The organism is Bacillus sp. NP157 (genome assembly GCA_018889975.1).
Lineage (GTDB): Bacteria > Pseudomonadota > Gammaproteobacteria > Xanthomonadales > Rhodanobacteraceae > Luteibacter.
The window spans coordinates 2408297-2523639 of the sequence record CP076546.1; the positions used below are offsets into that span (position 1 = coordinate 2408297).

The following is a 115343-nucleotide window of genomic DNA, read 5'->3' on the forward strand; positions in this document are numbered from 1 at the left end:
TTGTAGTCCGTAAGCCATTGAGGCCGCCGCTTCGTGTTCCGATTGCTGGGCAAACACTTAATTGCGTGCGGAAAGGAGATATCGACGATCCGCCCATCTGTGCACACAAGATTAAAGCAGGGCGTGCCGTGCGGCGTTTTATAGACACGCACACCTTCGACGCCCCCGCGTGACTTCTCGGCCCATTCATCGTGGTGTTGAAACAGGCCCAACAGGAACACTGCGTCGTCATCTGCAACGCCGAACGAGCTAGCGTGCAGAATTTTCTGGCACCGCGTCGTTATTTCTGCCTTAGTTGCAAACACTTCTTCGCCAATTTCGTAAGCCATGCTGGTCCCCGGGATCGCTTCTAATTTATCCGACAGCGGCTCGCGCGAAGATCTGAGCCCTCAGCCTTATAATCTGTTTACAGGTTATCGAAGGTTCGTCGAAGTGCTTCGGCCGCCACAAATGACCGAGTGTGGTCGTCCGCCACGTCGGCGATAGTCCGCAATGCGTCAGCGTAAGCGCGGCCCCACCCTGCCCGCTGCTCCACGTCACCCCATTGCTCATCCAGCGCCTCGAGCAGGGGCAGCACGTCAATGTCAGCCGCGCCATCCAAGGCCCTCACATCCACCGTAAGCACGTGGCCCATCAAACGTCCACCTTCGTCGAGCACCCAGACTTGCGGTTGAAGGATGTGCAGCAATGTATCGAGACGGAACGCGCGGCCAACAATGATGATCCGATCAAGGGCGTCCATCGCCATCTGATGCCGGTGTGCGCTTGCTCGTGCGTTCAATGCATCAAGCATTTCAGCATCTCGAACCGCAATCTCGGCACGGCGACGGGCGAGGGCTTCTTTCGCCTCGGCCTTGGTGCGCTTGGCTTCAAGCGTCGCCACTACGTCTGCTCCGATACTTAGGCACATTCAACGGAGGGTCATCCCGTTCGTCCATTCGGGGTCGGGCAACATCGCCCGCGTCCCGGAGCATATTCCAAGCACGTGGACTTGTGGCGATCAATGCCTCCTCTACCTTCGCCATGGCTGCGCACAGGTCCGGCCATTCCGCTTCTGTGTAGCGTTTGCTGACCTCCTCCATGGCTTTGTCGTTGCCTTCAGTGCCATGGTGCCGCAGGAGCTGACTCACGAGATGGCCCGACAGGATCTTCGCAGCGAACCGGCCCATCGTGCGTCGGAAGTCATGCATCGTCAGACCAATCTCCGCAAGCCCAGCATCGTCCTTGATGGTCGCAAGAATGGACTTGCTATCTAAATAATGGCCCTCGACCGCCTTAGGGTTGCGAGCCGGGAACACCCAGCGTCGCGTTTGCTCGAGGCGCCACTCGGCCCGCTGAACGACGGCGTCGGCTTTTGCTCGTTGGATGATGTCGCGTGTCCGACCGTGAACGGTCTTCGCATCAGCGCGGGCCTTATCGATGGTGCGCGCCAAGGCCGCCTCTGCTTGCTTGCGCGCGTCCACACGCCATCGAAGAACCCGCTCGGCAAAGTAAGCCACTGGCAGCAATTGGGCGTCGCCCGACTTGGTATCGTGCAGGAACACCTGAGAACCACGAAGCCCAGTCGTGCGATTCTTGGCGTCTGGGCTAGGCGCAAGCCAAACCCATGACACCAAACCTCGCAGCTCTTCGGGCGAGCAGCTCGTATACCAGCACAGCCGCGCCGACTCGCTGCGCCGCGTGCCCCAGAGCAGCGTCAAGAGAATGTAGTCAATTGCCGTAGCATTCTGACCCTGCTGCATATCCCTGCGTTCAAGCAATGACTTCAGCACGGTCGGCAGCGATTGTTGTCCTGTCTCGGAGTCATCGAGTCCCAGGGGATTTCGGACACGAGCTGCTTCGTAGTGCTTCCGCAAGTCACGCGTTTTCCGGAAGAACCCGTCATCCACCAATATGGAAAAGGGGTTGTGGAGGAGCACCGGACGCCTCAATGCAACGTCCGCGACCTTGCGCTCGTGAGCGATCGCGCGCTCAACCGCACGGGAAGCGTCACCCATCGTATGTTCCGCTGCCGCCAATCCTGCGGCAAACGCCAGTTCGACGTCCTTCCCCGTCAGTTTGAGTTTGGACACCAACTCCGACTTATTGAGCCGCCACCATTCCCCTTCCGATGTGAGCTTAGTTTTGACGTCAGCGGGCACGCGATTGGATCGCAACATGGCCGAGTGCCGGAGCTTATACCAGGCTCGTTTGGCTACGTCGTCGGTGACCTCGGTTATAGGGGTGTCCGCCAGGCCGACCTCCGGACGTGCGAGGCGCGCCAATGAGTCGGTAGCACCATCGACGCCGGCCTGTTTGACCAACCCCCGACTCTTTTGATCTTCAAGAAACGCGATGTAAGCACTTAGCGCCGTGCCTACGGTCATGCTTCGCGCCGCTTTCGCTGCCAGGTTCTCGCGGTCGGCTTGGCGAGGGTCTTCTCCCATGTCGTGAACATAGGAACGATGGCCCGCCGCCACGTTGTAGGCTTTCTCGACTGGCCGATCATGCACAGATCCCAGCGACAGCCGCACGGCCTTCTTCCCAATGCGCATGCGCAACTCATAAAACGCGCCGCGTGGTCCAACGTAGTAGCCGAAGCCGCGTGGCGCGCCCTGCGCCCCATCCGGGAACCGATAAGGCTTTCGGCCAGGATTCGGCTCGAGGAAGGTCTTACCCTGGGCATCCACGGCGGGCCGCTGATCGACGGTCAACGCACGCAACATCGACTGTGACAGGCGATACTTCACGTCGTTTGATTTAGGCACAGTAAGTCCTTGTGTCCATGACAACGACAGTTTCGCACGGCGACGCTCTTTATGGACACACGCTAGCGGCGGTATCCTGTCCTATGGACGCAATGTGGACACTATCGTGGGCCAAATGTGAGAGATGAAGGCAACGATCGAGTCGATCGCACCATCAAGGTTAAATCATAAGTGACTGATTTTAATACTATCGAACCTAAGACCGCTGTGCTGGATGGGCACACTCCTTTTATGCGCCAGTACCTGGCGGCGAAGGCGGAACACCCGGACATCCTGTTGTTTTTCCGGATGGGTGACTTCTACGAGCTGTTCTACGACGACGCCCGCAAGGCGGCCCGCCTGCTGGACATCACGCTGACCCAGCGTGGCCAGTCGGCCGGTGCGCCGATCCCGATGGCCGGCGTGCCTTACCACGCGGTGGAAGGCTACCTCGCGCGGCTGGTGAAGTTGGGCGAATCGGTCGCCCTGTGCGAACAGATCGGCGATCCGGCGTTGTCGAAGGGCCCCGTCAAGCGCGAAGTCGTGCGCATCGTCACCCCCGGCACGGTCACCGATGCGGCGCTGATGGAAGAGCGCCGCGATAACCTGCTGCTGTCGATCGCCGCCGGGCCGAAGGGCTACGGCATGGCCTGGGTGGATCTCTCCACCGGCCGCTTCCTGCTGACCGAAACCGCGACGCCGGAAGGCCTCGCCGCCGAGCTCGCCCGGCTGCAGCCGGCGGAGACCCTGGTCAGCGAAGACGTGGCATGGCCGAAGCTGGTCAGCGCCCTGCCCGGCCTGCGCAAGCGCCAGCCCTGGCACTTCGACGGCGACGCGGCCACGCGCGAACTGTGCCGCTTCTTCAAGACCCGCGACCTGCTCGGCTTCGGTGTCGAAGGCTTGCCGCTAGCCGTCGCCGCGGCGGGCTGCCTGCTCGGCTACGTCGAGGAGACGCAGAAGAGCGCGCTACCGCACCTCACCGGCATGGCCGTGGAGAACGCCAGCGAAACCATCGCCATGGACGCCGCCACGCGGCGCAACCTGGAGATCGACACGCACCAGAGCGGCAAGGTCGACAACACCCTGCTCGGCGTCCTCGACGAAAGCGTGACGCCGATGGGCGCGCGCCTGCTCCGACGCTGGCTCAACCGTCCGCTGCGCGACCGCCATGTGCTGCGTGGACGCCACCAGGCGATCGGCGCGCTGATCGACACGCGTCGGCACGCCAGCCTGCGCGAGCGCCTGCGCGGCGTCGGCGACCTTGAACGCATCCTCGCGCGCGTCGCCCTGCGCTCGGCCCGTCCGCGCGACCTGTCCACCCTGCGCGATGGCCTCGCCGCCGCGCCGCAGCTGCGCCAGGAAATCCAAGGCGTCGACAGCCCGCTGCTGCACGACCTGGTGCGGCGCATCGGCGACCACGCCGACACCGCCGCCCTGCTCGCCCGCGCGGTGATCGAACAGCCTCCCGTGCTGCTGCGCGACGGAGGAGTGCTCGCCGACGGCTACGACGACGACCTGGATGAACTGCGCCGGCTTTCCACCAACGCCGACCAGTTCCTCGTCGACATGGAAGAACGCGAGAAGGCCGCCAGCGGCATCCCGACGCTGAAGGTCGGCTACAACCGCGTGCACGGCTACTACATCGAGATCACCAAGGCGCACGCCGAGAAGGCGCCCACGCACTACACGCGCCGGCAGACGACGAAGAACGCCGAGCGCTACATCACCGAAGAACTCAAGCAGTTCGAAGACAAGGTGCTCTCCGCGAAAGAACGTTCGCTGATGCGCGAGCGCGCGTTGTACGAACTGCTGCTCGACAAACTCACCGAACAACTGCCGTCGCTGAAGATCGCCGCCTCGGCGATGGCCGAGCTCGACGTGCTGGCCAACCTTGCCGAGCGCGCGGAGACCCTCGACTGGGCGGCCCCCGTCCTCACCGACGTGCCGGGCATCCACATCGTGCGTGGCCGCCATCCGGTGGTGGAGAAGGTCCGCGACGAGCCGTTCGAGCCGAACGACCTGTGCCTCGAGCGGGTCCGCCGCATGCTGGTGATCACCGGCCCGAACATGGGCGGTAAATCCACCTACATGCGGCAGAACGCGCTGATCGTGCTGCTCGCCCACGTGGGCAGCTACGTACCGGCGTCGGCCGCCACCATCGGTCCGATCGATCGCATCTTCACTCGCATCGGTGCCGGCGACGATCTCTCGCGCGGCCAGTCCACCTTCATGGTGGAGATGAGCGAGACCGCCAACATCCTGCACAACGCGACCGACTGCAGCCTGGTGCTGATGGACGAAGTCGGGCGCGGCACCAGCACCTATGACGGCCTGTCGCTCGCCCGTGCCGCCGCAGTGCACCTGGCCGCGACCAGCTGCGCGTTCACCCTGTTCGCCACGCATTACTTCGAGCTGACCGAACTGGCCGCCGAATACCGCACGATCGCCAACGTGCACCTGGACGCGGTGGAATACGGTGACCAGCTGGTCTTCATGCACACGGTGAAGGACGGCCCGGCCAACCGCAGCTTCGGCCTGCAGGTCGCCGCGCTGGCCGGCCTGCCCAAGACCGTGATCGCCGATGCACGGCGCTACCTGATGGCGCTGGAGCAAGGGCATGAGGTCACCGCGGCCGTCGCCGCGCCGGCCACGCCCGCGCCGCAGATGGGGCTGTTCGCGCCGCCGCTGCCATCGCCGGTGGAGGAGACGGTGCGGGCGATGGACCCAGACGATTTCAGCCCGCGCGAGGCGCTGGAGCAGCTGTATAAGTTGAAGAAGATGTTGCGTTAAGGAGCTTGATAGGCCGGGGCTATCGCGACGATCCGAACAATCGAATTCCCCATGGGCGGGGGCGTCCCTATAGTTCGCCCATCACGGCGCTCATCGACTCTCCATCATGTGGCCGTGATGCCCTCCTGCCCCGCCCCTGAATTCAGCAGCCAGGCGTGCGGGGTGGAGGGCGCTCCTCAGTAGCCCTTGTTGTCGGGCACGCCGCCCAGGCCGTACTGGCGCGCTTCGATCAGCGTACGCATCAGCACGATGAACAGGTCGGCGCTGAACAGCGAGAGGTAATGCACGCCCCACAGCGTATTGCCCTGGCTATCGAGCAGGCGCAGCGAACCGGTCGTGGTGCCTTCGTCCACCGAGGCGATATCGCCGATCGGGATCAGCCGGTCCGCAAACTCGACCCCGAGCGGGCTCAGCATGAAGGGCGTCGCTTCGGTGACCGGTGCGGCGTTGCCCGCGCGTCGCGCCAGCCGCGCCTCGTCCGATACGGTGTGGAACACAATGCCCTCGCCTGCTTCCAGTGCGCGCAGGGTGAGCGGGCCACGCTCGCGCAGTTGCCCTTCGATGATCGCGCCGCGCAGGCGGAACGCATCGCCGACGTTGTCCATGATCTCGACCCACGGCGTGCTCGCGTCGCGACGGAACGCCAGGCCGTTGACCAGGCCGCCGTGGCTGCCGTGCCGATACAGGAACAGGTCGCCCATGGCGGCAAACGGGACGAACACGTCTTCGCGGCTCCCCGCGTGGTGGATCACCACCCCACGGTCGTGCAGGGACAGCACGGTCTTCGGACCCATGGCCTTCCACGCCACGCCCACCGCGACGCCGGCGATGCACAGGCAGGCGCCCGTCGCGACGATCATGGGGTGGTGGTCGAAGGTCCCGTTCGCCAGCAGGAGCAGTGGCAAGGCGACGCCGAGCAGGAACAATGCCGCCGCGATGGCGAGGACGAAACCGTGTCGCCGCGTCCGGCCATGCCGACTGACCAGCCGGCCAGGTGCGATGCGAGGTGTAGCTGCCATGGGATCCCTCCCCCGGCAGGGGACGATACCGGGCCGGTCGAGGCTACAAAATCTGGCGCCGGATGGAAACCGACCCGTGGCGGGCGGTGGCCGGCGCGGCGCTAGAGCGACTTCTTGAGATCCTGGATGAGCCGCCGGTCACGCTTGCCGGGGCGTGCGTCGGGGCGTAGCAACGCGCCACCGGTCAGCCGCCGGTCCTCGCGCACGCGCGCACGCTCGGCGATGCTTTCGTCGGTTTCGCGATAGAGCTTCTGCGCCTCGGGGGCGGGCCCGCGTTTCTGCGCGAGCCCCTCCACCGTGCACGCAAGTCGTTCCTCGCCACGGGTGATCCGCAGCTGGTCGCCCACGCTTACCGTTTTGGCCGGCTTGCAGGTGGCGCCGTTGAGCTCCACCTTGCCGCCGTCGATCGCCTGCTTGGCCAGGCTGCGGGTCTTGAAGAAGCGCGCGGCCCAAAGCCACACGTCGGCGCGTACGCCGGCAGTCGTCGTTGCGTCGGTCATACCGCGAAGTGTGTGGCCGCCTCGCCGTGAATCCAAGCGGTCAGGCGGGCAGGAACAGGTTGCCCAGCGGGATGGTCGCCAGCGAGAGCAGGATGCCCGCCCCGAGCACGGTGTTGGCCAGGCGCGGCTCCAGGCCGTGCTGGTCGGCCAGGATCGCGGCGGAAATCATCGGGGCCATCGCCGCCTGCAGCACGCCGACGGTGAGGATCACGCCACCGACGCCTGCCGCCAGGCCCACGCCCAGCGCGAGCAAGGGCGCCAGCACCAGCTTCCAGCCCAGGCCCGCGGCCAGCGCACCGACCTGGTCGCGTTGCAGGTGCAGCTTGAACTGCAGCCCGACCGAGAACAGGGCGAGCGGTGTCAGCGTCGCGCCGATCTGCATCAGCAGCTTGTCGATGGCGGCCGGCCAGCCACCCAGGACGCCTACGACCACGCCGAGCACGAGGCACAGGAACGGTGGAAAGGTCAGCACCCGCCGTGCGATCAGCGCGCCACTCGCGCCCTTGCCCGAGTACAGCGAGGCGACGATGATGCCGCCCGCGGCCAGCAACGGGAAACAACCCAGCTGGTCGGCGATGACGGCGACGGACAGGCCCGGCTTGCCGTGCAGCGCCTCCATCATCGGGTAGCCCATGAACGAGGTGTTGCCCAGGCCGCAGACCAGGCTGAGGCAGCCGATCCGCTGCGGCGACCAGTGGAAGATCCGCCCCAGCGTGGCGAACAGCGCCCATGCGCCGAAGAAGGTGATCCACATCGCCGCCACCGGGAACCACAGGTGCGCGTCGACGGTGACGTGCGGCACGAGGGCCAGGACCAGCGCCGGCAGTGCGATGTTCAGCACCCACCAGTTGATGCCCGGGACGATGCCTTCGGGCAGGTTGGCATACCGCCGGCAGAGGATGCCGAGGGCGAGGCAGACGAAGAGGATGAGCAACGCGGACATGGCGCAGACGATACCCGAATGCGCCATGCCGCTGTCGTCGCGGGCTTAGCCCAGGAGCACGCGATTCATGCGCTGCACGAAGGCGGCGGGATCGGCCAGCTGTGCGCCGGCGGTGATCTCGGCCTGCTCGAGCAGCAGGTTGGCGAGGTCGCTCGCGCGGCTGTCGTCGGCTTCGCTGGCCAGGCGCTTGACCAGCGGATGCTCGGGGTTGAGTTCGAGCGCGGCCTTCGACTCGGGTACGTCCTGGCCAGCCTCGCGCAGCAGGCGTGCGAGGTGCGGGGCCAGGTCGTGATCGGCCAGGGCCAGGCACGAGGGCGAATCGGTGAGGCGTGCGGACACGCGCACGTCGCCGACCTTATCGCCGAGCAGTCCCTTGGTCCGCTCGATCAACGGGGCCGCCGCCGTGTTCGCGGCGTCCTGCTTCGCCTTGTCGGCTTCGTCCAGCGGGAAGTCACCCTTTGCGACGTTGCGCAGGCGCTTGCCGGCGTACTCCGTGAGGTAACCCAGCATCCACTCGTCGATGCGATCGGACATCAACAGCACTTCGATGTCCTTCGCCTTCAACGCTTCGATCTGCGGGCTGCCGGCCGCCGCCGCGTAGCTGTCGGCGGTGACGTACCACACCGTGTCCTGGCCGACGGCCATGCGGCCGATGTAGTCGTCGAGCGAGACGGTCTTCGCCGCGCCGTCGCCCCTGGTCGACGCGAAACGCAGCAGTCTGGCGATGCGTTCGCGGTTCGAGGCGTCTTCGACGATGCCTTCCTTCAGCGTGTTGCCGAAGCCGGCAAGGAAGGTCGCGAACTTCTCCGGCTCGTCGCGCGAGATCTTCTCGAGCAGGTCGAGCACGCGCTTCGTGCAGGCCGCCTTGATCTTCTCCAACTGGCGGTTCTGCTGCAGGATCTCGCGGCTGACGTTCAACGGCAGGTCATCCGCATCGACCACGCCGCGCACGAAACGCAGGTAGTTCGGCAGCAACTCTTCCGCGGCGTCCATGATGAAGACGCGCTTGATGTACAGCTTCAGGCCCTTGCGCTCGTCGCGGTTGCCCATCATCAGGTCGAACGGCGGCTGCTCCGGCACGTAGAGCAACGTGGTGAAGCTCTGGCTGCCCTCGACGCGGTTATGCGTCCATGCGAGCGGATCGTTGAAATCGTGGCCGAGCGCCTTGTAGAAGTTGATGTACTCCTCGTCGGTGATCTCGCTCTTGGGCCGCGCCCACAGCGCCGAGGCCGAGTTCACCGTGGTCCACTCGGTCGGATCCGGCTTGCCATCCTTCTCGGCCGGCATGCGGATCGGGAACGCCACGTGGTCGGAGTACTTGGTGACCAGCGAGCGCAGCTGCCAGGCGTTGAGGAATTCGTCCTCGCCGTCCTTTAGATGCAGCACGACCGTGGTGCCGCGCTCGGAGACGTTGGTCTCTTCCAGGGTGTACTCGCCCTTGCCATCGCTTTCCCAGCGCACGCCGGTTTCGGTCGGTTCACCGGCACGGCGGGTGATCACCGTGACCTTGTCGGCGACGACGAAGGCGGAGTAGAAGCCGACGCCGAACTGGCCGATCAGGCGCGAGTCGGCCTTCTGTTCGCCCGACAGCGCTTCGAGGTAGCGGCGGGTGCCCGAGCTGGCGATCGTGCCGATGTTGGCGACAACGTCTTCGCGGCTCATGCCGATGCCGTTGTCGCGCACGCTGATGGTGCGGGCCTCCGGATCCCAGGTCACCTGGATGCGCAGCTCGCTGTCTTCGGTGACGAGGCCGGGGTTGGCGATCGCTTCGAAACGAAGCTTGTCGCAAGCATCCGAAGCGTTGGAGATGAGCTCGCGGAGGAAGATTTCCTTGTGCGAGTAGAGCGAATGCGTGACCAGGTGGAGCACCTGGGCCACTTCGGCTTCGAATTTGCGGGTTTCCTGGCTCACGGTGCAGTTCCTTCTCGGTAGGTCAGACCCGGAATTATGGGCCCGCGCGCGAGAAATTAAACCCCGTGTCCGCACGCCCGGTCGCGGACAGCACCCTGTCCGCGGACACGATCACCGCCGGCGGACCGCACCCGGGAAACCGCTCAACGGCGCCATTCCTGGCGGCTCCACGCCGTTGGCACGGCCGATGCAACCTCTCAAGCGAAGGGCCTCACGGCCCACCCGCCAAACCAAGGAGCACCGCCATGAAAGTCGAAACCATCCTGCTGAAGACCCTGTTCGCCGCCGTCGTGTTCACCTGCGTGCTGACCATGGGCGCGTTCGTCACCACCAGTGCGCCGCAGCTGCCCAGCACGGCGATCGCCGCAGCGCGTTGATCGGGTGACGCCGCAGCACTTGTAGGAGCGCGCCTGCGCGCGAACCTAACCCATGGCGGCGAAGCCGCCTCGTCAGCGCCCAGCCTGGAGGGCGGCGATGCGCTCTTCGATGGGCGGGTGGCTCATGAACAGGCGCTTCATGCCCGTCGCCAGGTGACCCGCGATACCGAAGGCCTGGATCGTCTGCGGCAGCGACGTTTCGCCATGGTTCGCCGACAGGCGCTGCAACGCCGAAATCATCGATGCGCGGCCCGCCAGGTTGGCACCCGCCGCGTCAGCACGGAACTCGCGCCAGCGCGAGAACCACATCACGATCATCGAGGCGAACAGGCCGAACACGATCTGCAGCACCATCACCGTCACGAAGTAACCGATGCCACCCTCGCCTTCGCGCTCGCGGCCACCGCTCATCCAGCTATCGATCAGGCGACCCACCACGCGCGCCAGCACGATCACCAGCGTATTCAACACACCCTGGATCAGGGTCAGCGTCACCATGTCGCCGTTCGCGACATGGCCGATCTCATGGCCCAGCACGGCCGAAACCTGCTCGCGATCCATCTGCTGGAGCAGCCCGGTGCTCACCGCCACCAGGGCGTTGTTGCGCGACATGCCGGTGGCGAACGCGTTCATTTCCGGCGCGTCGTAAACCGCAACCTCCGGCATGCCGATGCCGGCCTTTTCCGCATGGCGACGGACCGTCTCCAGCAGCCAGCGCTCGGATTCGTTGCGCGGCTCGGTGATGACCTTCGCGCCCGTGCTCATCTTCGCCATCCACTTGGAGATGGCCAGCGACACAAAGGCGCCGCCCATGCCGAACACGGAGGCGAATGCGATCAGGCCGCCCAGGCCCATGCCGCGCTGGGATGCCCATTGGTCGATGCCGAGCAAGCGGCAGACGATGGTCAGCAGCGCGATGACCGCGAGGTTGGTGACGACGAACAAGGCAATGCGTTTGAACATGGTGTCTCTCTCAAAGGACGGCTGGCGATGGCGCCGCCTGGGACAAGTTTTCGGGGCGAACGCTGAACGATTCAATCCCCAAACCCGCCGGGGCCCGCCCTGCGCGGGCGCCACGGCATGGCAATCGCCTACACTGTGGCGCTCTGTTCATCCACGCCGTGAGAAACCTCTCAACCCGTGCCTGCCGACACCGCATGAGCTACCGCGGACGCTTCGCTCCCTCGCCGACCGGCGACCTGCACTTCGGCTCCCTCGTGGCCGCCGTCGGCAGCTGGCTGGTCGCTCGCCAGCACGGCGGCCGATGGCTGCTGCGGGTAGAAGACATCGACCCCCTGCGCGAGGTTCCCGGATCGGCCGGGGGCATCCTCGCCGCGCTGGACGCCTTCGGCCTGGCGGCGGACGAGCCCGTGCTGTTCCAGTCCACGCGCAACGATGCCTACCAGGCCGCTTTCGATGCGCTCCGCGCCGATGGGCACGTGTTCCCCTGCTGGTGCAGTCGCGCCGACCTGGCCGGCCACGGCGGCCTGCATCGGGACGGCCATTGCGTGGCTTCCGCCGATCCCAGCCGCGCGCCGGCCTGGCGGCTCCGCGTGCCCGACCGGACGATCCACTGGGTGGACGACCTGCAGGGCCCGCAATCGGAAAACCTGCGCGAGGTGGCCGGCGACTTCGTCATCCGCCGGGTCGAGGGCCTCTGGGCCTACCAGCTGGCCTGCGTGGTCGACGATGGCTACCAGGGCATCACCCACGTGGTTCGTGGCGCCGACCTGCTCGACTCCACCGCGCGCCAGCTCTACCTGCAGGAACTGCTCGGCCTGCCCCACCCTGCGTACATGCACCTGCCGCTGGTCCTCGACGCCGAGGGCCGCAAGCTGTCGAAGTCGGACCGGGCGGTGCCGGTGGATCCCGCCGACCCGTTACCGGCCCTGCGCCAGGCGCTCGCGTGGCTGAACGCGCCCACGGCGGCGACCATGCCCTCGCCGCCCATGGCGACGGCCCCGGCCGAGGCGCCCACGCCCGCATCCGTCCTCGCCGCGGCGCTCGTCACTTTCGAGCCTGCGGCGCTTCGCCGCAGTAGTCTTACCGGCACTCCGACGCTATAAAACCAGATTGCCCGCGCGACGGGCCCCAACCGGATATTGGCGGTAATGAAACACGGCACCACGCAGCGCACGGCCCTGGTCACTGGCGGCACCGGCGGCATCGGCACGGCGATCGTGCGCTACCTCGCCCAGCAGGGCCATAAGGTGGCTACCAATTATCGCGACGAGGCCCGCGCGGCCGCCTGGCGCGAAGACATGATCCGCGACGGCATCGACGTCGTGATGGTGCCCGGCGACGTCGCCGACCCGATCTCGGCCGCCGCCATGGTGCGCGGGGTGGAGGAACTGGCGGGCCCGGTGGAGATCCTGGTCAACAACGCCGGCATTACCCGCGATACCACCTTCCACAAGATGGATTACCAGCAGTGGACCGAGGTGGTGAACACCAACCTCAACGCCTGCTTCAACGTCACCCGGCCGGTGATCGAAGGCATGCGCTCCCGGCAGTGGGGGCGCATCGTGCAGATCAGCTCGATCAACGGCCAGAAGGGCCAGTACGGCCAGGCCAACTACGCGGCCGCCAAGGCCGGCGTGCACGGCTTCACGATTTCGCTGGCCCAGGAAAACGCGCGCTTCGGCATCACCGTGAACACGGTATCGCCGGGCTATGTCGGTACCGACCTGGTGATGGCGGTGCCTGAAGACATCCGCGCGAAGATCATCGCGCAGATTCCCGTGGGGCGCCTTGGGCGTCCGGACGAGATTGCGCATGCGGTGGCCTTCCTGACCTCGGAAGATTCCAGCTGGATCACCGGGTCGAACCTGGCGATCAATGGTGGGCATTACATGGGGTGGTGACGGCGATGGCGACGACGACGGCGCGGTGGTGGTGGCGCCTTGGTGACTGGGTGCTGTGGTGACACAGGGGCTTTGGTGACTGGAACGTCGTGGCTAACGGGTGTCGCGCGCGGGCGCGCTCCTACAGGGGTAGGTCGTCGAGGCTGGTGGGTTCTTTCAGGTCGACCTTGTTGTGGTGGGCGCGGAATTTCGCCATCACCTTGTAGGCGAGTCGGCGTGCGCGCATGACCGAACCCAGCGGGCGATGCGCGGTGATGCCGTGCCATGGGCTGAAGGCGAGCCCGTCGTCGATCGCCACGCGGCGTGCTTCGTCCCACGCGACCTGCGGCGGTATCACCAGGCGGGCCACCTCGAGGTAGGGGCTCTTTTCTTCCGGCCACGCCACCGACGCGTCCTCGATCGGCATGGATTCCAGGTCGGTGCAGAACTGCACGCGAAGATCCCATTCGCCGCCCTGCGTGGCGAAGAACTCGACCATCGCATCGCGCAGGCCGTTCGGCTTGCCATTGACGTTGAGGCTGGCGTCGGTGAGCGCGGTGAGGTTGGGCGAACGCGGTGCCACGCTGACCTTCACCACGTACTCGCCGTAGCGCAGCGGTACCTGGCTGAAATAGGTATCGCCCAGCGGATTCGTTTCCGGCTGGCCACCCAGCGCGAGCAGCGTCGTGCTCTTGCCGCCGAAGGCTTCGATCACGCGTTCGGTGCCGCGCAGCACGGCTGACAGGGCTTTCTTCGCGCCCTCGGCACGATCGGTCGTGGCCGCCGTGAGCTTCAGCGAGGACAGGAATTTCTTCGCATCGGCCGCGCCAAAGGCGGGACCGTTGACCATCACGAAATCCTGGGTTGTCGCGCCTTCGCTGCCGGGCAGCCGATCGCCGTCCACGCCGATGATTTTCAGCGCCATGCCACGCGGTGTGGAGACGCTGTCGTCGAGGATATCGCCCGGCACGGTCGACAGGCGCACCACCACGGCATGCGTGCCGGGCGTGGCGAAGATGCCCTGCGCCAGTTCGCGCGGGAGGTCGCCGGGGATGTGCAGCTCACCAGTCAGCAGCGCATGGCTCTTCGCATGCACCGAGCGCATCGCATGCCCCGAATGTTCCAGCGTGGTCTGGTTGATCCCGGTCAGCGTCTCGATCAGTTGCTCGACGGTTTCGCTTTCCTCGGCGGTGACGTGTTCCAGCGATTCGTCGAAGCGGATCGGCGCGGGGTTCAGCGAAAGGGGCATGGCACGGCTTCCAGACGATGTGTCCGGGGATCGTGGCGCCCCTCGCGTGAAGAGGTGGAAAACAGGGGGTGTTACATCCCTGCTACATCAGTTTGTAGCTGAAGGTCAGGTTCCAGCGGGTATCGCGGTTCTGGCTCTCCGGCGGCTTGTCGCCGGTCGGCCGGGCCAGGGCGAAGTCGATGGCGTAGTGCTTGCCGTCGGACGCGCGCACGCCCACCGCGGCCGAATCCAGCCGGTCGATCAGGGGCCGCGCGCCGTTCAGATAGACGCGCGCGGACTGGTAGACCACGTAGGGCGTCAGCGAGCTGATCCACTTCGTCGCCACGGTGAAGCCGCGGTTAACCTCGCCGGAGGCCGCCCAGCCGCTGTCACCCGCGGCATCGCCGGGATCGTAGGCGTAGGCGAAGCTCGGGCCGCCGAAGTTGATCTGCTCGGTGGAAGGCAAGGCATCGTGGCTGTACTGGCCGGTGGCGCGGAACACCGTTCCGAAGCCGTGCGGCCACGGATCGGCAAGCACGATGTTCGCGGTGTAGCGCGTGAAACGGACGTCCGGCGTGGCCAGGCCCGTGACCGCCGCCACGTTGCTGACGGCGCGCGAATACGCACCGAGCGCATCGAAGCCATGGGCGATCGCGAAGGAAAACTGTCGCGTGCGCTTGCCGCTCACGCGCAGCCAGTTCAGTTCGACATTCAACACGCGCACGCTGGACTGCAAGGCAATCGCCGCGCCCGTGTCGACGTTGCGATAGCGATCATCCTGACGGGACGCGTAGGCGCCGACGGTCAGGTTCATCCGCTCGCTGTTGGTCAGGCGCAGGGGATAGATGGCCGACAGGGCAAGCCGGTCCTGGCTGAGCTGGTGATCGAGGTAGGCGGGCAGCTGGTCGTCCGTGTCCGGCTGGCCCCAGTAGCGCGTCGCATCGACCCTGCCCTGCCAGCCATCGGAACCGAACGGCTCCAGCCAGCTCGCCGTGTAGAAACGCTGGCCACCGCCGTTCGGGTACAGCGTCGACAGGCTGAGCTGCTCGCCCAGCGGCGTCGCGCCGTTCTCCAGCAGGCTGAGGACGCCCTGCGTACCCGGGTGATTGAAGTCGAGGCCGTAACTGACGTCGTAGCGCTGCCGCGTCACATCCAGGCCGAGCGTCGTCGCGCCGTCGGTGGTGGTCGGCGTGGGTACCGTCGCACTGACTTTCGCACCGGGCAACTGGCCCAGCAGCTGTGTGTAGCGCTCGAACGTGCGCTGGCGCAGTGGCCGTTCATTGACGATGCGTGCCGCGATCGCACGGATGCGGGGGTCGAGGTTTCCCGCATCGCCACGCACGTCCACGCTGGCGACGTACCCTTCGACCGCCGTGACGCGAACGACGCCACTGGCGAAGTCCTGGTTGGGGATGAAGGCGAAGGACAGCGCGTAACCGTGCTGCTTGTACAGCTCCGTGACCTTGTTGGCGGCGGCAACGAGGTCGCCCACCGTGGTGTCCTTGCCGCGCAGTGGCGCGAACAGCGCCGCCACGTCGGCGAACGATACCGACTTCACGCCGACGACGTCGAAGCGCGATGGCGTGACATGCGTCGCCAGCAGGGCTTGCAGCGCGGCGCTGGGGGCTTCGACGTTGACCTGCACCGGCGCCTGTTTCGGCGCGTCCGTACGTGGCAGGGTCTGCAAGGGGTTTGCCGGCGCGCGCACCTGCGCGGCGGCCTGGCTTACGACGGCGATGCCCAGCAGGCAGCCGAACCATCGGTTCATGGAAGTCCTTTGTTCTGGGGGCGAGCATGGCGCCGGCGTTGCGCCGCCGGCGCCGTCCCTTCAAGACCCGCGAGGGGCGGTATTGCGCCGCCCCCGCATGGCCTTACCGCTGGGCCGTGTCGTGATGGAGGACACCTTTCACGCCACCGAGCAAGCCGCCCAACGGGTCCGAAGAACCTGTCGCGCTGGTGCCACCCGTGGTGTTCGACAGCGGCGTCGCGCTGGCCACGCCGTTCACCACGGTGTTGAGGGTGTTGGTCAGCGGCGCGAGCGGGCTGCTCGACGCCACGGCACTCACGCCGTTGCCGACCTGGGTCACCGTGGTTGCGAGTGCGCCGGTCACCGGCGACAGCGGCGCAAGCGCGCCGGTACCCACGTTGCCGACGACCGTGCCGACCGAGGCGACGGTCGCACCCGCGCCCGTCAGCGTGCTGCCCACCGGGTTCGCATCCGGGGCCTTGCCGACGCCCGTGGAGAGCGTGCTACCCAGCGTGTTCAGGGTGCCGCTGGTGGCGTCCAGGGTATTGCCGAGGGTTGTACCGAGGGCGCCCGCCGCACCCGGAGCCTGTGTGGACGAGACCGTCGAAGCAAGCGAACCCACGCCAGCGCCGAGACCCGAGGTGATCGCGCCGGTGCCGGTGCCGACGGCCGCAACCAGGTTGGTCGAGGTTTCCGGGCTGGCCGCCGTGCCCAGCGATGCGGCCACCGGCGTGACCACGCCGCTCACCGCCTGGGTGAGGGCATTCGCCGTACCGGAGTTGAGCGCGCCGCCCAGCTGCGTGCCGAGTTGCTCGACACCCGTACCGGCCGACGAAACCACCGTGCCCACCGCACTGGTGATCGGCGTGATCGGGGTACCCGCACCGACCGAGGACACACCACCGCCGAGGTCGTTCACCGCCCCGCCCACTTGCGTCACCACGTTACCGAGCGAATCGGTGGTCGTGCCCAGGGGGTCGGTGATGTTGCCGGTCTGGCCGAGACCATTCGTCACGCCGTTACCGAGCGTGGTGACTGCGCCGCCGAGACCCTGCACGGTGCTACCTACCGCGTCGGTCAGGCCGTTGGTGCCACCGAGCACCGCCGTCACCGGCACCTGCGCGCCGACACCGGACACCGTGGTTCCCACCGACGCGATGATTCCGCCGAGCCCGGTCGCTACGGCGCCAACGGCGTTGCTCGCTGCGGTCGGAGTGCCGCCGATACCACCGCCGGAGCTGCCACCGCCGCTGCCGCCGCCCGTGCCGCCACCGGTGCCGCCACCGGTGCCACCGCCGTTACCGCCGCCGGTGCCGCCGCCGGAGCCACCGCCGGAGCCACCGCCATCGGAGCCACCGGTGCCGCCGGTGCCGCCGCCCGAGCCATCGCCGCCACCGGTTCCGCCCGAACCGCCACCGTCGCCACCGCCGCTCGTACCGCCAGCCCCGCCCGGGTTCACCACGCCACCCGAACTGCCGCCCGAGTGCGTTGACCCATGGCCACTGCACGCGCCCATCGACAGGGCGGCAGCGAAGACCGCGCCAGCCAACAGCGTCCGGGTAAACACCTTTGCAACATGCTGCTCGTTCATGACTCCCTCCTCAGGGTGCAAAGCTCCCCTGCCAGAGGGGGCGCACTTCCATCAGACGGCGATCACGAATAGGCCGTTACGCAAATTAGGCCGCTAGGTAAACATACGTAGAGCAAATTCGGCCAAGCGTCCACGGCATGCGAAAAGCAGGGAAAAACCCTGTGCAGCCGCGCCGGTCAATGAACGGTAAAGACCTTGTCGAACCCGGCGATGCGCAGCGTATTACGCAGGTCCGCCGATGCATTCACGATGCGAATATCGGCGCGGTCGCCACCGGCGTGCTCCCGCAGCAACATCAACATGCCCAGCGCCGAGCTATCCATGGCCGACACCTGCTCAAGGTCCAGCACATAGCTGCGTGCCTGCGCCACGTCACCCAGGCAGGCGTCATGGAATGCGCGGTGGATCGAAAAATCGAAACGCTCGCCCAGGTGCAGGGTAAGGCAACCCTGCTCGGCGTCGTGGTGGATCGTGATGGACATATGCGTTCCCCTCAGAACAGGTCGATGTCGCCAGCAGCCATCGACTGCTGCAGCGCCGGGCCACGCGAACGCAGGCGCGCGCGCTCACGCTGGTCGGCCAGGCGAGCGCGGACGCGCTGCGCACGGGCACCCAGTTCGGCGGCATCGGCCGGCGCGCAGGCCAGCTCCTCGATGTCGCGCGTGCAATCGGCCGTGATTTCCTGCAGCTCCACCAGGCGCGAACGGGTCTGGTGCAGCAGCTGGCTCAGGATGTCTTCGAACTGCAGCGAACGGATCGTGGTGGACACGTCGTTGCCCAGGCCACGGTTGATCGAGGCGGCTTCGTCGGCGGCCTTGCTCGTGCGCGCATTGGTTTCGGTGATCGTCGACATCATCGTGTCGATGTCACCCTTGGCCTGCAGCGCCACGTTCATGTCCTGCGATGCCATGCGGCCGACCAGCTCGCGCAGCTGTTCCATCGCGGTGCGCGAACGCTCCACGTGGGTGCCGATCTTTTCGTTGAACTGGTTGCTGTGCTGGGCGAGGTTGCGGATCTCGCCCGCCACCACGGCAAAGCCGCGGCCGGATTCACCCGCGCGCGCCGCCTCGATCGCTGCGTTCAGCGCCAGCAGGTTGGTCTCTTCAGCGATCGTGTTCACGTTCTTCAGCAGCGCGAACACGGCGTCCATTTCCTTCGCCATGCCATCGATGCGGTAGACGATGCGCAGGCTTTCGCGCGAGAGCTGCACGATCAGGCCGACGAAGTGCTCCAGCAGGCCCGCGGTGCGATCGGCGAAGTCCTGCACCGAGATGCCCTTTCCACCGCTCTCGATGATTTCGCTGAGCAGCTTCTGCTGCTTGCCGGTCTTCTGCGACAGGCCGTTGAAGCCGCCACCGAGTTCGGCCACGGCGTCGCGGACGAGGTCCAGCGCCTGGTGCAGTTCGCGGCTGGCATGGCCCAGCTCGTCGACGATGGCGCTGCGGACGTCTTCCATCGCGTCACGCACGGCCTGCGCATCGGCCTGGGCGCTGTTGGTTACGACCAGCTCGACCAGCGGCTCCTCGAAGCGCGGGCGCAGCGCGATCGCGATCCAGGTCGCCGTGAGCAGGGCCACGACCAGTGGGGCGACCCAACTGGCATGGAACACCAGCACGGCGACCAGCGCGATGGCGCTGACCGCGAAGCCGGCGATGCGTTCGTTCTTCGGAATGACCATGGGACGTCTCTTCTTCCTTCAGGTGCCGACGCGAGCCGCGGCGGCGGGAATGGGGGTGTGGGCGAGCGCGAGGAGACGCGCGGCAATCTGGTCCAGCGGCAGCATCTCGGCAGCGGCACCGGCCTTCCAGGCCGCGCCAGGCATGCCCCAGACCACGGAGCTCGCTTCGTCCTGCACGAGGGTGTGCGCGCCGGCGTCCTTCAGCTCGCCCAGTCCGCGCGCACCGTCGTCGCCCATGCCGGTCAGCAGGCAGGCCACGGTGGCGGCGCCGACGCTGGCGGCCATGGAGCGGAACAGCACGTCGACCGACGGCTTGTGCCGGTTCACCGGCGGGCCATCGTGCAGGCGGCAGACATGGCGTGCACCGTCCCACATCACCAGCAGGTGCTGGCCGCCGGGTGCGATGTACACGTGGCCGGCGTGGATCGGCTGGCCGTCGCGCGCCTCGGTCACCTTCATCGCCGAACACGTGTCCATGCGCGCGGCGAAGGGGCCACTGAAGGCGGCGGGGATATGCTGGGTGATGACGATCGGCGGCGCCGTTGGCGGCATCGCCTCGAGCACCACGCGGATCGCCTCGGTGCCGCCGGTGGAGGCGCCGATGGCGATGATCCGCTGCGCGCCACGGCTGCCCGGGGTCTGCGCACGCGGCAACACCGCGTCGGCCGACAGCCGCGGGGTGACTTCCAGCTTCGACAGCGACAGGTCGACCTTTTCGATCTTCGTCACGGTGGAACGCTCGCGCGGCTTCGCACCGGCGGCGAGGCGGACCTTCGCGCAGATCTCCGGCGCGTGGTCCATGAAGGTGTTGGCCAGGTCGGCCGCGGGCTTGGTGAAGAAATCCACCGCGCCCAGTTCCAGCGCGCGCAGGGTGACATCCGCGCCGCGCTCGCTGAGCGTGGAGACCATCACCACCGGCATCGGCCGCAGGCGCATCAGGTTCTCGAGGAAGGTCAGGCCGTCCATGCGCGGCATCTCGACGTCGAGCGTGAGCACGTCCGGGTTCAGCGCCTTGATCTTCTCGCGCGCTATCAGCGGATCCGGCGCGGTGCCCACCACCTCGATGCCCGGATCGGACTCGAGCATGGCGGTCAGCACCTTACGAACCAGGGCCGAGTCGTCGACGATGAGGACGCGTACTTTCTGCATGGGGACCAGGAACTCGGGTGGCGGGACATCCTTGTCGGCGAACCGACCGGACTGCGAACGGGTGGCGAAGCGGGCTGGCGACGGGCGTCAGAACAGCTCGACCTCTCCCTTTATCGGATCGTTTTCCAATCGCTTGAGGTAACGCTTCTCGCGATCGGCCAGGTGGTTGTCGTGGGTGGAGCGCAACTGGCGCACGCGGACCTTGCCGCTCACCGGGAAAAACTGCACGTGGCGCGGGTAGATGTCGCCGACGTCGGCCGCGCACAGGCGCAGCTGTTCGGTCGCGATATAGCGCTGGACGAAGGCGATGTTGCGCTGGCCGATGTCGGTCATCGTCTGCAGCACGCGGCCACCGCCGAAGATTTTCACTTCCAGGTCTTCGCGCCGACCGCCCGCCTTCATGATCGTATTGATCAGCTGCTCCATGGCGTCGTTGCCATAGCGCGCCGCGCGGCCCACCGTGGAACCCCAGCTATCGCGGTCGTTGTTCGCCGGCTCGGGAAGCATGAAGTGGTTCATCCCACCGATGCGGCGGCGCGTATCGCGCACGCAGGCCGACACGCACGAACCCAGCACCGTGGAGATCATCTCTTCCTGGATGCTGACGTAATACTCGCCCGGCAGGATCTTCACCGTGACCACTTCCTGGGCAGGATCCCAGAAGCGGCGGACGTGCTCGAAACCCGGCAGGACGCCCTTCGGGTCGAAACCGGCGAAGGTGCGCGGCTGCGCGACGAACGTGTCGCTCATGAACGTTTCCGGTAGACCGTGCGGCCGATCAGGTCGAAGTCCTCGGACAGTCCGTACATGGACTCCGAATGACCGAGGAACAGGTAACCGCGGCTTTCCAGCATGCCGGCGTATCTAGCGAACAGGCGCTGCTTCGTCGGCTTGTCGAAATAGATGACGACGTTGCGGCAGAAGATGGCGTCGAACTTGCCCTGCATGGGCCAGTCGTGGAGCAGGTTGAGCGGCTGGATGGTGACCAGTTCGCGCAGGCGCGGATGCACCTGGACGTAGCCGTCGTAGGCGCCTTCGCCTCGCAGGAACCAGCGGCGACGGCGCGCATCGTCCACGCCGCCCAGCCGGTCGACCGGGTAGACGCCCTTGCGCGCGGCCTCGAGGGCCTGCGGCGACAGGTCGGTGGCGAGAATCTTCGCGTCGATGTTGGCGCCGATGCGTTCGATCGCCTCGGCCAGCACCATCGCGATGGCGTACGGCTCTTCGCCCGTGGAGCAACCGGCGGACCAGATGCGCAGGCGACCGCCGTGCTTTTTCTTCTCGTCCAGCCAGCGCGGCAACAGCTCGTTGATGAGCATGTCGTAGTGGTGCATCTCGCGGAAGAACGAGGTGACGTTGGTGCTGATGCAGCTGGCCAGTTCGCCCAGCTCGGACTCGGGGTCGCGGTGCAGGAGCTCGCAATACGCCGGGAAGCCCGACAGGTTCAACGCGCGCAGGCGACGCAGCAGGCGCCCCTGCACGAGCTGGCGCTTGTGCTCGCCCAGCGAGATGCCGCAATGCTGCAGCACGAACTCACGCAGGAACGCGAACTCCTTCTCACCGAGGTTCGGCCCGGTCGCGCCCGCCAGCACGACGGCATCGCCGTTGTTGACGAGCGCATTCACCGATCAGAACTCCTTCCACACGCCTGCGTCGGCGGCCGATTCGGCCGGACGCTGGGTACGCTGCGCCGGCTGGCTGCGCACGGAGGCGAACACGGTTTCCATCTCGTCGCGGGTCGGGTCCTTGCGGGCCGCCTTGACGGTGCTGGCGGCCTGGCCGCTCACCTGGAAGAACGACACCTGGCGGCTGAGTTCGCTGGCCTGCTCGTGCATGGCACGGGCGGCGGCGGCGGACTCTTCCACGAGGGCGGCGTTCTGCTGGGTCATTTCGTCCATCTGCAGCACGGCGTGGTTGACCTGGTCGATACCCGACGACTGCTCGGAGCTGGCAGCGGCGATCTCGGCCACGATATCCGTCACCTTCTTCACGCTTTCCACGATTTCGGCCAGCGCCTTGCCCGACTGGTCGACCAGCTCGGAACCGGCCTTCACCTTGTTCGCGCTGTCGTTGATGAGCGCCTTGATTTCCTTCGCGGCATTCGCCGAACGACCGGCCAGGTTACGCACTTCGGTGGCGACCACGGCAAAGCCGCGGCCCTGCTCGCCGGCGCGCGCCGCTTCCACCGCGGCGTTCAGCGCCAGCAGGTTGGTCTGGAACGCGATCTCGTCGATCAGGCTGACGATGTCGGAAATCTTCTTCGAGGAGCTGTTGATCTCGCGCATGGCGACGACGGTCTGGGCGACCACTTCACCGCCCTTCTCCGCCTGTTCGCGTGCACCGCGGGCCAGCTGGTTGGCGTGGCTGGCGTTCTCGGCGTTCTGCTTCACGGTGGAGGTCATCTCCTCCATCGACGAAGCGGTTTCTTCCAGGCTCGATGCCTGTTCCTGCGTGCGCTGCGAGAGGTCGTCGTTGCCGCGCGAGATCTGCTGCGCGGCGGTGCTGACCGAGCCGGAGCCGTGGCGCACTTCGGAAACGATCGCCGCGAGGCGCTCGTCCATCGCCTTGAAGGCCGACTGCAGCTGACCGAGTTCGTCGCTGCGGGTCACCTTGATGTCGTGGCCGAGCTTGCCTTCGGCAATCTGGTGGGCGACGGCGACGGTCTTGTTGAGCGTGGCGATGATTGAGCGAACGACCACCACGGCGATGATCAGGCAGATGATCAGGCCCAGCGACAGCGAGGCGATCGACACGGCGCGGATCGTCTTGTACTGCGCGGTCTGCGCGGCGTAGATCGAGGCGGCCTCGTCACGCTTGGCCTGGATCAGCGAACGCAGCTTTTCCTGGCGATCCATCAGCAGCGGGCGCACCGACAGCTCGAGCACGTCGGTCGCGCCATCGTCGCCCTGCTTCAGGGCATCGACCATGTCGTTCTTGGCCTGGGCGTAGTCGTCGTTGGTCGCCTGCCACTTGTCGTACAGCTTCTTGATGTCGGCCGACATCGGGATCTTCACGAAGTCAGCTTTCAGCTGGTTCATTTCAGCCTGGTACTTCTCGAACTCGGCCAGCTTCTGCTTGACCTGGTCGGCTTCCTTGACCTTGGTCGCCGCTTCGCCCAGCACCACGAAGGACATCAGTGCGTCGGTGTTGACGCGGCTCAGCATCTCCGAGGGAGCGACTTCTTCCTCATAGATCTTGCGCATGCCTTCGTTCTGGAAGTACAGCGCGCCCAGGCCGATCGCGGCACCGCCCAGCAGCATCACCGTGAGCAGGCCGAGCACGCCGTACAGGCGACCGCGGACCGTCAGGGCAGGAATCTTCAACTTCAACTTCTTCATCTTGGTTCCAAGTCGAAAAATGCGATGGCGGGCTCAGGCGACCGCTTTGGCGTCAGGCGAAGCCAGCGCGGCTTCAAGCATCTGGGCATCGTGCGGCTGCAGCAGCCGGTCGACATCCAGCAGGAGGACCATGCGCTCGCCGGCCGAGGTCAGGCCCTTGAGGTATTCGGTGTCGACGGTGGTGCCCATGTCGGGCACCGGGCGGATGCTGCCCGCCTCGACGTCGACCACGTCGGAGACGGCATCGACCACCACGCCGAACTGGCGGCCGGCGACCATGACGATCACGCAGACGGTGGTGGCGGTGTATTCCTCGCGGCTCAGGCCGAAGCGCAGGCGCAGGTCGAGCACGGGGACGATGGCGCCACGCAGGTTCAGCACGCCGAGCACGTAGGACGGTGCCTGGGGGATGCGGGTGACGGGGGTCCAGCCGCGGATTTCGCGAACGGCGAGGATATCGACGCCGTATTCCTCATGACCGAGGTTCACGGTGAGGTACTGCGCGGCTTCTTCGGCCACGACGGCGGTGCTGGCTGGCTGGTTCATGTTGTTCCCACTACGGATCGGACGGTGGTGCGATACCCCTCATGGGAGTATCGGCCGACCTGCAGGGACCTTGAGCCCGTTCTTGCGCAAAAACGGCGCCCCTGTAGGAGCGCGCCTGCGCGCGACCCCAGGACCCGCTTCCTCAAGCCGCCCGACGCCGCCCCTGCAGCCGCACCAACCCGGCCACGTCCGCAATCAACGCCACCGACCCATTGGCCAGGATGGTCGCCCCGGAGATGCCCGCCACGCGGCGGTAGTTGGCTTCCAGCGACTTCACCACGGCCTGCTGCTGGCCGATCAGCTCGTCGACGAACAGCCCGATGCGGGTGCCCTCGCCTTCCACCACGATGACGATGCCGTCGCCGACGGCCAGGCGGGTGCCGCTGCAGCCGAACATGTCGTAGAGGCGGACGATCGGCAGCCAGTCGTCACGGAAGCGGAACAGCTCGCCGCCACCGACCACGCTGCGCACCGCGTCGGCCTTCACCTGCACCGATTCCACGATGGATACCAGCGGCACGATGTAGGTCTCTTCGCCCACGGCGGCGGTGAGGCCGTCGATGATCGCGAGGGTGAGCGGCAGCGTGATGGTGAACGTGGTCCCGCGGCCGGCACGGCTGCTGATCGCCACGCTGCCACCGAGGTCCATCACGTTGCGGCGGACCACGTCCATGCCCACGCCACGACCGGAAAGGTCCGTCGTCGCGGCGGCGGTGGAGAAGCCCGCTTCGAAAATCAGTTCGGCGACCTGGTCGTCGCTCATGCCATCGCCCGAAGCGATGATGCCGCGCTGCACGGCCTTGGCCACGATCGCGTCGCGGTTGAGGCCGGCGCCGTCGTCGGCGACCTCGACCACGATGGAGCCGCCACGATGGAAGGCTTCCATGCGCAGCGTTCCGGTGTCGCCCTTGCCCGCGGCGGTGCGCTTCGCGGGCACTTCCAGGCCATGGTCGATGGCGTTGCGCACGAGATGGACCAGCGGATCGCCGATCTTCTCGAGCACGGTCTTGTCCAGTTCGGTGCCTTCGCCACGCAGGTCCAGCACCACTTTCTTTTCCAGCTTCTGGGCCAGGTCGCGGACCAGGCGCGGGAAGCGGTTGAACACCGTGCTGATCGGCAGCATGCGGATGCTCATCACGCTTTCCTGCAGCTCGCGCGTGTGCCGGCCGAGCTGGGCCAGGCCCTGGCGCAGCATTTCGAGCTGCGCGGCATCCTGCACGCCGTCGTGGAACTGGCTGAGCATCGACTGGGTGATGACCAGTTCGCCGACGAGATTGATCAGGGTGTCGATCTTCTCGATGCCGACGCGGACCGAACTGGCCTCGCTGCCGGCACCGACGTCGCGCACCGCGCGCGGTGCAGCGGGTGCCGCCGGCGCAGCGGCCGTCACGGCCGGGGCGACGGGCGCCGGGGCCGCGATGCGCGGGGTAATCGTGAGGTCGCAATCGCCGTCGACCCAGTCGAACACAGCGTCGACCGCGGTGCGCTTTGCTCCCGCATCGAGGCGCAGCGTGTACGCGAGATAGGACGACGACGGATCCATCGCGGCCAGCGGCGGCAGCGCCGACAGGTCGGCGGTGACGCTGAGCGGGCCCATCGAGCCGAGCTCGCGGAACATGCGGGCCGGGTCGTTGCCGGTTTTCAGCAGGTAATCGAACGGACGGAAGGCGATGTCCCAGCCTTCGATCGTTTCGGCCGGGGCCGCGGCCTTGACCGCCGCCACGGGCGCCACCGGGGCGCCGGAGACCATCGCCGAAAGCTCGGCCAGCAGGGCCTGGCTCTCCGCCGTGGCGCCGGGCTGGCCGGCCATCTGCAGGGACAGCATGTCGCGGATGATGTCGCCCGAGCGCAGCAAGAGCTCCACCACGGCCTTTTCCATCGGACGGCGGCCGCTACGGACCTCGTCCATCAGGTTTTCGGCGACGTGCGTGAACGCCGCGACATCGGCAAAGCCGAACGTGGCCGCACCGCCCTTGATCGAATGGGCGGCGCGGAACACGACGTTGATCAGCTCCGGGTCTTCGGCACCCTCGTCGAGCGCAAGCAGCGCCTGCTCCATGGCGTCGAGGCCATCGAGGCTCTCCTCGTGGAACGCCTTGTGGAATTGCGCCAGATCGACTTTGGACATGGGTGGACCTTCGAGTTACCGGAACGTTCTTGGGTGGATCAGCCGAGCACGCGGGCGACGGTCGCCAGCAGCTGGTCGGGGTCGAACGGCTTGACCAGCCAGCCGGTCGCGCCGGCAGCCTTGCCTTCCATCTTCTTGTTGACGTCGGACTCGGTGGTCAGCATGAGGATCGGCACGCCGCTGTAACCGGCCATCGTGCGCATCTCGCGCACCATCGAGATACCGTCCATCACCGGCATGTTCACGTCGGCCAGCACCAGGTCGAACTTGTGCACGCCAGCCTGGTCCAGCGCCGCGCGGCCGTTGTCGGCCTCTTCGACGTCGTGGCCCGCGCCGCGCAGGGTGAAAGCGACCATGCTGCGCATGGAAGCCGAGTCGTCTACCGCAAGAATCTTTGCCATCGGTCTACCTTCAGTTCACGCCGGCCTGGGCCGGCAGTTCAATCAATGCATTGAGCCCCAACACCGTGACACCACGGCGAAGGCTATCGCTGGCACCCGTCCAGGCCACCGGCAGGCTGGCCGCGCGGGCATCGCGGCAGAACGCCGCGAGGACCTGCAGGGCCGCCGTGTCGACCTGCGCCACCGCGGCGCCGTCCAGCTGGACGGCGTTGCCGGCGTTGAGCGCCGCGAGCAGGGTATCGCGCAACAGCGGCGCCGCGCCGATACGCAGGTCCGCTTCCAGCGCCAGGGGCGCCGGGGTCGCGTCTAGGGAGGTTTTCTTCGCCATCGTCTTACCGTGCCCGGGGGGTCGTTCGGATGGCTTATCGGCGCCGGTGGCGGAACCTTTAGGGATGCGGTCGCGCGCAGGCGCGCTCCTACAGGGGGGTGTGGGGGCCTTGTAGGAGCGCGCCTGCGCGCGATGGCCGCTACGGCAGGATCAGCATCGCGTCGCCGTAGCTGAAGAAGCGGTAGCGCTGCAGCACCGCGTAACGGTAGGCGTCGAGGATGGTTTCCTTGCCGGCCAGCGCCGAGACCAGCATGAGCAGGGTCGACTGCGGCAGGTGGAAATTGGTGACCAGCGCATCGACGCTGGTGATCTTGTAGCCCGGGAAAATGAAAATCTGCGTCTCGCCCGCGAATGGCCGCAGGACACCATCCACCGTCGCACTCTCCAGCGCCCGCACCACCGTGGTGCCGACCGCGACCACCCGGCCACCCGCGGCGCGGGTCGCACGGATCCGCTCCACCAGCGCGGCACCGACGTTCAGCCACTCCCGGTGCATCACGTGGTCGGTGACGTTCTCCGCACGCATCGGCTGGAACGTGCCCGCGCCCACGTGCAGCGTCACGTAGCCGAACTCCACGCCCTTCGCGCGCAACTTCTCGAGCAATGCCTCGTCGAAATGCAGGCCTGCCGTCGGCGCGGCCACCGCGCCCGGTTCGCGCGCGAACACGGTCTGGTAACGCTCCATGTCCGAGGCATCGGCGCCACGCTCGATATACGGCGGCAACGGCATCTCGCCCAGGCGGCCAAGCAGGCGTTCCAGTGGCTCGTCGCTTTCGAAGCGCAGCTTGAAGAACTCGCCTTCGCGGCCCAGCACGGTGATCTGGCTGCCGTCGGCGAGCTCGATGATCCCGCCCTCCTTCGGCTTCTTGCTCACGCCCAGCTGGGCAAGCGCCTCGTGCGGCCCGGTGACCCGCTCGATCAGGATCTCGACGGCGCCGCCGCTGTCCTTGCGCCCGTAAAGGCGTGCCGGAAGCACCCGGGTATCGTTGAAGACCAGCAGGTCGCCCGGCTGGAGCATGTCCGGCAGGTCGTAGAACTTGCGATTCGACTTGGACCGAGCCGCCACGTCGAGCACCAGCAACCGGCTGCCCGAGCGCCGCTCGAGGGGCGCCTGGGCGATCAGGTCGGGCGGGAGATCGAAGTCGAAGTCGGATTTCTTCACGTAATGCAGCCGGTGGAACGGGGGGTCTGGGATTATGGCGCAATCCGGCGGCGGCGGCGGCGAACCACGACCCAGCCAAGCCCGGCCACCAGGACCACGGCCACGCCGATCTCCAGCGGCAGCCAGTGGCGGACGAAATGCTTTACCGCCCGGACCTGCTGGGCCCGCTTGAGCACGCGGGCGCCGGCGAAGTCCGGTTCCTCGCAGCTCCAGCCGAAATCCGAGGCCCAGTCCAGGTAGGGACCCTGCTTCACGTAGCGGGCGTAATACGCGTTGACCCTGGCCTGGCGCTCGTTGATCGGCTTGCCCGCCTCGCCGTCTCCCGCCTCGTCGTAGTCTGGCGGTCCTTCGAGCATCCAGTGGGTGGCCTGGCACAGCGTGGCCGCGAAGGCCTGCGAACGTGGCGGCAGCAGATCGGCGGCCGAGACGGCCCGATCCGCGGCGAGATAACGGTAGTGCAGGCGGCGATCCGGCTGCGCGATGCTGTCCTTGAAGCGCTGGCGCTCGCCAGCGGTGACGTAGTCACCCTTGAGCTTCTCGGCCGACTGTCCGCTACCACCCTGGAACATGCCGCCATTGTCGAAGTAATCCGGACCCTGCTCGTAGCCGAGCAGCTCCATGCCGTCCTCGCGGGCGATCACCGCGGCCTGGTAACGCGCCTCGGCCTTGCCGATGTCGGTCCATGCGCTGTCGCCATCGTGCACGGCCTGCGCATACGCCTTCGCCTTTGCGACGAGATCGACGTCGCCGAAGCGCTTGTCGCCACTGGCCGGCAGGTAGGCGTAGGCCTCGTCGTAGCGCCCTGCCCGCATCAGGCGCCGCCCGAGCAGGTAACGCAGGTGGTCGTCGATCGTGGTGCCGGCGTAGGCCGCCTGGGCGTCGTTCGCCTTCGGCGCGGCCGAATAGGCTTTCGCATGTTCGTCGACGAAGGCCTTCAGCTCATCCACGGTCAGCACGCGCTCGGCGACGTAGGCCGCATCGTTGCCGTAGCCAACGCCCGACCCGCTGGTCTCCTCGAACGTGTTGCCATCGCCGCCGACCGCCTTCGACGCTTCATAAAAGCGTGTCAGCGCGTCGACGTAATCGCCGCGCGACAAAGCGAGCACGCCACGCTCGCCCATCAACCGGTGGATGCTGCCCGGTGCCAGCGTGGCCTTGGGATCGTCGGCGGCAGGGAACGCTTTCGCCGCCTCGGCATACGCCGCGGTCGCCGCGTTGCTGTCGCCCTTGCGCAGGGCCAGCTTGGCGCGCACCCAGGCGGCGAGCGGGCCGTCGGCCTTGCCGGCAAGCTTTTCGGCATCGTCGTAGCGGCCGGCCTCATAGGCCAGCGAGGCGAGCCGGTCGGCCGAGGCCACCTTGTCCGGCCCATGCGCCATGATCGCCTCGACCAGCGGGGCCAGCACAGGCGACACCTCGCCCTTGTAGTTCTGCGGCTCGATGCGCGCGAGCGCGTAGGCGACGAGCAGGCGCTGCGACACCGGGCCGTCGATGATCGACGCGGCCTGGCCATCGTTGGACAGTGCGGCCGAAGCGATCGCCTCGAGCGAGTCGACGGCCTGCCCGGAGCCGTGCCCCGCCTGTGCGGCATACAGCGCGATCGCATGCTTCAGGTCCGCAGGCGCGATATCGGCCACGCAATCGTCGTTGTGCGCGAAGTGACTCCAGGTGCACGGGGCCTTGCCGACGAACAGGCTGAGCCGGGCTTCTTCGCCGAAGCTGGCCACGCCCAGGCCCTGCGCATCGGATGCGCCGGCGAGCACGCGTGCGCGCACCTGCTGGAAGGCCTTCGCCGAGGCATCGCGCGCGGCGGCAAAGGCCGGCGTGCCCGCGGCTTTCGTCGCGCGCAGCAGTTGGGCTTCACCCAGCATGTAGGCGGCCCATGCACCGCGCGCCCTGGCCTGGTCCGGCGGCAGCGCCAGCACCTGCTCGAAACTCGCCTGGGCCGCGTCGAGTGCCGTGGCGTCGAACGTCGTGCAGGCGGGCCGTTCCGTGGCGTCGCCGTATTCGTTCTGTTCCGCGGGAGGGCATGCCGCGGTGGCCCGGTTGTAGTCCACCGCGCCGGCCACGTAACGACGCACATCGTCGGGCAGGCCGTCGCCTGCCGCGTAGGCCGCGACGCCATCCGCCGAGCCCATGAGCGACTTCACCCTGGCGGCCTGGTCGTCGGGAAGGTCGGCGCGTTGCGGCGCGTCGCCGTAGCGCGGCGTCTCGACGGCGACCATCGCGTCCGCGGCCGGCAGCAGGTGCTGCACTTCGAAGGTGAAGGTGTTCTGCGGGGCTTCCTTCAGCGTTGCGGCACGGTCGTCCAGCATCTGCGTCGGGAAGTCCGGACCGCAGGCCCAGGCCACCGCGCCAAGGGTCGCCAGGACCAGGCCGGCAGCGAGTGCGTTTTGCTTCATCTTCGAATGCTTCATCAGGAAACCGGGCTTCCGGGCAGGGTTAACGTGGTGATGGTGCCAGCGCGACAACGCGCCCAGCCGACCGTACGGGTGGCATGGCCGGCGATGGGTCGCGCCTGCGTGGTCACGAGCGAGAGCATGCCGCCCTCCGTGGCGATGCGATAGCCATCGATGCCGTCGGCCAGCTCGCAGCCGCGTGGCAGGTCGATGCGTGCCGGCGCCTGCGCATCCGCGCTGGCCGGGTTCTCGAGCAGGATGTCGCTCGCGCCGGTTCCGGCGTCGCGCAGGTGCAGGCGCAGCGGTTCGCGGTCGAGGTGTTGGGTGACCACGCCGCGCCATGTCGCGAGGCTCCATGCGCGCGTGTCGTCCGCGGTCGGCAGGCGAAACCAGACGATGCCCGCGAGATGGGAAGGACGCTCGGACTGCAAGCCCTCGACGAAGGCCATGACCGTGTCCGGCGTGGCATACAGCTCCGACGCCCCCGCGCCACCTGCCAGCGCTGCCTGTTCGCTCTCCACCGCGAGCAGGGTGCCGTCCGCATTCCAGCTCACCCGCGAGGCATAAGTGGGCAAGGCGACACGGAACGGCTTGTGCGTGTGCCGCGCGTAGTCACGTATCCACGCCGCGGCCACCAAGGGATCGAACAGGCCCGCCTGCGGGGCCTGCACCGCGTGAACCTGCACCACCGATTCATCGGGAATGGCAAGCAGGCCATCCAGCGCAGGCGAGCCGAGCCATGTCGGCAACGCCGTGATCGAAAGCGACGTGTTGCCCAGCACCACCTTCAGGTCGCGCAGGAACGCGGTGTACGCAGGGAGGCGCGACGTGGGGCAGTCGTAGTCGATCTCGATGCCTGCTGCACCCGGCCAGCGCTGGAGCTGCAACGCGATGCGCTCGCGCAGCGTGGCCGCATCGAAGCTATCGAGGCGACCATCGATCCGCACGACCAGCACGACCGGCCGGCCTGCGGCGGCCAGTGCTTCTCGATCCGGGACGAATGCCTGGAAGCGGCCGTCGCGGGAGACCTGGGCAACCAAAATGCGCCATGCGTGGACGATATCGCGCGAGCCAGCCACCGACTCGCGAAGCGCCGGTGTCCACTGGCGTTGCCAGATGTAGGCATCGTGGCTGAACGGCGCGGCCGGCCGCTGGCAACCGGCGAGTGCCACGGCGACGATACAGGCGATGACGATGTGCAGCGCGCGCGCCAATCGGATAACCCGGCTTAAAGCCAGCCTTTCTGCCTGGCCAGCCGATAGGCCTCGATCCGGTTCGCCGCCCCCAGCTTTCCGATCGCTTCTGAAAGGTAGTTCCTGACCGTGCCATGCGACAGGTTCAGCTGGGTGCCGATGTCGCTGGCCGATTGCCCTTCCCCCGCCAGGCGCAGCACCTGGCGCTCGCGATCGTTCAACGGATCGGCTTCCGACCAGGCCTCCAGCGCCAGCTGCGGATCGATGGCCCGGCCGCCGCGATGGACCAGGCGCAACGACTCGGCAAGGTTCTCCGCCGGCGCATCCTTGAGCAGGTAACCGCTTACCCCGGCATCCAGGGCGCGGCGCAGGAAGCCCGGACGGGCGAACGTCGTGACGATGACGACCTTGATCGGCAGCTCGTGGCGATGCACGCGCTGGGCGATCTCCAGGCCGGTGAGGCCGGGCATTTCGATATCCGTGACCAGCACGTCGGGCTTGAGCCGCTGCAGCTCGCGCCACGCGGATTCGCCGTCGGCGGCCGAGCCGAGCACCTCGATATCGGACTCCAGGCTGAGCAGGGCCGACAGGGCACCGCGGACCATGGCCTGGTCTTCCGCCAGCAGGACGCGGATCATGCGGTGCGCTCCGCCAGTTGCGGGGCCACGGCCAGGGCGATCGCCAGTTGGGTGCCCTGCTTCGCCGGCGAGTCGATCGCGAGCCGGCCGCCGATCTGGCTGACGCGTTCGCGCATCCCCGACACGCCATTGCCATGCGCCGCGAGTCCGCCGCAGCCGTTGTCCGTAATCCGCATCGAGAAGTCCTGTCCGTTCCGGGTAATGATCACGCATGCCTCGGTGGCACGCGAATGACGATGGATATTGGTGACCGCTTCGCGCAGCACGAGGGAGAGTGCCGCTTCGGCCGGCGCCGGCAAGTCGAGCTGCCCGGGTGTTTCGATGCGCAGTGCGATGCCGGATGCCTCAAGCATAAGCCGCGCCGAAACCAGTTCACTGTTGAGGTCACCCGCGCGCATCCCGGTGACCGCGCTACGCACTTCGGCAAGCGTATGCCGGGCGACGCGCTCCACCTCTTCCATCTCCTGCTGCGCGCGCGGCGGATCGACGATCGCGAGGCGTCGTGCGAGTTCCGACTTCAGCGTGATCAGCGACAAGGTGTGGCCGAGCAGGTCGTGCAGGTCGCGACCGATGCGCTCGCGCTCGGCCAACCGCGCCAGCCGACTCACCTCGCCCTGGCTGAGGCGCAACTGCGCATCGCGCCGTGCACCGCGCGCATACAGGTAATTACTGAAGCCTGCACCCAGGCCACCCGCGCCGACGATCAGCGCATGCAGCCAGAACACGTGGAACAGGAAGACCCACGCGGTCGCGACGAGGGTTGCGAAGAGCACGCCCAGCAACCACACGGACGCACGCTGAGCATAGGCGAGCAAGGTGACGCCGATGACGACGTAGCCCAGCGCCAGCGGGTTGACCGGCCACAGCACGAAGCCGACGACCACGATCGCACCCGCATTGAACGGCAGGCGCGACAACGGCTGCACGTACACGCCGATGTAGCAGACGAGGTAGACGGCGATGGACAGCAGCGTGGGACCGAACCAGTCCCAATGGAATCCGTACAGGGCGAGCGGCGCCTGGATCACCGCGATCAGCCAGAACACCTGCAACCCGGCCTGCCAGCGTAGGTACGTGGGTGAGCGCAGGCTGCCCAGCAGTGAATCCGCGTGGGCATGGGGCAAGCGCATCACGAGGCCAGCCGCTGGTCGCCGGGGAGGACCGGCGTGGCAGGAGGCGTACCGGCGAGGCGGCGATCGGCATCGGTGAGCGGCACCCGGATCATCACCCGCGTGCCCTTGCCTCGCTCGCTTTCCACGCTCAGCGTGCCGCCCAGGGCGCGCACGCGTTCACGCATGCCACAAAGGCCATTGCCTTCCGGGCCAGCCGTACCGCGTCCGTTATCGGCGATGCAGAGATTGAGATCGTGGCCGACCACCTGCACCTTCGCCTCGGCGAGGCTGGCCTGGGCGTGCCGATGGATGTTGGTGACCGCTTCGCGCAGCACCAGCGCGAGTTCGCTCTCGAGCCGCGGCGGCAGAACCGGCACGTCGCTGACGTAGTCGAAGTGGATGGCCGACGCGCCGAGCAACAGGCGCGCTGAGGCGAGCTCCGCGGAGATGCCCGTGGTACGGATGCCGGTCACCGCCGAGCGCACTTCCGCCAACGCATGGCGTGCGACGCGCTCGGCTTCTTCGATCTCGCGACGCGCACTGTCGGTGTCGCGGTCCAGCAACCGTCGCGACAGTTCCAGCTTGAGCGTAATCAGCGACAGGGTGTGGCCAAGCAGGTCGTGCAGGTCGCGGCCGATGCGTTCGCGCTCGGCCGTCGCGGCGAGACGACGCACTTCGTCGTGCGAGAGCTTAAGCTCCCAGTCCTTCTGCCCGTTCATCCGGTACAGCAGGTTCGCCGTGCTGACGCTGAGGGCGACGAAGGTCATCACCAGCGCCACCGTCCACGGCCAGTGCATGACCGTCAGCGCCAGCGTGATGAACACCGACAGCACGACCAGGGTGCGCAGCATGCAGACGCGCACGGGTCCATGGAAACCCATGAACGAGCAGGCGAAGATCACGTAGCAGGCGCCGCCACTGGCGTTCATCCCCATCACGGCGTAGCCGAGCAACGCCATGGCGCCGCCGTACCACATGCTGTGGCGCACGGGCCGTGTGTAGGCCAGCGCATAGAGCGCGAGGAAGCTGGGGAAGGTGATGCTGGTGACCAGGACCCAGTGCGGCGGCAGGGTCGGCTGGAAGATCAGGTCACCGAACACCCAGAACGACCAGACCAGGTTGAACAGCGTGGTGAAGCGCAGCTTGCCCTGCGCCTTCAGGCGCGCCCACAGCGAGTCGGGAGCTGGCATGAACCACGACGCGACCATGGGCGTATCCGGAGCGGGAAGGTGTGCGGCCATGCTACTTCAACCGTGGCGGCGCAGGCGACGCGTGGCGAGGGTGAGGAAGGCCGCCGTGAAGCCGGCCAGGACCAGGACATGCACCCACTCACCACCCTGCTGCAGGCCCACCGCGGAAAGGGCGAGCTGGTCCAGGTGGTAGGCCGGCCAGATCGGCCCGATCGCCTGCAGCACCTTCGGCATCATCGACAGCGGGAACCACAGGCCGGACAGAAAGGCCATCGGCAGGTAGACCAGGTTGACCAGGCCCGGCGCGCTCTGCCCCTTGGCCAGCGTGCCCAGCAACAGGCCGAGCGAGCAGAACGGCAGCACGCCCAGCACTTCCGTGGCGAAGAAGCCGAGCATATTGCCCGCGCCCAGCTTCACGCCTGCGGCGAACACGGCGATGCACAGCATCAGCACCGAGACCACGGCGGCCATTAGCATCGCCATGCACATCTTTCCCGCCAGGTAGGCACCCGGCGGCATCGGTAGTGCGCGCTTGAGGGTAAGCAGGCCATGCTCGCGATCGATCGCCAGCGACACGCCGAAGCCGAACAGGCCCGGGGCCATGACGCCGAACGTGCCGTACGAGGCAAGCAGGTAGCGCGGGGCATCGGCCGAATTGTGGGCCCCGAGCACGATGCCGAACATGACGTAGAACACGGTCGGGAACAGCATGGTGGGTAGCAGGAAGCCCGGCAGGCGCAGGTAGCGAAGCACTTCGGTCCGCGCTTCCTCCAGGTAGGCGTGGGCTACGCGGGCGCCGGTCATCACCGGGGTGGCGGTGCTGTCGATGGTGTTCATGCGGCCTCCTGCGCGGCGTCGGCCGCTTCGCTGTCGCGGGTGATTTCGGTGAAGGCCTCGGCGAGGCCGGCGCGCTGGACTTCCAGCTCGCGCAGGTCGGGGTCGAGCGCCAGCAGGCGCCGCACCACCGCCTCGGCTTGCGTGGTGGCGATGACCAGCCGTTCCTGTTGCGTCGCCACCGTCTCCACCTCGGGCCACGCGGCCACGGTGTCGACCGGCGTCGACGTGATGCAGCGGATGCGGCGTACGGCGACATGGGCCCGAAGCGCATCGACGGTGCCTTCCGACACCACCCTGCCCTTCGCGATCACGCAGACCCGGTCGGCCAGTGCCTCGGCTTCTTCGAGGTAATGCGTGGTCAGGACCACGGATGCACCGCGCGAGATCAGCCCGCGGATCGCCGACCACAGGGCCTGGCGCGCCGAGACGTCGAGGCCGGTGGTGGGTTCGTCCAGGAACAGCAGTTCCGGGTTGCCGGCCATCGCCATCGCGAACTGCACCCGGCGTTGCTGGCCGCCGGAGAGGGCGACGTAGCGGCGTTCGAGCAGGTCGGTGATGCCGGCGAGGGTCGCGCACTCGGCCACCGAGCGCGGCTGCGGGTAGTAGCTGGCGGTGAGCCGGATCAGCTCGCGCACCTTGAGGGTGGGCGGCAGGTTAGCCGTTTGCAGCATCACGCCGATGCGGCGGCGGGCCTCGATGTCCTGGGGATCCCGGCCGAACAGGCTGACCTGGCCGCTGTCCGCCCGGTTCAGGCCGAGCAGCAGGCCGATGCTGGTGGTCTTGCCCGCGCCGTTCGGCCCGAGCAGGGCGAGCAGCTCGCCGCGGTGGATTTGCAGGTCGATGCCGTCGAGTGCCGTAACGGCGCCGTAACGCTTGTGGACGCCGTCGAGGCGGGCGATGCAGGTGTCGTTGTTCATGGTGTCCTCCCTTGCGTCGCACCATATTCGGTCGCAACCCATTGGCGGCAGTCGCTTGCGTCATTGTGCGGATGTGACAAGCGTCACCCGGGGGTTACGGGGCAAAAAACCGCATGTTATGCTCGGCCAATAATCCCTTTAAACATAACTAGTTAGGGATATATCCGAGACCTGTAGGGGCGCGTTCGCGCGCGACACACCGGCACACCGCAACGTAAAGTTTGGCGAGGAAAGGTAATGGACGTCATCGGCACCCTGCGCGAGATGCGCGACTTCGGCGGCAAGGCCCGCACCACCGGCCTGCCCGACGCCACCATCGAGCGTTTCGCAGCCCACGACGCGGACCTGCGCCGCGCCATCGACGAAGCCATCGTCTATCACCAGGCGCTGCGTGCGGAGATGGGCGACTTCCTGCGCATGGATGAAGACGCGCAGATCCATCACCTGCAGTGCGGCCTGGTGAACTTCTACCCCGATGACGGCGTGAACCCCTACGTGCCCGCGGCGGCGCGCGGGCCTTGGGTGGTGACGCTGAAGGGCGCGGTGCTGCATGACGATGGCGGCTACGGCATGCTCGGCTTCGGCCACAACCCGCAGCACATCCTCGAGGCCATGTCGCGCCCGCAGGTCATGGCCAACGTGATGACCGCGAACGTCTCGCAGGTCCGCCTGTGCGCGGCCCTGCGCAAGGAGCTCGGCCACACCCGCGGCGGCAGCCCGTACTCGCACTTCCTGTGCCTCAACTCCGGCTCGGAGTCGGTGACCCTCGCCGGCCGCATCGCCGACGTCAACGCTCGCATCATGACCGACCCGGGTGCACGCCACGCCGGCCGCACGATCAAGCGCCTCGCGGTGAAGGGCGCCTTCCACGGCCGCACCGAACGCCCGGCGATCTACTCGGATTCGTCGCGCCGCAACTACCAGCAGCACCTGGCCAGCTTCCGTAACGAAGACACGCTGATCACCGTGGAGCCGTACAACGTCGCCGCGCTGAAGGCCGCGTTCGCCGAGGCCGAGCGCAACGGCTGGTTCATCGAAGCGATGTTCCTCGAGCCGGTGATGGGCGAAGGCGACCCGGGCCGCGCCCTGACGCCGGAGTTCTACGCCGCCGCGCGCGAACTCACCCGCGAGCACGGCACCCTGCTGCTGGTCGACTCGATCCAGGCCGGCCTGCGTGCGCACGGCGTGCTGTCGATCATCGATTACCCGGGCTTCGAGAAGCTCGACGCACCGGACCTGGAGACCTTCTCCAAGGCGCTCAATGCCGGCCAGTACCCGCTGTCGGTGCTGGCCGTGTCCGAACGCGTCGCCGGCCTCTACCGCAAGGGCATCTACGGCAACACGATGACCGCCAACCCGCGCGCGCTGGACACCGCCATCGCGACGATGGCCGAGCTCACCGACGAGGTGCGCACCAACATCCGCGAGCGTGGCAAGGAATTCCTGCAGAAGCTCGAAGGCCTGAAGACCGAACTCGGCGGGCTGATCACCAAGGTCCAGGGCACCGGCCTGCTGTTCTCCTGCGAGCTCGCCCCGGAATTCAAGTGCTACGGCGAAGGCTCCACCGAGGAATACATGCGCGAGCGCGGCATCGGCGTGATCCACGGCGGCGCCAACTCGCTGCGCTTCACCCCGCACTTCCGCGTCACCAGCGCCGAGGTCGACCTCATCATCGATGAAGTCCGCCAGGCCCTGAAGGAAGGCCCGCGCCGGGCGGAAGAAAAGGCCGCGTAACCCCGCCGAACCCGCCCCGTTTTTTGTAGGAGCGCGCCTGCGCGCGATAGCTTTGCCTGCGCGCGATGGCTTTGCCTGCGCGCGATGGTCGTGCCCGCCCGCCATGGTTATGCCCGACCACGCAGGCATTCCGCGAGGCCGATCGCGCGCAGGCGCGCTCCTACAAGTGCATCGCCGTGGATTGGCGTAGCTCTTACGAAAAAGCGTAAGCTGGCCCGCGCCGGGTTGGCCGGCGTCACGTAGGGGTTCGCCATGCGCGTGCAGTTTCGTGTCCTTGCCGTTTCCATCCTCTTCGTTTTCGCCGGTTCCGCCTTCGCGGCCCAGGCCAAGAAAGACCTGACACCGCAGCAACAGCGGATGTCCACCTGCAACACCCAGGCCACCGGCAAAAAGGGTGACGAGCGCAAAGCCTTCATGTCCAGCTGCCTGAAAGGCGAGCAGCCGGCCGCCGCGCCCAAGATGACCCAGCAGGACAAGATGAAGAAGTGCAACGCCGATGCGTCCGCCAAGACGCTGAAGGGCGATGAGCGGAAGACGTTCATGAGTACGTGTCTTAAGGGTTGATGTTGTTGCGAGTTGGGTCGCGTGCGGGTTGGGTCGCGTGCGGGTTGGGTCGCGCGCAGGTTCGGTCGCGCGTATTCGGTCGCGCGCAGGCGCGCTCCTACAGACGGGGTGACGTTTGTGGGGGCGTGCCTGAGCGCGAATCCATGACACGGCGGCGCAGCCGCCACCCCGTCCGTGCGAAAATGCGGCATCGAAGCCAGCCACGCATGCGCCCATGAAAATCGTCGAAGTCCGCCATCCCCTTATCCAGCACAAGCTCGGCCTGATGCGTGCCGCCGGGATCAGCACCAAGGAGTTCCGCGAGCTCGCCTCGGAAGTCGCCGCCCTGCTCACCTACGAAGCCACGGCCGACATGGAAACCGAGTGCAAGACGATCGAGGGCTGGGCCGGCCCGGTGGAAGTCACCCACATCAAGGGCAAGAAGGTCACCATCGTGCCGATCCTGCGCGCGGGCCTGGGCATGCTCAGCGGCGTGCTGGAAATGATCCCCGCGGCCAAGGTCAGCGTGGTCGGCCTCCAGCGTGACGAGGAAACCCTGCAGCCGGTGGCGTACTACGAGAAGCTCAGCGGCCGGCTGGACGAGCGCACCGCGATCATCGTCGACCCCATGCTGGCCACGGCCGGCACCCTGGTCGCCACGGTGGACATGCTCAAGGCGGCCGGCGCGAAGCGGATCAAGGGCCTGTTCCTGGTGGCCGCGCCGGAGGGGCTGAAGCGGATCGAGGCGGCCCACCCGGATATCGAGATCTACGTCGCCTCCATCGACGACCACCTGAACGAGCTGGGTTACATCCTGCCGGGGCTGGGCGATGCGGGGGACAAGATCTTCGGGACCAAGCAGAAGGCGGATTAGTCGGGCGGTGGATCACATTCGGCTGTCATATAGGTGCGGCAAAATCCTGCGACGGGCCTGACAGGGGGAGCGCGCCGCATGGGATTGCGGGCGTCTCGGGTCGCGTACAACTCAACGACTCGAGGGGAACATCGAATGCGTTCGACCAGACAGCAGCGTGCCCTGTGGGCGGCGCTCGCCGGCCTCATGGCCGTTTCGTCGCTCCAGGCGGCGGATCTTTCCATCACCCAGTTCCGCGTACGCGGCCCCGCAGGCGGTAACGACGAATTCGTCGAGGTGCAGAACACCGGCACCGCCCCGCTGGACGTCACGGGCTACAAGCTCAACGCGTCGAACTCGGCTGGCACCACCGGCACCCGCTTTACCTTCCCGGCAGGCATTACCGTGGCCCCGGGCTGCTACCTGCTGCTGGCCAATACCGCCGCGTCGGGTTACTCGGGCAGCGTGGCCTTCGACCAGAAGTACACCACCGGCGTGACCGACGACGGTGGCCTCGCCCTGCTCGACGCCTCCGGCACGGTGATCGACCAGGTCGGCCTCAGCGCCGGTTCCGCTTACAAGCTGGGCACGCCGCTGGCCAGCCTCGGCAGCAGCAACACCGACCAGGGCTATGGCCGCAAGACCAACGCGGCCAACCTGCCGCAGTCCTCCGGCGACAACGCCGCCGACTGGGTCAAGGTCGCTCCGACCACGCCGCACAACAGCGCGTCCGCCTGCGTTGCCCAGGGCCCGAGCCTGTCCATCGCCGACAGCTCGGCCAGCCTGCGCAACGCCACCGACGTGCCGATGCCGTTCACCGTCACGCTCAGCCAGGTCGGCACGGCCGACGTGACCGTGCATGCCGCCACCCAGGACGACACCGCGACGGTCGCGGCCGGCGACTACGACGCCGTCGACCAGGACGTCACCATCCCGGCGGGCCAGACGACGGCCACCGTTACGGTGAACGTGCACGGCGCCAAGGCATCCGGCCCGGACAAGGCCTTCAAGGTCAACCTGAGCAACGCCTCGGGCAACGTCGCCCTGGCCAAGGCCAGCGCGGTCGGCGCGATCCTCAACGAGATCCCCGTCGCCGCCGAGATCTGGCAGGTCACCGGCCACGACCAGGTCTCGCCGCTGCTCGGCAAGCGTGTCGCAACCAAGGCCAACATCGTCACGGCGGTCGGCCCGGCCGGCTTCACCATGCAGACGCCGGATAGCCGCGCGGACAACGACGCGCTCACCTCCAACGGTATCTACGTGTTCACCAGCACGGCGCCGACCGTGAAGGCCGGCGACCAGGTCGACGTGGAAGCCACCGTCGACAACTACTTCAGCCTGCCGGAACTGAAGAACGCCACCATCACCACGACCATGCACGGCGCACGCCTACCGGCGGCGGTGACGTTCAACGACAAGGTGCCGTCGAACGATCCGAACGCGCTGTCCTGCGGCACGACCAACTTCCAGTGCTTCGTCGGCATGCGCGTCAGCATCGACAACGGCATGATCACCACCGGAAACCTGCGCTTCAGCAACGAGCCATTCGCCGAGGTGTACATCACCACCAACGGCCAGCGTTCGCTGCGCAAGCCGGGCGTGCGTTACACCGTGCCGGTGCCCGATGGCGTGAACCTGCCGAACTGGTCGGGTAACCCGGAAGTGCTGAAGATGAACACGGCCGACTTCGGCGCCGTGCCGGTCAACACCCCGTACAACGCCGGCACCACGTTCAAGGCCGAAGGCGTGATCTCGTACGCGTTCGGTGCGTACACCTTCATCCCCAGCAAGATCACCATCAAGAAAGCCAACCCGCTGCCTCGCCCGGTCGACAACAAGCCGTTCTTCGCGGTGCGCGTGGGTGCGCTGAACACCGAGCGTTTCTGCGACACGGACTTCAACACGACCTTTACCTGCAGCGGCGGCAGCACCGAGCCGACGGCAGACGAAGTCAAGCTGAAGACCCAGCGCCTGTCGGCCTACATCGGCGGCGTGCTGAAGCTGCCGGACATCCTCTCGGTGGAAGAGGTCAAGAGCCTCGCCGTGCTGCAGGGCCTGGCCAAGCAGCTGGGTGACGACTACCCGGCGCAGTACGAAGCGTTCCTGCAGCCGGGCCATGACCCGAGCGGCATCAACGTGGGCTTCCTCGTGCGTACCGACCGCGTCCGCGTGGTGGACGTGCGCCAGCTCGACGCCGATGCCACCTGGGACGATGGCGGCTCGCAGTCGTTCCTGCATGACCACCCGCCGCTGCTGCTCACGGCCGACGTGCCGTCGATCATCGGCCGCATGCGCATCAACGTCATCTCGGTGCATCCGAAGGCGCGCCAGAACGTGGACAAGACCGGCACCACCGCCGATCGCGACCGCCAGAAGCGCTTCCTCCAGGCCCAGTCGCTGGCGAAGCAGGTGCAGGCGTTGCAGACCGACCGAAAGAACCTGCTCACGCCGGTGATGGTCGTCGGTGACTTCAACTCGTACCAGTTCAGCGATGGCTTCACCGACGTGGTCGGCCTGGTCTCGGGCAAGTACGACGACAGCCAGAACCTGCTGAAGCTCGGCAAGAACATCGTCAAGCCGGCGCTGTGGAATGCGGTGGATTCGGTGCCCTCGAACGATCGCTACTCGTTCCTGTTCACCGAAAACTTCGGCAACATCCAGGGCCAGGCCCCGCGCTCGGTGCCGACCCACCAGGTGCTGGACCATGCACTGCTCAACACCGTGGCACGAGGCCTGTTCCTGCAGATGGAATACGGCCGCGGCAACCTCGACGCACCGGTGCAGACGCTGGACGACTCGGCGAAGGAAACCGGCGTGAAGAAGGCGATCGGCTCGTCCGACCACGACGGCTTCGTCGTCGACCTGCTGACCCTCCCCTCGATCCTGTTCTAACGCACCCCCCCTGTAGGAGCGCGCCTGCGCGCGATAGGCCTATCCAAGCCCATCGCGCGCAGCCGCACCCCAAGGCGTTTCTCTAAAGGGCGTCAAAGGGCGTCAAACCCGCCCAAACTGATCCGTAGCCCGAACCAGCTCCCGTGTAATCCCCGGCTCGAACGCCGAATGCCCAGCGTCCTGCACGATGCGCAACTGCGCTTCCGGGAACGCACGGTGCAGGTCCCATGCGCTACGCACGGGGCAGACCACGTCGTAACGGCCCTGCACGATCACCGTCGGGATATGGCGGATCTTGCCCACGTCGCGCAGCAACTGGCCGTCGACTTCGAAGAAGCCCGCGTTGACGAAGTAGTGGCACTCGATACGTGCGAACGCCAACGCGAACTCGTCTTCACCGCTCGACGCGATGTGGCCTTCGTCCTGGTACAGATAGCTGGTGGCACCTTCCCACACCGACCACGCACGCGCGGCAGCCACGCGGGTGGCCGCATCCGGGCTGGTCAGGCGACGATGGTAGGCACTGATCAGGTCGCCGTGCTCGGCCTGCGGGATCGCCGACAGGTAGGTTTCCCACGCGTCCGGATACAGCTGGTCGCAGCCGCCCTGGTAGAACCACTCCAGCTCGCTGCGGCGAAGCATGAAGATGCCGCGCAGGACCAGCTCGCTCACGTGGGCCGGATGCGTCTGTGCATAGGCCAGTGCGAGCGTCGAGCCCCACGAACCGCCGAACACCTGCCACTGGTCGATGCCCAGGTGGGTGCGCAGGCGCTCGATGTCGGCGACCAGGTCCCACGTGGTGTTGTCGGTGAGTTCGGCGTGCGGCGTCGACTTGCCGCAGCCGCGCTGGTCGAACAGCACGATGCGATACTTCTTCGGATCGAAGAAACGCCGGCAGCGCGGATTGGTACCGCCACCCGGGCCGCCGTGCAGGAACACCACCGGCTTGCCGTTCGGGTTGCCGCTCTGCTCGAAGTAGAGGGTGTGCAGGTCGGAGACCTTGAGCGAGCCAACCTCGTAGGGCTCGATCGCGGGATACAGGTCCGGGGAGTCCTGGGCCATGGGCGTGTCCTTGGGGAAAGGGGAAAGACCCCAAGATTACCACCGCCGCCCCACCCGCCCCGCCTACAGCAACTTGCCGGGATTCATCACCCCATTCGGATCCAGCACCCGCTTGATCCCCCGCATCAGGCCAATCTCCGCCTCCGACCGTACGCTCCCCAGCCACGGCTTCTTCACCAGCCCGATCCCGTGCTCCGCCGAAATCGAGCCCTCGTGCCTTGCCAGCGTGTCCACCAGCAAGCTGGTCACGTGCTCGCACTGCTCCACGAACACCGGGTAATCCAGCCCCTCGGGCTTCAGCACGTTGATATGCAGGTTGCCGTCGCCGATGTGCCCGAACCAGACCACCTCGAAATCCGGATAGCCCTCGGCCAGCAAGGCCTGCATCGCGGCCATGAACGCCGGCACGCGGGAAATGCGTACCGAAACGTCGTTCTTGTAGGGCTTGTGCCTCGCCAGGCTCTCGGTGATGCCCTCGCGCAAGCGCCACAGCGCCGCCGCCTGGGCGTCGGACGACGAGATCACCCCATCCACCACCCAGCCGCTCGCCAGGCATTGCTCGAAAAACGCCAGCGCCGCCGCCTCGGCCTTCTCGTCGGCCGCGTCGAACTCGGTGACCACGTAGAACGGATAGGTCTCGTCGAACGGCGCCTGCCCGCCGTGCGCGAGCACGTGGCCGAGCGCGAGGTCGGTGAAGAATTCAAAGGCTTCCAGCTGCAAGCGTTGGCGGGCCTCCGCGAAGACCTTCATCAGGTCATCCATCGCCGGCACCGCCAGCAGCATCACCTGCGACGGCGGCGGTGGCGAGGCCAGCAGCAGGGTCGCTTCCACGACGATGCCGAGCGTGCCTTCCGAGCCGATGAACAAATGGCGCAGGTCGTAGCCCGACGCGTTCTTCACCAGGGACTTGTTGAGGTCGAGCAACTCGCCGCTGCCGGTGACCACCTTGAGGCCGGCGATCCACTGGCGCGTGTTGCCGTAACGGATCACCCGGATCCCGCCGGCATTGGTGGCGATGTTCCCGCCGATCTGGCACGACCCACGCGCAGCGAAGTCCACCGGGTAGATCAGCCCACGCTCGCGGGCAGCGTTGTGCACCGCCTCAAGGGCGATGCCGGGCTGCACGGTCAGCGTGCGATCCACCGGATCGAAATCCAGCACCCTGTTCATCCGGTCCAGGCTGACCACCAGCTCGCCATGGGCGGCCACGGCACCACCGGAAAGGCCGGTGCGGCCACCGGAGGGCACCACGGCCACGCCGGCCGCGTTGGCCCAGCGAACGATGCCCTGGACCTCGGCGATGTCGGCCGGATAGGCGATCGCGAGCGGCGCCGGCGTCCAGCGCCGGGTCCAGTCGCGGCCGTGATGTTCCAGGTCGCCGGGGTCGGTGGACAGCTTCAGGCCAGGCAACTGGCGGGCAAGGTCGGTCAGGCGCGGATCGCTCATGGGGCTCTCACCAGGGTGTCCACCCGAGGGTGCCAGCGCGGCCGCCAGCCGTCCACTGCGCTGCAACATCCGGGCAGCGTTCTGGCATAGTGGAGTTTCGATTCGCAAGCACACCGGGCTGGCCATGAAGCGCACGTCGTACCCCAAAGAGGACATCAAGGTTCTGCTGCTGGAGGGCGTCAGCCGCAGCGCGCTGGATACCTTCCGCCAGGCCGGCTACACCCAGATCGAGTTCCACGAGAAGTCGTTGCCCGAGGACGAACTGCGCGAACGCATCGCCGACGCGCACATCGTGGGCATCCGCTCGCGGACCCACCTCAGCGCCGAGGTACTGGCCGAAGCCCGCCGCCTCATCGCCATCGGCTGCTTCTGCATCGGCACCAACCAGGTCGATTCGACCGAGGCCGAGCGGCTGGGCGTGCCGGTGTTCAACGCGCCCTATTCCAACACCCGCAGCGTCGCCGAACTGGTCATCGCCGAAACCATCATGCTGATGCGGCGGATTCCGGAAAAGAATGCGCAGTGCCATCGGGGCGGCTGGTCGAAATCCGCCGCCGGTAGTTTCGAAGTGCGCGACAAGGTGCTGGGCATCGTCGGCTACGGCCACATCGGCACCCAGGTTGGCGTGCTCGCCGAATCGCTGGGCATGCGGGTGATCTTCCACGACATCGAAGCCAAGCTCTCGCTCGGCAACGCGAGGCCCGCCTCCAGCCTCGACGACCTGCTCGAGCGCGCCGACGTGGTGACGTTGCACGTGCCCGAGACCGCGCAGACCAAGCTGATGATCGGCCCCGCCGAGATCGCGCGGATGAAGCCCGGCAGCATGCTGGTAAACGCGTCGCGTGGCACCGTCGTCGACATCGACGCACTGGCCGCCGCGCTGCGTTCCAGGCACCTTGCCGGCGCCGCCATCGACGTGTTCCCGGTCGAACCCAAGGGTAACGACGATCCGTTCGTGTCGCCGCTGGTCGGCATGGACAACGTGATCCTCACGCCGCACGTCGGCGGCAGCACCGGCGAGGCACAGGAGAACATCGGCATCGAAGTGGCGTCCAAGCTGGTTCGCTACAGCGACAACGGCAGCACGCTCTCGGCGATCAATTTCCCGGAAGTATCGCTGCCGGGCCACCCCACCAGCCGCCGCCTGCTGCACATCCACCGGAACATCCCGGGCGTGTTGTCGCGGGTCAACGACGTGTTTTCGCGCGCCGCGGTGAACATCGACGGCCAGTACCTGCAGACGTCGGGCCAGGTCGGTTACGTGGTGATCGACGTGAGCACCAGCGAAGAGCATGCCGCGGCGCTGCGCAACGAACTGGCCGCCATCGACGGTACGTTGCGCGCACGCGCGCTGTACTGATCGCAGGAATTTGCACTTCATTTCACACGCGAAAGTGGCATACCCTGTGAATCCATCACAGGGAATCGAACATGGCCGTTCTGTTGAAGTGGACGATGGCGTTGGCCATCAGCACGGGCCTGGCCACGGCGGCGCAGGCCGCCACGCTGGATGCGGCACGCCTTCCAAAGGTACGCGCGGCGACCTTTGAAGTCGTCGCCGCCAAGGCCGACGAAAGCAAGGTCGTCTACGACAAACCGCTGCCGGTCGACCAACTCTCGTACCAAGAGCGCACCGACCACTACCGCTCGCTCGGCACCGCCTTCGCCATCGGTGACGGACGCTTCGTCACGGCGTTCCATGTGTTCCTCGAAGGCATCGACTCGCTGCAGGGCCCGTTGATGCTGCGCGACGAGCAGGGCCACGTCTTCGCCATCGACAAGGTGCTGCGTTTCTCGCCGCAGGAAGATTTCGTGGAGTTCAGTCTCGCAAAGGCACCCGCGATCGTGCCGCTTGAGGCAGAGCGCTCGCCGGCCGTCAACGAAACGGTATTCGCGGTCGGCAATGCACTGGGCACCGGCGTCGTGTTGCGCGATGGCCTGTACACCTCCGACACCCCCGAAGAGCTCGACGGCCGCTGGAAATGGATGCGCTTCTCCGCACCGGCATCGCCCGGCAACAGCGGCGGCCCGCTCATCGACGACCAGGGCAAGGTGATCGGCGTGGTCCTGCGCAAGTCGGCGAACGAGAACCTCAACTACGCCCTGCCGATCTCGCGCGTGCTCGATGCTTCCGACCACGAGGCCAGCATCGACCTACCGCAGCACTTTAGCGTAGCGTTCGCCCGCGACACCCGCAGCAATCGCCTGCGCGACACCGTCGCCCTGCCGCTGGGCTACGCCGCGTTCAACCAGCGCCTGTCCACCCTGTTCAACAAAGCCAGTGCCGATGAAACGCGCGCCTGGCAGCACGACCACGCCGCGACGCTGTTCCCGCTCGGCAATGCGTCGCACGACCTGCTCGCGAAGGGCCCATGGACGCAGAGCCTGCCCGCGGTGACCAGGGAAGGCGACGACGGCACGTGGATCCGCACCGACCTGCGCCACGACCGCTCGCCCACCGCGAACAAGGGTTACATCGAGCAAGCCGGCATCGCCGACACGGTGCTCTGGCACATCCATTCCGAGGCCGACCAGCCGGGCCTGGGCCAGGGCGGCCGCCCGGTGATCGAGCAACTGCTCTCGCGCGGCAACATCACCCGCAGCGTCGGCCAGGAGAAGGTCCGCATCACCTCGCTGGGCGAGGCTATCGCCAGCGAACCGTTCACCGACCGGCTGGGGCGCAGCTGGCACGTGGACACCTTCGCCGTGCCCTTCATCGATGGGTGCATCGTGATCGCGACGACGCCGACGCCCGAGGGCGCGGTCGGCATGCTGCGCTTCGGTCGCGCCCGCGAGCGCATGCAGATCACCGACCAGCTGCGCCTGATGGCGGACATGGAAGACATCGCGTACCACGGCACGCTCGCCCAGTGGAAAGCCTTCACCAGCGCCGGTGCGCTGCCCACCGCGCTACGCGACACGTCGATCGGCAGCGACGGCAAGGTTGCGACACTGGCGACCGATGGCCTGCAGGCACGCTGGCCGGCGACTCTGGTGCCGCTCAATCCGCGCACCCAGGTCACCGTGGCGTCGTCGTGGACCGTCGAGAACGGCAACGCGGCCATCCACGCACGGCGGCTGGGCCTGTTGGAGGAGGACGCCCCCAACGCGACGGTGTACATCGACCGCTTAGAGCGCGCGGCCGAGGATTCGCCGCAGGAGGCACTCTCGCGCTGGGCCGACCTGATGAAGCACGCGCACCCGCATGATGGCCAGCCGTACAACCACGACGACTGGCGCATCGTCAGCGAAGTCTACGATCCGGCACATCCGGACGCCGCACAGCACGCGTACGTCATCAGCTATGCGCAGAAGGCCCAGCCGAGCGACGAGGACATGCGGGCGAGGCTGCACGAGGCACGCAGCGCCACGCGGTTGCCCGACGCGCCTTGACCTGAGCATCGTCCTGCTTCAACCGGACCCCGCGCGCCCGCGTCCTGTACTGAGTCGGCCTCCGCCCCGCCATCCGGCATCTTCAATTCTCCCTGCCTGGTCGCGTACGCTGTAGCGACCAACCAGGGGAAATGAACATGGCAGTTCTTGCGAAATGGACGATCGCGGCCGCGATCGGCCTGGCCTGCGCCGGCACCACGGCGGCGGCCGCCACCCTTGATGCGGCGCTGCTGCCGCGCGTCCGGGCCGCCACCTTCGAGGTGGTCTCGGCACGGGCCGACGACAGCAAGGTGGTGTACGAAAAGCCACTGCCGCTCGACCAGATGCCGTATCAGGAGCGCACCGACAAGTACGCGTCCATCGGCACCGCCTTCGCCATCGGCGACAACCGCTTCGTGACTGCCCTGCACGTGTTTGCCGACGGCATCGGCAGCCTGCGGGGCCCGCTTTCGCTACGCGACGAACAGGGCCACGTGTACGCCGTGGACAAGGTGCTGCGCTTCTCACCGCAGCAGGATTTCGTCGAGTTCAGCCTGGTCCAGCCACCCAGGGTGCAACCGCTCGAGGTAGAAGCGTCCCCGGGCACCAACGAGAGCGTGTTCGCCGTGGGCAATGCACTTGGCACGGGCGTCGTCCTGCGCGATGGCCTGTACACCTCCGACACGCCCGAGGAAGTGGATGGCCGCTGGAAGTGGATCCGCTTCTCGGCGCCGGCGTCGCCGGGCAACAGCGGCGGCCCGCTGATCGATGAGAAGGGCAAGGTCATCGGCGTCGTCCTGCGCAAGTCGCCCAGTGAAAACCTGAACTACGCGCTGCCCATCCATTACGTGCTGGATGCCTCGGACAAGGAAGCCGTGGTGGACCTGCCGCAGGATTTCGGCGTGGCCTACAGCACGGAAACCCGCCACTCGCGCCTGCACGACAGCGTCGCGCTACCGCTGACCCAGGCGGCCTTCAACACCCGCCTCGCCACGATGGTCGATACCTCGCTGGCGAAGGAATCGCAGGCGTGGTTGAAGGAACGCGCCGCTACGCTTTATCCGCAGGGCGTCAAATCGCACGACCTGCTCACCCGCATTGCCTGGACGGGTAGCACCCCGGCGCTGATCAGCCAGGACAGCGCCGGCACCTGGGTTCGTCCGGCGGACGACAGTGCCGAGCGCTCGCCGCTGTCGAACAAGGGCTATATCGACCACACCGCGCAGAACGACGTCGTGCTGTGGCATATCCACTCCGAGGCCGACGCACCGGCGATCACCGGTGGCCGCGCCGTCATGGACCCCTTCCTGACCCTGGGTTTCGTCACCCGTAAGGTGGGCCAGGAGCGGATCAAGGTCACCTCCCTCGGCGACCCCGCCTCGACGGAGACCTTTACTGACCGGCTGGGCCGCACCTGGCACGCCGACGCGTTCAGCGTGCCCTTCCTCAATGCGTACCTGCTCATGGTGACCACGCCCGTCCCCGACGGCGCGGTGGGCATGCTGAAGGTGTCGATGGCCAAGGATAAATTCGAGCACGCGTTGCAGATGCGGCTGATGACGGACATGGAAGACGTCGCCTACACCGGCACGCTCGCCCAGTGGCAGGCCTTCCTGGCCCATGGCGCACCCGCGTCCGTGCTGAAGAACGCCACGCTGGGCCACGATGGCCAGGGTGTGACACTGGCCATCGACGGCCTGCGCGCCCGCTGGCCCGCCAGCCTGGTGCCTGCCGGCACGCGCACCGACGTGGCGATGGCCAGCGGCTGGACGATGGAAGACGGCAAGGCCGAGCTGCATGTCGAACGCCTGGCGCTAAGCCAGGAGGATTCACCCAACGCGGTGGTTTACCTCGACAGGTACGAACGTCCCTTCGATGATTCGTCGCAAGCCGCCAACGATGTCTGGAACGACGTGGTGAAACACGCGCATCCCCGCGACGGCAAGCCGTATGAATCCGACGAGTGGCGCCTGATCACCCGTGTCTACGATCCGGCCCAGCCGCAGTCGGCGAGCCATGTGTATACGCTGGGCTACGGCCTGCGCGACAAGACCAGCGATGACGACATGAAGGCGCGACTGGCAGACGCGTCGCGTGGCACCGAGGTGCCGGGCGCGAAGGCGGCACCGGCAAACGCCACCGCCGCCGCAGCGCCGCCCAGCCCGTAACCGCCGTCGTGTTACCCCGGGGGCGCCGCTCAGGCGCCCTCGGCCACCACGCGATGGCGGCCGCGTTCCTTCGCCATGTACAGACGCCGGTCGGCACGGCTGAGGAAGCCCAACACGTCGTCGTCATCCTTCGGCACCAGCGTGTTCACGCCGGCACTCAGGGTCAGGCGCTTGCCGGTGCCCGAGCCGGCGTGCGGGATCAGCGCCTTGTCGACGAGATCCAGGCAGCGCCAGGCCAGCGCCATGGCCGTGGCTTCGTCGGTGTTCGGCAACAGCAAGACGAACTCTTCGCCGCCGAAACGGCAAAGCAGGTCGTCGCTGCCACGGACGATGCCCGACAACGCACTGGCCACCCGCTTCAGGCACTCGTCGCCTTCCAGGTGGCCGTAGCAATCGTTGTATTGCTTGAAGTAATCGATATCGAGCACGACCACGGACAACGACTGGCGCAGCGCCCGCGCGTCGCGCCAGCGCGCTTCCATCACCATGTCGAAACGGCGACGGTTGGCGACTCCGGTGAGGCCATCCTTGAACGAGAGTTCTTCGAGTTCGCGCTGCATGTCGAGCAGCTTTTCCTCGGTGCGCTTGCGCTCGCTGATATCGAACATGAAACCGATCAGCGCGTTCGGCGTGCCATCGTCGTTGCGCACCACGTGCACCACGTCGCGGATCCAGACGAACTCACCGTCCTTGCGCAGCGCGCGGTAGTCCGCTTCGTGGTCGATGCCCGCCTGCGACTGCGCGACGCAGAAATTGAAGACCCACTCGCGGTCTTCCGGGTGCATGCGATCGGCCCAGTCCTGCACGGTCTGCCAGGATTGCGGCGACCAGCCGAGCAGTTCTTCGATCTGCGGGCCGATGTAGGCAAAGCGCAGCGTGGCCCAGTCGATCTTCCAGGGAATGGCCCGGGTCGACTCCAGCAGGGTTCTGTAGACGCCGATGTCTTCGGCAAGGATGGCGTCGTCGATGCTCATGTCAGTGATCCGGTGATTCCAGTACGTGTTCCGCCAATGCGACGCCTTCGAGCGGCAAACCGGCCAGCATCTCGAGGATCGCGAGGGTTTCCTCGGGAGCCTCGGCCAGCGCCTCGCAGCCATCCGCAATAGTGACGTAAATCCGGGGCGCACCGCCCTTTTCGCCACGAACATTTTCCATCAGCCACATGACACTCTCGGGCAGGCTGCGGCGCAGCGCGGCATGGTCATAGCGGCCGCGCATGCCCGCCGGGCTGAGGAACAGCTTCTGCACGATGCTGGGGATCTCGCACCCACGCAGCACCGCCTGGCACGGCGCCGGGATAAAGAAGCCGGTGGCATCGACCAGCCCGATGTCCGCCACGGCATGACCGCTGACCGAACACGCGCCCGCGGCGAGGTCTCCCAGCGAAAGGTCCAGGAAGAATGGATCGATCTGTTTATGCCGGGCCACCCGCGCCCGCGCCACGGCCAGCGCATCTCGCGCCAGCCGCCCTGCGTCCCCACCTGACATCGCTAACCCCCACGGCCCCCCGGCCATGCCACTGAGTGTCTCACCATTATTTATCGGCTGGCGCGTGCCGGGCTTGAATGCCCGTCCTGTCGCGCAGGCGATGGCAGGGTCAGGCCCCGTCGCCCACGCACCAGGCCGTGGGTGGGCTGATCGCCTGGCTTTCGCTGGGGAGGACAGCACACGAGCGCGCGCGACCGCCCGGCGCGGTGAAGGCCTGCCAGAGCACGCTGCGGCCGTCGGCGAGGATCATCCAGGCTCGCTTATGCCCTTCCATGACAACGAAGGCATGGGCAAGCAGCGGTGAATCCGGCTGCACGTTCTTCAGTTTGCCCATCGCGTGCATCTGCTCGACGAACAAGGCGCGATCGGCGATTTCGTCGCCGTCGGAGGCGCCCGGTCGCTCGGTCGGCGTGTAGAACGCCCTGAAAACGCGGACCTCGCTCTTGCCGGCCGCTCGCTGCAGCGCGTCGCTGGCCGTCATCGTCGCCCAGCGCCGACCCACCTCGGCCATGTCGGCCGGGTCGATCCTGCCGCTGTGCAGGGGAATTCGCACGCCCAGCGCGAACTTGCCGGTGGTGTCCTTCGCCCGGAGATCGGCACGAAGGAAAGCATCGGGCGGGTTTGCAAAAGCGATGAGGTTGTCGAGGCGGAACGCCGTGCGAAGGTCGGCCACCGCTTCCGGCGCCTCGGCCTCGGCACGCAAGGCGCCAAGCTCCTCGCGGACGCCGCTGGCGATGTAACTGTCACCGCCCGGTGGTTTGGCCATGTCCATGAACCGGCTTCGGTTAGGCGAACCTTCCGGCAGGAGGTTGCCCACGGCGACCGGTAGCGCCGTGTCGAAGGTGGGCAGCTTGTCCGCATTTTCCCACGGTAGCAGCCACTGCATGCCCGAGGTCGAGCGATAGCTCACTCGGCGACCGTCGGCGAAGGTCGCCGACACGGTGACGAAGGGCTGGTCATCGATGGCGAAGCCAGGGAAGCCGCGGCTCACGGCGGCGCGAAGTACCGCGGGGTTGCGAAACCCATCGCGCCACGCGCGGATGCGCTGGCGAAAATCGTCCGTGGTCGCGCGTGGCAAGAGCTCGGCTTCCTTGCCATCAAGCCATGCCTGCATCCGGCCGGCGTCGATGTTCACGGCCGCAAGGTCGACACTTTCCAGCAGGGGCGCACGTAGCGCCGTGGCGAGCGCTTCCACCCGTGCCACGGGCACCGGCGCATCGACGCGGGTCGTGACCTCGTGCTTATAGGAGATCCCAGCGGTGCCACGCATCCGGTAGCCATCGCCTTCCCGGGTCACGCGCCACGTGGCGGTGTCCGGCACGTCGATGCCCAGGCCCCTCCATTCGTCCCTGATCTCCAGGGACACCAGTGCCAGCGAGCCCGACGCCACAGGCGTGGCGGATGCCGACGGCGGCGCGGCGCGAGGCACGCCCGCGGCGGGCGGCGACTTGCCACACGCCGCGACCATCCCGGCGATGCACAGCACCAGGATGACGCGGCCAGCGAAGCGCTGGGAACGTGGAATCAGGGCATTTCCGTAAACGCGGGCGGCTCCAGCGCGGCCCGTTCGAACTGCCGCAGGGCCATCGCGCCGCGCAGGGCATGCAGGAATGCCAGCCAGAGCAGGATGCCCACGATGACGCCGAACAGCGCGTTGGGCTGGGTGGTCCACTGCCAGATCTTCTCGAAAGTGAAAAGGATCAGGGAGATCCACGCCGCGACCAGCGAATGGCGATAAAGGAACACGCCGAGCACGGCGAAGATGGTGCCGTCGACCACCACCGAACCGGACGCACCGAGAGGCGCGGCATGGCCTGGACCGGAGAGGAGGATCCATGCACCGATGCCGATATTGACGACCGCGACGAAGGCGGCGGCGATCACCCCGCCCTTCATGGCCTGCTGGGCGTCGGCGCGATTGCCGAACGTCGGCCACAAACGATTATCCGAAAAATCCGACCTGCGAGACATGCTCACTCCTCTTTCCCTGGTCCGGACGCATGCGACGACGCACGACCCTTGGCGTCGTTGGGTGGTTGGTCCGTTAGCCCCCTGTGCGCCCATGCAGGCGCCAGCGGGTCCGAGCTTAGATCGCCGGGGCATCGTCGCGCCACTACCCGCGCATGGGATGGTCGTCACACACCCGGCCGTGCTAAAGGAACCATGCTGACGCGGGCACCCGCGGCCCACCCTTCCCGGTGCAAGGAACCCTCGCCCCATGAACCTCGTGCGTGCCCGCCTGATCTGTTTCGTAGCCTTCGGCCTTGCCCTGCTTTCCACCATCGCCTCCGCAACCGATGCGCCTGCCGGGGCGACGCCGCAGATGGGCTTCAACAACTGGAACTCTACGCACTGCCGCGACGAGTTCGACGAGGCGATGATCCGCGGGATCGCCGACAAGTTCGCCAGCCTCGGCCTGAAGGACGCGGGCTACACCTACGTCAACGTGGACGACTGCTGGGCCAACTGGCAGCGCGGCGCCGACGGCAGCCTGCAGCCGAATCCGAAGCGCTTCCCCAGCGGGATGAAGGCGCTCGCCGACTACATCCACTCACGCGGCCTGAAGTTCGGCGTCTACTCCAGCGCGGGCACCTCGACCTGCGAGCCACTGCAGGAAAATCGTGGCTTCCCGGGCGGCCTCGGCCACGAGAAGCAGGACGCCGCCTCGCTCGCGGCCTGGGGCGTGGATTACCTCAAATACGATAACTGCCACAACGAGAAGGTCGACGCGAAGCAGCGTTATACCGCCATGGCCGAGGCCCTGCGCGCGACTGGGCGGCCGATCTTCTACAGCCTGTGCGAGTGGGGCGAGAACAAGCCCTGGCTGTGGGCGGCAAAGGCGCCGGTGATGGCCCAGTCCTGGCGGACCACCGGCGACATCACCGACACCTACGAGTCGATGCTGAAGATCTTCAGGCAGAACGTCGTGCTCGACGCCTACGCCAGCCCGGGCCACTGGAACGACCCGGACATGCTCGAGGTCGGCAACGGCGGCATGACCGACGTCGAGTACCGCAGCCATTTCAGCCTGTGGTCGATCATGGCGTCTCCCCTGCTGATCGGCACCGACCTGCGCACGATCAAGCCGGCAGCCCTGCAGATCCTGCTCAACAAGGAAGTGATCGCTGTCGACCAAGACCCCCTCGGCATGCAGGGCAAGCAGGTCCGCGACGCCGGCGGCGTGCACGTCATCGTCAAACCGATGAAGGACGGCAGCAAGGCCGTGGTCGTGTTCAACGAGACGGGCAAGCCCGTGGACGCGAGGGTAGCCACGAGCGAGATCGGGCTCGCCGCGGGCACGTACCACGTGCGTGACCTGTGGGCCCACGCACAGGTCGACGGCGATGGTTCGCTCACGGTCACCCTGCCCGCCCATGCGACGGCGATCTACCGGATCACCCGCCGCTGAGCGCGCGGGCGACCCGCGAGGCATAAAAAAAGGCGCCCCATTGGGACGCCTTCTTCGAATAATGGTCGGGGTGGCGAGATTCGAACTCGCGACCACTACACCCCCAGCGTAGTGCGCTACCAGGCTGCGCTACACCCCGACAAGCAAACGATTGTAGCAGCTTCGCCCCGGCCTGCGGAAGCAGGATCAGCGGCGCAGCAGCGTAAGCACTTCTTCCAGTTCCAGGCGGACCTGGCGCACGATCTGGTGCGACATGGTGGCTTCGATGCGGGCCTGGGGGCCCTCCAGCCGGGCGCGGGCGCCGGTGATGGTGAAGCCTTCGTCGTACAGCAGCGAGCGGATCTGGCGGATCATGAGCACGTCGTGGCGCTGGTAGTAGCGGCGGTTGCCACGGCGCTTGACGGGCTTGAGGGCCGGGAATTCCTGCTCCCAGTAGCGAAGGACATGCGGCTTGACGCCGCAAAGCTCGCTCACTTCACCAATGGTGAAGTAGCGCTTCGCCGGGATAGCCGGAAGTTCGGTGTTATTCCCTGGATCCAGCATAGCCCTCGACTCTTACCTTGAGTTTCTGGCCAGGACGGAAGGTGACAACCCGCCGGGCCGAGATGGGGATTTCTTCGCCGGTCTTCGGATTACGACCGGGCCGCTGATTCTTCTGTCGCAGGTCGAAGTTGCCGAAGCCCGACAATTTCACCTGCTCGCCTTTCTCGAGGGCCTCGCGCACGACCTCGAAATACGCGTCCACGAATTCCTTGGCCTCACGCTTGTTGAGGCCCACGTCGAGGAAAAGCCGCTCGGCCATTTCCGCCTTGGTCAGCGCCATCTTATCCTCGCAATCTCGCCTTGCATGTCTGCTCCAATGCTTTCACCGCTTCTGCCACGCGAGCGTCGGCATCGTCGTCGGTAAGGGTGCGTGAAGCGTCCTGTAAAATCAAGCCCATAGCGAGACTCTTTCGTCCTTCGTCGACTCCCTTGCCGACATACCGGTCGAACAGCCTCACCTCCTTGAGCACCTCGCCCAGCGCGGCGCGCACGGCGCCCTCCACGCTGGCCCAGGCCACGTCCTCGGGAAGATCCATGGCGATGTCGCGGCGAACGGCCGGGAACCGCGCCACGCGGGTGGCACTGGGCATCCGGCGGGCGAGGATCAGCTCCAGCGCCAGCTCCATCACGTGGACGTCCGGGCCGAGGTCCAGCGCTTTGGCCAGCGCCGGGTGCAGCGCACCCAGGAAGCCGGCCGGCTGGCCGTCGCGCAGCACGCGGGCGCCGCGGCCCGGATGCAGCCAGGCCGGAAGATCCTGTGCGTCGACCGACCAGCGCTGCGGCTCACCCGTGTGGGCGACCAGCGCGTCGAGGTCGCCCTTGAGGTCGAAGAAGTCGACCGCGCGGGAGGCATCGCCCCACTGCTCGGCACGGGCATTGCCCGACGCGACCAGGGCGACGCGGCCGATTTCGTCCGGGGCACCGCCGGTGGCATGGAAGCTGCGCGCCACTTCGAACAGGCGCACGCGCTCCTGCTGGCGGGCGCGGTTGTGACGGAGGGCGTCGACCAGGCCCGGGAGCAGCGAGGTGCGCATCACCGCCAGGTCGGCCGACAGCGGGTTGGCCAGCGGGACCCATGCATGGTCGAGCTGCCAGGTCTTGAGCAGGTCGGCATTGACGAAGGACAGGGTCACGGCCTCGAAGTAGCCACGGGCCGCGATCTGGTCGCGCAGGGCCATCTCCGGCAGGCGCGCCTCGGCCACCGGCTCCAGGGCGATCTTGCCGGCCGGGGTGGTGGTCGGGATGCGCTCGTAGCCGTGGATGCGGGCGACCTCTTCGATCAGGTCTTCCTCGCGCTCGATGTCGAAGCGACTGCTCGGCGGGGTGACCCGCCAGCCGTCGGCGACCTCTTCGACGCCCATGCCCAGCGCGGTGAAGATGCGGGTGACTTCGGCGGCGGCGACATCGATGCCGAGCACGCGGCGCAGGCGCGCATGGCGCAGCAGCACCGGCGCATGGTCACGCAGGTCGTCCAGGCGCTCGGCCACGGTGACCGGACCGGCCTGGCCACCGGCGATCTGGATCAGCAGCCCGGTGGCGCGTTCCAGCGCACGTGCCGGCAGGGCCGGGTCCACGCCGCGCTCGAAGCGATGCGATGCATCGGTGTGCATGCCGAGCTTGCGGGCACGGCCCATGATGGCGGCCGGCGCGAAGTGCGCCGCCTCCAGGAACACGTTGCGGGTGGCATCGGTCACGCGGGAATCGAAACCGCCCATGACACCGGCCACCGCCAGGCCCTTGCCCTCGTCGGCGATGACGACGAAGGACGGATCGAGCTTTGCCTCGCTGCCATCGAGCAGTTTGAGCACTTCGCCCTGGCCCGCGTGGCGAACGACGATGCTGCCGCTGAGCTGGTCGTTGTCGAACGCGTGCAGCGGCTGGCCCAGTTCCATCATCACGTAGTTGGTGACGTCGACGACCGGGCTGATCGGGCGCAGGCCGGCGCGGCGCAGGCGTTCGGCCATCCACAGCGGCGTCTTTGCGGTGGTGTCCACGCCTTCGATGACGCGGCCGAGGTAGCGCGGCGCATCGGCACCGGCTTCCAGGCGCACCGCGCGCGTCGCGCTGCCGGTGACGGCCACGGCGCTGCCGCCGACGGCGCGCACATGGCTACCGAACAGGGCCGCGACGTCATGGGCCAGGCCATGCAGGCCGAGCACGTCGGGACGGTTCGGGGTGATCTTCAGCTCAATGCTGGCGTCCGGCAGGCCGAGGTAGTCGGCAAGCGGGGTGCCGACGGGGGCATCGGCGGGCAGTTCGAGCAGGCCGGAGGCATCGGCATCGATGCCCAGCTCCTTCGCGGAGCAGAGCATGCCGAACGACTCGACGCCGCGCAGCTTCGCGGCCTTGATCTGGATGCCGCCGGGCAGGTTCGCACCCACCGTGGCCAGCGGCACGCGAATGCCGACGCGGGCATTGGGCGCGCCACAGACGATCTGGACCAGCTCGCCCTGCCCTGCATCGACCTTGCACACCTGCAGGCGGTCGGCTTCGGGATGTTTGCTGGCTTCGACGATTTCAGCGACGACCACGCCGTCCAGGCCATCGCCCAGCGGCGTGACGTCCTCGACTTCCAGGCCGGACATCGTCAGCGCATGCACCAGGGCCGCGCGGTCCGCGTCGACGTCCACCAGTTCGCGCAGCCAGTTTTCGGAGAATTTCATGTAGGCGACTCGTAAGCGTTGGGGTCGGCGAAGCTCAGGCGAACTGGCGCAGGAAGCGCATGTCGTTCTCGAAGAACGCGCGCAGGTCGCTCACGCCGTAACGCAGCATGGCGAAACGCTCCACGCCCAGGCCAAAGGCAAAACCGGTGTAGCGCTCCGGGTCGATGCCGCAGTTCGCCAGCACGGTCGGATGGACCATGCCGCAACCGAGCACTTCCAGCCAGCGCGTGCTGCCGTCTTCGGCGTCCCAGCGGATATCCACTTCGGCCGAGGGCTCGGTGAAGGGGAAATAGCTGGGCCGGAAGCGCATCTCGAAATCGCGCTCGAAGAAGGCACGGATGAACTCGGCCAGCGTGCCCTTCAGGTCGGCGAAGCTCGAGGTCTCGTCGACCAGCAGGCCTTCGATCTGGTGGAACATCGGCGAGTGGGTCTGGTCCGAGTCGCTGCGATAGACCTTGCCCGGGGCGATGATGCGGATCGGCGGCTGGCGCCCCTGCATCGAGCGGATCTGCACCGGCGAGGTATGCGTGCGCAGCAGGCGGCCGTCACCGAAGTAGAAGGTGTCGTGCATCGCGCGCGCGGGGTGGTGCGGCGGGAAGTTGAGGGCTTCGAAGTTGTGCCAGTCGTCTTCGATCTCGGGGCCATCGGCGCGCTGGTAACCCAGGCGGCCAAAGATGTCGGAGATGCGCTCGAGGGCACGGGTAATCGGGTGGATGCCGCCGTATTCGCCATCGCGGCCCGGCAGGGTCACGTCGATGCGTTCGGAGGCCAGGCGGCGGTCGAGCTCGGCCTGTTCCAGCGCCTGCTTGCGGGCGCCGATCGCGTCGGTGAGGCGCTCCTTGACCCGGTTCACTTCGGCGCCGCGCGACTTGCGCTCTTCGCCGGAGAGCTGGCCCAGGGCCTTGAGGGCTGCGGTCACCGCACCGTTCTTGCCCAGCAGGGCGACACGCACGGCATCCAGCGCCTCGAGGGAGGCTGCCGACTCGATGTCGCGCAGGGAGGCGTCGATATGCTCGATCGATTCCATCGGTCTTCCTGATTTTTTTCAGGTCCACAAAAAAATGTGGGGAGAAGGCAAGCCTTCTCCCCACGTCATCCATCTTCGCGCGATAGGACTACCGCGCGTGGTAAAGCGGATTACGCAGCCAGACTGGCCTTGGCCTTCTCTGCGATCACGCCAAACGCCTTGATGTCGTGCACGGCGAGGTCGGCGAGGACCTTGCGGTCGACGGCGATCTCGGCCTTGGCCAGGCCATTGATCAGGCGGCTGTACGACAGGCCGAACTGGCGGGCTGCTGCGTTGATACGGACGATCCACAGGGCGCGGAACTGACGCTTGCGCTGCTTGCGGCCGATGTACGCGTACTGACCGGCCTTGATGACGGCCTGGTTAGCTACGCGGAAAACCTTGCGGCGGGCGTTGTAATAGCCCTTGGCACGGCCAATGATCTTCTTGTGACGACGACGGGCGGTAACACCGCGCTTAACACGAGCCATTTCTTGTCTCCCTTAGAGGTACGGCAACATCCGAGCTACACCCTTGGTGTCGCACGGCTTGACGTGGTTGGGAGCGCGCAGGCCGCGCTTACGCTTGGTCGACTTCTTGGTCAGGATGTGCGACTTGAAGGCGTGACCGGCCTTGAACTTACCCGATGCGGTCTTGCGAAAACGCTTCGCAGCCGCCCGGTTGGTCTTGATCTTGGGCATCGGAGTGCTCCCTTTTCAGGTTTCTGACTGATCCGGCGGCGGGCCCTGGGGACCTGCGCTTTCCTTCCTGCCGGGGACGGTTCACGGCCCATCCATACGGGCCGAGCCGGCGATGATACACGGAAATCAGCCCCTTGTGTAGGAGCGCGCCTGCGCGCGAATGGGCGTGCAGCACCCTACAAAGGCCATCCAGGGAAGGTGTAAGAGGCAAACGGAGGAACCATGGCCTGGGGCCAGCCTTATTCGCGCGCGGGCGCGCTCCTACAGAGCCCCGACGGAAAAAAGGCGCCCTGGGGCGCCTTCTCCGGATCAGATCTTCTTCTTCGGACCGATCATCATGACCATCTGGCGGCCTTCAAGACGGGGGAAGGACTCCACCACGCCGTCTTCGCCGATGTCCACCTGGATCTTGCGGGCCAGGTTCTGGCCGAGGTCCTGGTGGGACATTTCACGGCCGCGGAAGCGGATCGTGACCTTGACCTTGTCGCCTTCCTCAAGGAACTCGCGCATCTTGCGCAGCTTGATGTCGTAATCGCCCGTATCCGTGACCGGACGGAACTTCACTTCCTTGATTTCGACCTGCTTCTGCTTCTTCTTGGCAGCCGAGGCCTTCTTCTGGGCTTCGAACTTAAACTTGCCGAAATCCATGATCTTGCAGACCGGCGGATCGCCGTTCGGCTGGATTTCGACGAGGTCGAGACCGTCCTCTTCAGCGCGGCGGATGGCGTCACGGGTGTCCATGATGCCCAGCTGCTCGCCTTCGGGACCCAGTACGCGCACTTTCGGCACGCGGATCTCGTTGTTCTTGCGATTGCCCTTGTTATCGGTCGTAGCGATACCGCTATCCTCCAGAAGAATGATCTAAGTACCGGACCCGCGGCCTAGCGGCGGGTCTCGGCTTCCAAACGTTCGGCGAACTGGGCAACGGTCATGCTGCCGAGGTCTTCGCCACCGCGGGTACGTACGGAGATGGTACCCGTTTCCTTCTCGCGATCACCGACCACGACCAGATACGGCACCCTCTGCAACGTGTGCTCGCGGATTTTATATCCGACTTTTTCGTTGCGCAAATCGGAGTTCACCCTGAAGCCTTGTCCGACAAGGGCTTGGGTCACGTCTTGGACGTAATCGGCCTGGGCGTCCGTAATGCTGAACACCGCTGCCTGAATGGGGGCGAGCCAGGTCGGAAGCAACCCGGCATGGTGCTCGATCAGGATGCCGATGAAGCGCTCCATGGAGCCGACGATGGCCCGGTGCAGCATCACGGGGTGCTGGCGCTGGCTGTTTTCGTCCACGTACTCGGCGCCGAGGCGCTCGGGCATCATGAAATCGACCTGCATGGTACCGACCTGCCAGGCGCGGCCGATCGAGTCCTTCATGTGGTACTCGATCTTCGGGCCGTAGAAGGCGCCCTCGCCCGGCAGTTCCTCCCACTCGACCCCAGCCGCCGACAGCGCCTTGCGCAGGGCGTCCTCGGCACGGTCCCAGACCTCGTCGGCGCCGATGCGCTTTTCCGGGCGCAGGGCGATCTTCATGGCGATGTCGTTGAAGCCGAAGTCGGCATACACCTGCATCGCCTGGGCGTGGAACGCGGCCACTTCGGCCTCGATCTGCGCCGGGGTGCAGAAGATGTGGCCATCGTCCTGGGTGAATGCGCGCACGCGCATGATGCCGTGCAGCGCGCCGGACGGCTCGTTGCGGTGGCAGCCGCCGAACTCGCCGTAACGGATCGGCAGGTCGCGGTAGCTATGCAGGTTGGTGTTGAAGATCTGGATGTGGCCGGGGCAGTTCATCGGCTTCAGCGCATAGGTGCGCTTCTCCGACTCGGTAAAGAACATGTTCTCGTGGTAGTTGTCCCAGTGGCCGGACTTCTTCCACAGGCTCACGTCCATGATCTGCGGGCCGCGCACTTCCTGGTAACCGCTGCGCTTGTAGACGCCGCGCACGTACTGCTCCACGGCCTGCCAGATGGCCCAGCCCTTGGGATGCCAGAAAATCATGCCCGGCGCTTCTTCCTGCATGTGGAACAGGTCGAGCTGCTTGCCGATGCGGCGGTGGTCGCGCTTTTCGGCTTCTTCCAGCTGGTGCAGGTAAGCCTTCAGGTCCTTGTCGTTAAGCCACGACGTGCCGTAGACGCGGGTCAGCATCTCGTTGTTGGAATCGCCGCGCCAGTAGGCGCCGGCCACCTTCATCAACTTGAACGCACGCAGCTTGCCCGTGTTGGACACATGCGGGCCGCGGCACAGGTCGGTGAACTCACCCTGCGTGTAGAGCGACAGCTCTTCGTTCGCCGGGATGCCCTCGATGATCTGGGCCTTGTATTCCTCGCCCAGGCCACGGAAGAAGGTGATCGCCTCGTCGCGGCTCTTCACCGAGCGCGTGACCGGGATCTGTTCCTTGACGATCTTCTCCATCTCGGCCTGGATCACGCCGAGGTCGTCGGGCGTAAACGGACGCTCGTAGGCGAAGTCGTAGAAGAAGCCGTTGTCGATCACCGGGCCGATCGTGACCTGCGCGCCGGGGAACAGGCGCTGCACGGCCTGGCCCAGCAGGTGGGCCGTGGAGTGGCGCAGGATATCCAGCGCCTCGGGGCTCTTCTCGGTGATGATTTCGAGCTTTGCGTCGTGCTCGATCGGGAAGCTGGCATCGACCAGCTTGCCGTCGACCTTGCCGGCCAGTGTGGCCTTGGCCAGGCCGGCGCCAATGGAGGCGGCCACGTCCTGGACGGTGACGGGATGCTCGAACGGGCGCTGGCTGCCGTCGGGTAGCGTGATCTGGATCATGAGGCGGGGTTCCGGACAAACAAAAAGGGCGCCAGGCGCCCTTCGGGTATCAACGAAGACGTGGCGTGGGATCAGGTAGGGAAGCGCGTAGTCCGCATGTCGCACACTCGGCCAACGTTACCGCGGGCCACCTTTTCGTTGGGGTTACTACGGGGAAACTAAGTCCTGGAGCCGTTTCTGTCAAATACGGGATGGGACATCGGGGCCCGCAGGATCAGCGCAGGCGGCCGAGCAGGCCGGAAGCCCGTCGGGTCTTTCGGCTCACCGCGTAGCCGACGATATCCGCCGCGGCCAGCAAGGTGAAATGCCGCCGGGCCCGGGTCACGCCGGTGTAGACCAGCTCGCGGGTCAGCACGGGCGACGGCTCGGGTGGCAGCACCAGCGCCGTGTGCTCGAATTCCGAGCCCTGCGACTTGTGCACCGTCATCGCATAGACCGTTTCCACCGCCGTGAGCCGGCTGGGGGTAACGAAGCGCACGCGCTCGCCGCCACTGTCGTCCATCACCAGGAAGGCCACGCGGAGCATCGTGCCACCCTGCCCGTCGGGTACCGCGAGCGTCACGCCGATATCGCCATTCATCAGGCCAACGGCGTAGTCGTTGCGTACCACGATCACCGGACGGCCTTCATACCAGCCCGTGGTTGCTCCGATCAGGCCGCGCTCGAGCAAGCCGAGCCCGATCCGCTCGTTCTGCCCGTCCACCCCGACATCGCCGCGGCGCGTCGCGCACAGCAGCTGGAACCGTCCGTACGCCGCCAGCGCGCCGCGGCCCCACGCCATGACCGCGTCGTCGCCGGCTCCCGCCCCGGGCCGGTGCGCGGCGATCCACTCGAGATAGTGCCGATAGCCCGGCGCGGCACCACGGCCGTCGATCGCCAGCGTGGCGACCGCCGCAGGCGATGCCGCCGCACGGGCGACATCGTCGAAGCCACCCGCAAACACCGATGCCACCGCCGCGGCATCGCCGCGATTGATCGCCGCCGCCAGCGCGCCGATGCCGCTGTCGCTTCCGAAGCGACGACTGCGCCGAAGCATCGTGACGCGCTGGTCGAGGGCCCACGCCGTGGCGTCGTCGGTCCACGCGCCCACATCGACGTCGGTGACACCGCGCAACCAGGTTCGCGTGGCATCGTCGTAATGGCCCACCTCGGCACGCGCGCACAGGTCACCCAGCACCGCGCCCGCCTCCACCGACGACAGCTGGTCCTTGTCGCCGAGCAGGACCAGGCGTGCATCGGCCGGCAGCGCATCCAGCGTGGCCGCCATCATTTCCAGGTCGATCATCGACGCTTCGTCGATCACCAGCACGTCGACGTGGAGCGGGTTGTCGGCGTCGTGGCGGAACGCACGACTATCTGGACGGCTGCCCAGCAGCCGGTGCAGCGTGGTGACTTCCGCGGGGATGCCATCGCGCACGCCGGCGTCGACGTCGAGCTGCGCCACCTGCGCGGCGATCGATGCATTGAGCCGTGCCGCCGCCTTGCCGGTCGGCGCCGCGAGGCGGATGCGCAGGCGCGGCTGCCCCGCGTTCGCCGCCAGCGTCTGCAGCAGGCCGAGCAGACGCACCACCGTGGTGGTCTTGCCGGTGCCGGGACCGCCGGTGATGACGCTGAAGGCACTGCGCGCGGCGATGGCGCAGGCGATCTTCTGCCAGTCGATGCCGCCCTCTTCCCGCGGGAAAAGCCGGTCGAGCTCGACGCCAAGGCCGGCGGGTTCTGGCAGCGGTGCCAGCCTCGACACGATGGCGGCGGCGACGCGGGCTTCATCGCGCCAGAAGCGGCGCAGGTAAAGCAGGCTGCCATCGAGCACGAGCGGCGCCGCGGGATTCCCGTCCGGCGAGGCGACGAGCGACGCGCCGCTCAACCATCCTGCCGCGTTCGCCAGCGCCGGATCGCGCTCGGCCAGCGTGGCGACATCGGTGCAGATGTGGCCCTCGGCCAGTTCGTTGCTGACGAGGGCGGCCGACGCCAGCACGCGTGCGTCGGCGGCAGGATCCAGCGTGGCGAGGAAGCGCGCGAAGGCGCGATCCATCGGCCGGAGCCGACCGTCATTCGTCGCGCTGTCCAGCCAGGCATCCAGGTCGGCGATCATGCGTCGGCTCCTTCGAACAATCGATCCATCGCGTCGATCATGGCCTTTGGCGGCCGCTCGACATGCACGCCGTGGCCACGGCCATCAACGCCGCGCAGGTAGAGGTAGACAGCGCCGCCGACGTGGATGTCGTAGTCGTATGCCGGCCCCAGCCGCGAACGCAGCAGCCGGTGCAGGGCCAGCAGGTACAACGCGTATTGCAGTTCGTAGCGCGAATCGAGGATGGACGCGCGCATGGCTTCGGGCGTGTAGGCCTGCTCGTCCGTACCCAGCCAGTTCGACTTGTAGTCGGCGACGTACCAGCGGCCATCGTGCTCGATGATCAGGTCGATGAAGCCCTTGAGCATGCCGTTGAGTGTGTCGCTGGCCAGGGCCGGCCGCGGCGCGCCACCCAGGGTGTGCTCGCGAACGATGCGATCGAGCGCCTCCGCGTCGACGCGACGGGCTTCGAACAGGAATTCAAGCTCGGCGCGGTAGCGGCCTGGATCGTCGAAAGCAGCGAGCGCGACCGTCGCGCCGTCGGGCAAGGCCATCGGCGTGTGCAGGAGCACCAGCAACCAGTCGGTCAGCAGGTCGATCGATGCTTCCCAGCCGCGCCGTTCGCAGCGGCGGGCGACCGTGTCGCGCAGGCGCACGGGGTCGTTGGCGATGCTGGCGAAGCCTTCGTCGGCGATCCACTCGAGCAGGTCATGCAGGAAGGTGCCGGCATCGGCACCGCGATGGAAGGCGTGGATGCTGGCGGGGTCGGCGACGACGGCGACGGGCTCGGTCACGTACTCGACGATCACGTCGTCGATGGCCGTCTCCGGCGCGGGCACGTCGATATCCGCCTCGGCGTAGCGCAGCCCGCTATAGCTCGCGATACGCCACGGCTCGGCCCGCGCGAGCTTTGGATCGCGTGGCGGCAGCATGCGCTCGTCGCGCGGCGGAGCGATGTAGCGCTGGTCGTCGGGCGCCGGCATGTAGGTGACGGCGACGGAGGACGCGTTGTTCGCCAGCGCCTGCAGCAACCCGGCGATCTCGCCGTTATCGATTTCCACGCCGCCCTTCAACAGGTGGCCGAACGCACTGCGGTGTACCTGGGGCTTCCTGATCCGTGAACTGTCGGCCACCGGCGCGATGCCAAGCCAGCACGCATGCCGCGCACGGGTCATCGCGACATACAGCACGCGAAGGTCTTCCTGCAGGGATGCGCGTTCGGCGGCTTCCTTCGCCGCATCGACCGCCTCGCCGCCCTCACCGCCGCCCAGCTCCAGCGACATGCCTTCGCCGTCGTGGTAGCGATAGCCCTGCCCGCCTCGTCCCTTCGTCGGCGCGGCGACGAAGGGCAGGAAGACGAGCGGGTATTCGAGACCCTTGGACTTGTGGATGGTGATGACCTTGACCAGGTCGTCGTCGCTTTCCAGCCGCACGATCTGGTCGTCGCCATGATGGCTCGCCGTGTCGGCGATGCGCTCGGCAAGGTAACGGATAAGCGCCTGTTCGCCGTCCAGCGTGGCTGCTGCCTGCTGCAGCAACTCGGCAAGGTGCAGCACGTTGGTCAGCGCCCGCTCGCCGTGATCCATCGCCAGCAACCGCGCCGGCAGGTCGAAGACATGCAGCAGCCGATGCAGCATCGCCAGGGTGCCGGCGTGTCGCCAGGTGTCGCGCAGGGCGAAGAACTGCTGGCCGCGCGCTTCCCAGTGGCGTTCGTCGGTGTTGAGCCGCTCCAGCTCGGCGAAACCCAGGTGCAGGGTGCGCGTGGCCAGCGCGGCACGCATCGCCGTGTCGGACGATGGCTCCGCCACCGCACGCAGCCAGAACAGCACGTCGCCCGCCTCGACGCTCTCCCAGACCGAATCGCGATCGGACAGGAACACGCTGCGCACGCGGCGCGACGCCAGTGCCGCACGCACCTGGGTGGCTTCGGCATGGCTGCGGACCAGCACGGCGATGTCGGCCGGGCGAAGCGGCTGCATGGCTCCCGCGGGACCGACGAAGCCGGCCTCGCCGCGTGCCGCTTCATCCAGCAGGCGCACGATCTCGCTGGCACAGGCCGCGGCCATTTCGTTGCGGTAATGGCGCACGCCCACGGGCTGCTCATCGTCGAGCAACCAGAGATTCAGGGCGGGCTGTTCGGCGCCACCTCGCAAGAAGCGTTCCGCCCGACCACGCGCCAGCACCGGTGCGAACGGCAAGCCGCGGTCGGCGAAATGGAACGCACCGGAGGCGTGGCCCTCGCCGTGGACGAACAACGCATTGACGGCGTCGACCATGCCCTGGGTCGAGCGGAAGTTGGTGTCGAGGCTGTAATGCGGGGCCGCGGCTTCCGCACGGGCGGCGAGGTAGGTGTGGATGTCGGCCCCGCGGAAAGCATAGATCGCCTGCTTCGGATCGCCGATCAGCAGCAGGCCCGTCTCCACTTCGCCGCCGTAGACCGCGCGAAAGATGCGGTACTGCAGGGGATCGGTATCCTGGAATTCGTCGATCAATGCCAGTGGATACTGCTTGCGGATGGTCGCCGCCAGGTCGGCGCCCGACGCGCTGGCCAGCGAACGGTCGAGCCGGAGCAGCAGGTCGTCGAAGCCCATCTGCGCGCGCCGGCGCTTCTGGCTGGCGAAGCGGTCGCGCACCCATGCCAGTGCGTCGGCAAGGACGACGTGGTGGATCGCGATGCGCGACGCCTGCCACTCATGCCAGTGCTCCAGTGCGCCAAACGCGGGATGTTCCGGGCGTGCCCTGTTCTTGCTGGTGCCTTCGGCGAGCGTCGACGAGGCATATCGCCCGAGCTCGTTGCCACCGGGTTCACCGGTCTGCGCCCAGCGTCGCATGCCAACCAGCTCACGCGACACCCGGTCCGGCTTGTATTTCGTATTGCTCAGCGCTTTGGACGTCGCCGCCTCGAGCAGCAGCGCCTCGATGGCGTCGACGTCGCTACGCCAGGCCCGCGCCGCCGCGTCCAGGCGAGTCGCGGCCTCGTCCTCCCACGCACGCCGCGCGGCAAGCGTCGCGGCAAGGCCATCGCCCACGCCAAGCACTTCGCCGTCGATGCGCAGGGTGGCTTCACCACCGCCAAGCAGCGGCTTCAGCGACCGCAACAGGGCGTCGGGTGTCCGCCACTTTTCCTGCACGGCGGCGAGGGTCTGCTCGTCGAGCGGATAGAACGCCTGGCGCCAGTAGTCGCGCACGCATTCCGCCAGCAATTCGCTTTCGTCCGGCTCGAGCGTCTGCGCAAACGCATGGCCGCTGCCGAACGCGTGCTGGACCAGCATGCGCTGGCTCCAGCCATGGATGGTGAAGATGGCGGCTTCGTCCATCCACTGCGCGGCGAGCTCCAGGCGTCGCGCGCACGCGGCGTGCTGCCCGACGTCGTAGGCGGCGATGAGTTCGGCCAGCAGGGGCTCGCCGGCGCTGCCGGCGCGGAATGCGAGGGCGGCTTCCACCAGGCGGGCACGGATGCGTTCGCGCAGTTCCTGCGTGGCGGCCTCGGTAAAGGTCACGACGAGGATCTGCGGTGGTAGCAGCGGCTGCGGCACCCCGTGCCCGAGCACCGCGCGCACATAGAGCGCGGCGATCGTCCAGGTCTTGCCGGTGCCGGCACTCGCCTCGATCAGGCGCACGCCTTCCAGCGGCAGGGACAGGGGGCGCAGCGGTTCGATGGCGAAGGTCATGCGTGTTCCACCCCGAGCGCCGCGCACAAATCGATGTAGGGTCGCAGGTGATCGACGAAGCCCGCTTCGAGCATGGCGTCGAAGCTCGGCCACGCCCGCGCCAGGTAAGCGTCGTCGTCCACCTCGCCGCGGCCGTAGTCGTCGCCCGGGCCGTACGCTCGCCGGGCCCCGGCCTCTGGCTCACCCTTGTCGGTGCCGATCCACGCGATGGCGGTTTTCATGGCGACCGGCAACGGCCGTGACATGCCCTCGCGCCACGCGTCCACCAGCGCGGCGAGCGCCGCATGGGCCACGTCGCGCGGCATCGGCCGCATCACGATGCTGCCATCCGGCCCGATGTAGCGGGTCTCGATCGCATGGCCGGCGGCCTGTGCCACCAGGTGGTCGACCCACGGGGCGACGACGCGATGGGCCAGCGGCGAACCCCTGCTATCGAGGACGGCGGTGGGCGACACCAGCAGCGCGGCCAGGTCACCTGCGTCGTTGGCCCGCAGGCCTGCCAGCCAGTCTTCGATGACGACGCCGGCGCATTCGACGCGCACCTCGAACTTACCGGCCTCGATCGGCCAGTGGCGTCGCTCGGCGACGTAGCGTCCGTAGACCACTGCGGCAGCCTCCTCCAGCTCGCGGCGTACGGGTGCAGCGAAGCCACCCATCGGCAGCACGCCACTGCGTTGCAGCCGGGCCGTGGCTGCCGCGATCGCCAGTTGGGACGGCTGTTCCTCGCGCAGGGCCGCGCGGACCAGCACGTCGGTCATGCCGAAGCGGTCGAGGCCGTTCAGCGCGAAGGGCTCCAGCGCTTCGCTGGCCACGTCGGGCATGGCGAAGCGCACGCCGAGGCGCGCGTGGAAAAATTCGCGCACGGGATGGCGCAGGAACTGACGCAACGTGGCGAGGGCAATCGGACGTTCGACTGTCCACGCAGGCAGGCTGTCGTTGCCCGACGCGGCTTCGCCACCGTGCACATGGCGCCATTCGTTGGCATAGGTGAACAGGCGGGGATCGCCTTCGTGGAAATACGCCGGGCTGAACGGCTGCAGCGGGTGCTCGACGGTGAGGCGCGGCAGTACGTCGTGCCCGGCCGCGTCGGTCCAACCCGCGGCCAGGTAATCGCGCAGCTGGCCGACCAGTACCGACGGCGCGCGTTCGGCATTGTCGCGGGCGCTGCGGCCAACCCAGCCGATGTGCAGGGCATCGCGTGCCGACAACAGGGCTTCGAGGAACAGGTACCGATCGTCCTCGCGCCGCGAACGGTCGCCCGGGCGCCATGCGCCCGCACGCGCCATCAGGTCGAAATCCATCGCCGGCCTGGCGCGCGGGTACGCACCGTCGTTCATGCCGAGCAGGCAGACCAGGCGGAACGGAATGGCACGCATCGGCATGAGCGTGCCGAAGCTCACCGCGCCCGCGAGGAAACGCTTGGACAGGCCGCCGTCGTCGATCTGGCCGAGCCAGGCTTCGCGCACGACATCCAGCGGGACGGGTCCGTCGAAGCCGGCCTCCACGCAGGCGCGCTCCCACGCATCCAGCGCGTCGAGCAGGCGCTGCTCGCGCACACAGTCGTCGGGCTCGGTGGCCTTGAAGAAATCGCGCATGAGGCCGCGCAGGCGAACGCCCCAGTCCGTCGCCGTGGCCGGCGTGGCCATGGCTCGCCAGTGTGCGCCGAGGCGTTCGACGAGGTCCGCCAGCGGCCCGACCAGCGCGGCGTCGAGTCCACCGACTTCGGCGTAAGGCTCGATCTCGCCCCACGCGTCGCCCTGCCCGACCGCGTAGCCGAGCAGCATGCGGCGCAGGCCGAACCACCAGGTGTTCTGGTCCAGGGCCGGAAGACCGAGCGAAGCACGCTGTTCCGCGTCCAGGCCCCAGCGGATGCCAGCGCCCTCGACCCAGCGATGCAGCAGCGGCAGGTCGTCCTCACGCAGCCCGAAGCGCTGGCGCAAGGCCGGCACGTCGAGCAGGTCGGCCATGTCGCCCGCGCCAAAGCGCGATTCGGTCATGCCGAGCAGGCGGTCGAGCGCCATCACGATAGGGACGCTGCCGCGCGATGCGCGATCGGCGATGCTGTAGGGCACGTAGCGGGGGTCGTCGCGCATGACCCGACCGAACACCGCATCAATGTGCGGTGCATAGGTGTCGATGTCCGGCACCATCACGATCACGTCGCGCGGCAGGATCGGCTGGCCCGCGCGGGCGGATGCTTCGAACCGGGCGAGCAGCTGGTCGTGGAGGATCTCCACTTCGCGCTGCGGGCCGTGCGCCACGTGGAAGGCGATGGAATCGTCGTCCACGGCGATCGGCGTGCGTGTTGCCGGCACCGGCTCCAGTTCGAGGATCGCCGACTGCACGCTACCCAGCAGAGTGCCCGCGGCGGGGGGCTCGAAGAAATCGATGCGCTGGTCCCACGCGGTGAAACGATGGCGATAGCTTTCCGGATGGTCGAATTCGTCGAGCAGGCGGATGTAGTCGCGCCCCTGCTTGCCCCACGCCGCGAGCAGCGGATTTGCGTAGAGGTGCAGGTCGCCCTCGTCGGGCGACAAAGGCATGCCTGGCTTAGCCTGCTGCCGGCGCCGCTCGGCGCGCAGCAGTTCGCGGTCGTCGACGATGTCGGCCCAGTAGTGCCGGCAGGGATTGAGCACGACCAGCACGATCTGCGACCAGCGCGACAGGGCCGACAGGGCCTCGAGCGTCTGTCGCGGCAACGACGACATGCCGAACACCACGATCCGGCGCGCCAGCGCACGCGGCCGTTCGCTGGCCGACGACGCGGCCTTGAGGAAACGCGCGTGGACAGCGGCGCGGTGGCCATCGGCATCGGCGGGGCCCACGTCGTCCAGCAGGCGGCGCCACAGCGCCGCCTGCCAACGGTCGCCCTCCGCCATGGCCAGTTCACCGCCGCGCGCATCGCGCATCACGTCGCGGCCGGCCGCCCAGTCGTCGAGCCAGTCGGCGCGGTAGACCTGGTAGCCGTCGTAGAGGTCCGCGAGCCGCTCTGCCAGTTGGTGGCATTTGCGTGCGTCCTCGCCATCGCCGAGGAAGGCGGCGAGCGGTTCGAACACCGGCTCGCGGGCGAGCGCGGGCAGCAGGCGCATCAGCCGCCAGACCAGGCGCGACTTGTCGAAGGGCGATTCGGGCGGCACGGCATCGCGACCCAGCACCGCGCGATAGGCGTCCCACAGGAAACGGCCCGGCAGCTCCACGTTCACCGACGCCGCGATGCCGAGTCCGCCGTCGGCTTCGGCGCGCGCCAGTGCGAGGCGGAACCATTGGGCGATGCCATTGGACTGGACCAGCACGCGCTCGTCTTCCAGCGGGCGCAACGGCGCCTGGCGTAGCCATCCGACGAGGATGTCGCGCAGGTCTTCCAGGCGATTGCCGTGCAGGACCATGAGGCCCGGCGCAATGTCGTGCGTGTCGTTCAAGCGGCCACTCCGGCGGCAGGCTGACTGGGCCGGGCGATGATGACCGATACCGGTCTCACCCGGCGAGACCTCAGAACGGCTTGGCGACCACGAGGTAGACGATGGCGAGCAACACGAGCACCGGCAGTTCGTTGCCGATGCGAAGCGCCTTTGCCGATGGCAGTGGGCCGCCCGCCATGCTGCGCTTGAGCGCCCTGCCCGACCAGATGAAGTACGCAAGCATGAGCACGACGAGCGCGAGCTTTGCATGCAACCAGGCGCCGGCGATGCCGAAATAAAGCCAGAGCACCAGGCCGAACAGGAACGCCATGCCGAACATCATGTGGCCGAAGCGATAGAGGCGGCGGCCCATGAGCTCCAGCCGCGCCTTGACCGCGGCCGGCTCAGCCTCGGCCTCCTTGATGTTGACCAGGATGCGCGGCAGGTAGAACACCGTCGCCATCCACGCGATGACGAAGACGATGTGCAGGGACTTGGTCAGCAGGTAAGCCATCGGTGGCGCTCCCTATGAAAGACCAGAGTGTATCCCGGTCGAGCGACAGCGCGGCGCGGCAGGACGCCTCACGCCAGGCGCATGACCTGGGAAAGCGCTTGTGCACCCGCGAACCCCAGCGTGCTACCCAGGGCGGCCAGCGCCGTGATCATGCCCCAGAGCCGATGGCGATAACGGATGAGATCCTGGACATCACCCTCGACGACGCGCAGGCGACGATCGATATCCTTGACGTTGCAGCGGACGACGTTGACCGACTGCTCTACGCCGCCCACGCGCTCCTCCAGCCGTTCCACGCGCGTGTCGATCCGCTCGAGACGATGATCGATCCGCTGGAAGCTTTCGTTGCAACGGCGAACGTGGTCGTCGAAACGGCCGAGGAACGCATCGAAGCGGGCATCGGAACGCGCCATGCGCTCTTGCATGGCGCTCCAGTCGGTGGCTGACAGGGTCCAGTCGGTCATCGGAACGGCATCCAGTGGGAAGGAACCCAAAGAATCTCTTGTCAGGTCGACGCCGACCATCCTCCGCCGCTCAACAGAATGCGTAGGGAAACGCCGACAGGCGAACGCCTGGCCGGGATCATCCCTTAGAAGCGATCGGTCGTCGGCAGGTAACGCCACTGGCCAGGCTCAAGCCGCGACATGGGGACGCGACCGACCCGGATCCGCTTGATGCCGAGCACCTCCAGGCCCACGGTTTCGCACATGCGAACCATCGTCTCGGGCGAAACACGCTTCATCGCGAAGCGCAGGTGGGACTCGTTCTGCCAGCTCACCTTGATCGGCGGAAGCGCGTAGTTGTCGAAAACCATGCCGTGGTTCAGCTGGGCAAGGCCCGCCGGCGAAAGTTCGCCAGACACCTCGACGACGAGTTCCTGCTCGATCCGGTCCAGGTCCTCCTGCAGCCGCCGTTTCACACGCCAGTCCTGGGTAAACACCAGCAGTCCGCTGGCCATGTCTGGCATCGGCAACGGCGATTCGAGCCGGGCGAAATGGCGATGCAGCAGGCGGACGCCGGAGAAGTCACCCTCCGCGTGGCTTTCCGGCCGCACCAGGGCGCGCGCCTCGTCCACCGTCATCCCGGCGGGCTTGTGCAGCACCATCGTGGCCGGCTCGGGCGGAGTCAGCTTCGCCTGGGGATCGATCTCGACGCGCTGTTCCAGCACCTTGAACTGCGGCTGTTCCACGACCACGCCATCGACGCGGACCCAGCCACCCTCGATGTACATGTCGGCGTCGCGCCGCGAGCACTGGGCCAGCTCGGCGACACGTTTGGCGAGGCGCATGGGTTCGGTCATCAGCGTGGCCTGGGAGTGAGCCCTGCCGCGAGGCAAGAAAAAAGGAGCCTGCAGGCTCCTTTATCGTCGTCTTCATGCCACTTTCCTAGTGAAGAAAGTGGTGGGCGGTACAAGGATCGAACTTGTGACCCCTACCATGTCAAGGTAGTGCTCTACCGCTGAGCTAACCGCCCGAAGAGCTGCGCAGTTTACCGATGCCGGGCGAACGGTGCAAGAGGGGTCGGGAAACGATTTTCGTCCCCCGCCCCAGGCCCCGTCTCAACGGAGGGCGCGCTCGCGCACGCGGTGGATCTCGTCGCGCACCTTGCCCGCCTCCTCGAACTCCAGGTTCTGCGCGTGCTTGTACATGCGCGCCTCGAGCTTCTTGATCAGTGTGCCCGCCTGCTCCGGGCTGAGCGACCCGTAGTCCGGCGCGGCCTCGGCCACCTTCTTCGGTTCCTTGCCCTTCTTGCCCTTCCCGCGCGACCCGAGGTCGGCGCGCGCGCCTTCCATGATGTCGGCGATACGCCGCACCACGGTCTTGGGGGTGATTCCGTGGAGCGTGTTGTATTCGATCTGCCGCTCGCGGCGGCGGGCAGTCTCGTCCATCGCCTCCTTCATCGAGCGGGTGATCTCGTCGGCGTAGAGAATCGCCTTGCCGCGGACGTTACGGGCCGCGCGGCCGATGGTCTGGATCAGCGAGCGATTGGAACGCAGGAAGCCTTCCTTGTCGGCGTCCAGCACCGCCACCAGCGACACCTCGGGCATGTCCAGGCCTTCGCGCAGCAGGTTGATGCCGACCAGCACGTCGAACTCGCCCAGGCGCAGGTCGCGGATGATTTCCGTGCGCTCGACCGTATCGATGTCCGAATGCAGGTAACGCACCTTGACGTCGTGCTCGGAGAGGTAATCGGTCAGGTTCTCCGCCATCCGCTTGGTCAGCGTGGTCACCAGCACGCGATCGCCCATCGCGATGCGCAGGCGGATCTCGCCAAGCAGGTCATCCACCTGCGTACGTACCGGGCGCACTTCCACTTCCGGATCGATCAGGCCGGTCGGGCGAACGAGCAGTTCGACGACGTTGTCGTCCGCTTGCTCCAGCTCGTACTTCGCCGGCGTCGCCGAGACGTAGATGGCGCGCGGCTTGCGCCGCTCCCACTCCTCGAAGCGCAACGGCCGGTTGTCCATCGCGGACGGCAGGCGGAAACCGAACTCCACCAGGGTTTCCTTGCGCGAACGGTCGCCCTTGTACATGGCGCCCAGCTGCGGCACGGTCACATGCGATTCGTCGACCACCATCAGGGCATCGGGCGGCAGGTAATCGAACAGCGTCGGCGGCGGCTCGCCCGCGCCGCGGCGGGTCATGTGCCGGGAATAGTTCTCGATGCCCTGGCAGAAACCCACTTCCGCCATCATCTCCAGGTCGAAACGGGTGCGCTGCTCCAGCCGCTGCGCCTCGACCAGCTTGTTGTCCTTGTAGAGCTGTTCGAGGCGTTCGGACAGTTCGACCTTGATCGTCTCCATCGCGTTGAGCACGCTCTGGCGCGTCGTGGCGTAATGCGTCTTCGGATACACGGTGTAACGCGGCACCTTGCGCAACACTTCGCCGGTGAGCGGATCGAACAGCGACAGGTTTTCCACGTCACCATCGAACAACTCGATGCGCAGCGCTTCCGCTTCGGACTCGGCCGGGAACACATCGATCACTTCGCCGCGCACGCGATAGGTACCGCGACGCAGCTCCATCTCGTTGCGCACGTATTGCAGCTCGGTCAGCTGGCGGATCAGCGCCCGCTGGTCGATGTGTTCGCCACGCGACAGGATCAGGCGGAGGCTCATGTAGTCCTCCGGATCGCCCAGGCCGTAGATCGCCGATACCGTCGCGACGATGATCGCGTCGCGACGGGACAGCAGCGCCTTGGTCGCCGCCAGGCGCATCTGCTCGATGTGGTCGTTGATGCTCGAATCCTTCTCGATGAAGGTATCCGAGGCCACCACGTAGGCTTCCGGCTGGTAGTAGTCGTAGTAGCTGACGAAGTACTCCACCGCGTTATGCGGGAAGAACTCCTTGAACTCGCCGTAAAGCTGAGCGGCCAACGTCTTGTTCGGCGCCAGCACGATCGTCGGCTTCTGGATCTTCTCGATCACGTTGGCGATGGTGAAGGTCTTGCCCGAACCCGTCACGCCCAACAGGGTCTGGGCGGCCAGGCCGGCGTCGAAGCCTTCGGTCAGGCGGCGGATGGCCTCGGGCTGGTCACCGGAGGGCTGGTACGGCGAGACGAGCTGGAAACGGTCGGTCATGGCCGGAGATATGCGGGCGAAAGCCCCGATTCTAAAGCTGCTGCGCCTACGCGACGTGAGGCCTTCGCTGACAGATGTCGACGGCGGTTCCGGGCATTCTGGGCCCCGAACCAAGGAGCACGCCCATGCCGGCAGGACGCCAGCGCGCCTACACCCTCTTCGAGATCACCCTCGTCATCGGAATCCTCGCCCTCCTGGCGGCCATCGCGGTGCCATCCATGGTCGACGCCGTCGGCGGCGCGCGGCTGCGGGTCGCTACCCAGGACCTGGCCGACACGCTGAACGGCGCCCGCGCCGCCGCCATCGCCCGGCAGGCACCGGTCACCGTCTGCCCGAGCCGCGACGGCCGGCACTGCACGGACACGCCCTGGCAGGGCGGATGGATCGTGCGCCAGCAAGAGACCATCCTCGGGGTCGACGATGCCCTGCCGGCCCTGCTGCGCAGCGCCGCCCGCGATGGCCGGCCGTCCGTCACGTTCCAGGGCACCGGCATGACCCCAAACAACACCACCGTGACCCTCTGCGTGCGAAAACGGCCAGCCAGCGCGCTTTCCGTCGTGGTCAACCGCGGCGGCCGGGTGCGGATCGAACCGGCGCAGCGTGATCTCGGCGAGGCCTGCGCCAGGCGACCTGCACGATAATCGTCATGAACGCTTGACAGGCCCCGGTCACATACACAAAATACGTGGCTCCCCGCCCGAATAGCTCAGCCGGTTAGAGCACTTGACTGTTAATCAGGGGGTCGTTGGTTCGAGTCCAACTTCGGGCGCCAGGTTTTTGAAAGGGTCTGCAGCGATGCAGGCCCTTTTCTTTTGTGCGCCCGGCAAACGCGTCGGGCCACTAGCAGCTTTCACGGCGGCGAGGCCACCGCCTCCGCGTGCGACGCTGCCCCGATCTGCGCGTCGAGGAACTGCAGCACGCGGGCGTAGAAGTCTTCGTTGTGCGCTTCATCCGCGAGGCCATGGCCTTCGTAGGGATATTCCCGGTACAACGGCGGGTGCCCCGCTTTCGTCAGCGCGTCACGCAACGCACGCGCATGCTCCACGGGAGCCCGGCCATCCAGTGCACCGTGCCCAAGCAGCACGGGAATGGTGATCGCCGATGCGAGCTGGACCGGCGAGCGCGCCGCCAGCTCGGCCTTGTCCGTGCCAATCACCCTGTGCAGGTAGGCCGGGCCGTAGCGAAGCCGGTGGATGTCGCCCCATGTGTACATGCGGCTGAGGTCGTACACGCCGGCCATGCCGATCGCGCAGCGATACAAGCCGGGCTCGCGCGCCGCTCCCATCAGTGCCGCATAGCCGCCATAGCTACCGCCGAAAATGCACACCCGCCGGCCATCGGCCAGGTGATGGTCGATGGCCCAGTGGGTGGCGTCGGTGACGTCGTCCTGCATCGCCGCGCCCCACTGGCGATAGCCGCGCTCGACGAATTCGCGACCGGATCCACCGGAACCCCTGAAGTTCACCCGCAGCACGGCGTAACCATGCTGCGCCAGCAATTGCACCTCGCGGTCGTAGTCCCACTCGTCCTGGATGTAATAAGGCCCGCCATGCACCAGCACGACCAGCGGCGGAGGTGTCGCGCCATTCGTGGGCAACGTGATGAATCCGCTCAGCGGCAGGCCGTCGCGCGCCTTGAAGGTAAACGCATCGGACGATGCCTGCGCCGCGGGATCGATCCACGGACGTGTGCGGAACAGCAGTTGCGCCTTGCGTGCCGTCTTGTCGAATAGATAGAACGTCCCCGGGTCGCGATCGCCATGGGTCATGACGACCAGCAACGTGCCATCGGCGTTCGCACTCTCGATACTGGCGATGCCGTCGGGGAAGGCAGCCGCGAGTGACGTCGTGACGCGCGCGTCCGGACTGGCGGGGTCGAAGAAACGCAGCACCGGACGCCCGGGCCCGAACGTCGCGCCGATCGGCTCGACCTGGTCCAGGCTCATGAGCGTCGACAGGGGGTCGGATTCCGCATCCTTCAGAACGACCTCGCGCGAGCCGTCGGCGAAGCTGTATCGCTCCACGACGTCCGGCCCACCGCGCTGCTCGGTATCGAGGTAGGCAAACCGGTTTTCCCGATCGATGCCCGCGATGCCGACGAAAACGTGGGTCGCCTTGCTGTCGTTGAGGACGGTCCAGTCACCACCATCCTTGCGCACGTAGAGCATCTGCTCGCCGTTGTCGTCCACGCCGGAGACGAATCGCGCATGCCCCGCATGGTCGACGACGAAATCGCCCACGCCATGCGGTGCCACGGCGATCACGTCGCCCATGGCGGTGAGGTGCGTCGTGTCCAGGGTCGCCAGCGCCCAGCGCAGCTCGCCGCCCACGGTCGAGAATCGCTTGATGAGCACATGCTTGTCATCGCCGTGGATCGTGCCGACGAAGTTGTCCGGCAGGATCTTCGGGTGCGAATCATGGATGTTGAGCAGGTAAAGCCGCGGATCGACGAGCGGCATGGCATAGGTGGCATCGTGCCGATTCGCCGAGATCACCAGCTGCTCCGAACCGAGCCAGCGCAGCACCTGCACTTCGGCGCCCTTGCCCGGATTCACCTGCTGCACGGGCGCCATGGTTTTTCGATCGAGGACCGTGACCAGGGTACCGTCGCCATCGCGATAGGCAACGGCGAGCAGCGCCCCGTCCGGCGAGATCCTGACCTGCTCGTACTGGGCTCGCTGCAGGAGCGCCTTCGTCGTCGCGTCGGCCGACACGGCGCCCGCTTGAACACTGCCGCCGAGCGCGAGGCCCAGCCACATCGCCACCCACATGCGAATCCCTCCCCCTGAGGTGGCGAGACTATGCGGCCTCAAGGCCTTGGGGCGCAACGGCTGGGGCTTACATGGGTTTCGGCCGACACCTACGCAAGAAACTACGTTTTGGCGATGTACGCCGCAGACGTAAGCAGCACATGATTGGCTTCTATTTGTATGTACAATTTAAGCACTGCGAGGTGCGTCGATATGAAAATCAGTAAACCGCTCACGGACGCAACGGGTGAGTTGCGAAATGACCTTACGGACGCCGAGCTCGCGTCTTTCAGGCCAACACACGAGGTGCTTCCGGGAGACTTGCAGGCGCTGCTTGGCGTACGTCGCCGTGGGCCGCAGAAAGCCCCGACGAAAGTTGCCACGACGGTGCGGCTGTCACCCGAGGTCGTCCATCACTTCAAGGCGGGTGGCCGGGGATGGCAGACTCGCCTTGACGAAGCGTTGAAGCTGTTCATCGTCGAGCACCCGTCGTTTCGCTGATGTCAGCCGCGCCACGCCGTAGCGACCCACACGATGAGCGATGCGGCAGCCATGCAACCGAGTATGACGAACCACGTTACGTGGGCACGCGCGGCGGCGGCCCAGCCATTCTTACGCCCGTACACAAAGAATGACGTGGCGCCCGCCACGACGATCACCAGCACGACGAAGACGACGCCGTACCAGTCCGTCTGGCCATCGCGCGTGAGGCTTCCGCCGACGGCGAGGATCAACGATCGAGCTGCGTGATCGACGTCACCCGGCCGTCGATGACCTCGACCTGCACGGATTTGCCGTCCTTGAAGTACTCCAGGCGATAGCCGCGCAGTCCGCCGCGGGATGTCTCGACGGGGGTTTCGCGATCCGGCTTGCCGGCCACCTGGCGCAGGCGGCCTTCGCTGTCACCGGTGCTGACCACCTGGGAATTGACGCGCCAGGTGTCCGAGGCGATGGCCGGGATGGCGACGGCTGCGAGCAAAAGGCCGACGATGACTCGCTTCATGCGTATCTCCTTGTCTGGTGTGGCGCAGATTACCTTCGGCCTGCATACCGCAACAAGTTGCGGACGCACACAGCCCAAGGTTGCCATTCAGCCTCGTGGCGGCGATCGGCAACGCGCGTTCAGGGCTTCGAGACGTTCGTGTTCCCCGCCACGTACCACCGCCAGAGCAGGTCGGTGCCCTCGCGAATGCCGATACGCGCCGACCCGGGCACGTTCTCCGGCGGCGGCATGCCGTCGTCGACCACCGTGTACCCATCCCGCGCCCTGACGAGGTCGATGCCGTTCTGCTCGCCGGTGATCCCCAACGCCTGGGTGAGCCGGGCCGGTCCGCTGCACAGGTCGCGATCACGCCGGATCTTCGGCCGGGCGGCACGCATCTGCTCGATGCCGGCGATCGGTTCGAGCGCGCGGATCAGCACGCCATTCCCTTCGTCGACATCGCCGCACACGGTGTTGCAGCACCAGTGCATGCCGTAGGTAAAGTAGACATACATGTGGCCGGGCGGCCCGAACATCACTTCGTTGCGCCGGGTCTTGCCGCGGAACGTATGCGCCGCGGGATCGATCGCGCCAACGTAGGCTTCCACTTCGACGATGCGACCGGCGCGGCCATCGGCGCACGCCAGGATCTTGTTGAGCAGCTCAGGCCCGACGACGCGCGCGTCGCGATGATAGAAGTCACGCGGGAGCACCCTGCCCGGCCAGGGCTTGCGACGTGCGGCCATCAGGTATCGAGCGCCTCGCCATCCGTGTCCGGATCGGGGCCGGGTCGATCCACCGGCTCGTGGTCATACGGCGGCGGCGAGGTGCCGGGCGGCGGCAGGTCGGTGTCGGGGACAGGGCGATGGGGTCGGGGCATGGAATCCTCCTCGCGCCGCCGCGGGGGGGTGCGCGTCCCGCCATGCTACTGAAGGACGCGCGCCGCCGTCAGCCGGTGGTCAGAAAACGCCGAGTAGCCAGCAGACCAGGATGATGGCGAGGATGACGCCGATACCGCCGCTGGGGCCGTAACCCCACGAACGCGAGTAGCCCCAGGTGGGCAGGCCGCCGACGAGGGCGAGGAGAAGGACGATAAGCAGGATGGTGACGAGCATGGGCGTCTCCCGATAGTTAAGGGTGGACGCATCGTGGCCTTCCATGCCGTCTAGGGGCCGTGACGCCAACGGGGGGCGCCACGGTCACGTTCAGCGGGTGGCAGGGCGACCGGCGGCCGCCCTGCCCGTCGGCATCAGGTACGCACGACGTAACACGGCTCGTAGGCGGTGCCGCCCGGGAGCTTCATGCGGTGCTGGTCGACGAAGGCCTTCAGCAGGTCGTCCAGCGCGCGCATGATCTCCGGCTCGCCGTCGATCACGAACGGGCCGTGTTCCGCGATGGCGCGCACGCCCTCGGGCTTCACGTTGCCGGCGACGATGCCCGAGAAGGCACGGCGCAGGTCGGCGGCGAGCTCGTGGCGCGGACGGTCACGGTGCAGGGCGAGGCCCGACATCGCGTTGTGGGTCGGCGGGAACGGCTGCTGGAACGACAACGGGATCTCGAGCGCCCAGTTGAAGAAGAAGGCGTCCTTGTTGTCGAGGCGGTGGTTACGCACCTTCTCGATACCCGAAACCATCGCGTGGGCCACGGCCACCGGGTCGTCGATGATGATCTTGTAGTGCTCGGCCACGCTGTCACCCAGGCACAGGCGCAGGAAGCGGTCGATCTGCTCGAAATACGCGGCCGAACCGCGCGGACCGGTAAAGATCAGCGGGAACGGGATGCCCTTGTTCTTCGGCAGCAACAGGATGCCGAGCATGTACAGGATTTCTTCCGCCGTACCGACGCCACCGGGGAACACGATGATGCCGTGGCCCAGGCGAACGAACGCTTCGAGGCGCTTCTCGATGTCCGGCAGGATCACCAGGTTGTTGACGATCGGGTTCGGCGACTCGGCCGCGATGATGCCCGGCTCGGTCACGCCGATGTAGCGGTTGCCCTTGCGGCGCTGCTTGGCGTGCGCGATGGTCGCGCCCTTCATCGGGCCCTTCATCGCACCCGGGCCGCAACCCGTGCAGATGTCCAGGCTACGCAAGCCGAGCTGGTAGCCCACGCGCTTGGTGTACTCGTACTCGTCGCGCGAGATCGAATGGCCGCCCCAACAGACCACGAGGTTCGGGTCGACCTGCGGGCGCAGGATGCGCGAGTTGCGCAGGATCTCGAACACCGCATGGGTGATGCCCACGCTGTCGTCGAGGTCGAACGCACCGGCTTCCAGCTGCGTGGAGATGTAGACGATGTCGCGCACCACGGCGACCAGCAGTTCGTTGATGCCGCGGATGAGGCGGCCATCGACGAACGCCTGCTCGGGCGCGTTCTTCAGTTCGATCTTGATGCCGCGATCTTCCTGCAGCACCTGGACGTCGAAATTGGGGTAGAGCTCGAACATCGAGCCCGGGTCGTCCGAAAGGTTGCCCGAGGTCAGCACCGCCAGCGCGCAACGGCGCAGCAACTGGTGCAGGCCCGACCCGCTGGCATCGCGCAGGCGCGCCACCTCGTTACGGGAAAGGATATCGAGGCCGCCCGCGGGCGAAACGCGTGCGCTGACCGTCTTGCCGCCGACCGGATCCCCGAAATGCTGAGCATTCATTGACTTACTGTCCTTTTGACCGCGAATTAGCGGCGAACCCCGCTCCAAGACGGGAGCGGACTCCCTAGGATCACGCGGGCTCTGGCGGGGGTCAAGAGCATCGCGCGCGGGCGCGCTCCTACAGGGGTGTCGCCAGCCTCTGTAGGAGCGCGCCTGCGCGCGATGCCCCCCAAAAAAAACCGGCACCCTCACGGATGCCGGCTCTTAAGTCCCTCAACAAGCCGAAGCCCGTCTTAGAACGTGTAACGCACCGTCAGCGTGGCGCTCCAACGCGAGACCGGGTTCAGCTTGGTCGCGCTGTTGTCGGTCGGGGCGTCGTAGACAGCCTTGGCACCCGGTGCGTAGTTACCCTGCGCATCGGTCGGCAGCTGGTAGATGTAGTTGCCGCTCGCGTCCACGCCGCCGAAGTTGGCCAGCGTACGGGTGTACGGGAAGCCGACGTACGACTGCTGGCCCCAATCCTTGTTCACCAGGTTCAGGAAGTTGTAGACGTCGAGGCGGACTTCACCCTTGTTGCCCTTGAAGATGCCCGGGATTTCCTGGCTCAGGCTGAGGTCGAGCTGGTTGACCCAGGACGAGACCGCATCGTTGCGACGGGCAACCTTGCCCTGGTTCTTGCGCAGGCTGCTGTTGTCCTGGATGTAGTCGTAGAACTGGTTGACCAGCGCATCCGAAGCCGCGGCGCCGGCGGTGGTGCGGAACACCGTGCCGTCGTTGCGGGTCGGGATGTAAGCCAGGTCGCGCGAGTACGAGTCACCATTCGAGTCGTTACCGAACACCCAGCTATACGGCACGCCGGAGTGGCCGTCGTAGAACGCGCTGATGGTGGTGGCGTAGTCACCGAAGAAGTTGTGCTGCCACGCGATCGAAGCGTTGAGGCGCTTGGCGATGTTGGTGTTGGCCGTGGAAGCCACGTCTTCGTTCGGGTTGTACCAGGCGTTGTTCGAGTAGTTCGACGAAGCCTGGCTGGACGTACCCGGGTTCACTTCCGTGGCGTGGCTGCCGGTGGCGGCAACGCTCCACGACCAGCCATTTTCCATCGGCTTGGTGAACGACAGGGTCACCGTGTCGGCGCCACCCTTGCTGGTGTTGGTCAGGTAGGTGACGGCCTGGGCGAAGCGGTTATCCGAACGGATGCGCGCGTTGTTGCCGGTAACCGCGGCGCCGACGGCGACGTTGGGGTTAGCAGCGCAGTTGGCACCCGTACCACCGCCGACCGGGGTCGAACCACCGATGCAGCCGTAATAGGTAAAGCGGCCATCCGGCATGATGCCCGACGGGTTACCGATGTTCAGGTTCTGGTAGAAGATGCCGTCCTGCACGTCCAGGTGCTGGTATTCGATCGTACCGATGATGCCCTGCCACGGCAGCTCGCGATCGAAGGCGATCGACGACTTCCACACGCTCGGCAGCTTGAAGTTCTTGTCGACGGTATCGACGGCCATCTGCGGCTGGGTGCCGGCGCCGCTGGTGTTCTGCTGGAACGGATTGGCGCTGAACGCCGGGCACGGGATATCCGGCCCGTTGCCGAGCTTGCAGTTGCCGTTCGCCTGGCGGTTGTACGAGTAGGTGACGAGGTTGATACCGTTGTTAGCGTACGGGTTCGTCATCCACACGGTCGGCGGGTCGGACTGGAACAGGCCAACGCCACCACGCAGCTGGGTCTTGTACTCGCTGTCGAAGGTGTAGTTGAACGACAGGCGCGGCTCGACCAGCTTGCTGCCGTTAACGGTGTTGGCGTTGCTGAAGCCGTACTTCTGCTCGAACGTCGCGTTGTAGAGCGGCTTGTCGTCGGTCAGGTACTTGTTCACGCGGAAGCCGAACTGCACCGACAGGTTGTCGGTCGGCTGCCAGGTGTCCTGCAGGAAGAACGTGTTGCGACGCAGTTCCCACTGGGCGGCGACGTCGTTCAGCGAGTAACCCGGGGCCGGCTGGTACAGCGAGTAGTTCGTGTAGGCGCCGTTGGCCAGCGAACCGATGCCCGCGCCAAAGGTGTACGCGCCGAACTGGGTACGACCGAACAGGTTATAGATGCGGGTGCGCTCCCACTCGAAGCCACCCTTGACGGTGTGGTTGTCGAGGTACAGCGTGCCGGCCCACATCGCGTTGAGGTTCTTCACCGACGCGGCGTTGTAGTGCGAGAACTGGTCTTCGCCCAGGTTGATGGTCGGACCGGTGTTCTGGGCCGTACCGATGCCGCTGTTGACGCGCACGGTGACCATCGGCTGCTGGGTGTCGACCGAACGGTTCAGGCCGAAGTCGCTGTAGCCGACCTTGGCTTCCGACGAGAACACGTCGTTCCAGTCGTCGAACGACTGCAGCGTGTAGTTCTTGATGTCGGTGTTGACGGTGTACCAGTAGCTGGACAGGCCGATCGACGAGGCGCCGTTACCCTGCGGGTTGGGCTTGACTTCCTTGGTACGCGAGTACGCAAGGTTCATGCGGTGGCCGTCGGTGATGTTCCAGTCGATCTTGGCGTTGTAGCGCTTGTCGGTCAGCGTACCGCCGTTGGCACCGAGCGAACCCGGCACCAGGCCGAGGCCCTGGGCAGCTGCGATCGTGCGATCGAGGTCAGCCTGCGACACCTTGTTGTTGGTCGAATTGGCGAGCGAGCCGTCGAGGCCGTTCACGGCGCCCGAGCTCAGGCCCGTCACTTCTTCCTTCTCGTAGCTGGCGAAGAAGAACAGCTTGTCCTTGATGATCGGACCACCGATGGTGGCGCCGGCCTTCCAGTTACGGTCGAACTCGGTGTACTCGCGGTTCGCGCCGTTGTTGATCCAGCCGGCATTGCCGACCATGCTCGAGGCGTTCTTGAAGCCGTAGTAGGCCGAACCGTGGAACTCGTTCGTACCCGACTTGGTGACGGCGTTGATTTCCGCACCGATGGTGTCGGAGCCGACGTCGTAGTTGGCCGTCGAGATGTTGTACGAATCGATCGTGTCCATCGACACCGGCGAGCCGACGGTCGGCAGGCCCGTGCCGTTCAGGCCGAACGGGTCGCCCACGCCAAGGCCGTCGACCTTGATGCTGTTCATGCGGGCGTTCTGGCCGTTGGCCGAGATGGCGCCGGTGCCGTGGTCGACGTTGACGCGCGGGTCGAGACGGGCGATGTCGGCGATGTTGCCGCTCGGGGTCGGCGTAGCCTTCAGCTGCGCCTGCGAAATGTTGGTGCCCAGGCCCTTGTTCTCCGAGGAGAACTGGCCGGAAACGGCGGAAACGGTCACGGCGCCGAGGGCGGTGGCGTCAGCAGCATTGGCGGCGGAGCCCGAGGTGAGGTTCACCGCGGTGTCGGCACCGAGCTGCAGGTAGACGTTGTCCTGGCGGGCGGACGGCGTGCCGTCCTTGGTGGCGGTGACGTCGAACGGACCGCCGACGCGCAGGCCCTGGGCGGCATAACGGCCGCTGGCGTCCGTGGTCGTCGTCTTGGTGGTGCCCGACGGCTCGTGGACGATGACGACGGTGGCGTTGGCGACGGGCTGGCCGGCGCTATCAAGGACACGGCCGCTTATCGTCGACGACGTCTCCTGGGCGAAAGCCGGCGCGACGAAGAGCGACGCGATGGCCAACGGCAGGAGTTTGGCGCGGATACGCTTCTGCATGGAACGAACCTCACAATTTCGCGAGAAAAAAAGCTGGCAAGACAAGACGCCGCAACGCGTCCTGCCTCCTGGAAGGCAACAACGATTCTTCGGTTTTCCCCTGACCCGAGGCGATGCCCCAGCGGTCTCGGTGGACTGTTGGTCCGTAAAGATTAGATGAAGTTTATTACATCGCCGTAACAAGTTGCGATAGGAAAAGGTCTGATCCTGCGAGGCATTCAGGCCCTTCTTAGATCGATCAAAGACTTATAAGTGCATGATCTTGCGCATCTTTGTCTCAGGCTGCGGGCCGCCGGCCTATTTTTACGACCCGTCGTAGTTCCATGACGGGTGAGACTTCAACGTTAAGAAATGCGCGAAAACGGCCGCCCTGCCCGGCTTTCGACAGGCAAAAAAAAGCGCCCCTCCGGAGAGGGGCGCCTCAAGGTCGTTACGGGTCGTCCGGCTTAGAAGAACGAAGCGCCGAAGGTCACCATGAACGTGCGCTCCTGCAGGACCGAGTAATACGGCGCCGAAGCGTAAAGCGTGGTGCCATTCACGTCCTTGATCTTGTCCGGGTTGGCGGCAAGGAAGGAAGTGACGTTGCTGGCGTAAGTGAACGCCTTGCGATCAGCCAGGTTGAACAGGTTGATCTTGATGTACGGCTTGCGGAAGCCGGTGGAGAAGTCCGGGAAGTCCCAGCCCGCGTTGAGGTTCAGCGTGGTGTAGCCGCCGATCTTCTGCGTGTTGGACCAGTCACCCCAGCTGGCGCCCTGGTACTTGGCGTTCAACTGTGCCCAGAACGGGCCGTTCTTGAAGTTCACCGCGACGTAGCCGGAGTTCTTCGGCGAGTTCAGCAGGGTCTTGCCCTTGGTGTAGTAGATGCCGTCGCCGAGCGAATCCAGGTTCGCCTGCATCAGCGAGCGGGTGTAGTTGTAGTTCGCGTACAGCGACCAGTTCTCGTCCAGCTTGTAGCTGGCTTCGGTGTTCAGGCCGCGCATGTGCACCTTGGGCAGCTGGGTGTATACGGTGAGGCCGGTGACCTGGTCGTAGCCCGAGATCTGCTTGTTGTTGAAGTTCGACGCATAGGCATCGACGCTCGCCGAGATGCTCTCGCCGTAGAAGCGCCAGCCGAGGTCACCCGTGATCGAGGTTTCCGGCTTGTTCGGCAGCGGGTTGGCCTTGGCCGTGCCATTGCCGTAGAGGGCGTTCGACAGGATCGCGCCGTTGATCGGGGCACGGAAGGTCTTGCCCAGGCCCAGGTAGAACTGGTTCTGGTCGTTGAGCTGGTACTTGATGCCGCCGGTCGGGGTGAACTTGTGGAAGGTCTTGTCCGGGTTGGCGCTGTAGGCAGCGTTGGTCGCGGTGACCTTGCCGGCGGTGCTGATCGAACCGACCGAATCCGGGTACTCGGCGACGAAGCCGTCGCGCTTGGACCACACGTACGCCAGGCTGCCGGTGAAGGTCAGCTTGTCGGTCGGGGTCCAGTTGTCGGTGATGAAGGCCTTTTCGTTGGTCGTCGTCGTGTAGTTGATGTACGACTTCTGCGCCTGGCCGTCCGGGTAGTGGATCAGGCCGGACTTGGCCCACGTGTCGACCGGGATACCGGTTTCCGGATCCACCTGGACGAATACCTGGTCCTGCTGCTGGCGCGGACGCTCCCACCAGAAGCCGTATTCCAGGCTGTTGTTGTCGGTGAGGTCCTGGTTGAGCTTGGCGATGACGCCCGGGCGGTACGTCGTCGAGTTGCTGAACGAGTTGACCAGCTTGGTGCCGCTGATCTTGCCGTCGCCGTCGAGGTCGTAGTTCACCGAGTGGTAGTAGTTGCCGTTGGCCAGCGGGTTCTCGGTCACGGTGCTGCCCGAACCGCCGCCGCCGTAGCCGTACTGGAAGTACGGGACGACGCTCAGGCGCAGGCTGTCGGTGAAGGTGAACTCGCCGTCGGCGCTGGCCAGGTAGTTGCGGAACGGGTTCTGGTGCAGCGCGTAGAAGTTGCTGCTGGTGCTGCCCGGCGTGTAGACGCTGGCGTAGCTCTGCTTGTATTCCTGCGCCACCTGGGCCTTGGTCAGGCCTTCATAGTTGGTCTTCACTTCGCGGTTGTACTGCACCGAGAAGGTCACCGAGTTACGGTCGTCGATCGTCCAGACCGACTTGCCGTCGACCTTGGTGATCTTCGCCTTGCCGCGACCGCGCCACAGCTCGGTTTCGTTGTTCGAGTACGACAGCCAGGAACGGACCGGGCCGGTGTCGCCGGTGTTCAGGCGGAAGAAGGTGCGGTGGTAGCTGTTCTGGCCGAGCGACTGGCTGAAGTCCAGGCCAGCGGTGTGCGACGGGTCGACCGTCACCCACGCGATCGAACCACCGGCCGCGCCGGCGATCGGCGTGTCGTTGTCCGGGTAACCCTGCTGCACGGTGATGTCACCCATGTTCTCGGTGTCGCCGTACTCGGTCGGGTAGATCTTGTAGTTGCCGCTGTCGTTGATCGGCGCACCGTTGACCGTCACGCCCACTTCGTCGATCGGGAAGCCACGGATCGTCAGGTTGCCGTCGTTGAGGCCGGTCACGTCATCGGTCGAGGAGACCACGCCCGGGATCGAATCGATCGCCTGGATGAAGGTCGCGCCCGGCGCGGCCTGCTTGATGGCGTCACGCGAGATGGTCGACACCGCCTTCGGGGCGTCCTGGATGGACATCAGGCCACCGCCCAGCGACAGCGAGCTCGCACGCACCTGCACCGCGCTCATCTGCTCGGCGGCGCGACGGGTGGCGTTGTCGTTGCTCGTGTTCGACGAATTGGAAACGTTCGAACGCTGGGTGGTGGTGGCGGCCGGGGCCTGCTGGTCCTGGCTGTCCTGGGCCGCGGCACCGCCGGCGGCAAGACACAGAGTCAGGGCGATCGCTGCCGAAAGAGAGTTGCGATTCATCAAATGGCTTCCTGGTGTGATGCTTAGTTTGTTGGTAACGGGAATCGAAATATTTTTCTAATGGCGTAGCTAATTGCGATAATCACGGGACCGTTAATAATTACGATGACGCAAGAAAAAACGGTTTTCCCGGACACGCGAAATCCCCCAGTACACGTACCGGGGGAAGAAATCCTTGGTGTGGCCGCCCGCCGCGGCTGTACAAGCGGTGTTACTGCGGGAGCCCCTGCCCTGAGATAATCAATAGGCTAGCATCACACAATGACAATTTGTCGAAACCTTGATGCTTTTTTCATGCGTGCGATTCGGCTTTTCCTACGCCGCCGAGATAATCGCGCTGCGGTGCACCATGGGAGTGCGGGGCGGTTACCGGGTGCCCCAACCTGGCAACCAAATCCGCCCATGGCTCCATCTGTAGGAGCGCGCCTGCGCGCGACCGAACCCGCCAAACCATGGCAGATATCGAAACTCGTGGGCATGGCCGATCAGCATCCTCTGGATGCGTTGGAAAGCGTGCTTAGGAAGCGGTGAGAGGCCTTCTGGCATCACCGCTTCGTTGGCTTTCGCGCGCAGGCGCGCTCCTACACGAGCGCGAGCGCGTCAGGTACCGAGGTAGCGGGCGCGCTTGGCGGGCTTGAGGCTCTGCAGGTCGAGCATCACCAGGCCGTCGACGCAGCCGGCGAAATCCGGGTCTTCGCCGAAGGCGAGGAACTGCACGCCCTGCGGATCGACCAGGTCGACATACTGGCGGTACAGCACCGGCAGGGTGACGCCGAGCGCGTCGAGGCGATTCTTCAGCTTACCGAGCCCGCCGGCCGCATCCAGGCCTTCCAGCTCGGCGCGGACCGACTCCAGCGTTTCCTGCGGGATCAGGAATGGCTGGCGAGCTGCCGCCAGGCCCTGCACGCCGAAGAAGTGCTGGTGTGCCGCCGCGATCCACTCGCGACCCTCGCGCGGGATCGCCGCCGACATGCTCACCGGACCGAACATGTAGCGGATATCCGGATGGCGCCGCAGGTAGAGGCCAATGCCCTGCCACAGCTGGTCCAGTGCACGCGACCAGCGCCAGTACGCCGGTGCAATGAAGCTGCGGCCGAGCTCGAGGCCCTGGGCCAGGCGCGATTCAAGCGCCGGCGAATAATCGAACAGGCTCGAGGTATAGAGCGAGCTCATGCCACGCTCGCCGATCAGCTTGGCACCGTGGCCGAAACGATACGCGCCAACGATACGCAGCGCCTTCTCGTCCCACAGCACCAGGTGCTCGTAATACGGATCGTAGGCATCGAGGTCGCGGCGCTTGCCGGTGCCCTCGCCGACGCGGCGGAAGGTCAGTTCACGCAGGCGGCCGATCTCGCGCAGTACCGCGCTATCGCTCGAACCTTGCACCAGCAAGGCCTTCTTGCCACCGCCAAGATCGGCCAGCACTTCCGCCTTCGCCAATTCGGCGACGACGCGCTCGATCGGTTCGGGATGCGCCAGCGGGGTCTGTCCACCGAACACCAGGCCACGCTGCTGGCCGACGCGATACACGTGGCGGCGCATCAGCTTCGCAGCGCGCTCGGACGACCCGTCGCTAACCTGCTTCAATTCATCGGCATCGACCAGCTTGCCGATGCGGATGCCGAGTCGCTGCTTGCCCGAGGTCGCCTCGCGCGGAAGCATGGCGGTGCTCAGCGGCTTGGCCAGCATCGACAGGCCGTAGAACGCGACCGAATTGCGCGCATTGATATGCACGGGAAGCACGGGGATGCCGGCCTTCGCCGCGATGCGGGCGAAACCGTCCGACCACTTGCCGTCGCGCACGCCGCCGGCGCGCACCCGCGACACTTCGCCGGCGGGGAACATGACCAGCACTTCGCCCGCCTCGATGCTGCGGAACAGTGCACGCATGCGCGAGGTGGCGCCCTTGCCGAAGATGTCGACCGGCAGGAGCAGCGGGCCCATCTGCGGGACGGCGGCAAGCACTTCATTGCCCAGCACGCGGATGTCGCGGCGCACCGAGGCGATCATCTGGACCAGGGCCATCGCGTCGACCATCCCCAACGGGTGGTTGGCCACGACGATGAGCGGGCCTTCCACCGGGATGTTTTCGCGTTCGCGCTCGGTGATGCTGCAGCTGACGCCGAGGTGCTCGAGCACGCGCTCGGCGAACTCGATGCCCTGGGTGTCTTTCAATGCATCGAGGACGCCATTGAAGCGTTCTTCATGGGCAAGCGTGCCAAGCAGCCCGGTCAGCGGCTTGCGCAGCTTCGGATGCTGGGCCAGCCATGGCAAGCGTTCCTGCAGGGTGCGGTCGATGCTCAGCATGTTGCGGCTCCCTTGGACGTCTGACGGTGCATACCGTACGGGCGTGGTGCGGAGTCTCGGTTTGTCATAGCGCCTTTGAACACCCTTTCGAGGCCCCTGGATGGGGCTTTGGCCATGCCCGGCGCCGGGTCAGTCCCGGCCCCGCCCATGCTCGCGGTGAATTATGACAGCTACCCTACCGCCACGTATGTTCATACGGCAATGTGCAGATAAGACGATACGCCGCCCAGGAACATTTGCACCGACAAGGCGATCAGCAACATACCCATCAGCCGCTCAAGTGCCGTGAGAACACTCTCACCGAGCCACTTGAACAGGAAGGTGGAGCTGAGCAGGATCACCGCCGTGGCCAGCCAGGCCAGGAACAGCGCGATACCCCACTCCGCCGTCCGGCCGGGCTGGGAATTGGTCAGGAGCAACAGGGCCGCCATCGCCGACGGGCCGGCCACGCCGGGGATCGCCATCGGCACGATGAAGGGCTCGCCCTCGCCCTGCTTGCCGAACACCCCGCCCTCCACGGGCGGGAAGACCATGCGGATGCCGATCAGGAACAACACGATGCCGCCGCCAATGCTCACCGACTCCTGGCGCAGCTGGAGCAGCTTGAGAATGACCTGGCCGCCGAGCAGGAACGCGATCAGCACGGCCAGGGCGATCAGGAGCTCGCGCACCATGACCTTGCGCCGGCGCTGCGGCGGCACGTCCTTCAGCAGGGCGAGGAAGAGCGGGATGTTGCCCAGCGGGTCCATGATCAGGAACAGCAGGATGCCCGCGGACAACGTCGTCATCTGCGTTTCCATGGGGGGTTACTCCTTCGGTGCGCGCCCTGGGGATCGGGCGTGCGGTAAGTCAGTGGGTGGGGCGGATATCGAGGACGGTGCCGCGCGCGTCGGCGCCGGCCCCGGAAAGCAGGTAGACGATGGCTTCGGCCGACGCGGTGGGCAGCGGCTTCTCCATGGTGTTTTCGCCGTAGTAAGCGGCGCGGCGCAGGGCCGTGCGCATCGGCGGCGGCAGCAGTGCGTGGACACGCATCGCACCGCCCTTGTGTTCGGCGTGCATCACGGCGGCCATGCGCTCGACGGCGGCCTTGGACACGCCGTAGCCGCCCCAGTGGGCACGCGAGACCCGGTCCGGGTCGTCGAGCACGAACACCACCGCGCTGTCGTCGGCGCGCCCCAGCAACGGCATGCAGGCCTGGGTCAGCGCGAACGGCGCCGAGACATTCACCTGCATCGCGCGCAGCCAGTCGTCGGGCTTGTGCATCGCCAGCGGCGTCAGTTCGTTGAAATGCGCCGCGGCATGGACCAGCCCGTCGAGCCGGCCGAACTCCTGCTCCAGGCCATCGGCGAGGGCGGCGAAATCGTTCGGGGTGGCGCTTTCCAGGTCCAGCGGGTGGATCACCGGCTGGGTGCCGCCGAGGGCGACCAGCTCGTCATGGAAGCGTTCCAGCAGGCGCACCTTGCGGCCGGTGATCACCACCGTGCCGCCGGCGCGGACGATCGCGCGGGCGGTTTCGCCACCGAGGCCACCGGTGGCGCCGGTGACGACATAGACGCGACCGGCCAGGACGCCGGGCGCGGGCGACCAGCCTTCGGGCAGCACGGCCGACGGCAGCACGCTCACGTGGCGGCCCCGGCGACGTCGGCCGCCATCCGCTTCAGCTCGCCGGCGGCGTGCAGGTCTTCCACGATGTCGCAGCCACCGATGAACTCACCCAGCAGGAACAGCTGGGGGAAGGTCGGCCAGTTGGAATAATGTGGCAGGCTGGCGCGGATGCGCGGGTCGGCCACCACGTTCACCGAATGGAACGTCGCGCCGGCCGCCTGCAAGGCCTTCACCGCGCGGTCGGAGAATCCGCAGGTGGGGTATTCCGGCGTGCCTTTCATGAAAAGCACGATCGGATGTGCCGCCACGATGGCCTTGATCTCGTCTACGACGTCCATAGGTCGGGTTTCATCATTAGAATGCTGAATGTTTCATAGTGTAGCAGTGACGCGACCCGCGCCCTGCGCCACCCCTTTCCCCCCAGCCATCGCTAAGGAGTCCAGACTATGGCGTTCGAACTTCCCCCGCTTCCGTATGAGAAGAATGCCCTGGAGCCGCACATCTCGGCCGAGACCCTCGAGTTCCATTACGGCAAGCACCACCAGACCTACGTCACCAATCTCAACAACCTGGTGAAAGGCACCGAGTTCGAGGGCAAGAGCCTCGAAGACATCGTCAAGACCTCGTCGGGCGGCATCTTCAACAACGCCGCACAGGTGTGGAACCACACCTTCTACTGGAACTCCATGCGCCCGGCCACGCAGCAGGTCGAGCCGCCGGCCAAGCTGGCCGACGCACTGACCAAGGCCTTCGGCTCGGTCGACACGTTCAAGGAAGAGTTCGCCAAGCAGGCCGCCGGCAACTTCGGTTCGGGCTGGACCTGGCTTGTGCAGCGCCCGGATGGCTCGCTGGCCATCGTGAACACCTCCAACGCCGCCACGCCGATCACCGGCAGCGACAAGCCGCTGTTCACGGCCGACGTGTGGGAACACGCCTACTACATCGACTACCGCAACGCCCGCCCTAAGTACCTGGAAGCGTTCTGGAACCTCGTGAACTGGGACTTCGCCGCGAAGAACCTGGCCTGACGCAAAACCCATCGCGCGCAGGCGCGCTCCTACACGCTATCCGGTACCTGCACGGTAATCGGTACATGTAGGAGCGCGCCTGCGCGCGAATTTAGGCATGGCGGCGCAGCCGCCGCCTCGCCCTCTCAGCCCAGCGCCTCGACAGCCGGCGCCACCTGCCCTTCCCGCCCCAGCCCGACACCCACCTCGCGCAACTTCTCGCGAAGGCTGCCGGCGTCCTGGGCACACACGGTGGCATGGCCGACCTTTCGGCCCGGGCGGCTTTCTTTACCGTAGTCATGCCAGTGGCCATCGGCCACCGACAGGATCGGCGCCGGATCGGGCATCTCGCCGATCCAGTTAAGCATGGCGCTCGCCCCGCGCACGCCGGTATCGCCCAACGGCAGGCCGAGCACGGCGCGCACGTGGTTCTCGAACTGGCTGGTATGCGCGCCTTCGATCGTCCAGTGCCCCGAGTTGTGCACGCGCGGCGCCATCTCGTTGCCGAGCAGCTTGCCCTCGCAGACGAACAGCTCCAGCGCGAACACGCCGACGTAATCCAGCGCCTCGGCCACCTTGCGGGCATGCGCCGTGGCGGCCTGCTCCAGCGCGTCCGTGGTACCCGGCGCGGGGGCCAGGCTCACCGACAGCACGCCATCGACGTGCCAGTTGCGGGTCAGCGGCCACGTGCGGAACGCACCATCGCGGCCACGCACGGCAACCACCGAGAGTTCGCGCTCGAACGGCACGAAGGCTTCGAGGACCAGGCCGACCTGCCCGGCCGCTTCGCCGAGGGCGGCCCAGGCGGCGTCGATGTCTTCGGCGGTCTTCAGGCGGAACTGGCCCTTGCCGTCGTAGCCCAGCCGGCGGGTCTTCAGCACGGCGGGCACACCGATACGCTCCACGGCGCGGACCAGGTCCTCGCGCGTGTCCACGGCTTCGAAATCGGGGGTACCCAGGCCGCATTCGCGGAACAGGGTTTTCTCGCTCAGGCGGTCCTGGGCGACGGACAGCGCGCGCGGGTTCGGGAACACGTCGACCAGCCCGGCCAGGCGCTCGGCCGCAGCGGCAGGGACGTTCTCGAAATCGAAGGTGAGCACGTCCACCCGGCGGGCGACCTCGGCCAGCGCGGCCTCGTCGGACCAGTCGGCGACCACCAGCTCGGTGACCTGGCCGGCGCAGGCATCAGCACTGCCGTCGACGGCGAGGGTGCGGATGCCCAGCGGCGAGGCCGCCAGGGCGAGCATGCGGGCCAGCTGCCCACCGCCCAGGATGCCGACGGTCGGAAGCGTGCGGGTCACGTGCGCGGATCCGGGTTGTCGAGGACGGTGCGGGTCTGCTCGGCGCGGAAGGCGTCCAGCGCCTGGGCGACGACCGGATCGTGCAAGGCCAGCACCGAGGCGGCGAGCAGCGCCGCATTGGTCGCGCCGGCCCGGCCGATGGCCAGCGTCCCCACCGGGATGCCGGCCGGCATCTGCGCGATGGAAAGCAGGGAATCCATGCCATTCAATGCCTTGGACTGCACCGGCACGCCGAAAACCGGCAGCGGCGTCTTCGCGGCGATCATCCCCGGCAGGTGGGCGGCGCCGCCGGCGCCAGCAATGATCACCTGGATGCCACGGGCGCGGGCCGCGTCGGCGTAGTCGAACAACAGGTCGGGTGTGCGGTGGGCCGAGACCACGCGAACCTCGTGCACGATGCCCAGGCGGGCCAGCGTGGACGAAGCGTGTTCCATCGTTTCCCAGTCCGAACGCGAACCCATGACCACGCCGATGCGCGGTGCGTTCGCCTCGATTCCGTCGTTGGAAGTCATTGGCCGGAGCATCCAAAAGCCGTTATTGTACGAACATTCGGCTCAATAAGGTTGGCCTCAAGGCCCCATGGACAAGCGTCTCATCGACATCCTCTGCTGCCCTGTCAGCAAGCGCCCGCTGCGCCCCCTCACCGCCACCGAACGCGACCAGCTCAACGCCGCCATCAAGGCCGGCTCGATCGACACCGTGGCCGGCGAGAAGGTCGCCGAGCCGCTGGGCGAAGCACTCATCACCACCGATGGCCAGGTCGTCTACCGGGTGGACGACGGCATCCCCGTGATGCTGCCCGAATCCGGCATCGGCACCACGCAATTGGCTGGGTTTGCAGCTGATACGGGTCGCGCGCACAATCCGTGACAAAGGTCACACTTTGAGACACCGGTTCCCGCACAATGGCTCCCTCAGGCGGGGGCCCGATTTTTCCAGGATGCGCGATGAGTAACGCGAGCGAACCGTCCAATGTGGTGGATCTAAGCCAGCGCCTCGATCCGCGCAGCGAACGGGTGGGCGCGCTCCTCGCCACCGTGCGCGGCCTCGCCACCAAGCGCCTGCATGCGCTTGCAAGCAACATGTTCGAGAACATCGACGACGCCCTGTTCGACCTGGCCGAGAAGGCCGAGAACAACGCGGCGCAGACCCAGTTTTTCGACGGCATGCGCGAAGTGCGCAAGAAACGCGCGATCGTCGAGCGGACCTTCCTCGGCCAGGTCGCCCGCGACCTGGCCGATTTTTCCGCGGGTCGCACCCGCGCCCCGGAAGCCGATAACCAGACCCGCCCGCTCGCCAACATCGAGCTGAGCCTGGTCGGCGAGAACGAGCTGGAAGAGTCGCTCGCCGTCACCTCGATGGTCGGCAAGAACGAGCAGCGCCTCGCGCGCGCCCTGTTCGCCGTCAACCAGCGCCTGTCGGTGATCTGCGGCGGCAACAAGATGGACGACGCCAGCAACCCCGTCGGTCCGCAATCGCTGGCAGGCGCGTTCCGCCAGGCCCTGCGCGAGCTGATCGTCGAAGTCCGGGTAAAGCTGATCATCTACAAGCTGTTCGATCGCTATGTCCTGGCCGGCATCGACGAGCTGTACGACGACATCAACAACGAGCTGGCGGCGGCCGGCGTCCTGCCGCAGCTGCGCCACGAGATTTCCACCCGGCGCAGCGATGCGCCCGCGCCGATGGGCCCGGATTCCACCGCCACGCCGGTGGCCCACCCGACGGCGGCACCGGTGACCGACGCCGCCGCGGCCGAGTTCATGCAGTCGCTGCATGCGCTGTTTTCGGCGCGCAGGGGCATGGTCACGCCAGGTGCACAGGGTGGCGCCAGCATGGGCGGCGGCATGCCGATGCCGACGGGCCCACTGCCCAGCCCAACCGAGCTGCTCGGCGCGCTGGCACTCCTGCAGAGCCAGATCGCCGTGCTGCCCACCAGCGCCGCGCACCTGTCCAGCCAGGCCGACATGGCCCGCGACGTGGCCCAGCTGAAGGACCAACTGCTCGCCCAGATCGGCCAGCTGCGCGGCCAGCAGACCGCGCACGTCTCCGGCGTCGACGAAGACACCATCGACCTGGTCGGCATGCTCTTCGAGTTCATCCTCGAAGACCGCAACCTCCCGGCCGAAATGCAGGTGCTGCTTGCACGCCTGCAGATCCCGTACCTCAAGGTGGCCCTGCTCGACCGGCGCATGTTCGCGCACAAGTCGCACCCGGCACGCCAGTTACTCGACGCCCTGGCCGACGCCGCCAAGGGCTGGTCGCACGAGGGCGATCGCGACGGCCGCCTGTTCGACAAGGTGAAGTCGATCGTCGAGCGCCTGTTGCACGACTTCGACGACGACGTGGCGATCTTCAATCGCCTCGCCGCGGAACTGCAGGACTTCCTCGACGTGGTGCGCAAGCGCGCCGAGCTCGCCGAGCAGCGCGTGGCCGAGTCCACCCGCGGCCGTGAAAAGCTCGAGCATGCCCGCCGCCGCGCCGCCCAGGAGATCGTCACCCGCATCGGTGGCGCGAACCTGCCGCCGCTGATCTACGGCGTGCTGACCCGCGCGTGGGCCAACTACGTGGTGCTCACCCTGCTTCGCCAGGGCGAGGAATCCGCCGAGTTCCGTGAATCGCTGCGTTTCATCGACCATTTCATCGCCAGCGCGAAGCCGGTCTACGACACCGACACGCGACGCGACCTGCGCGCCCTGCTCCCGGGCATCGAGCGTTCGCTGCGCCGCGGCCTGGCCTCGGTGGCGTTCCAGGAAGCCGACACCGAACAGTTGCTGGCCCAGCTGCACGCCTTCTATCGCCAGCAGCTCGGCGAAGTCACGCCGGAACTGGACAGCGGCACCCTGGTGTCGAGCGTGATGCCGCTGCCCGAGGCCATCCAGGCCATCGAGGAGCCGGTGCTCGAGCCGGAACCGGAAGACGAAAGCGAAGCGCTGCTCGACGAAGCCTTCGACGAGCGCTACCTCTCGCAGGCGCGTGAACTCAAGGTCGGCCAGTGGCTGGAATTCACCGCCGAAGATGGCACCACCGACCGCGCGAAGCTGTCATGGGTCAGCCCGATCAGCGGCCGCTTCCTGTTCGTGAACCGCCGTGGCCTGAAGGTCGCCGACCACAGCCTTGCCGGCCTCGCCCAGGCCTTCGCGCAGGGTACGGCCCGCGTGCTCGATTCCACCCTGCTGTTCGACCGCGCGATGGATGCCATCGTCGAAAAACTGCGCACGCCCGACGCACCCTGACCCTTGCGGGTCGGGGCGCCCCCGACGGGTCGCCCGGCAGCATGGTCCGCTGGTAACGTAGGCGTCTTTACCGACGCCACAGCCACCCAATGACCACGACCGCTTCGCCGCAACTCGCCGACGCCCTCCCGCCATCCAGCGAGATCCTCGCCGACGTCGACCGCGCCTTCGCCGAAGACGTCGGCCCGGGCGACGCCACGGCCGACCTGCTGGACCCGAATGCCACGGCCACGGCGGTGCTCACCTGTCGCGAAGAGGCGGTGCTCTGCGGCACTGCATGGTTCGACGCCAGCTTCCGCAAACTCGATCCCGATGTGCGCATCGAATGGCTCGCCCACGACGGCGACCGGATCGCTGCCGGGTCGGCCATCTGCCGGCTTGCCGGCAAGGCGCGCGCGCTGGTGACGGCAGAACGCTCCGCCCTCAACTTCCTGCAGCTGCTATCGGCCACGGCGACGGTCACCTCGCGCTACGTCGATGCGATCGCGGGCACGCGCACACGGGTTCTCGACACGCGCAAGACCCTGCCCGGCCTGCGTCGCGCGCAGAAGTACGCGGTGCGCTGCGGTGGCGGCACCAACCATCGCATCGGCCTGTTCGACGCGATGATGCTGAAGGAAAACCACATCATCGCCGCCGGCGGCATCCCCGCCGCCGTGCGCGCCGCCAGGTCGATCCACCCTAGCCTGCCACTGATCGTCGAAGTAGAAGGGATGGAGGAACTGGCCCAGGCCGTGGAAGCCGGTGCAGACCGCGCCCTGCTCGACAACTTCACCCCGGCGATGCTCGTCGAGGCCGTGGCCTACACCGCGGGGCGGATTCCACTGGAAGTGTCGGGCAACGTGGAAATCGACACGATCCGCGCAATCGCCGACACCGGCGTCGATTTCATCTCCAGCGGCGCCCTGACCAAGAACGTCCGCGCCATCGACCTCTCCCTCCGCCTCGACCTGTAGGAGCGCGCCTGCGCGCGATGGGTAACGGCGAAAGCGCATCAGGTATCGCCCACAACGCGCCACAGGTATCGGCGTGCATGCTCTTGTTCTCAAGGCCCAGCGGCCACACACTGGCCCTATGAACTCCGTATCCGACCTTTTCTGGCTGCTGGGCATCGCGGCGGTGATCGCCAGCTGGTACCAGCTGACGCGGGCCCGTGAAGTGGCCGTGCGCGCGGCGACGGCGCTGTGCAAGCGGCACGGGCTACAGCTGCTCGACCAGTCGGTCGGGCTGCGCGCCATTCGCCTGCAGGGTGTCGACGGCGGTCGCCGGCTGGAACGCTGCTATGCGTTCGAAGTCAGCGAGGATGGGCAAAGCCGGCAACCGGCCAGGATCTGGATGGCGGGCGACGAGGTCGCCAGCTATTCGCTACCGCATGCGGATAACCCGGAGCTGGAGACGGTCGTGGCGACCGAGACCGGCTTGCCGGGGAATGTAATTTCGCTGGCGGATCGTCGGCGGGTGCATTGAGTAGGCGTTTCGCGCGCAGGCGCGCTCCTACTTGACGACGCGGAGGTGGGGGGCGCCGCGCTTGGGGCGATCGTCGTCGCCGCCGGTCGCCGGTGCGCTGGCGTTGTCGTCCACGGCTTCCAGGGTCGGCGCCATGCCGTCGCCTTCGGCTTCGTTTTCGTCGGCCGGGAACATCATGCCCTGGCCGTTTTCCTGCGCGTAGAGCGCCAGCACCGCGGCGATCGGGATCACGATGCTCTGGCTCACGCCGGAGAAACGGGCCTGGAAGGCGATGCGATCGTTGCCGAGATCCAGATTGGCCACGGCGCGCATGGCGAGGTTGAGCACGACCTGGCCGTTCTTGACCACGTGCGACGGCACTTTCACGCCGGGCAGGTTGGCGTCCACCAGCACGTAGGGGGTCAGGCCGTTATCGCTGATCCAGTCGTAGATGGCGCGCAGCAGGTAGGGCCGATTGGAGGTCATGCCCGGGCTTTCGTTCGTATCCATTACCACATCCTCATTTCGAGGGGAGTTTAAGGGATACGGCCGGTCAGGGCTAACCGGGCGCGAAATTGAAGTCCGGACGCATGTCCCGCTCCTCTGGCGTGAGGCTCCTCGCGAAGCCCTGGCTGTGGAACAGCCGCTCGCCGTAATCCACGATCGGCTTGCCGGACGGGCCGAGGTCAACGCCCAGCCAGGGCAGCCGCCAGACCACCGGCGCCACCAGGCAATCGATGAGGCTCATCTCAGGGTTGAGGAAAAACCGCGAGGCGCGGAACAGATCCACGGAAAACAGCAGGTGTTCGCGCAGCCGCTTGCGCGCCGCATCGGCACCCCGGCCGCCTTCCAGGATGGCCTCGATTTCGGGCAGCCAGTCGTTCTCGATCCGCCAGGTCGCCAGTCGCAGGCGAGCCCGAGACAGCGGATCGATCGGCATCAACGGAGGATGCGGGTAACGTTCGTCGAGGAATTCAGTGACGATCAGGGTGTCGTACACCGTCAGGTCGCGGTCGACCAGGGTCGGCAAGGTGCCGTAGGGGTTGAGCTCGAGCAGGTCCGGCGTGGGCACGTCCGGCTTCAGGATGATCCTGTCATACGCCACACCCTTCGCCGCCAGCACCAGGCGCGTACGGTGGCAGTGGATGTCGCTGGCGCTCGTATAAAGCGTCAGCGCCGTGCGCGAACGTGCATTCTGGACCATGCTTTGGATCTCCCTCCCTGCTGCGCCGGACAACGGTGCGGCCCTGCGGCCGCGCCTAAACGGAACGGGGCGACCCGTAGGTCGCCCCGGGGGACATCAATCAGTGATGCTCGTGGACGTCCTTCCAGTACTCATGTTTCAGAAGGTACAGCAGGAAGGTCAGGCCGGCCAAGAACAGCAGCACCCACAGGCCCACCGACTGGCGCACCAGCACGGCCGGCTCGGCCGTGTACTCGAGGAAAGCCGTAAGGTCGCGGGTCGCGGCACGGAACTCTTCCGGACTCATGCGACCCGGGGTATGCAGCTCCAGCTTCTCCACGGCGGCGTCCGCCCCGGCCTTGCCCTCGGCGTGCACGGCCACCTGCAGCCCCTGCAGCTCCCACAGCGGGTTTGGCATGGAGGCGTTCGGGAACACCGTGTTGTTCCAGCCCACCGGACGGCTCGGGTCCAGGTAGAAGGAGTTGAGGTAGTTGAAGATGAAATCCGGACCCTTGGCACGGGCTTCGAGCGAAAGATCCGGCGGCTCCTTGCCGAACCAGCCCTTCGCCGCATCCGCCGGCATGTGCGAGATGACGGTCTCGCCGAACTTGGCCCCGGTGAAGTTGAGGTTCTTCATCACCTCGTCTTCGGTCAGGCCCAGGTCACTGGCCAGCCGCGAATAGCGCACGTACTTCAGCGAATGGCAGCCGACGCAGTAGTTGAAGAAGAGCTTTGCGCCGCGCTGGAGCGAGGCCTTGTCCTGCACGTTGGTACCGGCCGAAGGCAGGTCGCCCTCTTCGGCGGCAAGGGCAGGCAGGGCGACGGCGGCAAGGCCCAGCGCGAGGGCGAGCGTGGAGAGATAGCGCTTAATCATGCATCGTCACCCGTTCCGGCACCGGCCTGGTCTTCTCGAACCCGAAGTGCGTGTATACGAAGAGGAAAATGAAGAAGCCGAAGTAGCCCAGCACCATCAGCCGGCCGAACGCGTTCTCGACCGTGGTGACATCCGCCCCCGGGAACCACTCGGGGATCAGCTCGGCGGTGACGCCCGCGCCGACCAGACCCAGGGCCAGGAAGGTGACCACCAGCACGCCCAGGGCGATGCGGAAGCCAAGGCCGCGGAAGCGCACCGAGCGAACCTCGCCGCGGTCGATCCACGGCAGCAGGCCGAGCAGCAGGATCGCGCCGAACATGCCCAGCACGCCCCAGATCGCCGTGCCGAAGAAGGACGGGATCATGCGCAGGATGGCGTAGAAGGGGGTGAAGTACCACGACGGCTTGATGTGGCTTGGCGTGACCAGGTTGTTCGCCGGCGTGAAGTTGTCGTGCTCGAGGAACCACCCGCCGAACGTGGGCGCGAAGAAGATGATGAACGCCGCGATCATCAGGAAGAAGCCGACGCCGAAGCTGTCCTTCACCGTGTAGTACGGATGGAACGGGATGGCATCGGTCGGCTTGTCCGGCGACCAGCGATTGCCCTTGGGGCCGTGCTTCACGTCGACACCGTCGGGGTTGTTCGAACCGACCTCGTGCAGCGCCGCCAGGTGCAAGACCACCAGCAGCAACAGCACCAGCGGCAGCGCGATCACGTGCAGCGCGAAGAAGCGGTTGAGGGTGGAATCCGCCGGCAAATAGTCACCCATGATCCACTGCACCAGCGTGTCGCCGATGACGGGGATGGTGCCGAACAGCGAGATGATGACCTTCGCGCCCCAGAACGACATGTTGCCCCACGGCAGCACGTAGCCCATGAAGGCCTCGGCCATCAGCACGAGGAAGATCAGCATGCCCAGCACCCAGACCAGCTCGCGGGGCTTCTTGAACGAGCCGTACATGATGCCGCGGAACATGTGCAGGAACACCACGACGAAGAACAGCGAGGCGCCGGTGGAGTGCATGTAGCGGATCAGCCAGCCCCACTCCACGTCACGCATGATGTACTCGACCGAGTTGAAGGCTTCCGCCGCACTCGTCTTGTAGTTCATGGTGAGGAAGATGCCGGTGACGATCTGGTTGACCAGCACCAACAGGGCAAGCGAACCGAAGTAGTACCAAAGATTGAAGTTCTTCGGTGCGTAGTACTCGGTCATGTGCTTCCGGTACATCGGCATGAAGCCCGGGGCACGTTCGTTGAACCAGTTTCCGAGGCGCGACAGTGTGTTAGCCATCAGCTCTTGCCCTCCTGGTCCACGCCGATCTGGATGTGCGTGTCGTCGATGAAGTGGTATTTCGGCACCGCCAGGTTCTTCGGTGCCGGCACGCCACTGAACACGCGGCCGGAAAGGTCGTAGCGCGACTTGTGGCAGGGGCAGTAGAAGCCGCCCTTCCAGTTCGCGTCGAAGGGTTCCGGCTTGATGTCCGGGACGAAGTCCGGAACGCAGCCCAGGTGGGTGCACAGGCCAATGATGACCAGCCACTCAGGCTTGAGGGAACGGGTTTCGTTCTGCGCGAACTCGGGCTGCTGGCCGGCGTCGGTCGACTTCGGATCGAGCAGGCGGGGCTCGAGGCCCTTCAGCTGCGCAAGCTGCTCCGGCGTGCGATTGACGACGAAGACGGGGAGGCTGCGCCACGCGAAGGTGACCTTCTGCCCCGCTTCGATGGCGCTGATATCGACCGTGACCGGCGCTCCCGCGGCCTTGGCCCTCGCCGATGGCTCCCACGATTTGATGAAGGGCACGATCGCCGCGACCACTCCCACACCACCAACGACCACCGTCGTCGTGGTTAGGAAGCGACGGCGCCCGTGATCGACGACTTCTTCGTTCGCCATCAGGCTCTCCGGAACTAATGCCATTGAGGTTTGCGGGCCCCATCGCCGGTTCTTTCGGAAATCGGCATCCGCAAAATTACGTCAGTGTAACGTCAGCACCACCCACGTACAATAAAGTGAACATATCCCTGCCCGATGTAAAGACAGGGCCGCCACCGACCCGCCAGGATGCGGAAAAACCGGTCTTCCATGAAACACGCTGCCAGCACGCTCGCCTTCGTCGCCCGCTTCGTCGTGCTTGGCCTTGCCATCGCCTTCGTGATTGGCCTGCTGTGGCCCGGCAGTGGCGCATTGCTGCGGCAGCGATTTTCCGGCCAGCAAACGACGCCGCCAGCGGCCGCCGCGGGCGCCTCCGAAGGGCCGGTTTCGTACGCCGATGCCGTCGCCAAGGCCGCGCCGTCAGTGGTAAATATCTACGCCAACAAGCTGGTGACCGAGCAGCCGAGGCAGCTCTACTCCGACCCCGTGTTGCAGCGCATCTTCAGCGTCCCTACGGGCCCGGTGCGCACGCGCCGCCAGCAGAACCTGGGCTCGGGCGTGATCGTCAGCGACGATGGTTATGTATTGACCAACAACCACGTCATCGCCAATGCCGACGACATCCAGCTGCTGCTCTACGACGGCCGCGTGGCCAGCGCCAGGGTGGTCGGCTCGGACGACGAGACTGACCTTGCCGTACTCAAGGTGGACGCAGGCAACCTGCCCGCGATCAAGATGACCGACGCCGAGACCCGGCCTCGCGTGGGCGACGTGGTGCTGGCCATCGGCAACCCCTTCGGGATCGGGCAGACCGTGACCATGGGCATCGTCAGCGCCATCGGCCGCCAGCTCAACCTGTCCAGCCTGGAAAGCCTCATCCAGACCGATGCCGCGATCAACTTCGGCAACTCCGGCGGTGCGCTGGTCAACGCGCACGGCGAGCTGGTCGGCATCAACACCTCGCTGATCGGCCAGGCCGTGGGTGCCGAAGGCATCGGCTTCGCCATCCCCGTGCAAAGCGCGAAGGATGTACTGGAACAGATCATCAGGAGCGGCCGCGTGGTGCGCGGGTGGATCGGCGCGGACTACGGCCCGGTGCCGGTATCCGCAGAGAGCGGCCTGCCCTCCGCCGCGCGCGGCGTGGTGGTCAACGAGGTATCCCCGGGCGGACCCGCCGCGCTCGCGGGTGTCCAGCAACGTGACGTACTGCTCAAATTGGGCGATGAGGACATCCTCGACCCGTCGGACCTGCGTCGGCACGAGGCGTCGCTGAAGCCCGGCGCCGCCGTGACGCTGTCCGGCCTGCGCTACGGCCAGCCGTTCTCGCTGTCGGTGGTGCCCGTGCAACGCCCGCCCAGCGCCCCCGTCCAGGCACAGAACCCGGCGTCCGCCGGCAGCCTCTAGTCCGCCGCCGCGTTCGCGACCGGCGTTACATCGCCCCGCGATCGGCCAGCGGAACGCCGGTCCCCGGCCGCCTCAGGCTCTCCGTATAGCGCTTGCGCAGCAAGCCCACTCGCTCGACGTAGACCTGGGTCTCGTCATAGGGCGGCACGCCGTTGTAGCGCTGTACCGCGCCGGGGCCGGCGTTATAGGCCGCTGCCGCCAGGCGCTCGTTGCCGTTGAAGTTCTGCAGCAGCAGGGCGAGATAGCGCGCGCCACCGCGGATGTTCTGCTCCGCATCGAAGGCATCGCGCACACCCATGTCGCGGGCCGTGCTCGGGATCAGCTGCATCAGTCCCTGGGCGCCAGCCACTGACAACGCCCGCGGGTTGAACGCGCTTTCCGCATGGATCACGGCACGCAGCAGCGCCTCGTCGACGTGGTAATCCACGCTCGCCGTGCGGATCACGTCGCCGTACGAGGTGAGGTTGAGCGCCACGCTGTTGAAGTCGATCCGCGAATGGACGTCGCAGGCCACGCAGGTCGCGATATAGGTAAAGAGCATCTTGACGCTCCTGCCCTCCGCCGCGGCCTGCGGGATGTTCGTGTATTCCACCCCGCCATCGGCCCGGGTGATCCGGTACACCGCGCCGCGCAAGACGCGCGAGCCACTCGGTGCGGCCGGTGCCGGACTCGCTGCCAGGTCGGTGGAGGCGGACTCCTTGTAGTCCCAGCTACCCTTCGGCGCCATCACCGGCGGCAACTCGGCCTTCGCCGCCTCGGTCTTCGCCTCGGCGTCCGTCACCACGCCGCCGACCACGCCGACCAGCGAGGTCACCGGTTCGTCGGGCCCGACCACGCCCGCGGAAACACCCTTGAACGAGGGTCGCGGCGTCGCCGCCAGGTCCACCGGTGGCGTCGGCGAACCGCCCGTGGCCGGCGCAGCACCGGACGCGGACGCCTTGCCCGGTGCAAGCACCACGTCCGGAAGCGAGCTGGCGGCCGACGGGGCATGGAACGGCCGGGCCGGACGGGCCGCCGGCGTGCTGCCGATCCGCTTGCAGTCCTTGTAGCCCGCCGCGGTGCCGGAAAAAACGGTCTCTCCCGTGCTACCGGTGCAGCGATACAGCGCCCCGGCGAACGCGGGGGCCGCCAGCACGCCCGACAGCAGGACGCAGAGCATCGCGGCCCTTTTCAGGACCGGCCCCATGGCAAGGAAACGGCAGGCGTGATGGCCGGCGCTTTCCCCTGGCGTCGCGTCGTGAACCATGGCGCGATTGTCACCCAGCGCCCCGCCCCCAGCAAGCACGAAAGACGTGACGACCTTCACGCAAGTCATTGATCTTTCGCCGCCATCTGGCGCCGCTCCCGGGTGCGGCGTAAACTGCGCGGTTCGGTAATAGGCCACGCAACACGGTACCCAAGCCCCATGAGCGGCAAGCTTTTCATCAAGACCCACGGTTGCCAGATGAACGAGTACGACTCGGCCAAGATGGCCGACGTGCTGCGTGCGTCCCATGGCCTGGAGTTGACCCAGGACGAATCCGAAGCGGACGTCATCCTGGTCAACACCTGCTCCATCCGCGAGAAGGCCCAGGAAAAGGTCTTCAGCCAGCTGGGCAAGTGGAAGCAGCACAAGGCGAACGGCAAGCCCGTGCTGATCGGCGTCGGCGGCTGCGTGGCCTCGCAGGAAGGCGACGCCATCCTCAAGCGTGCCCCGTACGTGGACCTGGTGTTCGGCCCGCAGACCCTGCACCGCCTGCCCGAGATGATCGAAGCCAACCGCAGCAGCGGCAAGGCCCAGGTCGACATCAGCTTCCCCGAGATCGAGAAGTTCGACCGCCTGCCCGAGCCACGCGCCGAGGGCCCGACCGCCTTCGTCTCGATCATGGAAGGCTGCTCGAAGTACTGCTCCTACTGCGTGGTGCCCTACACCCGCGGCGAAGAGATCAGCCGCCCGTTCGACGATGTCATCGTGGAAGTGGCCCAGCTCGCCGAGCAGGGCGTCCGCGAGGTCAACCTGCTTGGCCAGAACGTCAACGCCTACCGCGGCCCGATGCACGACGGCGACATCGCCGACCTGTCGGTGCTGATCCACGCCATCGCGCAGATCGACGGCATCGGCCGGATCCGCTTCACCACCTCGCATCCGCTGGAGTTCTCCGACTCGCTGATCGAGGCGTACGCCAGCGTGCCGCAGCTCGCCAACTACCTGCACCTGCCCGTGCAGGCCGGTTCCGACCGCATACTCTCCGCGATGAAGCGTGGCTACACCGCGATCGAGTTCAAGCAGAAGATCCGCAAGCTGCGCGCCGTGCGCCCCGACATCTGCATCTCGTCGGACTTCATCGTCGGCTTCCCCGGTGAAACCGAGGACGATTTCCAGAAGACGATGAAGCTGATCGACGACATCGGCTTCGACCAGAGCTTCTCGTTCATCTTCTCCTCGCGCCCGGGCACGCCAGCCGCCAACCTCGCCGACGACACCCCGGCCGACGAGAAGCATGCCCGGCTGATGCGCCTGCAGGCCGCGATCAACGAGAACGCGCGCAAGATCAACGAGGCGATGGTCGGCAGCGTCCAGCGCGTGCTGGTCGAGAAGCCGAGCCGCAAGAATCCGAACGAAATGACCGGCCGCACCGAGAACATGCGTTTCGTGAACTTCCCCGGCCATCCGCGGATGATCGGCCAGTTTGTGGACGTGTTGATCACCGAGGCCATGAGCAACTCGCTGCGTGGCCGCGTCCACGTCCTGATGTAGGAGCGCGCTTGCGCGCGATCCACGCCACCGCAACCTTGATCGCGCGCATGCGCGCTCCTACATGGTCTTTATGAATCCAGGCCTTTCCCAGCGTGACTTCGCCCTCGATCCCGAGGACAACACACGCCTTGCCAACCTGTGTGGCCCGCTCGATGAGCACATCCGCCAGATCGAGCTCCGGCTCGGCGTCGAGGTGGATCATCGCGGCGCGCTGTTCCGCGTCATCGGCAACGAAGCATCGGCGAAGGCCGGCGAGCAGGTCATCCGCGCGCTGTATGCCGCGACGGAAACCGAAGTGCTCACCGGCGCCGTGATCAACATCCACCTGGCCGAATCGGGCATCGATGCCCTGAACGAGCAGGCTGCCGAATCCGCGCAGGAAGTGGTGATCAAGGTGAAGCGCGGCGTGATCAAGGGTCGCGGTCCTAACCAGGCACGCTACCTGCACGCGATCACCACCCACGACATCAACTTCGGCGTGGGCCCGGCCGGCACCGGCAAGACCTACCTCGCCGTGGCCAGCGCCATCGAGGCACTGGAAGCCAACCGCGTGCAGCGCGTGCTGCTGGTGCGCCCCGCGGTGGAAGCCGGCGAAAAGCTCGGCTTCCTGCCCGGCGACCTCAGCCAGAAGATCGATCCCTACCTGCGCCCGCTGTACGACGCGCTGTACGAAATGGTCGGTTTCGAGAAGGTCGGCAAGCTGATCGAGCGCAATGTGATCGAGATCGCGCCGCTGGCCTACATGCGTGGCCGTACGCTAAACGACTCGTACGTGATCCTCGACGAGGCGCAGAACACCACGGTCGAGCAGATGAAGATGTTCCTGACCCGCATCGGCTTCGGCTCGGTGGCGGTGATCACGGGCGACGTCTCCCAGGTCGACCTGCCCCGCCACATCCGTTCGGGCCTGCGCCACGCCATCGAGGTGTTGCGCGGCGTGGACGGGATCAGCTTCACCTTCTTCACCTCGCGCGACGTGGTCCGCCACCCGCTGGTGGCGAAGATCGTGCGCGCCTACGAGGCGTTCGAAGACAAGCAGGACGAAGCCAAGTGAGCCAGCTGGACGTCGCGGTCGGCTACGCCACCGCCTCGCGCAAGGGTATCCCCGCCTCCGCGAGCTTCCGCCGCTGGGTGGAGGCTGCGCTCAAGGGGGCCCGTCGGCGCCGGGCCACCGAAGTGGCCATCCGCATCGTCGATGCCGACGAAGGCCAGGCGCTGAACCTGCAGTACCGCGGCCGCGACTACGCCACCAACGTGCTGTCGTTCCCCGCCGACCTGCCGCCAGGCCTCAACCTGCCGCTGATCGGCGACCTGGTGATCTGCGCCCCCGTGGTCGCCAGCGAGGCCGCCGAGCAGGGCAAGAAGGCGATCGACCACTGGGCCCACATGACCGTCCACGGCACCCTGCACCTGCTCGGCTACGACCACATCGTGGACGCCGAAGCCGAGGCCATGGAAGCCCTCGAAACCCGCATCCTGGCCGGCCTCGGCATCCCCGACCCCTACACCGTACCCTTGTAGGAGCGCGCCTGCGCGCGAAAAATGCCTCGTGGAAGCGCGCCCGGGCACGAAAAACCAACGCGGGGACGCCACCCCCCTGTGTGAATCAGACAGATTATCCCCGTGGTAAGCGGCGAGGCCCCTCCCATCGCGCGCAGGCGCGCTCCTACACAAAGCGGCGGGGTTTTCCCCTGAACCGTCACAAAAATTCCAGTAGACTGACCGTTCCGCCCTTCTCAGGGCAGAACCCCAAAGAGTAATGAACGACGACCCTGGTAGTACCAACGGCCCGGCTCACCGATCGTGGTGGGACCGACTGGGCCATCTGTTTTCCAGTGAGCCGCGCAACCGCGGTGAACTGATCGAGGAGCTGCGCAACGCCCAGGCCAACGGCCTCCTCTCTAACGACACCCTGACCATGGTCGAGGGCGCGATCAAGGTCACCGAACTCAGCGTCGATGACGTGATGGTGCCGCGGGCCCAGATCGTGAGCCTGCCGATCGATGCGCCGCTGGCCGACATCCTCACCGCCGTGGTCGAGTCCGGTCACTCGCGCTTCCCCGTGCACGGTGAAGACAAGGACGAAGTCCTCGGCATCCTGCTCGCGAAAGACCTGCTGAAGTACTTCGGCAAGGCCGAGTGCAGCGACATCCGCGCCCTGCTCCGCCCCGCGGTGCTGATCCCCGAATCCATGCGCCTGAACGTGCTGCTGGCTGAGTTCCGCCTCACGCGTAACCACATGGCGCTGGTGGTGGACGAATACGGCGGCGTCGCGGGCCTGATCACGATCGAAGACGTGCTCGAGCAGATCGTCGGCGAGATCGACGACGAACACGACGACGAAGAGGATCCCGTGCTAGTCGAGCCGCTGGAAGGCGGTGGCTTCACCGTCAGCGCGCTCACGCCGATCGCCGACTTCAACGACGAAACCGGCGCGCATTTCTCCGACGAAGAGTTCGATACGGTCGGCGGCATGATCACCTCCGAGTTCGGCCACCTGCCGGCCGTGGGTGAAGAAATCGCCGTGGGCGACTTCCTCTTCCGTGTGACGGAGGCCGACGACCGTCGCGTGCAGCAATTCCACGTCAGCCAGGCCAACGGCGCAGCGTGACGCCGATCGACCGAACCAACGGATTGCCACGCACGATGCGTCTTGCCCTGCTCTTCCTCGTCGCCCTGTTCCTCGCGCCGGCCATCGCCCGCGCGGGGATCGTTGATGCGCCCGCGTCGAACATCGAAATCTCCCTGCTCACCTATGGGCCGGGCGATATCTATTGGGAACGCTTCGGCCATGACGCACTGGAAGTGCGCGACACCGCCAGCGGCGAAGCCATCGCCTTCAACTACGGCGTGTTCGATTTCGACCAGGACGGTTTCATCCTGAATTTCGCCCGCGGCATCATGGCCTACCGGATGGATGCGGAGACCACCGCTTCCGACGTGCAGTTCTACAAGGGCGAAGGTCGCTACGTCCGGCGCCAGGTGCTCGCGCTGGATAGCACGCAGAAAGACACCCTGCGTCAGTTCCTGCTCTGGAACATCCGCCCTGAAAACGCGGGCTACAACTACGACTATTACCTGGACAACTGCACCACCCGGGTCCGCGATGCGCTGGACGCGGCGCTGGGCGGCGAACTGGAACGGCAGTGGCGTAGCCAGCCCGGTGGCATGACCTACCGCGAGCAGACGGCACGGCTGATGAGCAACCAGGCCTGGCTGATGCTCGGCATGGACCTCGGCCTGGGGCCGTTCGCCGACCAGCCGATGACCTCGTGGAAGGATGCCTTCCTGCCGATGGAGCTGGAGGCACTGGTCCGCAAGACGCAGGTCCACGGCAAGCCGCTCGTGCTGCAGGACGAGACCGTCGCCGATGCCACGTTGCAGCCGCCGCCGGACAAGGCGCCCGACCTGCGCTGGCCGCTGCTGGTCGCCGGCCTGCTGCTGGCGATTCCGCTCGCGTTGCCGGCGCTGACCCGCCACCGCGTGGCTAGGGGCATCTTCGTCGCCGCGGGCACGCTGTTCACCGTCTTCGTCGGCATCGCCGGACTGTTCATGCTCGGCCTGTGGACGCTGACCCTGCACCGCTCGGCGTGGGGCAACTTCAACCTGCTGGCGTACCAGCCGTTCGCGCTGCTGATCATCCCGGGCATCTGGCGACTGCGCCGTGCCGGCCGCCCGCTCAGCCGACTGGCATCGCGGGTCACGGGGGTGTCGTTCGCCGCCTGCGTGATCGGCATCCTGCTGCACGCGTGGCCGGACTTCCCGCAGCAGAACATGCCCTGGCTGCTGTTTGCGTTCCCGTGCTGGGCCGCCCTGTTCGCCAGCCTTTGCCGGCGGCACGATTGAACCCGTAGCGGCCGCAGGTCTCGGATCGCAATAACTTGCCCGTCACGAAACTACCGCGCCGCTACGGTATAAGACGAGGGGTCACCGACCTTGCGATTGCCGCAGGGACCCAGCCCCGGCATCATCCCCGACCATGGCCACTGTCCCCCAGATTCCCGAACCCGCCGCCGTCGCCGCAGCCGCTGCTGCCAGCGGCATGATCGTCAACTGCGTTGCCTACCGCACCAATGGCAAGCGCATCGGCGACATCTCGGTCGACGACATCAGCGAAGTGCTCAAAGAGCCGGACACCTTCGTCTGGATCGGCCTGCACGAACCCGATGAAGCCTTGCTGCTGAAGTTGCAGGAAGAGTTCGACCTGCACGACCTCGCCATCGAGGACGCGCAGCTGGCGCACCAGCGCACCAAGATCGAAACCTATGGCGACTCGTTGTTCATCGTCGCGCAGACCGCGCAGCTGGTCGGCGGCAACATCGCCTTCGGTGAAACGCAGATCTTCGTCGGCCGCCGCTACTTCATGACCGTACGCCATGGCGCCTCGCTGTCCTACGCGCCGGCCCGGCGCAGTTGCGAGCAGACGCCCGAGCTCCTCGCGATGGGGCCGAGCTATGCGCTGTACGCCGTGCTCGACTTCATCGTCGACAACTTCCTGCCGATCGTGCGCGATTTCCGGCAGGAACTGCACGAGCTCGAGAACGACATTTTTGCCGAGACCTACAACCGGCAGACGATCAAGCGCCTGTACGACATGCAGCGCGAACTGATGACACTGCGCCTGGCTGTCGCGCCGCTGCAGGACATCGTCGCCCAGCTCGTGCGCCTGCATCCGCACCTCATCCACGACGAACTGCGCGCCTATTTCCGCGACATCTACGACCATGTGTTCCGGGTCAACGAATCCATTTCCGCCATGCGCGAAATGCTCGGCGCGGCCATCGGCGTCAATCTTTCGCTGGTGACGTTCGGCCAGAACGAAGTGATGAAGAAGCTGGCAGGCTGGGCGGCGATGCTCGCCGCGCCAACCCTGATCACCAGTTGGTACGGCATGAACTTCGCGCACATGCCGGAGCTGGACAAGCCCTGGGCCTACCCCACGATCACCTGCGTCGTCGCATGCATCGTCGGCGGCATCTTCATCATGCTGAAGAAGAACCGCTGGTTCTAGGCGGGCCCAAGCAGCACGGACAACCGTTTCCATAAGGCAGCGTCCACGTCGGACGAGGGCCATATGGAGGCGGCGGCCGCGCGAAAGCGACGATCGCGACGCGCCTGCAGGACGAACCGGTCGATGAACACCGGTCCGTGCTGGTTCAACAAGTCTTCCAGCGGCCCCGCACCGACGTTTGCCAGCAGCCATGCGCCATCGTCGTCGACCTTCTCCAGCACGGCGAGGACGATACGCCAGCAACGCTCGGGATCTTGCGACGTCAACTCGAGAAGCGCGGTTACTCCGGACGACGGCTTGCGCTCGCGCGTCTCGACGATCCAACGTTCCGCGATGGCATCGTCATCCCATCCCGTCCAATCGTCATACGTTTCCATGGACTGATCCTTACGTCGTGGCGTGGTCGAGTGCGCGGTTAGTCTACCGCCGCCCCTGTTCCACCCCAAGGCCGACAGGCATATGCTCGGGGGAGACCACCTCAATGCGCCGCGTGCGCGAAGGCTCCGGTACCCCATGAAAAAGATCATCAACGATCCGCGCCAAGTCGTCCGTGAAATGCTTGAAGGATCGGTGTTCCGCTCGCCCGGGCAGGCGCTGCTGTCGAACCAGAATGTCGTGGTACGCAAGAAACACGACGGGGACACGACGGTAGCCATCCTTTCCGGCGGCGGTAGCGGGCATGAACCTGCGCACGCCGGGTACGTGGGCGATGGCATGCTGGCCGCGGCGATCGCGGGCGATGTGTTCACCTCGCCGAGCGTCGATGCCGTGCTGGCCGCTATCCGCGTCGTCGGCGGCACGGCCGGTGCCGTGCTCGTGGTGAAGAATTACACCGGCGACAGGCTCAACTTTGGCCTTGCCGCCGAGATCGCGCGCAGCGAAGGCATCCCGGTCGAGATCGTGACGGTGGCCGATGACGTCGCCCTGCGTGACACCGTAGCCGCCGATCGCCGTCGTGGCATCGCCGGTACCGTGCTCGTGCACAAGGTGATTGGCGCGGCGGCCGCCGCAGGGTCCAGCGTCTCGGACGTGGCCGAACTCGGTCGGCGTACGGCCGCGGGCCTGGGCTCCATGGGCGTGGCCCTCGGCTCGTGCACGGTCCCTGCCGCCGGCCACCCCGGCTTCGAACTGGGCGAGAAGGAGATCGAATACGGCCTGGGGATCCATGGCGAGCCGGGCGTGCGCAAGGGTCCGATGGCGCCGGCGGACAGCCTCGCCGACACCGTGCTCTCGACGATCCTCGACGACCTTGCCATCGAGCGCGGACAACGCGTTGCCCTGCTGGTCAATGGGCTCGGCGCGACCCCGCCGATGGAGCTCGACATCCTCCTGCGCGGTGCCCTGCACTTCCTGCACGAGCGCGGCATCGAGGTCGTGCGCGCGTGGTGCGGTAACTTCCTCACGGCACTGGACATGCCCGGCGCATCGCTGTCGCTGCTCAAGGTCGACGACGAGTTGCTGTCGTTGCTGGACGCCCCTGCGTCGGCACCTGCGTGGCCGGGCGGTGGCATCTTGAATGACACGCCCATCCTGCAGCTCGACATCGCACCCAGCGACGCGCCGCCAACCGGTTCGCCGACCGCGGCGGGCGACACCGTCCGCCGCGCGGCGCATGCGGCGGCGCAGGCACTCATCGCCGCGGAGGACGAGCTTACCGACCTCGACGCCAAAGCCGGCGACGGTGATCTCGGCGCCAGCATGCGCCGCGGTGCCGAGGCCGTGCTCGCCCTGCCCGGCCATGCATGGCACACCCCGGAGATCGCCCTGCGCTCGATGGCCGACGCCATGCGCCAGGCCATCGGCGGTAGCTCGGGGCCGTTCTACGCTACGGCACTGATGCGCGCCGCCCGTGAGCTGGATGGCGTTGCCGATCCCACGCCGGTGCAGTGGCATGC

At 66.6% G+C, this 115343-nt stretch carries 97 protein-coding genes and 3 tRNA genes (2 of these 100 running past the window's edge); 27 read left to right on the forward strand and 73 right to left on the reverse strand.

Going from position 1 to position 115343, the window contains the following annotated elements:
• The 3 genes from KPL74_11120 to KPL74_11130 form a co-directional block, all read right to left on the reverse strand.
• Positions 1-329, reverse strand: the start of a protein-coding gene (locus KPL74_11120) for a DCL family protein (GenBank protein ID QWT22526.1). 361 nt of this gene lie to the left of the window's left edge; the window shows 329 of its 690 coding nt (coding positions 1-329); the start codon lies at positions 327-329; the stop codon falls past the left edge of the window.
• A 77-nt stretch (positions 330-406) separates the two neighbouring features.
• Entirely contained in the window at positions 407-883 is a 477-nt protein-coding gene (locus KPL74_11125; GenBank protein QWT22527.1) for a hypothetical protein, read from the reverse strand.
• Positions 870-2729: a hypothetical protein gene (locus KPL74_11130; GenBank protein QWT22528.1), complete on the reverse strand. Its 1860-nt coding sequence runs from the start codon at positions 2727-2729 to the stop codon at positions 870-872. Before KPL74_11130 ends, KPL74_11125 begins: the two co-directional genes overlap by 14 nt.
• A 249-nt stretch (positions 2730-2978) precedes the next feature.
• Between KPL74_11130 and mutS the strand changes: the two genes are divergently transcribed.
• Positions 2979-5516 carry a DNA mismatch repair protein MutS gene (gene mutS / locus KPL74_11135; protein QWT22529.1) on the forward strand — a complete coding sequence of 846 codons (2538 nt, stop codon included), beginning with the start codon at positions 2979-2981 and terminating at the stop codon, positions 5514-5516.
• Between the two features lie 176 nt (positions 5517-5692).
• Here mutS and KPL74_11140 read toward each other — a convergent pair whose 3' ends face one another.
• The 5 genes from KPL74_11140 to htpX all read right to left on the reverse strand — a co-directional run bounded on the left by KPL74_11140 (position 5693) and on the right by htpX (position 11229).
• Positions 5693-6535: a hypothetical protein gene (locus tag KPL74_11140; protein ID QWT22530.1), complete on the reverse strand. Its 843-nt coding sequence runs from the start codon at positions 6533-6535 to the stop codon at positions 5693-5695.
• A 101-nt stretch (positions 6536-6636) separates the two neighbouring features.
• Positions 6637-7035, reverse strand: a complete 399-nt coding sequence (locus KPL74_11145; protein ID QWT22531.1) for a hypothetical protein — start codon at positions 7033-7035, stop codon at positions 6637-6639.
• A 40-nt stretch (positions 7036-7075) separates the two neighbouring features.
• A complete protein-coding gene (locus tag KPL74_11150; GenBank protein QWT22532.1) occupies positions 7076-8005 on the reverse strand; it encodes an AEC family transporter in 930 nt (309 codons plus the stop codon).
• 18 nt (positions 8006-8023) lie between these two features.
• Positions 8024-9889 carry a molecular chaperone HtpG gene (gene htpG / locus KPL74_11155; protein QWT22533.1) on the reverse strand — a complete coding sequence of 622 codons (1866 nt, stop codon included), beginning with the start codon at positions 9887-9889 and terminating at the stop codon, positions 8024-8026.
• Between the two features lie 449 nt (positions 9890-10338).
• The gene (gene htpX, locus KPL74_11160) at positions 10339-11229 is read right to left on the reverse strand and encodes a protease HtpX (protein ID QWT22534.1); all 891 of its coding nucleotides are present in this window, start codon (positions 11227-11229) and stop codon (positions 10339-10341) included.
• 194 nt (positions 11230-11423) lie between these two features.
• Here htpX and gluQRS point away from each other — a divergent pair, with 194 nt between their 5' ends.
• Together gluQRS and phbB are read left to right on the forward strand one after the other, a co-directional pair.
• Positions 11424-12332 (forward strand): tRNA glutamyl-Q(34) synthetase GluQRS, encoded by a 909-nt coding sequence (gluQRS, locus tag KPL74_11165; protein ID QWT22535.1) that lies wholly within the window; start codon positions 11424-11426, stop codon positions 12330-12332.
• A gap of 45 nt (positions 12333-12377) precedes the next feature.
• Positions 12378-13130 (forward strand): acetoacetyl-CoA reductase, encoded by a 753-nt coding sequence (gene phbB / locus KPL74_11170; GenBank protein ID QWT22536.1) that lies wholly within the window; start codon positions 12378-12380, stop codon positions 13128-13130.
• A 121-nt stretch (positions 13131-13251) separates the two neighbouring features.
• Here phbB and KPL74_11175 read toward each other — a convergent pair whose 3' ends face one another.
• The 21 genes from KPL74_11175 to KPL74_11275 form a co-directional block, all read right to left on the reverse strand.
• Complete coding sequence (locus KPL74_11175) at positions 13252-14358, reverse strand: catalase family protein (protein ID QWT22537.1); 1107 nt, start codon at positions 14356-14358, stop codon at positions 13252-13254.
• An 82-nt stretch (positions 14359-14440) separates the two neighbouring features.
• Positions 14441-16105: a hypothetical protein gene (locus KPL74_11180; GenBank protein ID QWT22538.1), complete on the reverse strand. Its 1665-nt coding sequence runs from the start codon at positions 16103-16105 to the stop codon at positions 14441-14443.
• Between the two features lie 103 nt (positions 16106-16208).
• Positions 16209-17675: a collagen-like triple helix repeat-containing protein gene (locus KPL74_11185; GenBank protein QWT22539.1), complete on the reverse strand. Its 1467-nt coding sequence runs from the start codon at positions 17673-17675 to the stop codon at positions 16209-16211.
• 176 nt (positions 17676-17851) lie between these two features.
• Positions 17852-18157 carry an STAS domain-containing protein gene (locus tag KPL74_11190; protein QWT22540.1) on the reverse strand — a complete coding sequence of 102 codons (306 nt, stop codon included), beginning with the start codon at positions 18155-18157 and terminating at the stop codon, positions 17852-17854.
• 11 nt (positions 18158-18168) lie between these two features.
• Positions 18169-19353: a hypothetical protein gene (locus KPL74_11195; GenBank protein QWT22541.1), complete on the reverse strand. Its 1185-nt coding sequence runs from the start codon at positions 19351-19353 to the stop codon at positions 18169-18171.
• An 18-nt stretch (positions 19354-19371) separates the two neighbouring features.
• Positions 19372-20502 (reverse strand): chemotaxis response regulator protein-glutamate methylesterase, encoded by a 1131-nt coding sequence (locus KPL74_11200; GenBank protein ID QWT22542.1) that lies wholly within the window; start codon positions 20500-20502, stop codon positions 19372-19374.
• A gap of 87 nt (positions 20503-20589) precedes the next feature.
• Positions 20590-21252, reverse strand: a complete 663-nt coding sequence (gene cheD / locus KPL74_11205) for a chemoreceptor glutamine deamidase CheD (GenBank protein QWT22543.1) — start codon at positions 21250-21252, stop codon at positions 20590-20592.
• A complete protein-coding gene (locus tag KPL74_11210; GenBank protein ID QWT22544.1) occupies positions 21249-22127 on the reverse strand; it encodes a protein-glutamate O-methyltransferase CheR in 879 nt (292 codons plus the stop codon). Before KPL74_11210 ends, cheD begins: the two co-directional genes overlap by 4 nt.
• Before the next feature lie 3 nt (positions 22128-22130).
• Positions 22131-23357, reverse strand: a complete 1227-nt coding sequence (locus KPL74_11215; protein ID QWT22606.1) for a HAMP domain-containing protein — start codon at positions 23355-23357, stop codon at positions 22131-22133.
• Positions 23358-23873: 516 nt separating this feature from the next.
• Positions 23874-24386: a chemotaxis protein CheW gene (locus KPL74_11220; GenBank protein ID QWT22545.1), complete on the reverse strand. Its 513-nt coding sequence runs from the start codon at positions 24384-24386 to the stop codon at positions 23874-23876.
• Between the two features lie 142 nt (positions 24387-24528).
• The gene (locus KPL74_11225; protein ID QWT22546.1) at positions 24529-26514 is read right to left on the reverse strand and encodes a chemotaxis protein CheA; all 1986 of its coding nucleotides are present in this window, start codon (positions 26512-26514) and stop codon (positions 24529-24531) included.
• A gap of 38 nt (positions 26515-26552) precedes the next feature.
• Positions 26553-26915 carry a response regulator gene (locus KPL74_11230; GenBank protein ID QWT22547.1) on the reverse strand — a complete coding sequence of 121 codons (363 nt, stop codon included), beginning with the start codon at positions 26913-26915 and terminating at the stop codon, positions 26553-26555.
• 10 nt (positions 26916-26925) lie between these two features.
• Complete coding sequence (locus tag KPL74_11235; GenBank protein ID QWT22548.1) at positions 26926-27243, reverse strand: STAS domain-containing protein; 318 nt, start codon at positions 27241-27243, stop codon at positions 26926-26928.
• Between the two features lie 139 nt (positions 27244-27382).
• Positions 27383-28405, reverse strand: coding sequence for a tRNA preQ1(34) S-adenosylmethionine ribosyltransferase-isomerase QueA (queA, locus tag KPL74_11240; GenBank protein ID QWT22549.1), 1023 nt, complete (start codon positions 28403-28405; stop codon positions 27383-27385).
• A gap of 32 nt (positions 28406-28437) precedes the next feature.
• The gene (locus KPL74_11245) at positions 28438-30819 is read right to left on the reverse strand and encodes a hypothetical protein (GenBank protein ID QWT22550.1); all 2382 of its coding nucleotides are present in this window, start codon (positions 30817-30819) and stop codon (positions 28438-28440) included.
• A complete protein-coding gene (locus tag KPL74_11250) occupies positions 30819-32015 on the reverse strand; it encodes a DUF3142 domain-containing protein (protein ID QWT18325.1) in 1197 nt (398 codons plus the stop codon). The genes KPL74_11245 and KPL74_11250 overlap by 1 nt, the downstream gene beginning before the upstream one ends.
• A gap of 14 nt (positions 32016-32029) precedes the next feature.
• Positions 32030-32632 (reverse strand): response regulator transcription factor, encoded by a 603-nt coding sequence (locus KPL74_11255; GenBank protein ID QWT18326.1) that lies wholly within the window; start codon positions 32630-32632, stop codon positions 32030-32032.
• Positions 32629-33762, reverse strand: a complete 1134-nt coding sequence (locus KPL74_11260) for a sensor histidine kinase (protein ID QWT18327.1) — start codon at positions 33760-33762, stop codon at positions 32629-32631. The genes KPL74_11255 and KPL74_11260 overlap by 4 nt, the downstream gene beginning before the upstream one ends.
• Positions 33762-34985: a sensor histidine kinase gene (locus tag KPL74_11265; protein QWT18328.1), complete on the reverse strand. Its 1224-nt coding sequence runs from the start codon at positions 34983-34985 to the stop codon at positions 33762-33764. Before KPL74_11265 ends, KPL74_11260 begins: the two co-directional genes overlap by 1 nt.
• A gap of 6 nt (positions 34986-34991) precedes the next feature.
• The gene (locus KPL74_11270; protein ID QWT18329.1) at positions 34992-35771 is read right to left on the reverse strand and encodes an ABC transporter permease; all 780 of its coding nucleotides are present in this window, start codon (positions 35769-35771) and stop codon (positions 34992-34994) included.
• On the reverse strand, positions 35768-36688 hold the full coding sequence (locus KPL74_11275; protein QWT18330.1) for an ABC transporter ATP-binding protein: 921 nt from the start codon (positions 36686-36688) through the stop codon (positions 35768-35770). Before KPL74_11275 ends, KPL74_11270 begins: the two co-directional genes overlap by 4 nt.
• A 237-nt stretch (positions 36689-36925) precedes the next feature.
• On the opposite strand from KPL74_11275, the gene KPL74_11280 reads away from it, so the two are divergent.
• The 4 genes from KPL74_11280 (at position 36926) to KPL74_11295 (ending at position 42710) form a co-directional block, all read left to right on the forward strand.
• Positions 36926-38422 (forward strand): aminotransferase class III-fold pyridoxal phosphate-dependent enzyme, encoded by a 1497-nt coding sequence (locus KPL74_11280; GenBank protein QWT18331.1) that lies wholly within the window; start codon positions 36926-36928, stop codon positions 38420-38422.
• 252 nt (positions 38423-38674) lie between these two features.
• Complete coding sequence (locus KPL74_11285; GenBank protein ID QWT18332.1) at positions 38675-38986, forward strand: hypothetical protein; 312 nt, start codon at positions 38675-38677, stop codon at positions 38984-38986.
• 214 nt (positions 38987-39200) lie between these two features.
• A complete protein-coding gene (upp, locus tag KPL74_11290; protein ID QWT18333.1) occupies positions 39201-39839 on the forward strand; it encodes a uracil phosphoribosyltransferase in 639 nt (212 codons plus the stop codon).
• Positions 39840-39974: 135 nt separating this feature from the next.
• Entirely contained in the window at positions 39975-42710 is a 2736-nt protein-coding gene (locus KPL74_11295) for a lamin tail domain-containing protein (GenBank protein ID QWT18334.1), read from the forward strand.
• A gap of 102 nt (positions 42711-42812) precedes the next feature.
• Here the strand turns inward: KPL74_11295 and pip are convergent, their stop codons facing one another.
• Positions 42813-43772 carry a prolyl aminopeptidase gene (gene pip / locus KPL74_11300; GenBank protein QWT18335.1) on the reverse strand — a complete coding sequence of 320 codons (960 nt, stop codon included), beginning with the start codon at positions 43770-43772 and terminating at the stop codon, positions 42813-42815.
• A gap of 63 nt (positions 43773-43835) precedes the next feature.
• Positions 43836-45218, reverse strand: a complete 1383-nt coding sequence (locus tag KPL74_11305; protein QWT18336.1) for an FAD-binding oxidoreductase — start codon at positions 45216-45218, stop codon at positions 43836-43838.
• A 124-nt stretch (positions 45219-45342) separates the two neighbouring features.
• Here KPL74_11305 and serA point away from each other — a divergent pair, with 124 nt between their 5' ends.
• The 3 genes from serA (at position 45343) to KPL74_11320 (ending at position 50758) form a co-directional block, all read left to right on the forward strand.
• The gene (gene serA / locus KPL74_11310; protein ID QWT18337.1) at positions 45343-46578 is read left to right on the forward strand and encodes a phosphoglycerate dehydrogenase; all 1236 of its coding nucleotides are present in this window, start codon (positions 45343-45345) and stop codon (positions 46576-46578) included.
• A gap of 71 nt (positions 46579-46649) precedes the next feature.
• A complete protein-coding gene (locus KPL74_11315; GenBank protein QWT18338.1) occupies positions 46650-48611 on the forward strand; it encodes a trypsin-like peptidase domain-containing protein in 1962 nt (653 codons plus the stop codon).
• 137 nt (positions 48612-48748) lie between these two features.
• Positions 48749-50758, forward strand: coding sequence for a serine protease (locus KPL74_11320; protein ID QWT18339.1), 2010 nt, complete (start codon positions 48749-48751; stop codon positions 50756-50758).
• Between the two features lie 29 nt (positions 50759-50787).
• Here the strand turns inward: KPL74_11320 and KPL74_11325 are convergent, their stop codons facing one another.
• From KPL74_11325 to KPL74_11340, 4 genes are all read right to left on the reverse strand, one after another.
• Positions 50788-51732, reverse strand: a complete 945-nt coding sequence (locus tag KPL74_11325; protein QWT18340.1) for a sensor domain-containing diguanylate cyclase — start codon at positions 51730-51732, stop codon at positions 50788-50790.
• Between the two features lies 1 nt (position 51733).
• Positions 51734-52201 (reverse strand): hypothetical protein, encoded by a 468-nt coding sequence (locus KPL74_11330; GenBank protein ID QWT18341.1) that lies wholly within the window; start codon positions 52199-52201, stop codon positions 51734-51736.
• A gap of 154 nt (positions 52202-52355) precedes the next feature.
• Positions 52356-53732 carry a hypothetical protein gene (locus KPL74_11335; protein ID QWT18342.1) on the reverse strand — a complete coding sequence of 459 codons (1377 nt, stop codon included), beginning with the start codon at positions 53730-53732 and terminating at the stop codon, positions 52356-52358.
• A 38-nt stretch (positions 53733-53770) separates the two neighbouring features.
• Positions 53771-54217: a hypothetical protein gene (locus KPL74_11340; protein ID QWT18343.1), complete on the reverse strand. Its 447-nt coding sequence runs from the start codon at positions 54215-54217 to the stop codon at positions 53771-53773.
• A gap of 247 nt (positions 54218-54464) precedes the next feature.
• Here KPL74_11340 and KPL74_11345 point away from each other — a divergent pair, with 247 nt between their 5' ends.
• Positions 54465-55655, forward strand: a complete 1191-nt coding sequence (locus KPL74_11345) for a glycoside hydrolase family 27 protein (GenBank protein QWT18344.1) — start codon at positions 54465-54467, stop codon at positions 55653-55655.
• 62 nt (positions 55656-55717) lie between these two features.
• Here the strand turns inward: KPL74_11345 and KPL74_11350 are convergent.
• The 17 genes from KPL74_11350 to uvrB all read right to left on the reverse strand — a co-directional run bounded on the left by KPL74_11350 (position 55718) and on the right by uvrB (position 76585).
• Positions 55718-55794, reverse strand: a tRNA-Pro gene (locus tag KPL74_11350).
• Positions 55795-55841: 47 nt separating this feature from the next.
• Positions 55842-56198, reverse strand: coding sequence for a MerR family transcriptional regulator (locus tag KPL74_11355; protein ID QWT18345.1), 357 nt, complete (start codon positions 56196-56198; stop codon positions 55842-55844).
• The gene (gene ihfA / locus KPL74_11360) at positions 56179-56478 is read right to left on the reverse strand and encodes an integration host factor subunit alpha (GenBank protein ID QWT18346.1); all 300 of its coding nucleotides are present in this window, start codon (positions 56476-56478) and stop codon (positions 56179-56181) included. Before ihfA ends, KPL74_11355 begins: the two co-directional genes overlap by 20 nt.
• Before the next feature lies 1 nt (position 56479).
• Positions 56480-58861: a phenylalanine--tRNA ligase subunit beta gene (gene pheT / locus KPL74_11365; protein QWT18347.1), complete on the reverse strand. Its 2382-nt coding sequence runs from the start codon at positions 58859-58861 to the stop codon at positions 56480-56482.
• Positions 58862-58895: 34 nt separating this feature from the next.
• Positions 58896-59888, reverse strand: coding sequence for a phenylalanine--tRNA ligase subunit alpha (pheS, locus tag KPL74_11370; protein QWT18348.1), 993 nt, complete (start codon positions 59886-59888; stop codon positions 58896-58898).
• A gap of 110 nt (positions 59889-59998) precedes the next feature.
• Positions 59999-60358 (reverse strand): 50S ribosomal protein L20, encoded by a 360-nt coding sequence (gene rplT, locus KPL74_11375; GenBank protein ID QWT18349.1) that lies wholly within the window; start codon positions 60356-60358, stop codon positions 59999-60001.
• A gap of 12 nt (positions 60359-60370) precedes the next feature.
• Positions 60371-60568 carry a 50S ribosomal protein L35 gene (rpmI, locus tag KPL74_11380; GenBank protein ID QWT18350.1) on the reverse strand — a complete coding sequence of 66 codons (198 nt, stop codon included), beginning with the start codon at positions 60566-60568 and terminating at the stop codon, positions 60371-60373.
• A gap of 309 nt (positions 60569-60877) precedes the next feature.
• Entirely contained in the window at positions 60878-61405 is a 528-nt protein-coding gene (infC, locus tag KPL74_11385) for a translation initiation factor IF-3 (GenBank protein QWT22607.1), read from the reverse strand.
• 44 nt (positions 61406-61449) lie between these two features.
• Complete coding sequence (gene thrS, locus KPL74_11390; GenBank protein ID QWT18351.1) at positions 61450-63351, reverse strand: threonine--tRNA ligase; 1902 nt, start codon at positions 63349-63351, stop codon at positions 61450-61452.
• A 214-nt stretch (positions 63352-63565) separates the two neighbouring features.
• A complete protein-coding gene (gene recD, locus KPL74_11395; GenBank protein ID QWT18352.1) occupies positions 63566-65443 on the reverse strand; it encodes an exodeoxyribonuclease V subunit alpha in 1878 nt (625 codons plus the stop codon).
• Complete coding sequence (gene recB / locus KPL74_11400; protein ID QWT18353.1) at positions 65440-69093, reverse strand: exodeoxyribonuclease V subunit beta; 3654 nt, start codon at positions 69091-69093, stop codon at positions 65440-65442. The genes recD and recB overlap by 4 nt, the downstream gene beginning before the upstream one ends.
• Entirely contained in the window at positions 69090-72512 is a 3423-nt protein-coding gene (gene recC / locus KPL74_11405; GenBank protein ID QWT18354.1) for an exodeoxyribonuclease V subunit gamma, read from the reverse strand. The genes recB and recC overlap by 4 nt, the downstream gene beginning before the upstream one ends.
• Positions 72513-72582: 70 nt before the next feature.
• Complete coding sequence (locus tag KPL74_11410) at positions 72583-73005, reverse strand: CopD family protein (protein QWT18355.1); 423 nt, start codon at positions 73003-73005, stop codon at positions 72583-72585.
• Between the two features lie 68 nt (positions 73006-73073).
• Positions 73074-73469 (reverse strand): hypothetical protein, encoded by a 396-nt coding sequence (locus KPL74_11415; protein ID QWT18356.1) that lies wholly within the window; start codon positions 73467-73469, stop codon positions 73074-73076.
• Between the two features lie 125 nt (positions 73470-73594).
• On the reverse strand, positions 73595-74305 hold the full coding sequence (locus tag KPL74_11420; GenBank protein QWT18357.1) for an rRNA pseudouridine synthase: 711 nt from the start codon (positions 74303-74305) through the stop codon (positions 73595-73597).
• Positions 74306-74403: 98 nt separating this feature from the next.
• Positions 74404-74478 (reverse strand) — tRNA-Val (locus KPL74_11425).
• A gap of 85 nt (positions 74479-74563) precedes the next feature.
• Entirely contained in the window at positions 74564-76585 is a 2022-nt protein-coding gene (uvrB, locus tag KPL74_11430) for an excinuclease ABC subunit UvrB (protein ID QWT18358.1), read from the reverse strand.
• Positions 76586-76710: 125 nt separating this feature from the next.
• Between uvrB and KPL74_11435 the strand changes: the two genes are divergently transcribed.
• Complete coding sequence (locus KPL74_11435; GenBank protein ID QWT18359.1) at positions 76711-77226, forward strand: GspH/FimT family pseudopilin; 516 nt, start codon at positions 76711-76713, stop codon at positions 77224-77226.
• A 54-nt stretch (positions 77227-77280) separates the two neighbouring features.
• Positions 77281-77357, forward strand: a tRNA-Asn gene (locus KPL74_11440).
• Positions 77358-77435: 78 nt separating this feature from the next.
• Here the strand turns inward: KPL74_11440 and KPL74_11445 are convergent.
• A complete protein-coding gene (locus KPL74_11445) occupies positions 77436-79355 on the reverse strand; it encodes an alpha/beta fold hydrolase (protein ID QWT18360.1) in 1920 nt (639 codons plus the stop codon).
• A gap of 192 nt (positions 79356-79547) precedes the next feature.
• On the opposite strand from KPL74_11445, the gene KPL74_11450 reads away from it, so the two are divergent.
• Positions 79548-79835, forward strand: coding sequence for a BrnA antitoxin family protein (locus KPL74_11450; GenBank protein ID QWT18361.1), 288 nt, complete (start codon positions 79548-79550; stop codon positions 79833-79835).
• 2 nt (positions 79836-79837) lie between these two features.
• Here the strand turns inward: KPL74_11450 and KPL74_11455 are convergent, their stop codons facing one another.
• The 11 genes from KPL74_11455 to grxD all read right to left on the reverse strand — a co-directional run bounded on the left by KPL74_11455 (position 79838) and on the right by grxD (position 93715).
• Entirely contained in the window at positions 79838-80068 is a 231-nt protein-coding gene (locus KPL74_11455; protein QWT18362.1) for a hypothetical protein, read from the reverse strand.
• Positions 80065-80337 carry a hypothetical protein gene (locus KPL74_11460; protein QWT18363.1) on the reverse strand — a complete coding sequence of 91 codons (273 nt, stop codon included), beginning with the start codon at positions 80335-80337 and terminating at the stop codon, positions 80065-80067. The genes KPL74_11455 and KPL74_11460 overlap by 4 nt, the downstream gene beginning before the upstream one ends.
• 119 nt (positions 80338-80456) lie before the next feature.
• Entirely contained in the window at positions 80457-81062 is a 606-nt protein-coding gene (locus tag KPL74_11465) for a DNA-3-methyladenine glycosylase (protein QWT18364.1), read from the reverse strand.
• 213 nt (positions 81063-81275) lie between these two features.
• Entirely contained in the window at positions 81276-81431 is a 156-nt protein-coding gene (locus KPL74_11470) for a DUF3309 domain-containing protein (GenBank protein QWT18365.1), read from the reverse strand.
• A gap of 134 nt (positions 81432-81565) precedes the next feature.
• Positions 81566-82963 (reverse strand): LOG family protein, encoded by a 1398-nt coding sequence (locus KPL74_11475; GenBank protein QWT18366.1) that lies wholly within the window; start codon positions 82961-82963, stop codon positions 81566-81568.
• 233 nt (positions 82964-83196) lie between these two features.
• The gene (locus KPL74_11480; protein ID QWT18367.1) at positions 83197-86562 is read right to left on the reverse strand and encodes a TonB-dependent receptor; all 3366 of its coding nucleotides are present in this window, start codon (positions 86560-86562) and stop codon (positions 83197-83199) included.
• 446 nt (positions 86563-87008) lie between these two features.
• Positions 87009-89465, reverse strand: coding sequence for a TonB-dependent receptor (locus KPL74_11485; protein ID QWT18368.1), 2457 nt, complete (start codon positions 89463-89465; stop codon positions 87009-87011).
• Between the two features lie 600 nt (positions 89466-90065).
• Positions 90066-91772, reverse strand: coding sequence for a lysophospholipid acyltransferase family protein (locus tag KPL74_11490; GenBank protein ID QWT18369.1), 1707 nt, complete (start codon positions 91770-91772; stop codon positions 90066-90068).
• 191 nt (positions 91773-91963) lie between these two features.
• Positions 91964-92560 (reverse strand): YhgN family NAAT transporter, encoded by a 597-nt coding sequence (locus KPL74_11495; GenBank protein QWT22608.1) that lies wholly within the window; start codon positions 92558-92560, stop codon positions 91964-91966.
• A 61-nt stretch (positions 92561-92621) separates the two neighbouring features.
• The gene (locus tag KPL74_11500; protein ID QWT18370.1) at positions 92622-93395 is read right to left on the reverse strand and encodes an SDR family NAD(P)-dependent oxidoreductase; all 774 of its coding nucleotides are present in this window, start codon (positions 93393-93395) and stop codon (positions 92622-92624) included.
• Positions 93392-93715, reverse strand: coding sequence for a Grx4 family monothiol glutaredoxin (gene grxD / locus KPL74_11505; GenBank protein ID QWT18371.1), 324 nt, complete (start codon positions 93713-93715; stop codon positions 93392-93394). The genes KPL74_11500 and grxD overlap by 4 nt, the downstream gene beginning before the upstream one ends.
• Positions 93716-93823: 108 nt before the next feature.
• Here grxD and KPL74_11510 point away from each other — a divergent pair, with 108 nt between their 5' ends.
• On the forward strand, positions 93824-94405 hold the full coding sequence (locus KPL74_11510) for a superoxide dismutase [Fe] (protein QWT18372.1): 582 nt from the start codon (positions 93824-93826) through the stop codon (positions 94403-94405).
• A 125-nt stretch (positions 94406-94530) separates the two neighbouring features.
• Here KPL74_11510 and KPL74_11515 read toward each other — a convergent pair whose 3' ends face one another.
• Positions 94531-95685 carry a 5-(carboxyamino)imidazole ribonucleotide synthase gene (locus tag KPL74_11515; GenBank protein ID QWT18373.1) on the reverse strand — a complete coding sequence of 385 codons (1155 nt, stop codon included), beginning with the start codon at positions 95683-95685 and terminating at the stop codon, positions 94531-94533.
• Positions 95682-96197 (reverse strand): 5-(carboxyamino)imidazole ribonucleotide mutase, encoded by a 516-nt coding sequence (gene purE, locus KPL74_11520; protein QWT18374.1) that lies wholly within the window; start codon positions 96195-96197, stop codon positions 95682-95684. The genes KPL74_11515 and purE overlap by 4 nt, the downstream gene beginning before the upstream one ends.
• A 67-nt stretch (positions 96198-96264) precedes the next feature.
• Between purE and KPL74_11525 the strand changes: the two genes are divergently transcribed.
• The 4 genes from KPL74_11525 (at position 96265) to KPL74_11540 (ending at position 100385) form a co-directional block, all read left to right on the forward strand.
• Positions 96265-96555, forward strand: a complete 291-nt coding sequence (locus KPL74_11525) for a hypothetical protein (GenBank protein ID QWT18375.1) — start codon at positions 96265-96267, stop codon at positions 96553-96555.
• Between the two features lie 77 nt (positions 96556-96632).
• Positions 96633-98918 (forward strand): DUF1631 domain-containing protein, encoded by a 2286-nt coding sequence (locus KPL74_11530; GenBank protein ID QWT18376.1) that lies wholly within the window; start codon positions 96633-96635, stop codon positions 98916-98918.
• 143 nt (positions 98919-99061) lie between these two features.
• Positions 99062-99874 (forward strand): carboxylating nicotinate-nucleotide diphosphorylase, encoded by an 813-nt coding sequence (gene nadC, locus KPL74_11535; GenBank protein ID QWT22609.1) that lies wholly within the window; start codon positions 99062-99064, stop codon positions 99872-99874.
• Between the two features lie 118 nt (positions 99875-99992).
• Positions 99993-100385, forward strand: coding sequence for a DUF3301 domain-containing protein (locus KPL74_11540; GenBank protein ID QWT18377.1), 393 nt, complete (start codon positions 99993-99995; stop codon positions 100383-100385).
• A gap of 27 nt (positions 100386-100412) precedes the next feature.
• Here the strand turns inward: KPL74_11540 and KPL74_11545 are convergent, their stop codons facing one another.
• From KPL74_11545 to petA, 5 genes are all read right to left on the reverse strand, one after another.
• Positions 100413-100874, reverse strand: coding sequence for a ClpXP protease specificity-enhancing factor (locus KPL74_11545; GenBank protein ID QWT18378.1), 462 nt, complete (start codon positions 100872-100874; stop codon positions 100413-100415).
• A gap of 49 nt (positions 100875-100923) precedes the next feature.
• A complete protein-coding gene (locus tag KPL74_11550; GenBank protein QWT18379.1) occupies positions 100924-101568 on the reverse strand; it encodes a glutathione S-transferase N-terminal domain-containing protein in 645 nt (214 codons plus the stop codon).
• Positions 101569-101668: 100 nt separating this feature from the next.
• A complete protein-coding gene (locus tag KPL74_11555; protein ID QWT18380.1) occupies positions 101669-102421 on the reverse strand; it encodes a hypothetical protein in 753 nt (250 codons plus the stop codon).
• Positions 102414-103658, reverse strand: a complete 1245-nt coding sequence (locus KPL74_11560; protein QWT22610.1) for a cytochrome bc complex cytochrome b subunit — start codon at positions 103656-103658, stop codon at positions 102414-102416. The genes KPL74_11555 and KPL74_11560 overlap by 8 nt, the downstream gene beginning before the upstream one ends.
• Positions 103659-103714: 56 nt before the next feature.
• Entirely contained in the window at positions 103715-104317 is a 603-nt protein-coding gene (gene petA / locus KPL74_11565; GenBank protein QWT18381.1) for a ubiquinol-cytochrome c reductase iron-sulfur subunit, read from the reverse strand.
• A 189-nt stretch (positions 104318-104506) separates the two neighbouring features.
• Between petA and KPL74_11570 the strand changes: the two genes are divergently transcribed.
• Positions 104507-105700, forward strand: a complete 1194-nt coding sequence (locus KPL74_11570; protein ID QWT18382.1) for a trypsin-like peptidase domain-containing protein — start codon at positions 104507-104509, stop codon at positions 105698-105700.
• 25 nt (positions 105701-105725) lie between these two features.
• On the opposite strand, the gene KPL74_11575 is transcribed toward KPL74_11570, so the two are convergent.
• Positions 105726-106859: a lytic transglycosylase domain-containing protein gene (locus tag KPL74_11575; GenBank protein ID QWT18383.1), complete on the reverse strand. Its 1134-nt coding sequence runs from the start codon at positions 106857-106859 to the stop codon at positions 105726-105728.
• A 246-nt stretch (positions 106860-107105) separates the two neighbouring features.
• Here KPL74_11575 and miaB point away from each other — a divergent pair, with 246 nt between their 5' ends.
• The 6 genes from miaB (at position 107106) to KPL74_11605 (ending at position 113448) form a co-directional block, all read left to right on the forward strand.
• On the forward strand, positions 107106-108437 hold the full coding sequence (miaB, locus tag KPL74_11580; GenBank protein ID QWT18384.1) for a tRNA (N6-isopentenyl adenosine(37)-C2)-methylthiotransferase MiaB: 1332 nt from the start codon (positions 107106-107108) through the stop codon (positions 108435-108437).
• Between the two features lie 70 nt (positions 108438-108507).
• Positions 108508-109491 (forward strand): PhoH family protein, encoded by a 984-nt coding sequence (locus KPL74_11585; GenBank protein QWT18385.1) that lies wholly within the window; start codon positions 108508-108510, stop codon positions 109489-109491.
• A 5-nt stretch (positions 109492-109496) separates the two neighbouring features.
• A complete protein-coding gene (gene ybeY, locus KPL74_11590) occupies positions 109497-109958 on the forward strand; it encodes an rRNA maturation RNase YbeY (protein QWT22611.1) in 462 nt (153 codons plus the stop codon).
• A gap of 238 nt (positions 109959-110196) precedes the next feature.
• Positions 110197-111048, forward strand: a complete 852-nt coding sequence (locus KPL74_11595) for a CBS domain-containing protein (protein ID QWT18386.1) — start codon at positions 110197-110199, stop codon at positions 111046-111048.
• A 35-nt stretch (positions 111049-111083) separates the two neighbouring features.
• Positions 111084-112283 (forward strand): DUF4105 domain-containing protein, encoded by a 1200-nt coding sequence (locus tag KPL74_11600; GenBank protein QWT18387.1) that lies wholly within the window; start codon positions 111084-111086, stop codon positions 112281-112283.
• 133 nt (positions 112284-112416) lie between these two features.
• Positions 112417-113448: a magnesium and cobalt transport protein CorA gene (locus KPL74_11605; protein ID QWT18388.1), complete on the forward strand. Its 1032-nt coding sequence runs from the start codon at positions 112417-112419 to the stop codon at positions 113446-113448.
• Here KPL74_11605 and KPL74_11610 read toward each other — a convergent pair.
• Positions 113445-113825 carry a hypothetical protein gene (locus tag KPL74_11610; GenBank protein ID QWT18389.1) on the reverse strand — a complete coding sequence of 127 codons (381 nt, stop codon included), beginning with the start codon at positions 113823-113825 and terminating at the stop codon, positions 113445-113447. The two genes, KPL74_11605 and KPL74_11610, sit on opposite strands and share 4 nt — an antisense overlap.
• Before the next feature lie 136 nt (positions 113826-113961).
• On the opposite strand from KPL74_11610, the gene dhaK reads away from it, so the two are divergent.
• Positions 113962-115343 carry the 5' portion of a dihydroxyacetone kinase subunit DhaK gene (dhaK, locus tag KPL74_11615; GenBank protein ID QWT18390.1) on the forward strand. It continues 295 nt past the right edge of the window, so 1382 of the gene's 1677 nt are visible here — the first part of the coding sequence; the start codon lies at positions 113962-113964; the stop codon falls past the right edge of the window.

Excerpts from the sequence above, each read along its gene's own strand:
- mutS (QWT22529.1), top strand. The coding sequence starts at position 2,979 with ATGCGCCAGTACCTGGCGGCGAAGGCGGAACACCCGGACATCCTGTTG.
- KPL74_11140 (QWT22530.1), bottom strand. The coding sequence starts at position 6,535 with ATGGCAGCTACACCTCGCATCGCACCTGGCCGGCTGGTCAGTCGGCAT.
- KPL74_11145 (QWT22531.1), bottom strand. The coding sequence starts at position 7,035 with ATGACCGACGCAACGACGACTGCCGGCGTACGCGCCGACGTGTGGCTT.
- KPL74_11150 (QWT22532.1), bottom strand. The coding sequence starts at position 8,005 with ATGGCGCATTCGGGTATCGTCTGCGCCATGTCCGCGTTGCTCATCCTC.
- htpX (QWT22534.1), bottom strand. The coding sequence starts at position 11,229 with ATGTTCAAACGCATTGCCTTGTTCGTCGTCACCAACCTCGCGGTCATC.
- gluQRS (QWT22535.1), top strand. The coding sequence starts at position 11,424 with ATGAGCTACCGCGGACGCTTCGCTCCCTCGCCGACCGGCGACCTGCAC.
- phbB (QWT22536.1), top strand. The coding sequence starts at position 12,378 with ATGAAACACGGCACCACGCAGCGCACGGCCCTGGTCACTGGCGGCACC.
- KPL74_11175 (QWT22537.1), bottom strand. The coding sequence starts at position 14,358 with ATGCCCCTTTCGCTGAACCCCGCGCCGATCCGCTTCGACGAATCGCTG.
- KPL74_11180 (QWT22538.1), bottom strand. The coding sequence starts at position 16,105 with ATGAACCGATGGTTCGGCTGCCTGCTGGGCATCGCCGTCGTAAGCCAG.
- KPL74_11185 (QWT22539.1), bottom strand. The coding sequence starts at position 17,675 with ATGAACGAGCAGCATGTTGCAAAGGTGTTTACCCGGACGCTGTTGGCT.
- KPL74_11190 (QWT22540.1), bottom strand. The coding sequence starts at position 18,157 with ATGTCCATCACGATCCACCACGACGCCGAGCAGGGTTGCCTTACCCTG.
- KPL74_11195 (QWT22541.1), bottom strand. The coding sequence starts at position 19,353 with ATGGTCATTCCGAAGAACGAACGCATCGCCGGCTTCGCGGTCAGCGCC.
- KPL74_11200 (QWT22542.1), bottom strand. The coding sequence starts at position 20,502 with ATGCAGAAAGTACGCGTCCTCATCGTCGACGACTCGGCCCTGGTTCGT.
- cheD (QWT22543.1), bottom strand. The coding sequence starts at position 21,252 with ATGAGCGACACGTTCGTCGCGCAGCCGCGCACCTTCGCCGGTTTCGAC.
- KPL74_11215 (QWT22606.1), bottom strand. The coding sequence starts at position 23,357 with ATGGATCGCCAGGAAAAGCTGCGTTCGCTGATCCAGGCCAAGCGTGAC.
- KPL74_11220 (QWT22545.1), bottom strand. The coding sequence starts at position 24,386 with ATGAACCAGCCAGCCAGCACCGCCGTCGTGGCCGAAGAAGCCGCGCAG.
- KPL74_11225 (QWT22546.1), bottom strand. The coding sequence starts at position 26,514 with ATGTCCAAAGTCGATCTGGCGCAATTCCACAAGGCGTTCCACGAGGAG.
- KPL74_11230 (QWT22547.1), bottom strand. The coding sequence starts at position 26,915 with ATGGCAAAGATTCTTGCGGTAGACGACTCGGCTTCCATGCGCAGCATG.
- KPL74_11235 (QWT22548.1), bottom strand. The coding sequence starts at position 27,243 with ATGGCGAAGAAAACCTCCCTAGACGCGACCCCGGCGCCCCTGGCGCTG.
- KPL74_11245 (QWT22550.1), bottom strand. The coding sequence starts at position 30,819 with ATGAAGCATTCGAAGATGAAGCAAAACGCACTCGCTGCCGGCCTGGTC.
- KPL74_11255 (QWT18326.1), bottom strand. The coding sequence starts at position 32,632 with ATGATCCGCGTCCTGCTGGCGGAAGACCAGGCCATGGTCCGCGGTGCC.
- KPL74_11260 (QWT18327.1), bottom strand. The coding sequence starts at position 33,762 with ATGCGCTTGCCCCATGCCCACGCGGATTCACTGCTGGGCAGCCTGCGC.
- KPL74_11265 (QWT18328.1), bottom strand. The coding sequence starts at position 34,985 with ATGGCCGCACACCTTCCCGCTCCGGATACGCCCATGGTCGCGTCGTGG.
- KPL74_11270 (QWT18329.1), bottom strand. The coding sequence starts at position 35,771 with ATGAACACCATCGACAGCACCGCCACCCCGGTGATGACCGGCGCCCGC.
- KPL74_11275 (QWT18330.1), bottom strand. The coding sequence starts at position 36,688 with ATGAACAACGACACCTGCATCGCCCGCCTCGACGGCGTCCACAAGCGT.
- KPL74_11280 (QWT18331.1), top strand. The coding sequence starts at position 36,926 with ATGGACGTCATCGGCACCCTGCGCGAGATGCGCGACTTCGGCGGCAAG.
- KPL74_11285 (QWT18332.1), top strand. The coding sequence starts at position 38,675 with ATGCGCGTGCAGTTTCGTGTCCTTGCCGTTTCCATCCTCTTCGTTTTC.
- upp (QWT18333.1), top strand. The coding sequence starts at position 39,201 with ATGAAAATCGTCGAAGTCCGCCATCCCCTTATCCAGCACAAGCTCGGC.
- KPL74_11295 (QWT18334.1), top strand. The coding sequence starts at position 39,975 with ATGCGTTCGACCAGACAGCAGCGTGCCCTGTGGGCGGCGCTCGCCGGC.
- pip (QWT18335.1), bottom strand. The coding sequence starts at position 43,772 with ATGGCCCAGGACTCCCCGGACCTGTATCCCGCGATCGAGCCCTACGAG.
- KPL74_11305 (QWT18336.1), bottom strand. The coding sequence starts at position 45,218 with ATGAGCGATCCGCGCCTGACCGACCTTGCCCGCCAGTTGCCTGGCCTG.
- serA (QWT18337.1), top strand. The coding sequence starts at position 45,343 with ATGAAGCGCACGTCGTACCCCAAAGAGGACATCAAGGTTCTGCTGCTG.
- KPL74_11315 (QWT18338.1), top strand. The coding sequence starts at position 46,650 with ATGGCCGTTCTGTTGAAGTGGACGATGGCGTTGGCCATCAGCACGGGC.
- KPL74_11320 (QWT18339.1), top strand. The coding sequence starts at position 48,749 with ATGGCAGTTCTTGCGAAATGGACGATCGCGGCCGCGATCGGCCTGGCC.
- KPL74_11325 (QWT18340.1), bottom strand. The coding sequence starts at position 51,732 with ATGAGCATCGACGACGCCATCCTTGCCGAAGACATCGGCGTCTACAGA.
- KPL74_11340 (QWT18343.1), bottom strand. The coding sequence starts at position 54,217 with ATGTCTCGCAGGTCGGATTTTTCGGATAATCGTTTGTGGCCGACGTTC.
- KPL74_11345 (QWT18344.1), top strand. The coding sequence starts at position 54,465 with ATGAACCTCGTGCGTGCCCGCCTGATCTGTTTCGTAGCCTTCGGCCTT.
- KPL74_11355 (QWT18345.1), bottom strand. The coding sequence starts at position 56,198 with ATGCTGGATCCAGGGAATAACACCGAACTTCCGGCTATCCCGGCGAAG.
- ihfA (QWT18346.1), bottom strand. The coding sequence starts at position 56,478 with ATGGCGCTGACCAAGGCGGAAATGGCCGAGCGGCTTTTCCTCGACGTG.
- pheT (QWT18347.1), bottom strand. The coding sequence starts at position 58,861 with ATGAAATTCTCCGAAAACTGGCTGCGCGAACTGGTGGACGTCGACGCG.
- pheS (QWT18348.1), bottom strand. The coding sequence starts at position 59,888 with ATGGAATCGATCGAGCATATCGACGCCTCCCTGCGCGACATCGAGTCG.
- rplT (QWT18349.1), bottom strand. The coding sequence starts at position 60,358 with ATGGCTCGTGTTAAGCGCGGTGTTACCGCCCGTCGTCGTCACAAGAAG.
- rpmI (QWT18350.1), bottom strand. The coding sequence starts at position 60,568 with ATGCCCAAGATCAAGACCAACCGGGCGGCTGCGAAGCGTTTTCGCAAG.
- thrS (QWT18351.1), bottom strand. The coding sequence starts at position 63,351 with ATGATCCAGATCACGCTACCCGACGGCAGCCAGCGCCCGTTCGAGCAT.
- recD (QWT18352.1), bottom strand. The coding sequence starts at position 65,443 with ATGATCGCCGACCTGGATGCCTGGCTGGACAGCGCGACGAATGACGGT.
- recB (QWT18353.1), bottom strand. The coding sequence starts at position 69,093 with ATGACCTTCGCCATCGAACCGCTGCGCCCCCTGTCCCTGCCGCTGGAA.
- KPL74_11410 (QWT18355.1), bottom strand. The coding sequence starts at position 73,005 with ATGGCTTACCTGCTGACCAAGTCCCTGCACATCGTCTTCGTCATCGCG.
- KPL74_11415 (QWT18356.1), bottom strand. The coding sequence starts at position 73,469 with ATGACCGACTGGACCCTGTCAGCCACCGACTGGAGCGCCATGCAAGAG.
- KPL74_11420 (QWT18357.1), bottom strand. The coding sequence starts at position 74,305 with ATGACCGAACCCATGCGCCTCGCCAAACGTGTCGCCGAGCTGGCCCAG.
- uvrB (QWT18358.1), bottom strand. The coding sequence starts at position 76,585 with ATGACCGACCGTTTCCAGCTCGTCTCGCCGTACCAGCCCTCCGGTGAC.
- KPL74_11435 (QWT18359.1), top strand. The coding sequence starts at position 76,711 with ATGCCGGCAGGACGCCAGCGCGCCTACACCCTCTTCGAGATCACCCTC.
- KPL74_11445 (QWT18360.1), bottom strand. The coding sequence starts at position 79,355 with ATGTGGGTGGCGATGTGGCTGGGCCTCGCGCTCGGCGGCAGTGTTCAA.
- KPL74_11450 (QWT18361.1), top strand. The coding sequence starts at position 79,548 with ATGAAAATCAGTAAACCGCTCACGGACGCAACGGGTGAGTTGCGAAAT.
- KPL74_11460 (QWT18363.1), bottom strand. The coding sequence starts at position 80,337 with ATGAAGCGAGTCATCGTCGGCCTTTTGCTCGCAGCCGTCGCCATCCCG.
- KPL74_11465 (QWT18364.1), bottom strand. The coding sequence starts at position 81,062 with ATGGCCGCACGTCGCAAGCCCTGGCCGGGCAGGGTGCTCCCGCGTGAC.
- KPL74_11470 (QWT18365.1), bottom strand. The coding sequence starts at position 81,431 with ATGCTCGTCACCATCCTGCTTATCGTCCTTCTCCTCGCCCTCGTCGGC.
- KPL74_11475 (QWT18366.1), bottom strand. The coding sequence starts at position 82,963 with ATGAATGCTCAGCATTTCGGGGATCCGGTCGGCGGCAAGACGGTCAGC.
- KPL74_11480 (QWT18367.1), bottom strand. The coding sequence starts at position 86,562 with ATGCAGAAGCGTATCCGCGCCAAACTCCTGCCGTTGGCCATCGCGTCG.
- KPL74_11485 (QWT18368.1), bottom strand. The coding sequence starts at position 89,465 with ATGAATCGCAACTCTCTTTCGGCAGCGATCGCCCTGACTCTGTGTCTT.
- KPL74_11490 (QWT18369.1), bottom strand. The coding sequence starts at position 91,772 with ATGCTGAGCATCGACCGCACCCTGCAGGAACGCTTGCCATGGCTGGCC.
- KPL74_11495 (QWT22608.1), bottom strand. The coding sequence starts at position 92,560 with ATGACGACGTTGTCCGCGGGCATCCTGCTGTTCCTGATCATGGACCCG.
- grxD (QWT18371.1), bottom strand. The coding sequence starts at position 93,715 with ATGGACGTCGTAGACGAGATCAAGGCCATCGTGGCGGCACATCCGATC.
- KPL74_11510 (QWT18372.1), top strand. The coding sequence starts at position 93,824 with ATGGCGTTCGAACTTCCCCCGCTTCCGTATGAGAAGAATGCCCTGGAG.
- purE (QWT18374.1), bottom strand. The coding sequence starts at position 96,197 with ATGACTTCCAACGACGGAATCGAGGCGAACGCACCGCGCATCGGCGTG.
- KPL74_11525 (QWT18375.1), top strand. The coding sequence starts at position 96,265 with ATGGACAAGCGTCTCATCGACATCCTCTGCTGCCCTGTCAGCAAGCGC.
- KPL74_11530 (QWT18376.1), top strand. The coding sequence starts at position 96,633 with ATGAGTAACGCGAGCGAACCGTCCAATGTGGTGGATCTAAGCCAGCGC.
- KPL74_11540 (QWT18377.1), top strand. The coding sequence starts at position 99,993 with ATGAACTCCGTATCCGACCTTTTCTGGCTGCTGGGCATCGCGGCGGTG.
- KPL74_11545 (QWT18378.1), bottom strand. The coding sequence starts at position 100,874 with ATGGATACGAACGAAAGCCCGGGCATGACCTCCAATCGGCCCTACCTG.
- KPL74_11550 (QWT18379.1), bottom strand. The coding sequence starts at position 101,568 with ATGGTCCAGAATGCACGTTCGCGCACGGCGCTGACGCTTTATACGAGC.
- KPL74_11555 (QWT18380.1), bottom strand. The coding sequence starts at position 102,421 with ATGATTAAGCGCTATCTCTCCACGCTCGCCCTCGCGCTGGGCCTTGCC.
- KPL74_11560 (QWT22610.1), bottom strand. The coding sequence starts at position 103,658 with ATGCCGATGTACCGGAAGCACATGACCGAGTACTACGCACCGAAGAAC.
- petA (QWT18381.1), bottom strand. The coding sequence starts at position 104,317 with ATGGCGAACGAAGAAGTCGTCGATCACGGGCGCCGTCGCTTCCTAACC.
- KPL74_11570 (QWT18382.1), top strand. The coding sequence starts at position 104,507 with ATGAAACACGCTGCCAGCACGCTCGCCTTCGTCGCCCGCTTCGTCGTG.
- KPL74_11575 (QWT18383.1), bottom strand. The coding sequence starts at position 106,859 with ATGCTCTGCGTCCTGCTGTCGGGCGTGCTGGCGGCCCCCGCGTTCGCC.
- miaB (QWT18384.1), top strand. The coding sequence starts at position 107,106 with ATGAGCGGCAAGCTTTTCATCAAGACCCACGGTTGCCAGATGAACGAG.
- KPL74_11585 (QWT18385.1), top strand. The coding sequence starts at position 108,508 with ATGAATCCAGGCCTTTCCCAGCGTGACTTCGCCCTCGATCCCGAGGAC.
- KPL74_11595 (QWT18386.1), top strand. The coding sequence starts at position 110,197 with ATGAACGACGACCCTGGTAGTACCAACGGCCCGGCTCACCGATCGTGG.
- KPL74_11600 (QWT18387.1), top strand. The coding sequence starts at position 111,084 with ATGCGTCTTGCCCTGCTCTTCCTCGTCGCCCTGTTCCTCGCGCCGGCC.
- KPL74_11605 (QWT18388.1), top strand. The coding sequence starts at position 112,417 with ATGGCCACTGTCCCCCAGATTCCCGAACCCGCCGCCGTCGCCGCAGCC.
- KPL74_11610 (QWT18389.1), bottom strand. The coding sequence starts at position 113,825 with ATGGAAACGTATGACGATTGGACGGGATGGGATGACGATGCCATCGCG.